The organism is Paenibacillus sp. S02, from assembly GCF_019454065.1.
In the GTDB taxonomy this organism is placed as follows: Bacteria; Bacillota; Bacilli; order Paenibacillales; family Paenibacillaceae; genus Paenibacillus; species Paenibacillus polymyxa_B.
The window spans coordinates 1,511,010-1,626,352 of the sequence record NZ_CP073682.1; the positions used below are offsets into that span (position 1 = coordinate 1,511,010).

94 protein-coding genes and 1 riboswitch (2 of these 95 cut by a window edge) are annotated in these 115,343 nt (G+C 45.0%); of the genes, 71 read left to right on the plus strand and 23 right to left on the minus strand.

Annotated features, from left to right (window positions below; translation table 11 throughout):
- A protein-coding gene (gene kdpB, locus KAI36_RS06615; RefSeq protein WP_220027306.1) for a potassium-transporting ATPase subunit KdpB crosses the window boundary here: on the plus strand, nucleotides 1–952 show its end. It extends 1,079 nt beyond the left edge of the window; 952 of the gene's 2,031 nt are visible here — the last part of the coding sequence; the start codon falls outside the window, past its left edge; it ends in the stop codon at nucleotides 950–952.
- A gap of 19 nt (nucleotides 953–971) precedes the next feature.
- Complete coding sequence (kdpC, locus tag KAI36_RS06620) at nucleotides 972–1,700, plus strand: potassium-transporting ATPase subunit KdpC (protein WP_220027307.1); 729 nt, start codon at nucleotides 972–974, stop codon at nucleotides 1,698–1,700.
- A 132-nt stretch (nucleotides 1,701–1,832) separates the two neighbouring features.
- Here kdpC and KAI36_RS06625 read toward each other — a convergent pair whose 3' ends face one another.
- Nucleotides 1,833–3,041: an MFS transporter gene (locus KAI36_RS06625; protein ID WP_220027308.1), complete on the minus strand. Its 1,209-nt coding sequence runs from the start codon at nucleotides 3,039–3,041 to the stop codon at nucleotides 1,833–1,835.
- A gap of 13 nt (nucleotides 3,042–3,054) precedes the next feature.
- A complete protein-coding gene (locus KAI36_RS06630; protein ID WP_025716185.1) occupies nucleotides 3,055–3,597 on the minus strand; it encodes a PadR family transcriptional regulator in 543 nt (180 codons plus the stop codon).
- A gap of 514 nt (nucleotides 3,598–4,111) precedes the next feature.
- Between KAI36_RS06630 and cysE the strand changes: the two genes are divergently transcribed.
- The 5 genes from cysE to KAI36_RS06655 are packed head-to-tail and all read left to right on the plus strand — an operon-like array spanning nucleotide 4,112 to nucleotide 26,842.
- Entirely contained in the window at nucleotides 4,112–4,684 is a 573-nt protein-coding gene (cysE, locus tag KAI36_RS06635; protein ID WP_220027309.1) for a serine O-acetyltransferase, read from the plus strand.
- A 23-nt stretch (nucleotides 4,685–4,707) separates the two neighbouring features.
- Entirely contained in the window at nucleotides 4,708–5,715 is a 1,008-nt protein-coding gene (locus KAI36_RS06640) for a SagB/ThcOx family dehydrogenase (protein ID WP_220027310.1), read from the plus strand.
- Between the two features lie 37 nt (nucleotides 5,716–5,752).
- Nucleotides 5,753–8,932: a non-ribosomal peptide synthetase gene (locus KAI36_RS06645; RefSeq protein ID WP_220027311.1), complete on the plus strand. Its 3,180-nt coding sequence runs from the start codon at nucleotides 5,753–5,755 to the stop codon at nucleotides 8,930–8,932.
- Between the two features lie 26 nt (nucleotides 8,933–8,958).
- Entirely contained in the window at nucleotides 8,959–12,234 is a 3,276-nt protein-coding gene (locus tag KAI36_RS06650; RefSeq protein ID WP_220027312.1) for a non-ribosomal peptide synthetase, read from the plus strand.
- A gap of 16 nt (nucleotides 12,235–12,250) precedes the next feature.
- Nucleotides 12,251–26,842, plus strand: coding sequence for a non-ribosomal peptide synthetase (locus KAI36_RS06655; RefSeq protein ID WP_220027313.1), 14,592 nt, complete (start codon nucleotides 12,251–12,253; stop codon nucleotides 26,840–26,842).
- A 79-nt stretch (nucleotides 26,843–26,921) separates the two neighbouring features.
- Here the strand turns inward: KAI36_RS06655 and KAI36_RS06660 are convergent, their stop codons facing one another.
- Complete coding sequence (locus KAI36_RS06660) at nucleotides 26,922–28,241, minus strand: Nramp family divalent metal transporter (protein WP_220027314.1); 1,320 nt, start codon at nucleotides 28,239–28,241, stop codon at nucleotides 26,922–26,924.
- A 178-nt stretch (nucleotides 28,242–28,419) separates the two neighbouring features.
- Nucleotides 28,420–28,605, minus strand: a complete 186-nt coding sequence (locus tag KAI36_RS06665; RefSeq protein ID WP_258382263.1) for a manganese catalase family protein — start codon at nucleotides 28,603–28,605, stop codon at nucleotides 28,420–28,422.
- A 200-nt stretch (nucleotides 28,606–28,805) separates the two neighbouring features.
- On the opposite strand from KAI36_RS06665, the gene KAI36_RS06670 reads away from it, so the two are divergent.
- From KAI36_RS06670 to KAI36_RS06680, 3 genes are all read left to right on the plus strand, one after another.
- Nucleotides 28,806–29,225 carry an organic hydroperoxide resistance protein gene (locus tag KAI36_RS06670; protein WP_134910699.1) on the plus strand — a complete coding sequence of 140 codons (420 nt, stop codon included), beginning with the start codon at nucleotides 28,806–28,808 and terminating at the stop codon, nucleotides 29,223–29,225.
- 123 nt (nucleotides 29,226–29,348) lie between these two features.
- Nucleotides 29,349–29,675 carry a hypothetical protein gene (locus tag KAI36_RS06675; protein WP_025722703.1) on the plus strand — a complete coding sequence of 109 codons (327 nt, stop codon included), beginning with the start codon at nucleotides 29,349–29,351 and terminating at the stop codon, nucleotides 29,673–29,675.
- 130 nt (nucleotides 29,676–29,805) lie between these two features.
- A complete protein-coding gene (locus KAI36_RS06680) occupies nucleotides 29,806–30,231 on the plus strand; it encodes a thiol-disulfide oxidoreductase DCC family protein (protein ID WP_220027316.1) in 426 nt (141 codons plus the stop codon).
- 8 nt (nucleotides 30,232–30,239) lie between these two features.
- Here the strand turns inward: KAI36_RS06680 and KAI36_RS06685 are convergent, their stop codons facing one another.
- Nucleotides 30,240–31,013, minus strand: coding sequence for a DUF3153 domain-containing protein (locus KAI36_RS06685; RefSeq protein WP_220027317.1), 774 nt, complete (start codon nucleotides 31,011–31,013; stop codon nucleotides 30,240–30,242).
- Nucleotides 31,014–31,248: 235 nt separating this feature from the next.
- Here KAI36_RS06685 and KAI36_RS06690 point away from each other — a divergent pair, with 235 nt between their 5' ends.
- The 16 genes from KAI36_RS06690 (at nucleotide 31,249) to KAI36_RS06765 (ending at nucleotide 48,560) form a co-directional block, all read left to right on the plus strand.
- A complete protein-coding gene (locus KAI36_RS06690) occupies nucleotides 31,249–32,220 on the plus strand; it encodes a metal ABC transporter solute-binding protein, Zn/Mn family (RefSeq protein ID WP_220027318.1) in 972 nt (323 codons plus the stop codon).
- A 14-nt stretch (nucleotides 32,221–32,234) separates the two neighbouring features.
- Nucleotides 32,235–32,999, plus strand: a complete 765-nt coding sequence (locus KAI36_RS06695) for a metal ABC transporter ATP-binding protein (RefSeq protein WP_023987614.1) — start codon at nucleotides 32,235–32,237, stop codon at nucleotides 32,997–32,999.
- A gap of 5 nt (nucleotides 33,000–33,004) precedes the next feature.
- Nucleotides 33,005–33,934 (plus strand): metal ABC transporter permease, encoded by a 930-nt coding sequence (locus KAI36_RS06700; RefSeq protein ID WP_220027319.1) that lies wholly within the window; start codon nucleotides 33,005–33,007, stop codon nucleotides 33,932–33,934.
- Nucleotides 33,931–34,818, plus strand: coding sequence for a metal ABC transporter permease (locus KAI36_RS06705; RefSeq protein WP_220027320.1), 888 nt, complete (start codon nucleotides 33,931–33,933; stop codon nucleotides 34,816–34,818). The genes KAI36_RS06700 and KAI36_RS06705 overlap by 4 nt, the downstream gene beginning before the upstream one ends.
- A gap of 215 nt (nucleotides 34,819–35,033) precedes the next feature.
- A complete protein-coding gene (locus KAI36_RS06710) occupies nucleotides 35,034–37,361 on the plus strand; it encodes a histidine kinase (protein ID WP_220027321.1) in 2,328 nt (775 codons plus the stop codon).
- A 191-nt stretch (nucleotides 37,362–37,552) separates the two neighbouring features.
- A complete protein-coding gene (locus tag KAI36_RS06715; RefSeq protein ID WP_179085429.1) occupies nucleotides 37,553–37,711 on the plus strand; it encodes a hypothetical protein in 159 nt (52 codons plus the stop codon).
- Between the two features lie 176 nt (nucleotides 37,712–37,887).
- On the plus strand, nucleotides 37,888–39,045 hold the full coding sequence (locus KAI36_RS06720) for a P-loop NTPase family protein (RefSeq protein WP_025722696.1): 1,158 nt from the start codon (nucleotides 37,888–37,890) through the stop codon (nucleotides 39,043–39,045).
- 15 nt (nucleotides 39,046–39,060) lie between these two features.
- The gene (locus KAI36_RS06725; protein WP_220027322.1) at nucleotides 39,061–40,308 is read left to right on the plus strand and encodes a TadA family conjugal transfer-associated ATPase; all 1,248 of its coding nucleotides are present in this window, start codon (nucleotides 39,061–39,063) and stop codon (nucleotides 40,306–40,308) included.
- An 11-nt stretch (nucleotides 40,309–40,319) separates the two neighbouring features.
- Nucleotides 40,320–41,096: a type II secretion system F family protein gene (locus KAI36_RS06730; protein ID WP_375162982.1), complete on the plus strand. Its 777-nt coding sequence runs from the start codon at nucleotides 40,320–40,322 to the stop codon at nucleotides 41,094–41,096.
- Between the two features lie 6 nt (nucleotides 41,097–41,102).
- Nucleotides 41,103–41,987 (plus strand): type II secretion system F family protein, encoded by an 885-nt coding sequence (locus tag KAI36_RS06735; protein WP_220027324.1) that lies wholly within the window; start codon nucleotides 41,103–41,105, stop codon nucleotides 41,985–41,987.
- Nucleotides 41,988–41,997: 10 nt separating this feature from the next.
- Complete coding sequence (locus KAI36_RS06740; RefSeq protein ID WP_013309278.1) at nucleotides 41,998–42,189, plus strand: Flp1 family type IVb pilin; 192 nt, start codon at nucleotides 41,998–42,000, stop codon at nucleotides 42,187–42,189.
- A complete protein-coding gene (locus KAI36_RS06745; RefSeq protein ID WP_220027325.1) occupies nucleotides 42,189–42,857 on the plus strand; it encodes a TadE family protein in 669 nt (222 codons plus the stop codon). The genes KAI36_RS06740 and KAI36_RS06745 overlap by 1 nt, the downstream gene beginning before the upstream one ends.
- A 40-nt stretch (nucleotides 42,858–42,897) precedes the next feature.
- On the plus strand, nucleotides 42,898–45,114 hold the full coding sequence (locus KAI36_RS06750) for a DUF5702 domain-containing protein (protein WP_220027326.1): 2,217 nt from the start codon (nucleotides 42,898–42,900) through the stop codon (nucleotides 45,112–45,114).
- Nucleotides 45,083–46,078 carry a TadE/TadG family type IV pilus assembly protein gene (locus tag KAI36_RS06755; protein ID WP_220027327.1) on the plus strand — a complete coding sequence of 332 codons (996 nt, stop codon included), beginning with the start codon at nucleotides 45,083–45,085 and terminating at the stop codon, nucleotides 46,076–46,078. The genes KAI36_RS06750 and KAI36_RS06755 overlap by 32 nt, the downstream gene beginning before the upstream one ends.
- A gap of 94 nt (nucleotides 46,079–46,172) precedes the next feature.
- Complete coding sequence (locus tag KAI36_RS06760) at nucleotides 46,173–46,685, plus strand: A24 family peptidase (RefSeq protein ID WP_220027328.1); 513 nt, start codon at nucleotides 46,173–46,175, stop codon at nucleotides 46,683–46,685.
- A 63-nt stretch (nucleotides 46,686–46,748) separates the two neighbouring features.
- On the plus strand, nucleotides 46,749–48,560 hold the full coding sequence (locus KAI36_RS06765; protein ID WP_220027329.1) for a DUF6382 domain-containing protein: 1,812 nt from the start codon (nucleotides 46,749–46,751) through the stop codon (nucleotides 48,558–48,560).
- 201 nt (nucleotides 48,561–48,761) lie between these two features.
- Here the strand turns inward: KAI36_RS06765 and KAI36_RS06770 are convergent, their stop codons facing one another.
- Entirely contained in the window at nucleotides 48,762–49,676 is a 915-nt protein-coding gene (locus tag KAI36_RS06770) for a TIGR01777 family oxidoreductase (RefSeq protein ID WP_220027330.1), read from the minus strand.
- 295 nt (nucleotides 49,677–49,971) lie between these two features.
- Between KAI36_RS06770 and KAI36_RS06775 the strand changes: the two genes are divergently transcribed.
- The 4 genes from KAI36_RS06775 to ppnP all read left to right on the plus strand — a co-directional run bounded on the left by KAI36_RS06775 (nucleotide 49,972) and on the right by ppnP (nucleotide 55,012).
- Nucleotides 49,972–51,099 (plus strand): deoxyribonuclease IV, encoded by a 1,128-nt coding sequence (locus tag KAI36_RS06775; RefSeq protein ID WP_025722686.1) that lies wholly within the window; start codon nucleotides 49,972–49,974, stop codon nucleotides 51,097–51,099.
- Nucleotides 51,100–51,121: 22 nt separating this feature from the next.
- Complete coding sequence (gene purU, locus KAI36_RS06780; RefSeq protein ID WP_023987631.1) at nucleotides 51,122–52,021, plus strand: formyltetrahydrofolate deformylase; 900 nt, start codon at nucleotides 51,122–51,124, stop codon at nucleotides 52,019–52,021.
- Nucleotides 52,022–52,437: 416 nt separating this feature from the next.
- Entirely contained in the window at nucleotides 52,438–54,483 is a 2,046-nt protein-coding gene (tkt, locus tag KAI36_RS06785; RefSeq protein ID WP_220027331.1) for a transketolase, read from the plus strand.
- Nucleotides 54,484–54,697: 214 nt separating this feature from the next.
- Entirely contained in the window at nucleotides 54,698–55,012 is a 315-nt protein-coding gene (ppnP, locus tag KAI36_RS06790; protein WP_220027332.1) for a pyrimidine/purine nucleoside phosphorylase, read from the plus strand.
- 108 nt (nucleotides 55,013–55,120) lie between these two features.
- Here ppnP and KAI36_RS06795 read toward each other — a convergent pair whose 3' ends face one another.
- Nucleotides 55,121–56,020 (minus strand): NAD(P)-dependent oxidoreductase, encoded by a 900-nt coding sequence (locus KAI36_RS06795; RefSeq protein ID WP_023987634.1) that lies wholly within the window; start codon nucleotides 56,018–56,020, stop codon nucleotides 55,121–55,123.
- Nucleotides 56,021–56,270: 250 nt separating this feature from the next.
- Here KAI36_RS06795 and KAI36_RS06800 point away from each other — a divergent pair, with 250 nt between their 5' ends.
- From KAI36_RS06800 to KAI36_RS06810, 3 genes are all read left to right on the plus strand, one after another.
- Nucleotides 56,271–57,626: a glucose-6-phosphate isomerase gene (locus KAI36_RS06800; protein WP_013369975.1), complete on the plus strand. Its 1,356-nt coding sequence runs from the start codon at nucleotides 56,271–56,273 to the stop codon at nucleotides 57,624–57,626.
- A 141-nt stretch (nucleotides 57,627–57,767) separates the two neighbouring features.
- A complete protein-coding gene (locus KAI36_RS06805; protein ID WP_025722682.1) occupies nucleotides 57,768–58,400 on the plus strand; it encodes a YigZ family protein in 633 nt (210 codons plus the stop codon).
- Between the two features lie 5 nt (nucleotides 58,401–58,405).
- Complete coding sequence (locus KAI36_RS06810) at nucleotides 58,406–58,987, plus strand: TetR/AcrR family transcriptional regulator (protein ID WP_023987636.1); 582 nt, start codon at nucleotides 58,406–58,408, stop codon at nucleotides 58,985–58,987.
- A gap of 173 nt (nucleotides 58,988–59,160) precedes the next feature.
- Here KAI36_RS06810 and KAI36_RS06815 read toward each other — a convergent pair whose 3' ends face one another.
- Nucleotides 59,161–59,562, minus strand: a complete 402-nt coding sequence (locus KAI36_RS06815; RefSeq protein ID WP_023987637.1) for a secondary thiamine-phosphate synthase enzyme YjbQ — start codon at nucleotides 59,560–59,562, stop codon at nucleotides 59,161–59,163.
- A 220-nt stretch (nucleotides 59,563–59,782) separates the two neighbouring features.
- On the opposite strand from KAI36_RS06815, the gene KAI36_RS06820 reads away from it, so the two are divergent.
- Together KAI36_RS06820 and KAI36_RS06825 are read left to right on the plus strand one after the other, a co-directional pair.
- On the plus strand, nucleotides 59,783–60,844 hold the full coding sequence (locus KAI36_RS06820; RefSeq protein WP_061829549.1) for a sulfate/molybdate ABC transporter ATP-binding protein: 1,062 nt from the start codon (nucleotides 59,783–59,785) through the stop codon (nucleotides 60,842–60,844).
- Nucleotides 60,845–61,009: 165 nt separating this feature from the next.
- Complete coding sequence (locus KAI36_RS06825; RefSeq protein WP_023987639.1) at nucleotides 61,010–61,780, plus strand: MBL fold metallo-hydrolase; 771 nt, start codon at nucleotides 61,010–61,012, stop codon at nucleotides 61,778–61,780.
- Between the two features lie 15 nt (nucleotides 61,781–61,795).
- Here KAI36_RS06825 and KAI36_RS06830 read toward each other — a convergent pair whose 3' ends face one another.
- Nucleotides 61,796–63,289, minus strand: a complete 1,494-nt coding sequence (locus KAI36_RS06830) for an aminotransferase-like domain-containing protein (RefSeq protein ID WP_220027333.1) — start codon at nucleotides 63,287–63,289, stop codon at nucleotides 61,796–61,798.
- A 132-nt stretch (nucleotides 63,290–63,421) separates the two neighbouring features.
- Between KAI36_RS06830 and KAI36_RS06835 the strand changes: the two genes are divergently transcribed.
- A complete protein-coding gene (locus tag KAI36_RS06835; RefSeq protein WP_220027334.1) occupies nucleotides 63,422–64,333 on the plus strand; it encodes a DMT family transporter in 912 nt (303 codons plus the stop codon).
- A 139-nt stretch (nucleotides 64,334–64,472) separates the two neighbouring features.
- On the opposite strand, the gene KAI36_RS06840 is transcribed toward KAI36_RS06835, so the two are convergent.
- Together KAI36_RS06840 and lplA are read right to left on the minus strand one after the other, a co-directional pair.
- Complete coding sequence (locus KAI36_RS06840) at nucleotides 64,473–65,273, minus strand: Cof-type HAD-IIB family hydrolase (RefSeq protein WP_023987642.1); 801 nt, start codon at nucleotides 65,271–65,273, stop codon at nucleotides 64,473–64,475.
- Between the two features lie 161 nt (nucleotides 65,274–65,434).
- Nucleotides 65,435–66,436, minus strand: coding sequence for a lipoate--protein ligase (gene lplA / locus KAI36_RS06845; protein ID WP_023987643.1), 1,002 nt, complete (start codon nucleotides 66,434–66,436; stop codon nucleotides 65,435–65,437).
- A gap of 164 nt (nucleotides 66,437–66,600) precedes the next feature.
- Here lplA and cobD point away from each other — a divergent pair, with 164 nt between their 5' ends.
- The 10 genes from cobD to KAI36_RS06895 all read left to right on the plus strand — a co-directional run bounded on the left by cobD (nucleotide 66,601) and on the right by KAI36_RS06895 (nucleotide 77,069).
- Entirely contained in the window at nucleotides 66,601–67,704 is a 1,104-nt protein-coding gene (gene cobD, locus KAI36_RS06850) for a threonine-phosphate decarboxylase CobD (protein WP_220027335.1), read from the plus strand.
- The gene (gene cbiB / locus KAI36_RS06855; RefSeq protein ID WP_209941358.1) at nucleotides 67,694–68,665 is read left to right on the plus strand and encodes an adenosylcobinamide-phosphate synthase CbiB; all 972 of its coding nucleotides are present in this window, start codon (nucleotides 67,694–67,696) and stop codon (nucleotides 68,663–68,665) included. Before cobD ends, cbiB begins: the two co-directional genes overlap by 11 nt.
- 38 nt (nucleotides 68,666–68,703) lie before the next feature.
- Nucleotides 68,704–69,462 (plus strand): histidine phosphatase family protein, encoded by a 759-nt coding sequence (locus tag KAI36_RS06860; RefSeq protein WP_481856513.1) that lies wholly within the window; start codon nucleotides 68,704–68,706, stop codon nucleotides 69,460–69,462.
- A gap of 122 nt (nucleotides 69,463–69,584) precedes the next feature.
- A riboswitch (cobalamin riboswitch) is annotated at nucleotides 69,585–69,778 on the plus strand.
- Between the two features lie 209 nt (nucleotides 69,779–69,987).
- Nucleotides 69,988–70,995 (plus strand): ABC transporter substrate-binding protein, encoded by a 1,008-nt coding sequence (locus KAI36_RS06865; protein WP_220027336.1) that lies wholly within the window; start codon nucleotides 69,988–69,990, stop codon nucleotides 70,993–70,995.
- Complete coding sequence (locus KAI36_RS06870) at nucleotides 70,992–72,038, plus strand: FecCD family ABC transporter permease (protein WP_220027337.1); 1,047 nt, start codon at nucleotides 70,992–70,994, stop codon at nucleotides 72,036–72,038. Before KAI36_RS06865 ends, KAI36_RS06870 begins: the two co-directional genes overlap by 4 nt.
- Entirely contained in the window at nucleotides 72,035–72,868 is an 834-nt protein-coding gene (locus KAI36_RS06875; RefSeq protein WP_053324912.1) for an ABC transporter ATP-binding protein, read from the plus strand. The genes KAI36_RS06870 and KAI36_RS06875 overlap by 4 nt, the downstream gene beginning before the upstream one ends.
- Nucleotides 72,869–72,911: 43 nt before the next feature.
- Nucleotides 72,912–73,982 carry a nicotinate-nucleotide--dimethylbenzimidazole phosphoribosyltransferase gene (gene cobT, locus KAI36_RS06880; protein ID WP_220027338.1) on the plus strand — a complete coding sequence of 357 codons (1,071 nt, stop codon included), beginning with the start codon at nucleotides 72,912–72,914 and terminating at the stop codon, nucleotides 73,980–73,982.
- A complete protein-coding gene (gene cobU / locus KAI36_RS06885) occupies nucleotides 73,979–74,545 on the plus strand; it encodes a bifunctional adenosylcobinamide kinase/adenosylcobinamide-phosphate guanylyltransferase (protein WP_220027339.1) in 567 nt (188 codons plus the stop codon). The genes cobT and cobU overlap by 4 nt, the downstream gene beginning before the upstream one ends.
- A complete protein-coding gene (cobS, locus tag KAI36_RS06890) occupies nucleotides 74,542–75,411 on the plus strand; it encodes an adenosylcobinamide-GDP ribazoletransferase (RefSeq protein WP_220027340.1) in 870 nt (289 codons plus the stop codon). Before cobU ends, cobS begins: the two co-directional genes overlap by 4 nt.
- A 38-nt stretch (nucleotides 75,412–75,449) precedes the next feature.
- Nucleotides 75,450–77,069 (plus strand): cobyric acid synthase, encoded by a 1,620-nt coding sequence (locus KAI36_RS06895; RefSeq protein WP_220027341.1) that lies wholly within the window; start codon nucleotides 75,450–75,452, stop codon nucleotides 77,067–77,069.
- A 213-nt stretch (nucleotides 77,070–77,282) separates the two neighbouring features.
- On the opposite strand, the gene KAI36_RS06900 is transcribed toward KAI36_RS06895, so the two are convergent.
- A complete protein-coding gene (locus KAI36_RS06900) occupies nucleotides 77,283–78,983 on the minus strand; it encodes a methyl-accepting chemotaxis protein (protein ID WP_025724319.1) in 1,701 nt (566 codons plus the stop codon).
- Between the two features lie 501 nt (nucleotides 78,984–79,484).
- Here KAI36_RS06900 and KAI36_RS06905 point away from each other — a divergent pair.
- The 5 genes from KAI36_RS06905 to KAI36_RS06925 all read left to right on the plus strand — a co-directional run bounded on the left by KAI36_RS06905 (nucleotide 79,485) and on the right by KAI36_RS06925 (nucleotide 86,458).
- A complete protein-coding gene (locus KAI36_RS06905; protein ID WP_220027342.1) occupies nucleotides 79,485–80,753 on the plus strand; it encodes a PTS transporter subunit EIIC in 1,269 nt (422 codons plus the stop codon).
- 206 nt (nucleotides 80,754–80,959) lie between these two features.
- Complete coding sequence (licT, locus tag KAI36_RS06910) at nucleotides 80,960–81,793, plus strand: BglG family transcription antiterminator LicT (RefSeq protein ID WP_023987656.1); 834 nt, start codon at nucleotides 80,960–80,962, stop codon at nucleotides 81,791–81,793.
- A gap of 170 nt (nucleotides 81,794–81,963) precedes the next feature.
- Nucleotides 81,964–83,868, plus strand: coding sequence for a beta-glucoside-specific PTS transporter subunit IIABC (locus KAI36_RS06915; RefSeq protein ID WP_220027343.1), 1,905 nt, complete (start codon nucleotides 81,964–81,966; stop codon nucleotides 83,866–83,868).
- Nucleotides 83,869–84,111: 243 nt separating this feature from the next.
- Entirely contained in the window at nucleotides 84,112–85,509 is a 1,398-nt protein-coding gene (locus tag KAI36_RS06920) for an L-cystine transporter (protein WP_025724316.1), read from the plus strand.
- 250 nt (nucleotides 85,510–85,759) lie between these two features.
- Complete coding sequence (locus tag KAI36_RS06925) at nucleotides 85,760–86,458, plus strand: queuosine precursor transporter (RefSeq protein WP_023987659.1); 699 nt, start codon at nucleotides 85,760–85,762, stop codon at nucleotides 86,456–86,458.
- A 65-nt stretch (nucleotides 86,459–86,523) separates the two neighbouring features.
- Here KAI36_RS06925 and KAI36_RS06930 read toward each other — a convergent pair whose 3' ends face one another.
- Nucleotides 86,524–87,612, minus strand: coding sequence for a M24 family metallopeptidase (locus KAI36_RS06930; protein WP_220027344.1), 1,089 nt, complete (start codon nucleotides 87,610–87,612; stop codon nucleotides 86,524–86,526).
- 72 nt (nucleotides 87,613–87,684) lie between these two features.
- The gene (locus KAI36_RS06935) at nucleotides 87,685–88,413 is read right to left on the minus strand and encodes an MBL fold metallo-hydrolase (protein ID WP_220027345.1); all 729 of its coding nucleotides are present in this window, start codon (nucleotides 88,411–88,413) and stop codon (nucleotides 87,685–87,687) included.
- A 197-nt stretch (nucleotides 88,414–88,610) separates the two neighbouring features.
- On the opposite strand from KAI36_RS06935, the gene KAI36_RS06940 reads away from it, so the two are divergent.
- The gene (locus KAI36_RS06940; RefSeq protein ID WP_013309317.1) at nucleotides 88,611–89,123 is read left to right on the plus strand and encodes a GNAT family N-acetyltransferase; all 513 of its coding nucleotides are present in this window, start codon (nucleotides 88,611–88,613) and stop codon (nucleotides 89,121–89,123) included.
- A gap of 121 nt (nucleotides 89,124–89,244) precedes the next feature.
- On the opposite strand, the gene KAI36_RS06945 is transcribed toward KAI36_RS06940, so the two are convergent.
- The 3 genes from KAI36_RS06945 to KAI36_RS06955 form a co-directional block, all read right to left on the minus strand.
- The gene (locus tag KAI36_RS06945) at nucleotides 89,245–89,679 is read right to left on the minus strand and encodes a threonine/serine exporter family protein (protein ID WP_013309318.1); all 435 of its coding nucleotides are present in this window, start codon (nucleotides 89,677–89,679) and stop codon (nucleotides 89,245–89,247) included.
- A 20-nt stretch (nucleotides 89,680–89,699) separates the two neighbouring features.
- Nucleotides 89,700–90,455 carry a threonine/serine exporter family protein gene (locus KAI36_RS06950; RefSeq protein ID WP_220027346.1) on the minus strand — a complete coding sequence of 252 codons (756 nt, stop codon included), beginning with the start codon at nucleotides 90,453–90,455 and terminating at the stop codon, nucleotides 89,700–89,702.
- 113 nt (nucleotides 90,456–90,568) lie between these two features.
- Complete coding sequence (locus tag KAI36_RS06955) at nucleotides 90,569–91,423, minus strand: hypothetical protein (protein ID WP_220027347.1); 855 nt, start codon at nucleotides 91,421–91,423, stop codon at nucleotides 90,569–90,571.
- A 359-nt stretch (nucleotides 91,424–91,782) separates the two neighbouring features.
- Between KAI36_RS06955 and KAI36_RS06960 the strand changes: the two genes are divergently transcribed.
- Together KAI36_RS06960 and KAI36_RS06965 are read left to right on the plus strand one after the other, a co-directional pair.
- A complete protein-coding gene (locus KAI36_RS06960) occupies nucleotides 91,783–92,514 on the plus strand; it encodes an HAD family hydrolase (protein ID WP_220027348.1) in 732 nt (243 codons plus the stop codon).
- Between the two features lie 136 nt (nucleotides 92,515–92,650).
- Nucleotides 92,651–93,331: a serine/threonine-protein kinase gene (locus tag KAI36_RS06965; RefSeq protein ID WP_220027349.1), complete on the plus strand. Its 681-nt coding sequence runs from the start codon at nucleotides 92,651–92,653 to the stop codon at nucleotides 93,329–93,331.
- Between the two features lie 85 nt (nucleotides 93,332–93,416).
- Here the strand turns inward: KAI36_RS06965 and KAI36_RS06970 are convergent, their stop codons facing one another.
- Both KAI36_RS06970 and speD read right to left on the minus strand, forming a co-directional pair.
- Complete coding sequence (locus tag KAI36_RS06970) at nucleotides 93,417–94,835, minus strand: NAD-dependent malic enzyme (protein ID WP_023987698.1); 1,419 nt, start codon at nucleotides 94,833–94,835, stop codon at nucleotides 93,417–93,419.
- 279 nt (nucleotides 94,836–95,114) lie between these two features.
- Nucleotides 95,115–95,921, minus strand: a complete 807-nt coding sequence (gene speD, locus KAI36_RS06975) for an adenosylmethionine decarboxylase (protein ID WP_220027350.1) — start codon at nucleotides 95,919–95,921, stop codon at nucleotides 95,115–95,117.
- 572 nt (nucleotides 95,922–96,493) lie between these two features.
- Here speD and KAI36_RS06980 point away from each other — a divergent pair.
- The gene (locus KAI36_RS06980) at nucleotides 96,494–97,342 is read left to right on the plus strand and encodes a hypothetical protein (protein ID WP_220027351.1); all 849 of its coding nucleotides are present in this window, start codon (nucleotides 96,494–96,496) and stop codon (nucleotides 97,340–97,342) included.
- A gap of 85 nt (nucleotides 97,343–97,427) precedes the next feature.
- Here the strand turns inward: KAI36_RS06980 and KAI36_RS06985 are convergent, their stop codons facing one another.
- Entirely contained in the window at nucleotides 97,428–98,441 is a 1,014-nt protein-coding gene (locus tag KAI36_RS06985; RefSeq protein WP_220027352.1) for an RluA family pseudouridine synthase, read from the minus strand.
- Nucleotides 98,442–98,664: 223 nt separating this feature from the next.
- Here KAI36_RS06985 and recQ point away from each other — a divergent pair, with 223 nt between their 5' ends.
- From recQ to KAI36_RS07000, 3 genes are all read left to right on the plus strand, one after another.
- Nucleotides 98,665–100,563 (plus strand): DNA helicase RecQ, encoded by a 1,899-nt coding sequence (gene recQ, locus KAI36_RS06990; RefSeq protein ID WP_220027353.1) that lies wholly within the window; start codon nucleotides 98,665–98,667, stop codon nucleotides 100,561–100,563.
- Nucleotides 100,564–100,617: 54 nt separating this feature from the next.
- Nucleotides 100,618–102,486, plus strand: a complete 1,869-nt coding sequence (locus KAI36_RS06995; protein ID WP_220027354.1) for a B12-binding domain-containing radical SAM protein — start codon at nucleotides 100,618–100,620, stop codon at nucleotides 102,484–102,486.
- 184 nt (nucleotides 102,487–102,670) lie between these two features.
- Nucleotides 102,671–103,984 carry an alkaline phosphatase gene (locus KAI36_RS07000; protein WP_220027355.1) on the plus strand — a complete coding sequence of 438 codons (1,314 nt, stop codon included), beginning with the start codon at nucleotides 102,671–102,673 and terminating at the stop codon, nucleotides 103,982–103,984.
- A gap of 204 nt (nucleotides 103,985–104,188) precedes the next feature.
- Here KAI36_RS07000 and KAI36_RS27665 read toward each other — a convergent pair whose 3' ends face one another.
- The 3 genes from KAI36_RS27665 to KAI36_RS07015 form a co-directional block, all read right to left on the minus strand.
- Nucleotides 104,189–104,278, minus strand: a complete 90-nt coding sequence (locus KAI36_RS27665) for a putative holin-like toxin (protein WP_007429455.1) — start codon at nucleotides 104,276–104,278, stop codon at nucleotides 104,189–104,191.
- A gap of 202 nt (nucleotides 104,279–104,480) precedes the next feature.
- On the minus strand, nucleotides 104,481–105,086 hold the full coding sequence (locus KAI36_RS07010; RefSeq protein WP_220027356.1) for a DedA family protein: 606 nt from the start codon (nucleotides 105,084–105,086) through the stop codon (nucleotides 104,481–104,483).
- A gap of 15 nt (nucleotides 105,087–105,101) precedes the next feature.
- Nucleotides 105,102–105,677 carry a class I SAM-dependent methyltransferase gene (locus tag KAI36_RS07015; RefSeq protein WP_220027357.1) on the minus strand — a complete coding sequence of 192 codons (576 nt, stop codon included), beginning with the start codon at nucleotides 105,675–105,677 and terminating at the stop codon, nucleotides 105,102–105,104.
- 287 nt (nucleotides 105,678–105,964) lie between these two features.
- Between KAI36_RS07015 and KAI36_RS07020 the strand changes: the two genes are divergently transcribed.
- The 13 genes from KAI36_RS07020 to KAI36_RS07080 all read left to right on the plus strand — a co-directional run.
- Entirely contained in the window at nucleotides 105,965–106,801 is an 837-nt protein-coding gene (locus tag KAI36_RS07020) for a hypothetical protein (protein ID WP_220027358.1), read from the plus strand.
- Nucleotides 106,802–106,881: 80 nt separating this feature from the next.
- On the plus strand, nucleotides 106,882–107,235 hold the full coding sequence (locus tag KAI36_RS07025) for a FlxA-like family protein (protein ID WP_053324926.1): 354 nt from the start codon (nucleotides 106,882–106,884) through the stop codon (nucleotides 107,233–107,235).
- A gap of 262 nt (nucleotides 107,236–107,497) precedes the next feature.
- Complete coding sequence (locus KAI36_RS07030) at nucleotides 107,498–108,967, plus strand: hypothetical protein (RefSeq protein ID WP_220027359.1); 1,470 nt, start codon at nucleotides 107,498–107,500, stop codon at nucleotides 108,965–108,967.
- A 300-nt stretch (nucleotides 108,968–109,267) separates the two neighbouring features.
- Nucleotides 109,268–109,696 (plus strand): GNAT family N-acetyltransferase, encoded by a 429-nt coding sequence (locus tag KAI36_RS07035; RefSeq protein WP_220027360.1) that lies wholly within the window; start codon nucleotides 109,268–109,270, stop codon nucleotides 109,694–109,696.
- A gap of 11 nt (nucleotides 109,697–109,707) precedes the next feature.
- Nucleotides 109,708–110,169: a hypothetical protein gene (locus tag KAI36_RS07040; protein ID WP_220027361.1), complete on the plus strand. Its 462-nt coding sequence runs from the start codon at nucleotides 109,708–109,710 to the stop codon at nucleotides 110,167–110,169.
- 36 nt (nucleotides 110,170–110,205) lie between these two features.
- A complete protein-coding gene (locus KAI36_RS07045) occupies nucleotides 110,206–111,018 on the plus strand; it encodes a helix-turn-helix transcriptional regulator (protein ID WP_220027362.1) in 813 nt (270 codons plus the stop codon).
- Nucleotides 111,019–111,123: 105 nt separating this feature from the next.
- Entirely contained in the window at nucleotides 111,124–112,080 is a 957-nt protein-coding gene (locus KAI36_RS07050; RefSeq protein WP_220027363.1) for an aldo/keto reductase, read from the plus strand.
- 254 nt (nucleotides 112,081–112,334) lie between these two features.
- Nucleotides 112,335–112,826, plus strand: coding sequence for an 8-oxo-dGTP diphosphatase (locus tag KAI36_RS07055; protein WP_028542993.1), 492 nt, complete (start codon nucleotides 112,335–112,337; stop codon nucleotides 112,824–112,826).
- A 15-nt stretch (nucleotides 112,827–112,841) separates the two neighbouring features.
- Complete coding sequence (locus tag KAI36_RS07060; RefSeq protein ID WP_346730196.1) at nucleotides 112,842–113,063, plus strand: hypothetical protein; 222 nt, start codon at nucleotides 112,842–112,844, stop codon at nucleotides 113,061–113,063.
- 40 nt (nucleotides 113,064–113,103) lie between these two features.
- Nucleotides 113,104–113,625: a GNAT family N-acetyltransferase gene (locus KAI36_RS07065; protein ID WP_220027364.1), complete on the plus strand. Its 522-nt coding sequence runs from the start codon at nucleotides 113,104–113,106 to the stop codon at nucleotides 113,623–113,625.
- Nucleotides 113,626–113,653: 28 nt separating this feature from the next.
- Nucleotides 113,654–114,103, plus strand: a complete 450-nt coding sequence (locus KAI36_RS07070) for a hypothetical protein (RefSeq protein ID WP_220027365.1) — start codon at nucleotides 113,654–113,656, stop codon at nucleotides 114,101–114,103.
- 24 nt (nucleotides 114,104–114,127) lie between these two features.
- A complete protein-coding gene (locus KAI36_RS07075; RefSeq protein WP_220027366.1) occupies nucleotides 114,128–114,631 on the plus strand; it encodes a DinB family protein in 504 nt (167 codons plus the stop codon).
- A 153-nt stretch (nucleotides 114,632–114,784) separates the two neighbouring features.
- Nucleotides 114,785–115,343, plus strand: partial view of an NAD(P)/FAD-dependent oxidoreductase gene (locus tag KAI36_RS07080; protein WP_220027367.1) — the 5' portion only. It continues 476 nt past the right edge of the window; 559 of the gene's 1,035 nt are visible here — the first part of the coding sequence; the start codon lies at nucleotides 114,785–114,787; its stop codon lies off the right edge, out of view.

Below are 115,343 nucleotides of genomic sequence, written 5' to 3' on the forward strand. Positions count from 1 at the left end.
TGCATCCTTGGCAGCAGGTGGAACCTTTATCGAATTCAAGGCGGAGACCCGGATGAGTGGTCTGGATCTGGCCGATGGACGAAAGGTACGCAAGGGCGCGGTGGATTCTGTTCGGCAATGGATCGTATCGCAAAACGGCAGTGTTCCAGCCGATCTGGAGGGAAAAGCGAATCAGGTAGCCTCTGAAGGAGGTACACCGCTGGCAGTCGCGCTAGATGATCAGATATACGGCATTATTTATTTGAAGGATACAGTGAAGCCAGGCATGAAGGAACGGTTTGATCAGCTCCGGGAAATGGGTATCCGTACGATCATGTGTACCGGAGATAATCCGTTGACAGCAGCTACAATTGCACGAGAAGCGGGAGTGGACGACTTTGTAGCTGAGAGCAAGCCGGAGGACAAAATCGCGGTTATCCGACGTGAGCAGGAACAGGGTAAGCTGGTTGCTATGACCGGAGACGGCACGAATGATGCACCTGCGCTGGCGCAAGCGGATGTCGGTCTTGCCATGAATAGCGGCACAGTCGCGGCCAAAGAAGCGGCTAATATGGTGGACTTGGATTCCGATCCGTCCAAAATTATTGAGGTGGTCGCGATCGGCAAGCAGCTGCTTATGACGCGCGGAGCATTGACAACGTTCAGCATTGCGAACGATGTTGCCAAATATTTTGCCATCATCCCGGCGATGTTCATGCTGGCCATTCCACAAATGGGCGCTTTGAACGTCATGGAGCTTGGCTCCCCGCTGTCCGCTATTTTGTCGGCGCTGATCTTTAACGCGGTTATTATTCCGCTTCTGATTCCGCTGGCCATGAAGGGCGTGAAGTATAAGCCGATGAGCTCGGATCGCCTGCTGGGACGGAATTTGCTGATTTACGGTCTGGGCGGTATGGTCGTACCGTTTGTCGGCATTAAGGCCATTGATTTGCTGGTGCATTTGTGGATTTAGCGCAGAAAGGGTGAACGACATGAGTGGTTTTTATCGGATGATGTCTGGACGCAGATTTGCTGCGCACGAAAAAGCCGAATCTGGCGGGCAAGGTCATAACAAACATACAGGGACCGGGACAGTGTCGGAAGGACAACCGGAGAGACAAGAGATGCGAGGAAGTGCAGTTATTGGAGTGGCTTTGCGAACTTCAGTGCTGATGATTCTCTTGTGCGGTTTGGCATATCCGCTAGTCAGTACAGGAGTAGCGCAGGTTCTGTTTCCACAGCAAGCAAACGGCAGTATGCTTCGTGACGCAGAGGGGCGGGTGGTCGGCTCCGAACTGATTGGGCAGTCCTTTGCCGATTCGGCGTTTTTTCAAGGTCGGGTATCGAGCGTTGATTACAATGGGGCTGGTTCAGGCTCAAGTAACTACGCGCCGTCGAATCCAGCCTTGATACAGCGAGTCAAGGACTCTATTGCGGATTGGCAGAAGCATAACCCGGATGTACCCGTCAGTCAGGTTCCGGTGGACCTGATTACGAACTCCGGCTCCGGTCTGGACCCGCACATCTCGCCACAGGCGGCACGGGTGCAAATTCCGCGCATTAGTGGCTTGACGGGTATCCCGCAGGATCAACTGAGAGCACTGGTGCAGGAGCAGACAGAAGGCCGCAGCGCCGGGGTGTTCGGCGAGCCGCGTGTGAACGTGCTCAAGCTGAATCTCGCGCTTGAGGCGCAAATGAAGGTAGAGCCTGCCAAGCCATAGATGGATCAAAAAAAGGTATTCCTGAGCGATAAGCTTGAGGGATACCTTTTTTTCAGGAATTGGAATGCTCTATAATGGAAAAATATACAAGAAAATGTTTTATTCCTTATGGGGATATGAATTCTTGTTCACTTATTTACTTAGCTTTACATTGCTTGATGAATTTTTGGCTTTCTTTAAGGCTGAAGCGAGTACGAACATGTATATAAATACAATAATGCCTATGATTAAATAAGAGAACTTAATATTCATTAGATCCGTGAGAGTACTGCTCAAAATAGGGCCGATCATTAGGCCAATTGAGTATGCCGTGTTATAGAGTGCAAAAGTAATTCCATAAGAATGAATTCCACTTCGTTGAGAGATATCAGCAAGTTGAGGTAAGCAGGGAGCAAGGACCATACCCATGCTAACTCCTAAAACAGCTAAAATAACAGCTTGAAGCGATAATATTGCTGGAAGTGCAGTCAGAGGAAGTGCAATGGATACCATAAGTAGACCGAGGAGAATTCCATTTTTATAGCCGATTTTACTAGAAAACTGTCCTATAAAAGGTGTTGCCAGGCCATAAGCAAGCGTGGGAATAGCAAATAATAATCCAATAAGTCCTGGGTTAGCGCTAAAATTGTGCTGTAGGTGTAACGGTAATGTTGGCTCAAGTACGCTTGGGATGGATGCGCCGATAATCACCACTCCAATAACCAAAAGCAAATCTTTATTTTTCATGAACGAGAAAGGGGAAATATACTTTTCATTTTTCGCTTCCGGAATATCATGCAGGAGAATTAGTCGAAGTACAGCATCGATGACGGCCAAGGAGATGGCAAAGTAAAAAGGAAGCTGGTAACTTCCCCATTGATACAACCAACCGCCAATTGTCGGTCCGAGAAGGGTTCCGGCGGCTTGACCGGATAATGCCAAGCCCATGGCTTTACCACGTTCTTCAGAAGGGTATAGATCAGCCAAGAGAGCGAGTCCTGCTGTCCAGGTCATTGCGGCTGCAATTCCCTGAAAAGCGCGTGCCACTACAAGCAGCCAGAACGTGTGGGCTATGGCAAACATTAAAGTGGAGGCTATGAGTCCAATTAACCCCCATAATAGAGGTGTCTTTCTCCCAATCCGATCTGTTAATAGGCCAAAAACAGGTGTAGCTATAAATAATGCGATTGCATAACTGCTGAATAAAAATCCGATTTCAGTTTGAGTTGCGCCCAGAGAATCTGCATATCTTGGCAAAATGGGAACGACTAATCCATAGATTAACATATCAATGAATACAGCTAATCCGACAACAATTAGTGCAGCTTTTTGCTTATTTTGTGCTCCTTTACTCAGTTTCATTATTACATCCTCCTCATAAATTTCTTCTGATTTCCTCTTTAATTTGTTTAACAAATTTTAATTGAAGCTCGCATTGATCATAAATATTTCTGAAAATTAACATGACGTTTACGGGGATATCCATAAGTTCAGCTTTTTGTTCTTGTCCTAGTTTCATTTCCTTATAGATTTTTTCGATGGCTTGCTGCTGAAAACTTAAAGCTTCTTCAATTTCATGGAGCCCAGCCTCATCCATAAAAGTTAAAGCTGTGTACAGTGCTGTTGGAAACACAACAGAAGATTCTTTAAATGATTCGATTAAAAGCCGACTAAACTCACTTTTTCCTGCCTCCGTGATAGCATATATAGCTTTGGACCGGTTCCCTGTCTGTTCTAACGTTTCTAACTGTACAATTCCTTCTGAATCCATTTTTTTTAAGGCATGATATATGGAAGCTGGTTGCACATAAGCCCATTTATCCGTTTGTGCTGATTGCATTTTCTGCTGTATTTCATATCCTGACATTGCTCCATATTGTAACAAGAGCCCAAGAACCATTACACGTGTCGTACTCAAGATGACATCTCCTCCATAACTTTATTGCTAAATGTTTTATACTAAATATTTAGTAAAGGATTATAGTCGGATTATATCATTACAATCCAATGATGTAAAGGTTTATTCCCTACATACATTCCTCACTGTACCTCATCAAAAGGAGAGCCATACTAACGAAATTAATCGGCTTTGGCCTTGGAGACACTATGGTTGGCCTCAACATCGGAGTTAGATAAGCGGTCCAAATAATCCCTTTATTATAGGATAGTTTTTTACTGATAAAGTCTGATGAATTTATAATAGTTTGCGAATATAAATTTAACCTGGAAAACATTAAATTCATATTTACTTTACGAAAATATGGAGGTAGAATATTTCTTGTGAAACATACTAAATATTTAGTATTTTATGTTTTTTAAAAAATGTATAGTTATTAATGTTTTCTATTAGAAAGGGGGGAATATATGAGCAGTTTATAATGATGCTTACATTTACATCGGAAAGGTACTTTCTGCAAGGGGAGTGATCCGAAATGTTAAGCAAGGTGATCAAGGATATCCGCTTTATTAGAGAAATGGATCCAGCAGCACATAGTTGGATTGAAATAGTATTATGTTATCCAGGTTTTCATGCTTTGATAGTCTATCGTTTATCTCATTTACTTTTTGAGGTTCATTTGTATTTGTTTGCACGAATATTATCTAATTGGGGCCGTTTTTTTACGGGAATCGATATACATCCAGGTGCGAAGATGGGGGATGGGATTTTTATAGATCATGGTATTGGAGTTGTAATAGGTGAAACCGCTGTAATAGGGAACAATGTGACAATATACCAGAATGTTACTTTAGGAGGCACTGGGAAAGATGTGGGGAAAAGGCACCCTACTATTGGAAACTGGGTTGTCATAGGTGCTGGGGCCAAAGTGTTGGGCCCTATCAAAATTGGCGATTACTCAAAAATAGGAGCAGGTGCAGTTGTATTAAAAAATGTTCCCGCCAATTGTACCGTTGTTGGTGTTTCGGCAGGCATAGTGAAATGGAATGGATATTCAATCATAAAAAACAACCAGCATATTAAGTCAGTGGTCAGATATTTTAAATGATCATATTTAGAGGAGGAACTATGATGCATAAGCAAATCCCTGTTCAATTGTCTAAATTAATCCAGGATGAAGCTGATTATTTCTGGTCTCCATCCGTTCGTTGGTGTAAAACAGAGGACGCCGTTGAAATTGAGCATTCAGTATTCTCTGGTATAGCACTTGAATTATTTCCTGGATTGTACTACATAACGCAAAAAGGCATAAAGCTGGAATCTCTTATCGAGCATTATTCTCATTTAAATCAGGAATTTCTTGTTGATTTTATTAAACATCTAATTAATGAACGTATATTAGTAAGTTCTATATTATCCCCTCAAGAGCTTCTTTATCCACATAATTATCTCGTACACAACCCTCACCACGAAGACACTTTCATCGATCCGGAACGATACAATCGCTTCAAACAAAAAAAGCTTGAACGCACATTTTCGAATGTTATGGAGTACGATCTTCCCTTAGAGGATGTTTCTTTCCCGGAAGAAATTGTAAATCGTAGATCTTTTCGTAATTTTGATATAAACCGTAAACTTCCATTTAAAACATTTTCAAAGCTAATCTCTGTTTTTAAACAGACTATAACCGATCGCGAGATTCACTATTTCTATGCAACCGATGGCGGACTATATCCAATTGATATATTCATTTATGTAAAGGATGCCCGGATAGAAAAGGTGAAGGCTGGTTTATATTACTATAATCCTGTACGTAATATGCTTCAAATGGTAAGCAGTGCCTGTGTTATCACACAGGAAGCGCATTATGCCCAAAATCAAGAAATATTTAGCACATCGGCTTTTTCTGTATTTATGGTTTATAACAGCGAGGTTACAATGCCGAAATATGGTGGAATGGGCTATTTGTATGCCGCTATTGACTGTGGAATTATGGTGCAACTGTTGACTCAAGTAGCTGAGCTGGAGCAGGTGGGGTTGTGTTCTATTGGTGATATGAATTTCCGTAAAATTAAAAAATATTTCAAACTAAATTCCAGTCAGGTTATGCTGCATTCCATTGAAGTTGGGCTCAAGTAAATAGAACGATGGAACCTCGGCAGGGAGGAAAAACAATATGACTATCCACAGTCTATTTGAAAAGCAAGTAGTAGCTAATTCAGATCGTCTCGCTGTTGTCAGTTGTGAAAAATACCTAACTTATCGACAATTAAATGAAAAGTCCAATCAATTAGCTGAAATATTGGTTGAGCACAATGTTTGTACTGGTTGTATTGTCGGAATTATGATGGAACGATCCGTCGATATGATCATTGCAGTATTAGCAGTCCTTAAATCTGGAGGAGCTTATTTGGCACTCGATCCAGGGTACCCTGAGGAGAGAGTTAAATTCATGCTGAGTGACAGCAATGTGAAGTTGCTACTTACACAACAGCACTTAAAATCTCCTAATCATCCGGGACTAAGTAAATTAACAGTGACTGAACAGCTGTATTCCAATTGTTCGACCAACAATTTGGAGCGGAATGTTTGCTCAAGCGATCTCGCCTATCTAATCTATACATCAGGTTCAACAGGGCAGCCTAAAGGAACCTTATTAGAACATAAGGGAATTGAAAATTTACAGTCAATTTGGGCAAATAAATTTCATATTACTTCAAAAGATCGAATTGGTCAGTTCGCCAGCTTTTCTTTCGATGCCTCTGTTTGGGAAATTTTTATGGCACTTTTTAATGGGGCAACCTTATATATTATTCCTCAGGAAATAATACATCAGACCCTCGATTTTGAGTCCTATGTTTTAGAAAATATGATTACTGTACTAACATTGCCTCCAAGCTATGCTGTTTATTTGGAGGCTTCGCGTATTACGAATTTAAGGTTGATGATAACAGCAGGATCGTCATCATCCGGTAATTTGGTAAATCAATGGATTCCGTATACAACTTATGTGAATGCATATGGACCCACCGAAGCGAGCATATGTGCTTCTTTATGGGTGGCTCCTTCAGCATTTTTTGAAGGTAATTCGGTTCCTATAGGCTTGTCATTGCCGAATACGAATTTTTATATTCTTGATGAGCAACTGAAGCCTGTTGATTGTGGAGAAATTGGAGAACTTTTCATAAGCGGGTGTGGGCTAGCAAGAGGCTATTTGAATCGTCCAGAGCTTACAAAACAAAAATTCATCCAACATCCAACAATTCCAGAAACAACAATATATAGAACCGGTGATTTAGTACGGATGCTTTCTGATGGAAATTTGGAATATCACGGAAGAACGGATCAGCAAGTAAAAATACGTGGACATCGGATTGAATTGGAAGAAATTGAAGTCATTCTTCTTAAACACAAGGAAATCACAGAAGTAGTGGTGCAGACTATTCAGGGGGAGCAGGATCAGTTGCAGTTGTGCGCGTATTATGTAGCTCGAAATGCGATAAACACAACTGAGCTGCGTCAATTTATCAAGCAAGAATTGCCGATTTATATGATACCAACCTATTTTGTTTATTTATCTGAACTTCCTATGACCATTAATGGAAAAGTGGATCGAAAAGCTCTTCCTAGTCCAACTAGGGATTTATCAGGGCACCTTAATCATCAGCAGCCTCGCACTGATTTAGAGGAACTTTTATGCTTACTAATGAGTGAGGTTCTTGGTGTAGGCCAGGTGGGCATATATGATAACTTTTATGATTTGGGTGGTGATTCAATTAAAGCCATTCAATTATCTGCAAAGTTGAACTCTCATAATCTAAAGCTCAGTAGCCATCATCTTTTAAAACAACCCACTATTGCACAATTTGGTCAGTCCATTCAACAGATTCTCCGTAAGGGTGACCAAGGTAAAGTTTTGGGGAATGTCCGCTTTACCCCTATTCAGCATTGGTTTTTTTTAAAAAAGTTAACTGATAAACATCATTGGAATCAATCTGTTCTGTTTTATAATCCAGCACGTTATGAACCAGAGGTTTTGTTCAATGTTTTGAAAACGTTGGTTGAGCATCACGATGCGCTTAGAATGACTTACCAAATGGAGGATGGCATTCTAAAGCAGATGAACATGGACATGAATCCTGAAGCATTCAGCTTCAATATACTCAACGTGCCGCATGAGGATGAAGAACAATTTATTATCAACCAAATTTCGGAGATTCAAGGGAGTAAAAATCTAGAAAGAGGTCCATTAGTACATTTAGAGTTGTTCAGATCCAAGGTAGGAGATCATTTGTTGCTGTCCATACATCATTTAGTGATGGACGGAATTTCACTGCGTATATTAATCGAAGATTTAACAAAGTCCTATGAGCAACTTATTGAGGGGAGACAGGTTGTACTACAGGAGAAAACAGATTCATTTCAAAGATGGGCTGAGGCATTAGAAAATTATTCATGTAGTGAGGAGGTAGTAAAACAAATTCCCTATTGGCTGGATTTTGAAGCAAGAGTTAATCAGGAATCGATACTGTGGAAGAGAGAACTAGTACAGAGGTCAACACAAAGGAACAAACGTAATTTAAAATTTGCTCTATCAAAAGAAAATACAAAATGGCTTCTTGGTCAAGCTCATCATGCGTATAACACCGATATAAATGACGTTTTGATATCTGCTTTAGGAATGGCTTTGAATGATTGGCTTGAAATCAGGCAGATTGTAATCAATATGGAATCCCACGGTCGTACTGATATTTTACCTGATATGAATATTACTCGTACAGTCGGTTGGTTTACATCTCAGTGCCCCGTACTTCTATGCATGCATGACCCTGACGATTTGTCTGAGTGGATTACAAAAACCAAAGAGAATCTTAGAACTATTCCAAATAAAGGATTGGACTATGAGGTACTAAAATATCTTAGCCCTGAACGTCTGAGAGCACCTTTGATATTTTCTATTGAGCCAGAAATTAATTTTAATTATTTAGGTCAACTTGACCAAATCTCGAATTCTCCATATTTCCAACTCTCTCCTTACAGTAGTGCAGCTTCCTTTGGACCTGAGGGATTAGGGAATATCAGTCCTAATAATGAACTGTGTTATGCACTTGAAATAACAGGATATATTGAGGGAGATCAATTGCATCTTTCTATCGGCTATGATAGTGCACGAATTAGTGTACAAGAAATCCAACATTTGGCGGAAGGATATGAAAAGCAGCTTATCAGAATTATTCAGCATTGCATAAACAAGAAGGAGCAGGTGCGCACTCCAAGTGATTTTACATTGAAAAATTTAAAAGAAGAGGATTTAAATATGATTTATGATGTGCTTCTCAATTCGTTAAATATCTAAACCACTAGATTAGGCGGGTGAATAGAATGAATCCGTTTTCGAAAGAACAAATTCAGGATATATATGCGTTGTCACCTATGCAAGAAGGCATATTATATCATTCTCTATCAGATGCTGAGCCTAACACTTATGTAGTACAGCTGATCCTAACTATGGAAGGTCATCTTAATGTTGAACTTATGCGGCAAAGTTTTTCGACACTCATCCAACGGCACAATGTATTAAGAACAACTTTTTTATTGGAAAAAGTCAAACAACCACTTCAGGTAGTGCTAACGGAAAGGCCTCTTCAATTTGTTTTTGAAAGCAGAGCTGATATATCAAGTCTGGATGAAAAACGGTGGATTCAGCAATATTTAGAAAAGGATCGTCAGCGAGGATTCAACTTGACGAGAGATCCGCTCATTAGGCTATCGATGCTGCAAACAAGCCCTAGGGAATATATTTGTGTACTCACTTTTCATCATATTCTAATGGATGGATGGTGTTCAGATTTACTCCTTTGCGAATTATTTGAGATCTATACTTCTCTAGTTGAAGGACAAAGCAAATTCACTTATATGGAGCAGTCTTATAGTCAGTATATAGAATGGTTGGAAAAACAAGACCAAGAAAGTGCACTTAAATACTGGAAAGACTATTTAAACGGATTTGAAGAATGCTCTGTCCTGCTAGGTCAAACACATAGTAATGGAAAAAAATCTATTCAAGATTATAGTTTGGGTAAACATTCTATTCAATTGGAGCATCCGCTGTCCGAATTTTTAAAAGAGTTGGCCCGAAACAATCAAGTCACATTAAACGCAGTCTATCAGAGTCTGTGGGGGATGGTGCTACAAAAATATAATAATAGTAACGATGTTGTATTTGGTTCTGTTGTAGCAGGAAGGCCCCCGGAAATATCAGCAGTTGAGCAAATGATAGGATTGTTTATTAATACAGTTCCTGTACGTATACAATCAGCGGGGGACCTAACTTTTGCTTCACTAATGCAGCAAATTCATCATCTAAATTTAAATTCCCAGCCCTACGAGCATTTGTCACTATCACAGATTCAAAATCAGTCGATTGGACAAAGCTTGTTTAATCATATTTATGTGTTTGATAATACGCCTTTAAGTTCCACATGGAAACATATATTAGCTGAAGTAAATGTAAACATCAAGGATGTTGATGTTATAGAACATACTAATTATGACTTAAGTATTACAGTGCTTCCGGGTGATGAAACAAATATAACGTTTATCTATAATTCCAATATTTATTCTGAAGATACAGTGAGAAGAATGGCAAATCATATGTATAATGTTGCAATGAAAATTTGTAGTGAGCCTTCCGTTTACTTGAAAGATATTTGTATTTTGAGTGCTGAAGAGGAGACCGAAATTATTGCATTGAGTAGTGCAAAGATTATGGAGAGTAACGGAAAAGAAACACTTGCAGATTTATTTGAAAGGCAAGTTGAAGTTTCGCCATTTGCAACGGCCCTTACATGTAGAGAAACACATATATCTTATGGAGAGTTAAATAAGCAAGCCAACAAGCTTGCCTACGTTTTACAAGATATGGGTGTTCAACCTAATCAACTAATTGGATTACTTACAGAGCGTTCACCAGAGATGATCATTGGGATACTAGGCATCTTGAAATCAAATGCAGGCTATACACCTCTTGATCCGGAAAATACAATCGAGCGATTAAAGGTTATTGTACAGGATGCTAACTTATCAATCATTGTAGTTTCGCAATCGAATCTTTCTTTAATTACAAAGCTAATGGAACAACTGGAGGGTTCCGCAAGACGTCAGATTTTAGTTCTTGAGGACGTACTGGAACAAACAAATGATCGTGATAAGAGTAATCCACTACGCATATCAGAGGCTAACCATTTGGCTTATGTGATGTATACTTCCGGTTCGACCGGTATACCTAAAGGGATCATGATTGAAAATATCAATGTGATGAGAATTGTGAAGGGCTCGGATTATGTACAAATTGCACCACAAGACACTATTCTTCAATTGTCCAACTTTGCTTTTGATGGTTCTGTTTTTGATATATTTGGGAGTCTTTTGAATGGAGCAAGACTTGTTTTAGTAGACAAAGAGACAATGCTTAATGCATCTGAGTTAGCTCAGTTAATTTTAAAAGAGAATGTCTCCGTTTTTTTTGTGACAACTGCTCTGTTTAACACACTCGTTGACCTTGAAATTCATTGCTTGACCAATGTAAGAAAGGTGCTTTTTGGTGGCGAGCGAGCATCAGTAGCACATGTAAAAAAAGCATTTCAGTTAATGGGGAAAGATAAAATTATTCATGTATATGGCCCGACAGAAAGTACGGTTTATGCGATGTATCATGAAATTCAAGAAGTTAATGAGGATATGTATACAATTCCGATCGGGCGACCCATTAAGAATACGGAGGTGCTTGTTCTTAATGGGGAAAATCATCAACAGCCGATTGGGGCAATTGGGGAACTGTGCATTGCTGGAGAAGGTCTCGCACGAGGATATCTTAACAATGACCCATTAACTCAAGAGAAATTTTTCTATCTGTACGAAAAACGATTATATAAGTCAGGTGACTTAGGGCGACGGCTTGCAAACGGAGAAATTGAATTTCTGGGGCGTAATGACCATCAAGTAAAGATTAGGGGATTCCGAATTGAATTGGGTGAAATTGAAAAGTGTATTCTTGAAAATCAAGCTGTAAAAGAAGTATTCATCATGGAGCAGTCAGATAAACAAGGGGATAAGCGCTTATGTGCGTATTTTGCTGCAGGTCAAGAAATGAATACCGAAAGAATCAGGCATTGGGTTGCTGAAAGACTGCCGAACTACATGATCCCTGCCTTTTTTGTACAAGTTAAGAAGCTACCTCTAAACGCAAATGGCAAAGTGGATCATAAGAAACTTACAATGCCCGATACAAGTCAGCTCTTTCAGGATCAAGCTATACTTCCAAGAAACAGCACTGAAGAGACGGTGGCTCACGTATGGGAAACGGTGTTGAGCATTGGGAACGTAAGCGTGGTCGAAGACTTTTATGCATTGGGAGGAGATTCAATAAAAGCTATTCAAATTTCAGCGCAACTCCGAGCGAAAGATATTAAAGTAACTACCAAAGATATATTTCAGCATCCAAGTGTAGCAGACTTAAGCACCTTTATTATAAAAGGACAATCGAAGCAGGTGCAGTCTGTGAATGCTGCTGCGATTCAAAATGGCTATGACGAATTAGGGATTTCTGCAAGTGATCTGCACGAACTTCAAACAGAGTTGAACTCTAAGATCAATTAACAGGAGGGAACTAGTCATGTCGTCTAAACAACTTTTACAAAAGATTTATTCGCTAACACCGATGCAGGAAGGAATTCTGTACCATACATTGCGTGAAGAAAATCAGGGTAATTTTATAGTTCAGCTTTTTTTCAGTGTGGAAGGGCCTCTCTCACTAGACATTATGAATAAGAGTATGCAATTGCTTGTACAGCGACATGATGTTTTCCGTACGCTTTTTAATGTTGATAAAGCGAAGCGACCCATTCAAATGGTCGTAGACCATCTGGAAAATAGAATGATTTTTCAAGATTTGACTGAAATGAATCATAATAGTCAGATGGAATTTATATCTCATTATGCCAGTGAGGAAAAAATTAAAGGTTTCGATGTAACTGCTGAAATGCTTGTTCGGCTTACTGTATTTCAGACGGACCTGCAACATTTTCGGTTACTTCTAAGCTTTCATCATATTATTGTGGATGGTTGGAGCTTGAGTGCGATAGTACAAGAGCTTTTTGAAATATATAGTGCCTTATCTGCGCAACGATCACCTGATCTAAAGAAAATCCACTCTTTTCAAAATTATATCGAATGGCTTAAACAACAGGATCAAGATTCTGCAAGTTTATACTGGAACCAGTATTTAGAGGGGATTGAACAGTCCACTAGTCTACCATGGAAACCAAAACAGAAAAAGGAAGGTTATTTGCAGGAACAAGTTAAGTTTACCTTCGATCGGGAAATGACTAAAAAACTTAAGGAATTGGCACTTGCCTATCGTGTAACGATGAACGCTGTTATTCAAGCAATCTGGAGCATCGTGCTAAAAAGATATAATAATACCAATGATGTGGTTTTTGGGACAGTCGTTTCAGGAAGACATGCAGCGGTTTCCGGAATCGACCAAATGATCGGAATATTTATCAATACCAATCCAGTAAGAATAAAGTTCGAGCAAGATATCCATTTTGAAGACCTGTTGTCATTAATCCATGAGCAAATGATTGAGTCCCAAGAGCATAGTCATTATCCTCTGATGAAGATACAAGCGCCTACGCCTCTGAAAGAGAATTTAGTTAATCATATTGTAGTTTTTGAAAATGTACCTTTGGAATTCAATTTATTAGACGGACAGCATGTACATGAGTTGAAAATCTATGATTTTGAATTAAAAGATCAGACAAACTATGATTTCAATATCATTGTGATACCCTCTGAGGAAATATCTGTATGCTTAAAATATAATGCATTTTGCTATTCAAATGAAGATATTCAAAAGATTGCTGGACATATTCGTGCGGTCACAACTGCCATCACTGAAAATCCACATATACTTGTTAGAAATATTTCAATTCTCACACCAGATGAAAAAGAACGCATATTAACAGAATTCAACAACACAGAACATGTTTTTTCTGACCTGAAAAATTTACACGAATTTTTTGAGGACAGAGCTATAGCTTATCCTGACAAAACCGCCCTGATCCTTGGTGAAGAAAATATGAGCTATGAAGAGGTTAACAAACGTGCCAATCAATTAGCCAGAATACTACGACGCAAGGGAGTATGTAGTAACCAGAGCGTTGGAATAATGGTTGAAAGATCATTTGAAATGATCATAGCTATATTGGCGATTCATAAGGCTGGTGGTGCTTATATACCTATTGATCCCGACTATCCCAAAGACCGTGTTCGTTATATGCTGCAAGACAGTGGAACTAACCTTGTCTTAACAAAGACAAGATGGAATGAACGCCTTGTAGGTTTAGAAATAGAAATCCTGCTCATGGATATAAGTTTGTCTGATAACGAGGATAACACCAATCTTAATTGTGTTAATCATCCTGATGATGTGGCTTACATCATATACACATCAGGTTCTACCGGCAAGCCGAAAGGGGTAATAGTTCAGCATCGGTCCGTTGTCAACAATATGTTGTGGATGCAACGAAAGTATTCGATCACAGAAGCGGATGTTATCATGCAAAAAACAGCTTACACTTTTGATGTGTCCGTGTTTGAATTGTGCTGGTGGTATTTTCAGGGCGCAGCGACTCTATGTTTGTTGGAGCCTGGAGCTGAAAAAGATCCTGAGAGCATAATCCATACAGTTGAACAAAAAAAAGTAACTGTAATCCACTTTGTTCCATCCATGTTACATGCATTTTTAGACTATTTGGAATATGGGGAAGGACATATTCAGCGTTTATCATCTATACAAAAAGTGTTTACCAGTGGAGAAGCACTGACATGCAGGCATGTTCAACGGTTTAACGATGTATGGAGAAGAGATAAAAGCATTGTTTTCTCTAATCTATATGGACCGACTGAAGGTACTATACACGATTCTTATTTTGATTGTCCTTCTGATTTTAAGATGGATTCCATCCCAATCGGCAAGCCGATAGATAATATTCAAATGTATATTATAGACCAGGATGATCAATTACAGCCAGTTGGTGTAGCAGGAGAATTATGTATTTCGGGTACAGGCGTAGCAGCAGGATATGTGAATCTTCCTGAAGCAACAAAAGAGAAATTTGTAAGAGATCCATTTAGAATCGGTCAACATATGTACAAAACAGGCGATTTAACAAGATGGATGAATGATGGAAGTATTGAGTACATGGGGAGAAAAGACTTTCAGATCAAAATCCGGGGGTACCGAATTGAAACTGGAGAAATAGAAAACGTTCTCCTACAATATCCAGGTATTCAGCAAGCATTAGTTACATTATGTATGGATGGCGAAAATAATAGATATTTATGCGCATATATTATTGGATCTCAATCTATTGATGAAAATTCTATAAAAGACTATATTATCCAGTTTGTTCCAGATTATATGGTGCCGTCTTATTTTATAAAGTTAGACAGATTTCCACTATCGCAAAGCGGAAAGATTGATCGTAGGAATTTACCAATACCGGACATCACAGTAAAGGTATCTACAGGCTACACACCCCCAAGAAATCATATTGAAAGAGTGACATCAGAGATATGGAAAGAAGTTCTGGGTGTAGAAAAAGTGGGTATTCACGACCATTTTTTTGCGCTTGGGGGAGATTCTATCAAAGCCATTCAAGTGTCATCACGTTTACAACGTCATAAGGTGCATATCGGAATTAAAGATATTTTTGCGAATCCGACGATTGCACAATTAACTCAGGTGTTGGCTGTACAAACAAAAGTTGTAGATCAGAGTGTCGTTGAAGGGATCGTTCCGCTTACGCCTATTCAAAAGTGGTTTTTTGAACATCAGGGGATACAACGGCATCATTGGAATCAGTCTTTTATGTTGTATAGAAAAGAAGGATTTGAACCTGACATCCTTCAAGAAACGATGAATTATATTGTTTATCATCATGATGCTCTGCGTATGATGTATGCAAGCGAGCAAGACTCTATTGTACAAACAAATCAGGAAATGAAAGAGTCAGCTTGGTTGCAGGTTGTAGATCTATCAAGTGAATTTGATGTAAGGGATCGTATCGCAAATTTTTCAGAAAAGATTCATATGAGTATGGATTTAACTACAGGCCCTCTACTGAAATTGGGACTATTCCAAACCATTGAAGGGGATCATCTCCTTATTGTTGCGCACCATCTAGTAATCGACGGTGTTTCTTGGCGAATATTGCTGGAAGATATTACACAGGTTTATAAACAGCTTAGTTCTGGAGAAAAGCCTTCATTACCGTATAGGACGACTTCCTATAAGAGCTGGGCTAGCGCACTGGAGGAGTATGCGAACAGTCCGGTATTACTTGATGAGATTCCATACTGGATGAATATGGATCAACGGCATATTGAGCCTCTGCCTAAGGATCACACATGTTCAACCAACTTTATCAAGGATACGAGATCGATAAATATGCAACTATCCAAGCAGGACACAGACAATCTGCTTCGTCATTCCAATCAGGCTTACAATACGGAAATTAATGATATATTGTTAGCCGCATTAGGGAGTGCATTCCGAGATTGGACAGATCATACCCAGATTCTTATCGGTTTGGAGGGGCATGGGAGAGAAGACATAGTCCCTGATAATAATGTCTCTCGGACGATCGGTTGGTTTACAACAATGTATCCTGTAGTAATTGATCTTCCGTTATCTTGCTCTGTACAGGATACTGTTCAACATGTAAAACAAACATTGCGCCAAATTCCGAAAAAAGGGATCGGATACGGTTTATTAAGATATGTTACTGCTCTGGAACACAATAAAGTAATGAAGTGGAAACTTCGTCCTGAAGTTTGCTTTAACTATTTAGGTGAATTTTCCCAAAGTATAGATCAGGGAGTTTTTACGCTTTCTGATATGTCTCAGGGCCAAATGCTTGATCCGCAATCAGAGCGAAGTTATTCCATTGATATAACGGCAGTTGTCATGGAGGACGAGCTAAGAATTTCTTTTATATACAATAAGCATGAATATGATGAAGATACACTGACCGAAGTTGCCCTGAATTTCAAGAATCATCTCTTAGAAATTATTAATCATTGCATAACATGTGGAACAAGAGAGCTTAGTGAAAAAATATACCCGACAGCGCTTCCCGATTTAGCACAAATATACGCTCCTTTTGCGCTAACTGATATTCAGATGGCATATTTTCTAGGTCGAAATGATGAGCTTGAAATGGGCGGCGTTTCCACTCATGTATATACCGAGGTGGAGACTGACGTTGACATGATGCATTTTAATCAATGCTTGAATAAAGTCATTCAGAGACACCCGATGCTAAGAGCAATTATCATGCCAAGCGGCGAGCAGGTTATTCTTAAAGACGTGCCTGAATATCAAATGGCTATAGAAGATCTTCGATTCCTGACAAGAAGAGAACAAGAGGAACGAATTCATCTGGAGCGAAGCCGGATGTCACACCATGTGTTTGTTCCTGAACAGTGGCCGATGTTCGAATTTAAGGCTTTTCAGCTTGAGAATAATAAATGTCTATTATGTATGGGCAGGGATTTGCTCATTGCTGATGCAGCAAGTATGGATATTATCGGTCGTGATCTGATGTATTTCTATCACAATCCGAATGCCGAATTGCCCCAATTGGACTTCAGCTTCCGCGATTATGTTCTTGCTTATTTAGATTTGAAGCACTCTGAAATATATGAGCTGGATCGAAAATACTGGCTTAATAAAATTGAAGATTTTCCATTAGCGCCTGTTCTCCCTTTACAATGTAATCCAGAACAAATAACAGCACCAAAATTTCAAAGAAAAGAGAAGATATACAATCAACAACAGTGGATTTCTTTAAAAAAGCTGGCTTTACAAAATGGAGTGACCCCATCTGCTTTGCTCGCGACCATTTATTCATATCTTCTATCCATGTGGGGCAATCAAGAGAACTTGTCCATTAATCTTACAGTCTTTAATCGTTATCCCTTTCATGAACAGGTAGAACATATTGTAGGTGACTTTACATCAAACCTGTTGCTCGGCATTTCATTTAAACCTGGTACGTCATTGTGGGAAAAGGCCAAAGATGTTCAGTCTGTATTAATTGATGCATTGGAGCATCGCCACTATGAGGGTGTTGAGTTTATTAGGGATATTGTGAGACATCATGGGATTAGACATGGAAAGGCTGTAATTCCGTATGTTTTTACCTCTGTGCTTTCTGAAAATAAAACAGAACGCATACCCGGTCTTGAACAATTAGGAAACTTGAAAACAGGAATAACGCAAACCTCACAGGTCTATATTGATTTTCAGGCTACGTTAGTAGCGGATGAATTATGGTTATTTTGGGATTATGTAGAGGAATTGTTTTCGCCAGAAATGATTGAAGGTATGTTCAGACAGTTTACGCAAATCATTGATTCTCTTTTGATAAAAGCTATTTATTCTTCAAATCTGGAAATTGAAATAGAGAATAAGGAAGCTATCCGATTATACAACAATACGAACAAGGCTTTACCGCCTAGCACCTTGCATGGGTTGTTCGAGGAGCAGGCAACGCGTACTCCAGAAGCAGTGGCCTTAATGCATAAGGATGAATGCCTTACGTATGGAAAACTGCAGAAACGTTCGAATCAGATTGCCCGCTATTTGCTAGAGCAGGGTGTATGTCGTGGTGATTATGTTAGCGTATTGGCAACCCGGAGTATAGCAACTGTTGCTAACGTTATAGGTATTTTAAAAGCCGGAGCAGCTTATGTACCGGTGGATCCGGACTATCCGGAAGAACGGCGCCACTACATTCACGAGCACAGTCAATGTAAGCTGACTGTAGAACCGGAGTTGTACGATACAGCCGGCGTAGCAGAATATTCTGACGAAGCTCTTCCGATGGATTATCATTCAGACGATGTAGCGTATGTAATCTATACATCGGGCAGCACAGGCCGACCGAAGGGCGTGATCACAACACACGGAGCAGCAGCCAATACGATTCAGGATATAAATCATAAATTCGGCATCCATGAGCAGGACCGAATGATAGGTTTGTCCTCCATGTGTTTTGATCTGTCTGTATATGATCTGTTCGGTGCCTTGGCAGCCGGAGCGGCATTGGTATTGATTGACGATCAACGGGATGTTGATGATGTCATTTACACGATAGAGCATCAAGGGATCACCCTATGGAATTCCGTACCGGCTATTATGGAAATGGTGCTCGCCAACGTCACGGCTGATTTTTACAATAATGGAATTCGAACGGTGTTGCTCAGTGGGGACTGGATACCGCTACAGCTGCCTGAGAAAATAAAGCGACATTGTCCGCATGCAGAAGTGATTAGCCTGGGAGGAGCAACAGAAGCCTCAATTTGGTCCATCTACTACCCAATCAAGGAATGGGATAGACAGACCGCATCGATACCTTATGGCAGACCGCTGGCGAACCAGCAGATGTATGTGCTGAACTATGAGTTAAAGCCTTGTCCGGCGGATGTACAAGGGGAACTGTACATTGGTGGGATGGGGCTTGCGGCAGGTTATCTAAATGATGAACGGAAAACCCAGGAATCGTTTGTGGAACATCCAGAGCTGGGCCGATTATACCGAACCGGAGATTATGGAGTATGGCGTCCGGCAGGCTATATCGAATTTCAGGGACGAAAGGATCAGCAGGTCAAGATCCGGGGGTATCGGGTAGAGCTGGGAGAAATTGAAGGACGCCTGCTGGCACATGAATTCATCAAAAATGCAGTGGTGATGGAACAAAGGGATGCTCGCAATCATGCATTTCTATGTGCATACTATGTTCCAGATGAGGAGGAAGTGACCCCGGAGGAACTGCGAATATATTTACAACGGGAACTGCCGAATTATATGGTGCCGTCGCATTATATGGAACTGGAGAAACTACCGTTATCTCCTAATGGCAAGGTAAATCGAAGAGAGCTGCCGATCCCGGATGTGGAGCAGCAAATGGATTCGAAATACGAAGAAGCACGTAATGAAACAGAGCAGAAACTGACGGAAATATGGAAAGAGGTATTGGGCGTCGAACGAGTAGGAATCCATGATCATTTCTTTGAACTGGGTGGAAATTCGATTCTGATGGTGCAAATCCGAACCAGAATAAGCAGGGAAATGGGAAACGATTTGAATCTACGAGACTTTCTGCAGCATTATACCATAGCGAAGCTGTCAGAACGGATGAAGGAAGGTGTAGATACACAAGCGGCCATCGTGTATCCGGAGTTAATACCTGATCCGGAGCATATGTATGAACCGTTTCCGCTAACGGACGTGCAAATGGCCTATCTGATGGGACGCGAGAACCATTTTGAGCTGGGTGGAGTGTCAACGCATGGATATACTGAAATCAAAACAGACTTTGATTTAGACAGACTTAATTGTGCATTACAACAGGTCATTAAACATCAACCCATGATGCGCGCAGTCGTACTTCCTACCGGAGAGCAGGTTATTCTGGAGAACGTACCGGAATATCGAATAACAGTGGTTGACCTTACCCATATGAATTCGTCTGAGCAACAAGAACGGATAGTGTCAGAAAGAGAGCGAATGTCTCATTATGTATTTCCAACAGACCAATGGCCGCTCTTTGAATATAAAGCTTTTAAATTATCTGAAGGAATTCATTATTTGTTTGTCAGCTACGATATGTTGATTACGGATGGAGCAAGTATTCAGCTGATCGGCAAGCTGCTGGTTAAATTCTATAATGAGCCCAATTGGATGCCATCACAGTTACAGAGCACATTCAGGGACTATATTTTGGCATTGCAGCATTTTAAAAATTCAGAAACCTATACAAAGGACAAACTGTATTGGTTGAATAAATTGGAGGATTTTCCTTCAGCTCCGGAACTTCCTTTGAAAGCGGATCCGTCCGGTGTGACTAAGCCTCGTTTTTGCCGTCTGGAGCAAGAAATCGATAGAGAAACCTGGGAGAAAATTAAAAAGCAGGCGTATCAGTACAATATAACGCCTACAGCCGCTCTTCTTACTGCTTATGCAGAAGTGATGGCTTTTTGGAGTAATCAGCCTCATTTAGCCGTGAGTTTGACCGTTTTCAACAGACTGCCGTTTCATCAAGACGTAAAAGACATGATTGGGGATTTTACTTCCGTAATTTTAATAGAAATTGATTTCAGATCCGAGAAAGGGTATTGGGAGAGAGCTAAACGAATCCAGGAACGCCTTTTAGAATCACTTGAGCATCGGCATTATGATGGTATTGAATTGATACGGGAAATATCTAAATACCATAATTATGGTAATCGTGCTGTTATGCCTGTTGTTTTTACAAGCATGCTGCTGGGGAGCAAGGAAAGAGGCGAAGTTAGTTGGTATGAACTAGGTGAGATACAATTGGGGGCCGGACAGACGTCTCAAGTGTATTTGGATCACCAACTTTTTGAGGACAATGGTTCGTTGAGAATCGTTTGGGACTATGTTGAGCAACTATTTGATGAAAATGTAATTCATTCAATGTTCAAGCAATATATTGATACACTAACTCTGAATACTAATTGCATGAGAATTACTGAACAAGAAACGAAGTTGATGGAGAGCTACAATAATACAGAGAAACCGATACCATACACCACCTTGCATGGCCTGTTCGAGGAGCAAGCAGTACGCACTCCAGAAGTAGTAGCATTAATGCACAAGGATGAATGCCTTACGTATGGAGAACTGCAGAAACGTTCAAATCAAATAGCTCGTTACTTACAAGGGCAGGGTGTATGTCGTGGTGATTATGTTAGCGTATTGGCGAGTCGGAGTATAGCAACTGTTGCTAACGTTATAGGTATTTTAAAAGCCGGAGCAGCTTATGTACCGGTAGATCCGGACTATCCGGAAGAACGGCGCCACTACATTCACGAGCACAGTCAATGTAAGCTAACTGTAGAACCGGAGTTGTACGATACAGCCGGCGTAGCAGGATATTCAGACGAAGCTCTGCCGACTGAGTATCATCCGGACGATGTGGCGTATGTGATCTATACGTCGGGCAGCACAGGCCGACCCAAGGGCGTAATCACAACTCATGGAGCAGCAGCCAATACGATTCAGGATATAAATCATAAATTCGGCATCCATGAGCAGGACCGAATGATAGGTTTGTCCTCCTTGTGTTTCGATCTGTCTGTGTATGATCTGTTCGGTGCCTTGGCAGCCGGAGCGGCATTGGTATTGATTGACGATCAGCGGGATGTCGATGATGTCATCTACACGATAGAACATCAAGGCATCACCCTATGGAATTCCGTACCGGCTATTATGGAAATGGTACTCGCCAACGTCACGGCTGACTTTTACAATGATGGAATTCGAACGGTGTTACTCAGCGGGGACTGGATACCGCTACAGCTGCCTGAGAAAATAAAGCGACATTGTCCGCATGCAGAAGTGATTAGCCTGGGAGGAGCAACAGAAGCCTCAATCTGGTCCATCTACTACCCAATCAGGGAATGGAATGGACAGACCGCCTCGATACCTTATGGTAGACCGCTGGCGAACCAGCAGGTGTATGTACTGAACTATGAGCTAAAGCCTTGCCCGGTCCATGTACAAGGGGAACTGTACATTGGTGGGACGGGGCTTGCAGCAGGTTATCTGAATGATGAACTGAAAACCCAGGAATCTTTCGTGGAACATCCAGAGCTGGGCCGATTATACCGAACCGGAGATTATGGAGTATGGCGTCCGGCAGGTTATATCGAATTTCAGGGACGGAAGGATCAGCAAGTAAAGATTCGGGGGTACCGAGTAGAGTTAGGAGAAATTGAAGGGCGTCTGCTAGCACATGAATTCATCAAAAATGCAGTGGTAATGGAACAAAGGGATGACCGCAATCACGCATTTCTATGTGCATACTATGTTCCAGATGGGGAGGAAGTAACCTCAGAGGAACTGCGGATATATTTACAGCGAGAACTACCGAATTATATGGTGCCGTCGTATTATATCGAACTGGAGAAAATACCATTATCCCCTAATGGCAAGGTAAATCGAAGAGAGCTGCCGATGCCGAATGTGGAGCAGCAAATGGAGTTGAAATACGAAGAAGCACGAAATGAAACGGAACAGAAACTGACGGAAATATGGAAAGAGGTATTGGGCGTCGAACGAATTGGAATCCATGATCATTTTTTTGAATTGGGTGGAAATTCGATTCTGATGGTGCAAATCCGAACCAGAATAAGTAGGGAAATGGGAATAGATTTGAATCTACGAGACTTTCTGCAGCATTATACCATAGCGAAGCTGTCAGAACGGATCGAGGAAGGCGTAGATACACAAGCGGCCATCGTGTATCCGGAGTTAACACCTGATCCGGAACATATGTATGAACCGTTTCCGTTAACTGATGTACAGATGGCTTATCTGATGGGACGCGAGAACCATTTTGAAATGGGTGGAGTGTCGACACACGTATATATTGAGTTAGAAACTTCATTGAACATGAATCGGTTTAATCGAGCTCTACAAAAAGTTATTGAACGTCATACTATGCTTCGGACGATTATTTTGCCGAGCGGACAGCAAAAAATATTAGATCATATGCCAGAATACCAAATTGAGATTATCCCGATTGAGGATCTCTCCAAGGAAGCTCAGGAACAGAGAATACTGACGGAAAGAGAGCGCATGTCTCACTACATTTTCAAGACTGATCAGTGGCCTCTATTCGAGTATAAGGCTTATCAATGTTCTGCAGAAACGTTTTATCTTTTTATTGGTTATGACATGTTAATAACGGATGGGGCGAGCTTTCAATTTATTCACCAGGAAATTATGAAATTTTACCATGATCCAGACTTAGATCTGGCAGGTGTGGATATTACTTTCAGAGATTATATGATGGCTTATACGGCATTCAAATCTTCGGAAATATATAAGAGGGATCGGCAGTATTGGATGAACAAATTGAATAACTTTCCTGATCCACCTTCCTTGCCGTATATTTCCTTTCCAAGCATTATTTTACAACCGCGCTTCAAAAGGGAAACCAAACACTTAAATAGGGAACTATACGAAAAGCTAAAGCAAGTTTCACAAAAAAATCACCTGACACCAACTGCAGTACTATGTACTGTATTTGCCAAAGTGTTGTCTTACTGGAGCAATCAATCTCAATTAGCGCTCAATTGTACTATTTTTAATCGTTATCCATTTCATAAAGATGTATATAAGATGATTGGCGACTTTACGTCTGTTATGTTGCTTGACATCACGCTTGAAGGAGGAAAATCTTTCTGGGAGCAAGCTGAATCCGTGCAAAACGTGTTGATGGAGGCGCTCGAACATAGGCACTACGACGGAATTCAATTTATCAGAGAGATTATACGCCAACGTGGTGCTGAAACCCATAAGGCAGCGATGCCCATTGTATTCACAAGCATGTTACTGGATACAGGAAAAGGTACAGATGAGTCTATTTATTTTATGGGGGATGTAAAGACAGCGGTTTCTCAAACCTCTCAAGTTTTTTTAGATTATCAGGTTCTGGAAGTAGATGGCGGACTCACGATCACTTGGGATTATGTTGAACAACTGTTTGATTCGGAATTAATTAAAGCGATGTTTGACCAGTACTTTATGCTGCTGGAATTTTCCTTAAACTCAGATGCGGGAAATAGGTTCACATGGGGACGTGAAAATCATCATCTGATTTCAGCTTTTAATGATACTTGTGAAGAAATTCCAAGCTCTACACTCGATTCCTTGTTTGAACAGCAGGTTGTTCGTTGGCCAGAGGCATTTGCGGTGATTTATAAGAACAGCCACATCACTTATCAGGAGTTAAATGAACGTTCGAATAGAGTGGCTCGCTATTTACATGAACATGGCGTGTGTCGTGGAGATTTTATTAGTGTATTAGCCAATCGGAGTATTGAAACCATTGTGAATATAATAGGTATATTGAAGGCCGGAGCGGCTTATGTGCCGATTGATCCTGATTATCCGGAGGAACGTCGTGAATATATTAGGGATCACAGTGGTTGTAAATTAACGTTGGAACCGGATCTATACGTTAAGGAAGGATTAGCAGTTTATTCTGGTGAAGCACTCCTGGTCGAACATGATCCTGATGATGTAGCCTACGTGATTTATACTTCAGGCAGTACAGGCCAACCTAAAGGAGTCATTGTTACACATGGGGCAGTAGCTAACACGGTGCAGGATATTAATCGTAAATTCAATGTGAATGAGCAGGATCGTATAATTGGATTATCATCCATGTGTTTCGATTTATCGGTTTATGATCTATTTGGAGCGTTAGCGGTTGGAGCGGCTATCGTACTTATTGATGATCAACGTGATATTACTGAAGTTGCAAAGACACTCGAGGAACATAAAATTACAATTTGGAACTCCGTACCAGCTATAATGGACTTGATGTTGAACCATGTGCTTGGAGAAGAAGAGGAAAGTTGTTATTACTGGAATAATATTCCTTCTTCGTCTGGATCGCGTAAGAAAAACAGTTCTTTGCGTTTGGTCATTCTTAGTGGAGACTGGGTACCTCTCAGTCTACCGGATAAAATTCGCAGACAATATATTCACGCGAACGTAGTAAGTATGGGCGGGGCAACAGAGGCTTCTATTTGGTCCATTTATTATCCTGTATATGAAGTACATGAAGACTGGGCCTCCATACCTTACGGTATGCCATTAGCTAACCAAACTTATTATGTATTGAATTACGATCAGGAACTCTGTCCAGTAGGTGTAAAAGGTGAGCTTTACATTGGAGGCGCTGGTTTAGCCAAAGGTTATCTTCACGAAGAAGAAAAAACGGCATCATCATTCTTAAATCATCCGAAGTTTGGCAGGTTATATCGCACTGGAGACCAAGGAATTCTGAATTCAAAAGGATATATTGAATTTTTGGGACGTAACGATCAGCAAGTAAAAATCCGTGGTTATCGTGTAGAGCTTGGCGAAATCGAAAATCAAATTCTTCAAATTATTGGAGTAAAGGAAGCAGTGGTTTTGTATACCCCGGATTCGAGAGGAAATAAAATACTGTGCGCGTATATTGTGACCCAACCAAGTTTGAGCATCCAGGATATTAAAGAAGGTATTAGTCGTACATTGCCAAATTACATGGTGCCTACTCATTTTATTGGTCTTGAACAAATTCCTTTAACACCTAATGGTAAATTAGACCGAAAAGCACTGCCAGAGCCATCGGCTAAAACCATATTTCAAAAGAAATATGAAGCTCCAGTGACGGAGATGGAGTGTATTATGGTACGAATCTGGGAAGAGATTTTAGAGTACAGTTCCATCAGCGTAGGCGATTCTCTATTTGAATTGGGAGTGGATTCGACAAGTGTAATTAAATTTGTAGCGAGACTAGCTACAGGGCACGGAATAGAGCTTCCGATTCGACAGATATTTGTGACACCGACTATTCGAGAGTTGGCCTCCCTAGTTTCTTCATCTGTAACGCAGATTAGTGATCTTTCTAACGAAAGAATGTTGTTTAATCCACAGGGAGAAAGAGACCGAAACATATTTTGTTTCCCTCCGGTAGTAGCTTTAGGGGTTGTATATCAAAGGCTTGCTGAATTCCTTGGTTCCTATCGATTGTACAGTTTCAACTTTCTTGAGATCGAACAAAACCGTCTCATTGCAGAATATATCCGTCTAATAAAAGAAGTTCAGCCAGAGGGACCTTACGTATTTCTAGGGATTTCAGCGGGAGGCAATTTGGGATTTGAGATTACAAAGGCTCTTGAAAAACAGGGAGATAAGGTTAGCCAGCTCATTTTATTGGACTCATTTTACATTACAGAAATAAATTCAGAGCGGCTTACAACGGAAGAGAGTCGTAAATATGCGAAAGAAACGGTAGATCTTATGTTGGATAAATATCCACAATTGCAAAGTGAAGGAGATTTTTTCTATCATCATGTTGGCGAGAAGATTCAAAGATACTATGCGTATTTGGATAATTTAATGAATTCTGGACAAGTTGCCGCTCATATTCATGTTATTAAATCTCTTCAGAGTCAAAGTAAACATATACGTGGAGATATCCGAATGTGGGAGCATTCTACAAGTGGGGAGTATTCCATTTGTGATGGTTATGGAGATCATGAAAGCATGCTTGATGCTACATTTGTTGAACAGAACGCAGCGTTGATTCTAAACATATTGGAAAAATAAATGATAAAAAAAGAGGTATTCCATGGCTATTTTGCCTTCTGGAATACCTTTTTTTTACTGGTTACATCCAAACAGTCTGTCAACTTGATATCGTTTGGATGATGAGCACTACATTCAAGATGATAATGACAGCGGTCACGATCCAGGTTAATACTTTTTGCCACATTTTATTTGCGAATTCACCCATAATCTTTTTGTCGCTGGTAAAGAGCAGTAATGGAATGATGGCAAAGGGAAGCTGGATGGACAGGATGACCTGGCTCAGCACAAGCAGTTCCTCCGCACCTTTTTCACCTGCGATTGCAGTGACGATGACCGCTGGAATGATCGCGATGAGGCGGGTCACTAGACGACGCAACCAAGGTGAAAGACGAAGATTCAAAAAACCCTCCATCACGATTTGTCCAGCTAAAGTGCCTGTTACGGTTGAATTTTGACCTGAGGCGAGTAACGCCACCCCAAATAGTATGCTCGCCAGTGTGGTTCCCAGTAGTGGCGAAAGCAGATAATAGGCATCACTAATTTCGGCTACATCTGTTCTTCCTGCCGTATGGAATACAGCAGCTGCCACGATCAAGATGGCGGCATTAATAAATAAAGCGAACATCAGCGCTATACTGGAATCCCAAGTTGCAAATGTAATAGCTTCCCGTTTACCTGCTGAAGTCTGCTCAAATTTGCGAGTTTGTACAATAGAAGAATGCAGATACAGGTTATGCGGCATTACAGTAGCGCCCATAATACCGATGGCAATATACAGCATGCTTGGATTCGTCAAAATTTGCGAGTCTGGTACAAAGCCGCCCAATACGCCGCCCCATTCCGGTTGTGCCAAAATGAGATTAATCCCAAAACAGCCGGCAATCGTCGCCATTAGCACAATGACGAGTGTTTCCAATGCCCGAAAACCTTTGTTTTGCAGCAGTAAAATAAGCATGACGTCAAATGCGGTAATGATGACTCCGTATAGTAACGGTAGACCAAACAGCAGCTTCAGCGCAATGGCTGAACCGATGACCTCGGCCAAATCCATGGCTGCAATGGCAATTTCGCACAAGAGCCATAAGCCGATCGCGACAGGACGACTGTAGGCATCACGGCACATTTGAGCCAAATCTTTACCTGTGGCAATGCCAAGCTTGCCGGATAAGGCTTGCAGCAGGATGGCCATCAGGTTGGAGATTAGAATGACACTAAGCAGCGTGTAGCCGAATTTTGATCCGCCAGCGATGTCAGTGGCCCAGTTGCCGGGGTCCATATAGCCGACTGCGACCATATAGCCGGGTCCAGCAAAGGCAAGAAACTTCCGAAACCAAGTCCCGTCTTTCGGGACGCTCAAGGAACGATTCACTTCCGACAGTGAAGCGATTTCCGCGAAGTTGCCCTTTGTATTTTTCATACGCTTCACCTTCTTTATTAATGTTGAAATATATTATTAGTGACATAACGATTGTGTTATCCCTATTGTACACCCACAATAGTTTTTGTCTAGTGCAACTTTTGTGTGGTCAAGCAAGTTAATCGTATTTTTGAAGCAATATAGCCATCGTATAAAGCTGAACAATAGAAAAACCAAGCTATATCGCTCTGAGGGGAGCAGCTTGGTCGTTTTGGATTTTTTTAAATTGTTGTCCATCTTCCGGGTGAACGCCGTTCCATATTTTATCAATTTCTTTGTAGTCATTCGGACTGAAACGATAAATAGCCCGGTGTAATCCTTTTTCTTCGAATTTACGCGTTTCAGAAAAGGCTTTATTCTCCAAGTTCGGAATCGGAAGCATTTTGCATATAGTGTAAACAAGGTGAGATGGAATTAAACGGTAAATAAATTAGTTAACTTCCATGTTATAAATGATTCATTTTGTGTAGTTTGTTTAAAGTACATACGAGAAGGTAATCATGTCTTAATATGACGATGGATTCATGCGAAATGCAAATAATATAGAGAAGGAGAGATTAAATCATGGAAGCATTATACACAGCATCAGCAACGGTACATGGTGGAAGAGACGGTTCAGTCGCTTCATCTGATGGGGTTTTGAAGCATAAGCTCAGTACGCCGAAGGAACTGGGTGGCGCAGGTGGAGAAGCTACGAATCCGGAGCAATTGTTTGCGGCAGGCTATGGTGCCTGCTATGAGAGCGCATTGGCTAATGTGGCCCGAAAGGCTAAGGTGAAGGTAGACAATGTTGAGGTCACCAGCCACGTATCTATCGGCAAGGACCCAAGCGATGGCGGCTTCCAGCTGGCGGTACGTCTGGATGTGAAAATCCCCGGTATTGAACGCTCACAGGCCGAAGATTTGGCACGCCAAGCGCATGATTTTTGTCCATACTCCAAAGCAACACGCGGTAACATTGATGTCGAGCTCAATGTCATTTGACTGCATTTCTATAACTTTTACACTCTGGCCGCCGATTTATCGGTGGCTTTTGCACATAGATCTTGATTCGCTGAGATTTGCGACCATTTGACATCATCGCCAAAATTCATTAAGATGGCTTAGGTGATTCTGGTCATCAGGTACGAAACAAATTTGAAAAATACGGGTGATATGATGTCTTACAGACCGAATATTGTTAATTTCACGCTGGCTGGCAGCAACGAAAAAGAAGGGCTTTATGAGTTTAAAATGAGTTTGGCCGATGGAACGGAGTGCCGCGTTTTTTCTCAACGTAATCCGGAGTGGACCTTGACGAATATTAGTCGACTGCTAACGACGCCTTGCCCGGTATGCCATAAGGATTTTATCTGCAAGTGTATGGATAAGTTCCATGAGGAGTTTTTAGAGCAAATTAATACAAAACAGCTGTTTGAGAAAGCATTGAGCTAGTTTTTCGAACAGGTAAAGACTATACATTTCTAAACAAGCGTCGGATACTTTCGGCGTTTTTTTGTTTATATTCATATGATTGTGTTGCTGGTATTCATGCCGTTGATTTCTCTGGAGGTGAGATGCATTTATGAACCAGTCTGATCATGCTCATTCAGATCATGCCATTGTGTTGGTGGATGGGGTATGCCACTTTTGTCAGGGAGCGGCCCGCTTTATTATCAAGCGTGACCCTAAGGGAACATTTCATTTTGGTTCCCTGCAATCTGAGGCAGGACAAGAACTATTACGTGCAGGAGGACTATCTACAGATCTGCTGGATACGTTCGTGCTGATTGAAGACGGTACGTATTATACAAGGTCAACCGCAGCTTTGCGAATTGCCAAACGTCTTCGTTTTCCATATCCGCTGGCCTATGTGTTCATCCTGGTTCCCCGCTTTGTGCGCAATGCAGTCTATAACTGGGTGGCGCGTAACCGATATCGTTGGTTTGGCAAGGATGAAGAGGATCAATGTCAGATCCCCCCACCAGAAATTAGACAACGTTTTTTTTAGTTTCTTTTTTAAGTTTCTTTATTGGAGCGATGTCTACGAATTAGTAAGATCACAGCGAGCACGATCAGTATCAGGCTCGTAACAGCTACATACACGATATGTCGTACATTGGGTACGTTAACAGACAATTTTAGCTCGTTAGATTCCAATGGAGCAATGTCCCAATACAGTGTTTTTCCGTCTTCCGACACACGGTCCGCATTATTGGTAGCAGGTTGGATGGGTAAGGATAGGCTGAAGTTAAGATCCAGCTGCCGCTCCAGTAATTTGCGCGCAAACACATTCATTTGCTCAAATTTGTCACTCAGTCCTTGAGCTTCTTCAGGGAGCATCCGTGGTAGATCGAGCTTCATGGTAAGATCAATATTCGTTGTGAAAAAATGTTGGCTCACAGCGCGCTTTATTTCTAATCCCTCAGGTAGATTTAATCCCTGACTGGGATTTTTTTTTGTGCTCCAATCTCCTTGATAATGTCCCTTGATTTGATATCCCTTTCTTCCCTGTTCAGCTAGCGGCTGTACATCTACATTGTTGCTTTGAATACGCTTGACTAATCGATCTAGCAGTCCGGGATTGTCCAACATCATCAGTGTCTGGTTGTTTACACTGAACGTTGCATCCATATCTACACTTTGATCGAGATGAACATCTACATGGATGTCACCTCGAGCACAGGAAGTTAGGGCAAGCAGACAGCACACCAGCATAAAAATGAGCAGTATTTTTCGTATCCGAACTTGCCGACGTTTGTTCCGATAAGGGCTGTATCCTGTTGGCTCCATGACCTGCACCTCTTTATATGTATTCTTTGGTTTAACGACTGGATATCTTCTATATATTACACATTGGGAGAACGAAAATCGAACGGTATAACGAAATACATAAGAATTATATTTTATAAAATGTTTCCCTAGGTAAAAACTTTAGTGTATACTCTAAAATATAGTATTGATAAAAAATAATTGAATCAAGGAAATAGTTTGTCCCAAAACGAAATTCAGAGGAGGATTTTAAAACATGAACAAGCAGTTTAAGAAGGCTTTGCCGCGATGGGTAACGACGGTTGGAGTGTTGTCTCTGGCTCTGGTTCTAGCGACTGCATGTACCGATGCTAAGAAGAAGGAGCAGGGAACTGCGAGAGAGGCGGGACAAAAAATAAAGGCTACGGCTACCATCGGTATGATCTCTGACATTGTCGGCAAGGTCGGCGGTGATCATGTGGAGGTCACGGGAATTATGAAGTCAGGCGTTGACCCGCATTTGTACAAGGCTTCTCAGGGAGATATGCGCAAGCTGGATCAGGCCGACGTTATTTTTTATAACGGGTTGCATCTGGAAGGAAAAATGCAGGACATTCTGGAGAAAATCAGCAAGCAAAAAACCGTCATACCCGTGTCCAAGAACATCGCACAGGATCAGTTGCGTGCAGGTAGCCCGGAAATGGGATCTGAGCATGATCCACATATCTGGTTTAACGTACAGAATTGGATGTCTGCGGTAGAAACCGTCAGAGATGAATTGTCGGCGCTAGACGCTGTTCATGCGGAGGAATATAAGGCCAACGCAGAAAGCTATCTTACTGAGCTGCGAGAGCTGGACGATTACACGAGAGAGCAGATTGCCAGTATACCGGAAGCCCAGCGCGTGCTTGTCACGGCACATGATGCTTTCGGCTATTTCGGAGATGCCTACCACATTCAAGTGAGAGGACTTCAAGGTATGAGCACAGAATCAGAAGCGGGTTCTCAAGATGTGACCAAGCTGCGAGATTATCTGGTCGAACATAAAATCAAGGCTATATTCGTAGAATCTAGTGTTCCGAGAAAGGCCATAGATGCGGTTATTCAGGGGGCCGCTCAGCAAGGTCATATAATTAAGGTTGGTGGCGAGCTGTATTCGGATGCCATGGGTGAAGAGGGCACAGAAGATGGAACGTATATTGGAATGGTCAAGCATAACGTCAATACGATTGTTAAAGCTCTTAAATAAGGAGGCAGAGATACATGGGGCATTCACCACTTGTCGTTCGTGATTTATCGGTAGCTTATCAAAAAAAGCCCGTTTTGTTCGATGTTTCCTTTGAAGTGCCGGAAGGCAAGCTGATTGGTATTATCGGTCCGAACGGGGCTGGGAAATCTACGCTGATTAAGGCAGCGCTTGGACTGATTCCAAAGCTTAGGGGCGAGGTGCTGGTCTACGGCAAGCCCTATAAGCAACAGCTACTCAAGGTTGGCTATGTACCACAGCGGGAGTCGGTGGATTGGGATTTTCCGACGAACGCATTGGATGTGGTTATGATGGGACGGTATGGCAGATTGGGCTGGTTTAAGCGTCCGGGAGCAGCAGATCGTCAGGCTGCGATGGAGAGTTTGGACAAGGTTGGAATGAGCAAATATGCAGACAGGCAGATTAGTCAATTGTCTGGCGGTCAGCAACAACGTGTTTTTTTAGCCAGAGCACTGGCGCAGGACGCTCAGCTTTATTTTATGGATGAACCGTTTGTCGGTGTGGACGCTGCAACAGAAAAAGCCATTATTTCATTGCTCAACGATCTGAAACAGCAGGGTAAAACCGTACTTGTCGTTCATCATGATTTATCTACAGTCACGGATTATTTTGATCAGGTTATGCTGTTGAACGGGCATCTTATGGCGTTTGGAGAAACGACAGATATTTTTACCGAGGAAAATCTACAGCGTACGTATGGCGGGCGTCTGAGTATACTCAAAACAGGCCCGGATTCCGGTACGATACTCGGAGTGAGGTGAGCAGTATGACAAGCTTGGCAGCGCTTTTGACCGACCCAAACATGCAGTGGATTTTGCTGGGATGCATTTTGCTCGGTTTAAGTAGCGGGGTTATTGGTAGTTTTATGTATTTGCGCAAGCAGTCGCTCATGGGAGATGCTTTGGCACATGCGGCTTTGCCGGGGGTATGTGTGGCTTTTATGATCACAGGTACAAAATCCGTGTTTGGATTTATGATTGGGGCCGCCATTGCAGGGATTGTTGCGACCTTTGCCATCAGTGCGTTAACCCGGTATTCGCGAATTAAAAGCGATTCAGCGATTGCAGCGGTGCTGTCCGTATTTTTTGGTTTCGGTATTATGTTGTTGACCGAAATCCAGCATAGTGGCGCAGGAAACCAAAGCGGTTTGGATAAATTTCTATTTGGTCAAGCTGCGGCAATGGTATTGTCTGATGTTTATACGATGGCGGTAATTTCGGTGGTACTCATCGGAATATGTATATTATTTTTCAAGGAATTTAAGCTGCTCAGCTTTGATCCCGGCTTTGCCCGCGGTCTTGGTTTTCCGGCAGGTTTGCTGGATAAGTTGTTGATGCTATTGATTGTCATTGCGGTGGTTGCTGGCATTCAGGCCGTGGGAGTCATTATGATGGCTGCTCTGCTGATTACCCCGGCCGTGTCGGCAAGATACTGGACAGAGAAGCTGGGTGTCATGGTATGCCTATCAGGCTTGTTTGGTGCTATAGCAGGCCTTGGTGGGACGGTCATTAGCTCTCTGGGACAAAATCTGCCTACAGGACCGTTATGCGTGTTGTGCGCGACTGTGGTGTTTGGAGTGAGCTTGATTTTTGCGCCGCAGCGCGGGATGATCTCCAAGGCTATCGTTCGGTTGAACGCCAGAAAAAATCTGGAGCAGGCAGTCGGTACACAGCCAAGGGAGGAGCGTGCCCTATGAGTTCATTTTATGTAATTTTGACGGGAATGTTAGTGGCAGGGGGATGTAGTATCGTTGGGTGCTTTCTCGTGCTCCGAAAAATGGCTATGATCGGTGATGCAATCAGTCATGCGGTACTGCCGGGGATTGTCATTGCCTTTCTCATCAGCGGATCGAGAGATTCGGTGTGGATGATGTTTGGTGCGGCAGTGTTGGGTCTTCTAACGGTGTACCTGATTCAGCTGTTCCAACAAAGCGGTCTGCAAAGTGATGCTGCCATTGGGGTAGTGTTTACGACATTGTTTGCTATCGGTGTTTTGCTGGTCAGCGTGTTTGCTTCGAATGTCCATCTGGATATGGATCACGTTTTATATGGGGAAATTGCTTATGTGCCGTGGAATACGTTAGAGATAGCCGGCTTCGATGTCGGTCCGAGGGCTGTGTGGATTACGGGCGCGATGTTTTTGATCAATTTGATCGTGATAGGGGGCTTTTTCAAGCAATTTAAAATTACTTCCTTCGATCCCGCCTTGGCAGCTTCATTAGGCATTCCAGTTGTTTTTTTTCATTATCTGCTGATGAGTCTCGTCTCACTAACGACGGTGGCGTCATTTGAGAGTGTGGGTGCAATTCTGGTGGTTGGCATGCTCGTTGTACCGCCTCTTACCGCTTATTTGCTGACGGAGAAGTTGTCCCGTATGATTGTATACAGCGTCGGATTTGGAGCCATCAGCTCGGTCGCAGGCTTTTACACAGCAAGTGTATTGGATGCTTCTATTGCGGCAAGTATGCTATGTATATCGGGTGTGTTGCTGCTTTTGGCTTTTCTCTTTTCCCCGTCTCACGGTGTGGTATGGCAAAAGTTATTTCAACAACGGGGGATCGTTGGCGAAGATAGCAAGTGATTGTAGGAAGTGATCCCATATGAGTTACCCAAAATAGCGTGCATTCAGGCATAAGAGACCTGAATGCACGTTTTTTGCGCTTATACTGCCCTGTGCGGCTTTTTTTGGGGCAAGCTTGATTGATCATCTTGAATTGATTGGGACACGGGAGTACATTCATTACAACCATATAAGAATGGACGGAACAAACAAGCACGTTGTGGGGAGGAACGAAAGTGGAGAGCTTCAAACGTAAATCACCAGAGGAAATACTGGATTCGATTAACAAACTGCATCGAGGCAGACTCAAAATATACATGGGTGCGGTCAGTGGCTCGGGCAAGACGTATCATATGCTGCAGGAGGGACAATCGCTGCAGCATGAAGGTATTGATGTTGTGATTTGTGCGGTCTCAACCATGCAGCGGCCTGTGACCGTGGAACAGGTCGGCACGCTGGAGCGAGTGCCTAGTATTCATTGGATAAAAGATGGTGAGGAGCAAAAGGATCTGAATGTGGAAGCTTTGGTGGCACGAAATCCCGAGGTGGTACTGGTGGATCATTTGGCACATCATAACCGGAAAGATGCCCCATTTCCAACACGGCTGGAGGATATTCGGTATTTGCTGGAGCAGGGAATTAGCGTCATTACGACGGTCAATGTTTATGAACTCGAAGGAATTACGGAGTGGGTATATCAGCTGACAGGCTTTGAAGCGGAATATACGGTTCCAGTTGATACACTGGAGCTGGCGGATGAAATTCGTCTGATTGATGCCACCCCGGAGATGATTTTGGAACGGTTGGCGAAAGGCTACATGCATACGCCCAATCCTGAGATGTTTCACCGGGGAAATCTGGGTAAATTGCGTGAGCTAGCCCTGCGATTGGTAGCAGAGGATGTGAACGATTCGCTGGAACGGCACCGGGAGGAGTTAGGCTTGCACGGGGCGTCAGGAGCCGCAGAGCGTATTTTGGTACCTGTCCAATATCATTGGAATGGGTCCATTTATGTACGTAGGGGGGAACAGGTCGCCAAGCGGTTGGGAGGAGATATGCTAGTAGTCTCCTTTGTCAGCTCGAAGCGCAAGCTGTCCAAGGAATCAGCAGCCTTCAAGCGTTCAATTGAGAAATTGGCTGACAAGATCGGATCAACATTTGAAGAAATCCCGCTTTTTTCCCGCAGAAGGTTGCCTCGTCAACTGATTCATTATGCGGTGACGCACAATGTTACCCGAATTGTTATGGGGCATTCTCGGCAGACTCCGTGGCAGGAGTTGATGAAAGGATCGCTTGTGAACGGGATTTTAAAACGAATGAAAAATATGGATTTGCTGCTGATTGCGGACCGGGCCGAGCAGGAGGGTGAGCGGATTTTGCCAACAATGAGACAGGAGGAGGGAGATAATGATCCGTATCATCGTTTGAGCGTTGAGGAAGCACAGGCTGAGGCAGCCAAAATCCTGCGGGGCAAGCTCAAGGTATACATTGGCGCTGCTCCGGGGGTCGGCAAAACATACACGATGCTGAGAGAGGGGAATGATCTGCTGGAGAGCGGAATCGATGTAGTTATCGGATTGCTGGAAACGCACGGAAGAGCAGAAACACTGGCCCAGGTAGGATCTCTGAAGATGATACCCCGTCAGTCCATCGAGCGGCATGGCGCACACTTGGAAGAAATGGACACGGAATCGATTCTCAGGCGTAATCCCGAGGTGGTGCTTATTGATGAGCTGGCACATACCAACGTGCCCGGAAGTCTGAGATCTAAGCGCTATGAGGATGTGCTTACCATTTTGGAACAAGGTATTTCTGTGATATCCACAATGAATGTACAGCATCTGGAGAGCTTGAATGATGCGGTAGAACAGATTACTGGCATACGAGTGAGAGAGACTGTTCCCGACCATATGATGCGTCTGGCCGATGAAGTACAGCTTGTTGATGTGGCTCCCAAATCGTTGCAGCAGCGTATGCGTGAGGGCAAAATATACGATCCTGCGAAGGTGGAACAGGCACTTAGCCACTTTTTTAAACTGGGCAATCTGATTGCGTTGCGTGAACTTGCTTTGCGGGAATTGGCAGATGACGTAGATGAGCGGCTGGAATCCTGGGATCGACACGAATCACTTCGGGGACCGTGGCGCAGGGAGGAAGTGATCTTCGTAGGCGTGACGCTAAGCGAAAATGCTGAAAGGTTGATTCGCCGCGGTTTTCGTATCGCCTTTCGTCTGAAGGCTGTGTGGATTGTGACTTATGCTCATGTTGGTGAGCGTATACCTGAGAGACTGAACCCTCGTCTGGAACAACTAAAGTTGCTGACCCACCGACTGGGGGGAACCTTTGAGATTCGGCTTGTTTCCAGCCGACGCGAAATTGCCGACATTTTGATTGCTCCAGTGGAAGGATATTCAGGTACGCAGCTCATCGTGGGGCAGTCTTCCCGAAGTAGCCGTTGGGGGAAGGCTGCGGTTGTGCCGAGGATTCTCCGTCAAGCACGTCATATGGATGTTCTAATTGTGGCGGATTATGATCCGGATATTAAACTTGAGGTAGATCATTAATTAGCCCAGTAAATTCATAAATAGTCATATGATGGTTACCGATGGTTCGCTGCTTCCATAGTATATTCTATCTCAAAGAAATGGAGGCGAATTAAAAATGTTTAAACATTGTCATTTGCGTAAGCCAAAAAAACGTATCTTTAAGAAGATCATTAAGGTGACTGTCATTAAGTTTAAACCTAAATTTAAACATGATCACCGGAAACATGAAGATTTTGATAAGAAATGTCATTGCCGGAAACGTCGCCATCATCGCCATCATCGCCATCATGACTGTCATCGTCGTCACCACAAATTCTACTAAGATGAAGATAGTAGGAGGCGGGGCTAGACTGCCCGCCTTCTCCTAGTACGAGGATTTTGGAAGATACTTGCACAAAAAATACTTGCTCTAATATAAGCGCTATGCTATTCTACCAGTAAATAGATTGCACGTGACGGAAGCACCGTTCACCAACCGTATGTATTTACGGATTGATGAACGGTGCTTTTTTGCGTTGTTGTGTTAGGGAAAGGGATGAGCGTTATGGTTCCAGTGAAAGTGGTATTGGCCGTAGAAGGCCGGGATTATATTGAGCCGCTGCTGAATTATATTCACGGAAGCGAGTACGCCAGAAGGCTGAGAATAACGGCTTTTTCGCAACCGGAGGCATTTCATCAATACATGATGGAAACCAGTGGAATGAAAAGACCGGATGTGGTGGTAGGTGAAGCGGCTTTTTTGAATCTATGGACAGACAGGGAAGCTGCTGATATTCCTTGTTTGGTATTACATGAGGGAGAACAAGTGAGCGAATATGGACAGCCTTTATTAAAATATCAGCCTTTATCTGAGCTGGTCGGTTTTATTTTGGAAACGGCTAGACAGAGGTCGAACGGTCGGAAAAGTGTAAACAGTCGGGAAGGTGGAATGATTATCGGCATGGTAGCAGCTTCCGGTGGACTAGGTAAGACAACGGCCGCACTCAATATGTCCAAACAGCTGGGGAATGAGGGGTATTCGGTATTCTATCTGAATCTGGAGACGGTGGATTCAAGCTCGTTGTTCACTGGTTCAGGCAGTGCTAGCGGAGCAGAAGGAGAAGGGTTGTCCAGGCTGCTCTATGATCTCAAGGCGGAGGGGAGTGAGGACACTCCATTATCCATGGCTTCCTATTGTATTCGTCGCCCTGAAATTCAGGCGGATACTTTTCAGCCTGTCTATAATCGCAAGGAGCTGACGGACATGACTTGTGATGAAGCGAAAGAGCTGATTCGAACGGTTGCCGAAAGTGGGCAGTATGATGTAGTGATCGTAGATGGCGATTCTGAAAAAGGTGATCGGGCTCAAGCCGTGCTTGAAGCTAGTCATAAGCTGATTTGGCTGCTGGCAGACGATTTAATGAGCATGCACAAGTGCGGATTATGGCTGGATGTTTTAGAAACCACGCAGCCTGAAGGGCTTGAAGACATGATATGCAAAACCAGCTTTGTGGTGAACCGCTATATGGGAACTATGATCAACTCATTACCTCGTGACTTCATGGAGCTAAACGGAGCGTTACCCTATATACCTTCATGGAAGCAGATGCAGCACCGTGAGCTACTGCTTAGTTCACCGATTTATCAGCGGGAAATTCGTCATCTGTGCCACGAGCTGCTGAATGTGGACAGTGTAACACATCCGCCCGCCGTTTGGTCTTAAAAGGGGCTGATGAACATGAATGAGGAACGGTTTAAGGCATTGCGAGCAGATATCCGAAACGGGCTGGACGTAACGTCTTCGGTAAAGGATACAGATCTGGTACGGCATATTGAAAATCGAATTTTACACGATGTAGAGCTGGCGGGCTTAACTTCCCGAGAGAAGCATGCACTTGTCCGCAAGATTTTTAACTCTTTCCGTGGGCTGGATGTACTCCAGCCATTGATTGACGATCCGACCGTTACGGAAATTATGATTAACAGTCACCGGGAAATCTTTGTGGAGCGGGCTGGTGAAGTGATGCAGGTACCTGATCAATTTGAGTCCCGCGAGCGGCTGGAGGATTTAATCCAGACGATTGTAGCCGGGGTGAACCGAATTGTGAATGAGGCTTCCCCCATTGTGGATGCCCGGTTAAAGGATGGGTCACGCGTAAATATTGTGCTGCCTCCAGTTGCTCTCAAGGGTCCGACGATGACAATACGGAAGTTTCCCGAGCGTCCTATGACGATGGATGACTTGATACAAATGGGTGCGCTTGATGCAGAAACCGCTGCTATGCTCAAGGACTTGGTACGTAGCAAGTACAACATTTTTATAAGCGGAGGAACGGGTTCTGGTAAAACAACTTTTCTGAATGCATTATCCCAGTTTATCCCGTCGTCTGAACGGATTATTACCATTGAAGACTCAGCAGAGCTGCAAATTGTGACGGTCCCTAATCTAGTTTCCATGGAAACACGGAATGCGAACACCGAGGGAAAGGGAGAAATCACAATTCGTGATCTGATTCGTTCCTCCCTGCGTATGCGGCCCAACCGCATTGTGGTGGGTGAGGTCCGGGGAAGTGAGGCATTGGATATGCTGCAAGCGATGAATACTGGCCATGATGGAAGCTTGTCAACTGGGCATGCGAATAATATCCGCGATATGGTCAGCCGGCTGGAAACGATGGTGCTCGGAGGAGCAGAGCTTCCGCTTGGAGTAGTACGGCAGCAGATCAGCTCAGCTATTGATATATTCGTTCATCTGTCACGGATGCGCGACAAATCTAGACGAGTGCTGGAAATTAGCGAAGTGATTGGCTTTGAAAATGGTGAGGTGACGCTTAACCCTCTTTATCGTTTTCAGGAACGAGGAGAAAGTAAGGGGCGAATCGTAGGAGATCTGGAACGTTGTGGCGAGGGTCTGAAACATACTTTGAAGCTGCAAATGGCCGGGATCAATCCGGAAAACTGGCACAGGGGAGGAGTATCAGCGTGAAGCCAGGAAAAATGACTGCCAAGCAAGTATCACGTGAGGTCCCTTCTCTGCCAGATTATACGGTATATACATTATCGACAGTACAAAAAAGTCTGTGCATATTCTTTAGTGGCGTGCTGTTCGCAATGATCGGCTATCTATTTTATCACCAATGGATATTATCGTTGCTGTGCGCTGCCGGGGCTGGGGTGACGCCTCGTTATTTTAGGCAATTTTTGCTGCAACGACGCAGGTCTGCTCTAAGCATCCAATTCAAGCAGGCTTTATATTCGCTCTCGTCTTCTCTTTCAGCGGGAAGGTCGGTGGAGAATGGTTTTCGTGAGGCTGTAGAGGATTTGAGATTGCTTAGTCCGGATGGAGATCACGACCTGATTTTTGAATTTAACATTATTACCGCCTGTCTCGAAATCGGACAGCCTGTAGAGGCTGCTTTGCAGGATTTGGCCCGTCGGGCGCAGATGGAGGATATTACGAATTTTGCGGACGTATTTGCGGCTTGCAAGCGAACCGGAGGTGATCTGGTGGAAGTCGTACGACGAGCTTCAAGTGTCATTGGTGAGAAGTTGGAAATTCAACAGGAGATCGGTGTAATGATTGCGCAGAAACGTTTTGAATCGAGGGTTATGTTTGCGGCGCCTTTTTTGTTTGTATTGTTTATGACGATGACAGCGGGTGATTACATGATGCCCTTATACAGCGGTACAGGTATGGTTTTATCAACCTTTTGTTTATTGGTGCTTGGTGGGTGTCTTGTGTGGATCAACCACATTATGAAGATTGAAGTGTAAGGAGAGATGGGTGTGGTGATGTTGGTTTGTCTGGTCATGCTGGTTCTGCAAGTGGGAGGCTGGGTGGTGCTGAACCAGATGCACGGTGCTAAGTATGCGCATTTTCGCCATATGAAGCTGGAGGGACTGCGGCTGCAAAGACTTTCAGTCCCATTTGTACACATGATTCATGCTTTACGTGCTACTCACAGGCTGCCTTTGCTAATGTTCAAGCTCCAGCGTTCGGTGCAGAAGCTGTATGGTATGCGCAACAGCGGAGAAAAAACGATGCTTTTTCTGGCAGAAATGTTGGGTTACGGATATATAATGGCTGCTGGTGGAGCTTTAATATCGCTTATGCTGGGCGGGGATGCGACCGGGCTGGTGCTCGGATTGGGACTTGGTATTCTGGTACCCATCGCGCTGATCAAGGATTTACATGGGAAAGTACAGAAGCGGGATCAGCAAATTTTAATGGAATTGCCTGAACTGTTGAGTAAAATGATGCTTTTAGTAGGTGCAGGTGAGACGGTACAACGGGCATTGCTACATTGCGTGGAACGTAAAGGGGCGGATACGGAACATCCGTTGTATCGAGAACTGAGGCAGACGGTGGCGGAATGGGAAAGCGGCTTTTCCTTTCAACAGGCATTTGAGCACCTGAGCAAACGTTGTGGTATTCAGGAAATGACAGTATTTACGACGACAGTTTTGTTGAATATGAGGCGCGGCGGGAGCGATTTCGTGATGGCTTTACGTGAGTTATCCCAGACGTTATGGGGCAAGCGGACTTCAATTAGCCGCACAAGAGGGGAGCAGGCTTCATCTAAGCTAGTATTCCCGATGGCGCTGATTTTGCTAACGGTAATTGTGCTGGTGGGCGCTCCGGCTTTAATGATGATGAATATGTAGGAGGAATACAATGATGACATTAGTAACAGGCAGTATTCGTAAGTTGTACAAGGATGAGGATGGTCTGGGTACGTTAGAAATGATCCTGATCATTGCCATTCTGATTGCGGTGGCAATTATTTTTAAGGATCAGATCAAGAAAATTGTAGAAGGGCTTTTGAAAAAGGCGGATAAAAAAAGTAACGATTTTATGGATTCATAATGCTGCGCAAATTGGCACAAAAAGAGGACGGGAGCTTCTCCTTGGAAGCTTCCCTCGTCTTTCCCATTCTACTGCTGGTCATTTTTGTGATGTTATTTTTTTGCCTGTACATATATCAAAAATCTATATTGGTGCAGGTCGCTGCTACTGCTTCGGAAAGGGCCGCTTACAGTTGGGATAACAGCTTCAAGGACCCACGTACGGGAGCATTTACACAAGGGCAACGGGATTCTCTCTATTGGCGCCTGAAGGATGATGGTATGCTGGGAGCCCTGTTTGGCTGGACCGGAGCCAACAATCAGGAAAGTGTACAGGTGCCGGGCGGCAATGGGGGAGGCTCGTTACCTGCTCAGAAGCTGTCCAATGCAGAAAATAGAATGCCTGCGGGCATGCAGGGGCAGATGACATATGAGAACAGTATGATTCACCGTAAGGTGACCACAAAGTTAAATAAGATAGTGAAGGTACCTTTGTTGAATCAGTTTTTAGATCAGACAGATTTGCAAGGGGAAATGAGCTCTGGCGTGGTCGAACCTGTGGAATGGATTCGTACGGTGGAGTTGGTCCGTTATTATGGTGCGAAGTTTATGGGCAGAGGATCAGGTGAAAAGGTAGATTCGGCAGTTGTAGGGAAAGTACTGATGCAATATGGTCAAAACGGTCAGTGAGAAGTAAGTAACGGGAATGTAACTGGAAAGGAGGAAGCAGGTGTTTGGTAAGGGACACAATACAAAGGACGGGGAATCAGGTGCTGTCACGGTCTTTTTAATTCTGATTCTGGCGGTCATGTTCGGTTTTATTGCTGTATTTATTGATTACGCGAGAATTGCTGCATTGCATGTGCAGACCGAACGGCTGACCCATGCGGCGGTTCGTTCAGTGATGTCTGCTTATGATCCGACATTACAACAGGAGTACGGTTTGTTTGCTTATGGCGAAGGCGGCGGAGAACAAATTATGGTCAAAGTGCTGAATGACAGCGCGCGGCGTACGGCACGCGCGGATTCACTCCCGCTGATGAATACGAAGCTGGATTCAAGTTCCCTGCAAATGGAAAGAGAGCTTGGTAAATATGCCATATTTAACGAACAGATCCGTGAAGAGATGAAGTATAAAGCACCTGTCGATTTTACGTTTGAAGTGCTCGAAAAGCTAAAGCCGCTCTCTCAAAATATGAAAGAGGCTTCTCATACGGTAGATTTGCTGAAAAGGCTGCAAAAGCTGTACGACAGACGAGAGGCCAAACTGGATGACATGCTGGAGAAGCAGCGTAAGGCAGGAGCTTATATGGAAGAGGTTCGCAAGCGGATTATTAAACAGAGGGGCACCTATATGCCCAATCAGTATATATGGGACCCGCTTGAGGTTGTAGCCGATATTGCCGCTCAATATAAGCATTACGTACATGTATATGAAGACAATAAGAAGAGTGTGGACGACGTTAAAATCATGCAGATGGAAAAATATGCACGTAGAGCGAGGGCAGCGCTTGATCGCCTGCGTCAGATCATGGTTCAGGCTGGAGAAGAACATGATAAGCTGCTTCTGGAAGCCAAGGAACCGTTAAATGAGGCCCGACAGATTAATGAAGAGATGCGCAAAGTCATTGCCCAATATAAGCAGAGGGCGGCCAATGCAGGCTATGATGAGGTTTCAGCAGCCCCTACTCCAAGCGGAGCAGGCTCCAACGCAGATCCGTCGGTAGGAAGCGCACGGCAAAAAGCAGAGGATTTGTTGATTCCAGACAAGGAATTTGAGCAATGGGAAGCAGAAATCGAAAAGCAACGGACTTCTATAAATACTGCTAACAATAGAATAACGAGCATGATGCGTACCTTATCTTTTTATACAGATCCATTTTTGAATGCAGACATGCTCAAGCAAGAAGTCGCATCAACGCTCAAAGAGATAGATAAATACTTGAATGCGTATGCTTGGGCGGGACCTGCCAATGTACTCGACGGTGAAGCCAAAATGATGGATACGCGACGTGGACCGGACAAAGAACGCAAGAAAATGGAAAAAGAGGCCAAAAACAAGCTCAAACAAGCCTATCGGATCATTGAGGTTCTTTCCAAAGGTAAACAAAGTGCAGAAAAATTCCAAAATCTGGAGCGGTATTACAATGAAAGTATTTCATTTAACCAGTCTACATCCAGTCCATCTGTATCCGCTGATTTGCCCTATGACACCTATGATGCAGCGGGAGCTTCCATGGATAGTATGGATGGTCTATACGGGTCGGCATCCAATTTACTGACTCAACTGGGAGACGAGTTTTACCAGAATGAATACGCACTTTCTTACTTCCATCATGTGGATTTTAGTCGTTTTGGCAGCTTGGCCGGGTCGGGTGGAAATGTGGGAAATGCTGCACAGATTTTGGGAGATCAGCTGGAGGTGAATAATCAGGAAGTTGAGTACATCCTGTATGGCTTCCATAATCCGACGGGTAATCTGGCATCCGCCTATGGAGAAATTTTCGCTATGAGACTTGCCATTCGAACAATGGAGGGATTGGTTAAAAACAGCTCAAAAGGTAATCCGCTGGTCGTTTTGGCGGCAGCTTTGTTATATGGAGTAGAAAAAGCGATAGAAGATATGATTATGCTGGCACAAAAGGGGGACGTGCCATTGTCTGATTTTCTGAAATTTCGTATGACATACAAGGATCATTTGCGGTTGTTCCTGATGCTCCATAGCAATAATGAACGAAAAATGTCCCGTATGCTTGCTCTGATCCGCCTGAATACAGATGTCAATCCTGCTGAGCGGCAAACGTATGCAACGGGTGAGGTCAAGAATGGGATGAGGCTGTGGTTTCTACCTGGGGTAATGAAGATGCTCGGGACCGCCTCAAAAGAAGGCGAGAGTATTAAGGGAAGTGTGTACTATGTCACGAAAACAGCGCATTTTTCCTATTAATCGGTGTTTACGGAAAGTTTGTGGGCAGAAGCAATGTGAACAAGGAAGTATTGTTTTAGAAGCGTCACTGGTGTTGCCAATGTTTCTGTTTTTTATTATTTTTCTCATTTATATGGTTCAGATGACGCTGGTATCCACGGCCTTGCAGACCACCGCTTCAGAAGCGGTTAAGCAGGTTTCGGCTAAAATCTACCCGGTGTCTCTAGCTGTGGAGGCGGCGTCCGCGAAAATAGATGCAGTCCGTGAACCGCTGGATGAACTGCCCAAGTTATCTGTGAGTGAATATGCAAGCCAATTCGCTGCCCAGTTGCCACCTCCAATTGGTGATTGGGTAGAAAGCGCTGTTCAGGGCGGTCAAAAGCCGATGGAGGAGCTGCGGGGGCGATTTACGGAAGCTGCACTCGATCCTGTTCTGAAGCCGATGCTAAAGCCTTTTATGGAGGAAAGTATTCTGGAGTATGACCGTATTCATATAACGAGCGTACATGTACCTGCTCTTACAGGAACTAAGGACCCTTATTTTAGAGTAGAGCTATCGTATGAACTGCCGATGAAGGTCCCCTTTCTGTATCGCAGCATTGTGCTTCAAGCGGCAGCAGAGGAACGTCTCTGGATTGGGAACACAGGGGAGGGGACAGGTACAGGAGAGGCAACAGAGGATAAGGATGCGCAGCATCCCATACAGTTGCTCGTCAAGCCTGAACCTGCTGTGAAGGGTGTGTACAATTTGATCAAGGCCAAGGTTGAGCCTGGGACGACTGCTAATCTTTCTGTACTTTATAAGTCGGGTCAAAGCACGGCCCAGCATTTGGGCTGGACCTCTGCCAATGCGGACGGGATTATTGAATGGAACTGGTTTGTGGGAACGAACACAACACCTGGTCAATGGAGCTTTGTGATTGAAACGGAGGACGGTCAACGTATAGAAGTTCCGTTTACCGTGGAAAAGCCAGCTGATGGCTAGATAGGATCGACTCGACATAGACGGATAGGAATAACTACGATGGATAGTGATCTGGTAGTCTGCTAGTTCTATTTTATAAAGGGGGAAGATCGCATTGACGTGGATGTATATTGTATGCGGAGTTCTGCTCGCGATTGCGTTAGTTACGGATTTACGTAGCATGAAAATCCCTAATAAGCTTACATTGCCCGGCATAGTGGTAGGCTTGGTGTTCAATACTCTGTTTGGAGGGTGGCACGGTTTTTTATTTGCTGTTGCTGGACTGGGTACCGGATTTGGGTTCATGCTGATTTTGTACTGGATGGGAGCTGTTGGTGCAGGAGATGTAAAGCTGTTCGGCTTGATTGGAGCATGGACAGGTGCTGCTTTTGCATGGCAGTCAGCTTTATATTCGATTTTTTTTGCAGGTATTATTGGCATAGGGATTTTGCTATGGAAGAGGGAAGCCATCATGAGACTGCGGCGCGTGGCTTTTAATTTAGGAGGATTTTTTCTATTTCGCAGCGGCAAAGCGCTGACCAGTGGAAATGAAGCGCACCTCAGGTTTCCTTTTATGACCGCAGTCATTCCGGGAGCGATCAGTGCTTATCTTTACTTCTTGCCATGACATGTCCGCTGGGGGAGATCATACTACCTCACGGAGATAGGAAATTGTTAAGGAGGTCATTAATTGTTTGGTTTAAGCAGGGATTTTGCCCGGAACGGCGGGACATTTATGATTCTAAACAAGGAAGACGGGCTCAAGACCGATGATTTAAATTCCGTACAGACCGGCATGATGACTGGTAATCGGATTCCCGGTCTGCTGGAACTTAGAATAAAGGAAGTCGATTTTCAGATTGAGTTACATTACGACATTTCGGGGCAACGCATGCTTTCCCAGTTATGGAAAGGTGGGGGTGTGTCGACTTCGGATTTCTACCGGATTCTTTTTGAAGTGGCAGATGCCCTCCATCGCAGCCCGCAATATATGTTAGATATCCGCCAGTTTATTTTGCACGAGGATTATATTTTTCTAAGTGGTTCAGGTACAAGGGAAACCGCCAGTTTAACCTATGTTCCTTTACGCAGTGTACAGTATGCAGGGCAAACAGGCAGTCAATTTAAGCAGATGGTTATTCGTTTAATGACTCGTGTAGCCCACTTTCAGGGAGAATATATACAACGCATTCTCGATCTGTGTGATAGAAATGAATTTGAATTGGGATTGCTAAAGGAACTGCTATTGCAAGGAATGAAGGCTGGTACAGAGAGTGCTAGCGTGCAGGGAGAAAGTATGGAAGGGCGAGCCTTTTCATCAGCCGACCCTATCATATCTGCTCATACTTCTCATACCTCACAGGGGAATTATACTGATCGTGGCGGAACATACGGGCAGGAGCATCGGGAGACTCTGCAGGAGATTCAGGAGCTTAAACGGATCAATCGGCTCAAACCGTCCGTGAAACCAGAGGAGAATTCTGAGCTTGTAACAGAAAACGAAGTAGAAGATGTGGAGCCTGGATTGCAAAAATATAAAACCTACATTACTCTCGGATGTCTGCTCGCTTCGGCCATCGTGTGGCGTTATATTTATCTGGATCATCCAGAGACGGTACCGTTGATCATTTCCGTGGTGCTTACCTTGGTACTTGCCGCTGTTGCTTATATAAGCTGGACGGGGAAATGGGAACGTAATCGAGCTTCATCTCATATGTACAGCGATTCAGTACCTGTATTGGATTCGGAATGGTTAGGAACTACTTCTTCCCCAGCACATCGCAAAAATGATCGTTATCAGGTAGATAAGCTGACCGGATTTGTAGCGGGACGTCATCATCAAGACAAGCAATCTTCCGATTCGAGTGATCAAGGGCAGGAGAGCTGGAGATGGACTTTTCCAAACTCAGAATCTAAAAGCGTGGGAAACCGAGTTACGGAAGATAGGGAGAAAACTTCAGCAAATTTTGACTTACACGAGCCATCGTGGAAAGGTGCGGAACGGGGAAATGAATTGGAAGCTAGTGATACCAGTGAGGCTTATTATAAGTCTCTCTCCGGGGTAACGGAGCTGATAAATGCTGTATCTAAGCAGGAAACGATGCTGCTTCGTCCAGATCAAGAGATACAGATTTCATCTGTTCAGCAATCACCGATTGCTTGCCTGGATCGCAAGCCACCAGGTAGTGGAGGGACAGAGCGCATCCGGTTGCAGCCAGACCAATTCGTTGCAGGCAGCTTTATCATCGGGAGAGATCCGCAATTGGTCCAGTTTGTGGAGCATACGGATGGAGCTTCCCGTTCTCATATTGAGCTTTGCATAGTTACAGGAGAACATAGCCACATTGTTAAGGATTTATCCTCGACGAACGGAACTGTTCTGAATGGAGAGCCTATGGTGCCTTATAAGGAGTACACAATGAAGGATGGAGACACTTTTAAAATCGCCGGAGTCTCTTATACTTATCGGTTGGACTCTTTTAAATCCTCCAATGCATCATAAATGAAGGTTATATGGATAGATGTCAAGAAGAGGCTTGTTAGATTTAGGGCTTCCTTCTTTATGAATAGTGGACTATTAATAAGAATAAAATGAGGCATCTTAAAAACTTGCAGTCTGCTTGATAGATTGTGTCTGACTAAAAAAATGAACCCTAAGCTGGTAGTGACACTACCTACCAGCCTGGAGTTCCTCTTTTTAAATTCAATGCTGTTTTTGGGAAGAATGGAGTTCCTCTAGCGCTTCCTTCAGTGAATGATACTTAAACTTAAATCCGTGCTCCAGCGCTTTGTGCGGGAGTACTTTTTGGCCATCCAAGACAAGGGTGCTCATCTCACCGAGCAGTTTTTGAACGAGAATGCCTGGAACGGGAAACCAATGCGGACGGTGGTATGCCTGAGCCACGGTTTTCCCAAACTGGTCGTTCGTCACTGGGTATGGTGATGATGCGTTCACTGCCCCTACGATTTCCTTCGTATGGATGCAGTACGTGATCAGACGGACAATATCTGCAATATGAATCCAGCTCATCCATTGATGACCGCTGCCTATTTTGCCGCCGAATCCGAAGCTATAAGGCATCTTCATGAGTGGGAATGCTCCTTTTTTTCTGTCCAGCACAAGGCTAATACGTAACTTAATTAAACGGGCATCAGAAGGGTAGGCATTAGCGGCTTCCTCCCATTGCTCAACCACCTGAGACAAAAAATCTTCCGAACGACGCGGGCTCGTTTCATCGAATGTTTCGGTCAGGGATGTACCATAGGCGGCAACAGCCGAAGCCTGAATGATAACTTTCGGTTTTTTTTGTAGAGCATTCAATGCTTCAGCCAACCGGGCAACAGATAGCAGTCGAGATTGAAGAATTCTTTGTTTGGACTTATCCGTCCAGCGCTGATTCAGCGTTTCGCCTGCTAAATTAACGACCGCATCTGTGCCTTCCAGTACTTCAGGCTTTTGTTTTAATTCGTTCCAACTCATATATTGCAAGCGGGGGCTTGCTTCGTGCCCTACCAGTGGCTTGCGGGTAACGACTTTCACGGTGTATCCGTCGTCTAGCAGGCTTTTGACCAGTGCACTCCCCACCAATCCAGTTCCTCCACATACGATGATGTTCATGGAGCCAGCTCTCCTTCCGATTCACAAAAAAATACATCTGTTATAGAATATAACCCTTTTCGAGAAAAAAACTTCATATGAATGTACCTTTATACGGTTAAGGATGTCAATCCATGATTTTATTTACCCTCGTTTGACTAACATATATTCTGATGTGTACCTTATCACGTGTTCCCTTAATAGAGTCATTTAAGAAAGCTGACATAAAAGCTATGTTGTTTGATTTCAATAATCACGTTAAAATGATTAAATTAAAATAAGACAAGCATAACAGGATAGGGGATGAATCAGAATCATGCTGAAAATTGGTTCTCATGTGTCCTTCTCGGACAAGGGTCTGCTCAGCGCTACAAAAGAAGCGTCTTCTTACGGGTCCAGCTCCTTTATGATATACACGGGAGCACCGCAAAACACGCGTCGTAAGCCGATGGAGTCCATGTATTTGGAGGAAGGCAAGCAGTTAATGGCTGAGAAGGGAATGGAAGATATCGTGGTGCATGCCCCGTATATCATCAACCTTGGCTCTTACAAAGAAAATACCTATGAGCTTGCAGTCAGCTTTCTTCAGGAGGAAATTCGACGCACACACGCGATTGGTGTGAAAAATATCGTGCTGCATCCAGGCGCTTTTACCGATAAGGATGCAGAATACGGAATCGGGCGTATTGCTGATGGTTTGAACGAGGTACTAAACGGCGTGAAGGAGACAGATGTTAACATTGCGCTTGAAACGATGGCAGGCAAAGGAACGGAAATGGGTCGTAGCTTTGAGGAGATTGCCTCCATTATTGATAAAGTAGAGCATAACGAGCGTCTTACGGTTTGTATGGACACCTGTCACATTCACGATGCGGGTTATGATATCGTAAATGATCTGGACGGTGTATTGGAGCAATTCGACCGTATTGTCGGCTTGAATCGCATTGCAGTTGTTCACATCAATGATAGTAAAAATCCAGTTGGCGCTCATAAAGACCGACATACTCCGATCGGATCAGGCTGGATTGGCTATCAGACTATTCATAATGTGGTGCATCATGAAGCACTTCAAGGACGTCCGTTTATTTTGGAGACGCCATGGATTGGTAAGGAAGCCAAAACTCAGCGTCCGATGTATGAGGTTGAAATTGCCCTGCTTCGCGGAAATGTAAAGGAGCGCTTTGGGGATGAGTTTTTGGGTCAGGTAGAGCAATTGCATTCGTTTTTCAAAAAACAGGATGTGGATGTCCGTAAATTTGTGTTGGACACCTGGGCTCTGCTAAAAAATGATGCCAAAGCAAGAAAAGCCGATCCACGTGAGCCGTTGGAGCGTCTGTATGACATGATAACGGAAGCAGCACTATTTCCAGATTTGAGCGAAGAACACATTAATCAACGGTTGATTGCCTGGTTTGCCGGCAGTCATTTGCCAGTGACGGTATAAGCTAAGGGGGATTAATAGCCACATGGAAATTCACGTAAAACATCAGCCAAATAGCACTCTATCAGCCCATGAAAACCGCGCGCGTATGCTTGTATCTTGTCCAGACGGACCAGGTATTGTAGCGGCCGTGTCCCGTTTTTTGTACGAGCATGGGGCCAATATTGTTCAATCTGATCAATATACAATGGACCCGTCCGGCGGTATGTTTTTTATGCGGATTGAATTTGATCTACCGAATTTGAGTGCAACCCAACCACAGTTGGAGCAGGATTTTGCCGCTGTTGCTGAGCAATTCCGTATGGAGTGGACGATTTCTGCGGTTAGCCGCAAGAAAAAACTGGCTATTTTCGTTTCCAAAGAAGATCACTGTCTGGTAGAACTGCTGTGGCAATGGCAGGCAGGAGATCTGGACGCGGATATTTCATTGGTGGTTAGTAATCATCCGGATATGAAGGAGTATGTAGAATCATTTGGCATCCCGTATCACCATATTCCGGTAACCGCCGATACCAAACCGGAGGCGGAGCGCCGTCAACTAGAGGTCATTGGCGAAGACATTGACGTTATCATTTTAGCCCGTTATATGCAGATTATTTCACCCAAGTTTATTGAGCATTATCGCAACCGAATTATCAATATCCATCATTCCTTTCTGCCGGCATTCGTGGGTGGGAAGCCATATGCCCAAGCCTATAATCGCGGTGTGAAAATTATTGGTGCTACTGCGCATTATGTAACTGAAGAATTGGACGGCGGCCCGATCATTGAGCAGGACGTGCAGCGTGTAAGCCACGGAGATGATGTAAATGAGCTAAAACGGATCGGTCGCACCATAGAGCGGGTCGTTTTGGCAAGAGCCGTGAAGTGGCATGCAGAGGATCGTATTCTGGTTCATGAGAACAAAACGGTCGTTTTTAACTAATCTTAAAATTTCAGAAAAAATTTGTGAGTATATATTTTTTTGTTAAACAAAGCCCATCGCATAACGGGCTTTGTTTTTTTATGTAAGGATTTTGCAAAATCCTCATGTGAGTTTATTTGCCTTATAATCGGTCAGTACATAATATTTTTTGTGATTTTATAATTTTTTAAATGAGGTTAATACATTACGGGTATATTTATATGAGGACTCGGTACTACATTTCCACAATCATCTTTATAAACGATCTGGCAAACTTTCACGGCAGATGGTACAATACTTAAGAATGTATAAGTCATATTGAAACATTCAAGCAGATTCACTCACTTCAATAGACATCGTTTCTATATCGGACGGTGGTGTTGGAGAGTATGACCGAATGCAATTGACATACTTTATACAATATGAGGAGGCAAACCATGACTGACCAGAATCAAGCGATTCAAAAGGATGAAAACTCCACGATCGACAATTTGTCCATCACAACTATTCGTACGTTGGCAATTGACGCCATCGAGAAAGCAAACTCGGGACATCCTGGGATGCCGATGGGCTCCGCGCCAATGGGATACCAACTTTTTGCTAAAACGATGAATCATAATCCCGATCAACCTACATGGGTTAACCGTGACCGTTTTGTATTGTCCGCAGGACACGGTTCCATGTTGCTATACAGCCTTCTGCACCTGAGCGGCTATGATCTTCCTATGGAAGAACTGAAACAATTCCGTCAATGGGGCAGCCTTACACCGGGACACCCTGAGTTTGGGCACACTGCTGGTGTAGATGCTACAACTGGACCTCTGGGACAAGGTCTCGCAATGTCCGTAGGTATGGCAATGGCTGAAGCTCAACTGGGTGCAACATATAATAAAGACGAATTTAAAGTTGTAGATCACTTCACGTATGCAATCTGTGGCGATGGCGATCTGATGGAAGGTATTTCTCACGAGGCTGCTTCGCTGGCTGGTCGCTTACAACTGGGCAAGCTGATTGTATTGTTTGATTCCAATGATATTACACTGGACGGCAAGCTTAACCTGTCCTCTTCCGAGAGTGTTGCCAAACGCTTTGAAGCTTACAACTGGCAAGTACTGCGCGTAGAAGATGGTAACGACCTTCCAGCCATCCAAAAAGCCATTGAAGAAGCGCAAGGCGACTCGACACGCCCTACGCTGATTGAAGTGAAAACAGTCATCGGCTACGGAAGCCCGAACAAACAAGGTAAAGGCGGACACGGTGGTACTCATGGTTCCCCACTGGGATCAGAAGAAGCCAAGCTGACTAAAGATTTCTACAAATGGGTATACGAAGAGGACTTCCACGTACCACAAGAGGTTCGCGAGCAATTTGCTAAAGTAAAAGAGCGCGGTATCGCGGCGAATAAAGCATGGGATGAACAGTTCGCGAAATACAAAGCTGCTCACCCTGATTTGGCAGCTCAGTTCGAAACAGCTGTAAACGGCGATCTTCCAGAAGGATGGGATCGTGATCTTCCGAAATACACGACTGGAGACAAAGCCGTTTCGACTCGTGTAGCATCTGGTAATGCTCTGAACGGTTTGGCTCCAAACGTACCTTTCCTGACAGGCGGATCTGCCGATCTGGAGAGCTCCACGATGACACATTTGAACAACCTGACGAACTTTACGCCAGAAGACTACGCCGGCCGTAACATCTATTTCGGTATCCGCGAATTTGGTATGGCTGCTGCGATGAACGGTATGGCGTTGCACCAAGGTGTAAAAGTATTCGGCGGTACATTCTTCGTATTTACAGACTATCTGCGTCCAGCCGTTCGTCTGGCAGCTCTGATGGGATTGCCTGTAACCTACGTTTTGACTCACGACAGTATTGCTGTGGGTGAAGATGGTCCGACTCATGAGCCGATTGAACAATTGGCTTCCCTGCGTATTATCCCGAACCTGACAGTAATTCGTCCGGCGGACGGTAATGAAACTTCTGCTGCTTGGGCTTACACGCTGGAAAACAAGAAAAATCCGGTTGCTCTGGTATTGACTCGTCAAAACCTGCCAATCCTGGCTGCTAGTGTTGAGCATGCACGCGAAGGTATCAAACGCGGTGCTTATGTGGTTGCAGACGCAACAGATGGCAAACCAGTTGCTCAAATTCTGGCTACAGGCTCCGAAGTACAATTGGCTGTTAAAGCTCAGGAAGCACTGGCAGAACAAGGTATCCAAGTACGTGTTATCAGCTTCCCAAGCTGGGATCTGTTCGAAAAACAAGACAAAGCATATAAAGATTCCGTTCTGCTGCCAGAAGTGAAAGCTCGTTTGGCTGTAGAAATGGCGTATCCACTGGGCTGGGAAAAATATGTTGGCGACCAAGGCGACATTCTTGGTATCAGCACATTCGGCGCATCCGCACCTGGCGACCGCGTGATTAAGGAATACGGCTTTACGGTAGAGAATGTTGTTAGCCGTGTGAAAGCTTTGTTGAAATAAAACACTTAGCATCTAAAACAGACAGTCGTAACCTGAGAAAGGCTTACGGCTGTTTGTTTCATACAGTTGATGCTTTGCAAAAAAATCACTATTGAATTCCAGTGTATAGGATACGGTGATACAGTGTGTATTTTCATACTGAAGCTGGAATCAAATCTATGTTATGATGCACAAATATTCATTCAACCATTGAGAGCAGATGAGGGGATAACGAATGACACAGTTCGATGGAGTAAGCGTAGTTAAAAAAGCAAATGTTTATTACGATGGTCAGGTTACAAGCCGTACAGTCATCCTGGGTGACGGCAGTAAGGTTACACTGGGTATTATGCTGCCAGGAACGTATGAGTTCGGCACGGATTCCCGTGAGATCATGGAGATTTTGGCAGGGGATTTGAGAGTGTTGCTTCCAGATACTGAGGAATGGCTGGAAATACAAGGGACGTCAACCTTTCACGTACCTGCAAAGTCTTCATTTAAGCTGGAAGTACGAAGTGTAACTGATTATTGCTGTTCTTATCCCGAATAATAAGCCAAAACGGGTAAGCACACTCAGCCTTCAAGCCAAGTGTGCTTACCCTAAAGCTATGCCATATGTACACAAGCACAGCCGTATGGTTACAAAGAAAGGTACAGCTTATTCGAGAGGTTGACCACCAATGGTGCGGCCAATCCATGCTTCGTATGTCTTCACGACAGCGGATAGATCCTCGTCGCCGTAGCCTTGCGTTTGCCCGGCTTGAAACAGGCTTTTGGCAATGGATAACATAGGTGCAGGGATGGACAGGCTGTCTGTTAGTGAGGAAGCAAGCTTCAAGTCCTTAAGCATCAAGGCAAGTGAGAACTGGTTGCTAAAATCATGTTCAATGATTTTGCGCCCTTTCAGGTCAGCGGCCTTGCTGCCTGCCGATCCGAGTTGTACCAATTCAAGGAAGCTGTCTGCCGGGATGCCGGATTTAGCCGCGATAGCAAAGCCTTCAGCCAGAGCGAGGTTATGAATACCAACCATCGTATTATGAGCGAGCTTGGCTACGGCTCCGCTGCCATTAGGTCCCATATGAAGTACCTTTTTGCCCAACGTATCAAAAACATCTGATTGTGCCGCAATAGCTTCTGCATTACCGCCAACCATGAACACGAGTGTGCCGTCTACAGCGGCAGGCTTACTGCCTGTTACGGGAGCATCAATGAAGGAGCAGCCCAGCTTGTCCGCTTCGGCGGCCAGTTGTTTGACCAGCTCAGGTGAAATCGTGCTGTTGTCCATTACAGTCATGCCAGCCGTAAGACCGGCAAACACGCCGTCTTCGCCGTAATAGATGTCACGAATGGAATGATCATCGCTGACCATGGTAATGACCAAGTGCTGACCTTCAGCTGCTTCACGAGGAGTTGAAGCTGTACGTGCGCCTTGCTCTGCCAGTGGTTCGCAGCGCGAAGCGGTACGATTATAAACTGTGACTCCGAATCCCTGCTTTAGCAGATTGGATGCCATCGGGGCGCCCATGGTGCCCAGTCCGATAAATCCGATGTTTTTCATTGCTAATCACCTTTCTTGTTGGAAGTTGCCGTCCGATACAGATGCGAGTTCGGCTTGAATTGAATATTGAAACAGGTTGATCTCAGTTAATTGTAGCATGGGCATGCTACCCTATCTACAAGAAGGGCTGTCAAGCACAGGATACACAGGTAACGCAAGCTTGTCAGGCCCAGCAAATTAAAGTATCCTATTCCTAAGTCCTTATGTTCGTATTCATGGTCTTAGTAATACCAAACAGGAGGTTCCAAACATGTCTAAAAAAGTTATTTTTGATTACACTAAAGCACTCTCCTTTGTAGGTCAGCACGAAATTGATTATTTTGCAGAGCCTATCAAGTTGGCTCATGAGCAACTGCACAACCAAACCGGTGTAGGTTCCGATTTCTTGGGTTGGATTGACCTGCCTACTAATTATGATAAAGAAGAGTTTGCACGCATCCAAAAGGCTGCTGCTAAAATTCAAAGCGATTCCGAAGTACTGATCGTAATCGGTATCGGCGGTTCTTACCTTGGAGCACGTGCTGCGATCGAAATGCTGTCGCATTCTTTCTATAATGCGCTGCCTAAAGATCAACGCAAGGGTCCAGCTATCTATTTTGCAGGCAACAACATCAGCTCTACATATGTAAATCATCTGTTGGAACTGATTGAAGGAAAAGACTTCTCTGTGAACGTCATTTCCAAATCAGGTACGACAACAGAGCCAGCTATCGCATTCCGCGTATTCCGTGCAGCTCTGGAGAAAAAATACGGTAAAGAAGAAGCACGCAAGCGTATTTATGCAACGACGGATAAAGAACGTGGTGCTTTGAAAAAACTGGCTAACGAGGAAGGCTACGAATCCTTCATTATTCCTGATGATGTGGGTGGTCGTTACTCCGTGCTGACAGCAGTAGGCTTGTTGCCGATTGCTACTGCAGGCATTAACATCGAGGAAATGATGCAGGGGGCGGCAGACGCTTCCAAAGAGTACAGCAACCCGAATGTAGCTGAGAACGAGGCTTATCAATATGCAGCCGTTCGTAACGCTTTGTATCGCAAAGGTAAAGCAATTGAAATTCTCGTAAACTATGAGCCGTCTCTTCATTTTGTATCCGAGTGGTGGAAACAGTTGTACGGAGAAAGCGAAGGCAAGGATTACAAAGGCATTTATCCTGCTTCTGTTGATTTCTCGACAGACCTGCACTCCATGGGACAATTCATTCAGGAAGGCAGCCGCAACATTTTCGAAACGGTAATCCAAGTAGAAAATGTACCTAGTCACATCACCATCGAAGCAGATGAGGATGATCTGGACGGACTGAATTTCCTGGCAGGCAAAACTGTGGATTTTGTAAACAAAAAAGCATTCCAAGGTACATTGCTGGCTCACACAGACGGACAAGTACCGAACCTGATTGTAAATATTCCTGACTTGAGCCCTTACTCTTTCGGCTATCTTGCTTATTTCTTCGAAAAAGCTTGCGGCATCAGCGGCTACCTGTTGGGCGTAAATCCGTTCGATCAACCGGGCGTAGAAGCTTACAAGAAGAACATGTTCGCGCTGCTCGGCAAACCAGGCTTCGAAAAAGAAAAAGCTGAGCTTGAAGCGAGATTGTCTGAATAAGAGTGCTGTAATCTCTGATACGAAACAGGATTTCGGTCAGAAGTGTTATAGTGTATAGTAAAGTACAGGAAAGCAGTTCACCAGCTGCCAGAAGCGGGGGACTGCTTTCTTGTAAAATGAAGTAAGGAAGGTTATACGTGTATGTTGGAACAATACCGAACCGTACGCGGTGCCGGCAACAAGGAAATTGTGATCCGAAAATCCCGTTTTATCGGCCATATTCAGCCTGTTCAAACTGAGGAAGAAGCAACTGCTTTCATAGAACGCATCAAAAAAGAGCATTGGAACGCTACCCATAATTGTTCTGCTTACATGATTGGGGAAAGAGACGAAATCCAAAAGCAATCGGATGACGGAGAACCGAGTGGTACGGCTGGAAAGCCTATTTTGGAGGTGATCCGCAACCAGAAGATGAAAAATGTCGCTATTGTTGTTACCCGTTACTTTGGTGGGATTTTGCTGGGAGCGGGCGGTCTGATTCGCGCATATTCAGATGGTGCTGTTGCAGCAATCGAGGCAGGGGATGCTATTACGCGTGTGCTGCATCGTGAAGTTTTTGTAGAATTGGATTATACCTGGTTGGGCAAAGTGGAAAATGAATTACGCAATCGCAGCATCCGCACTGGAGAAACAATGTTTACGGATAAAGTTACCTTAACCTGTCTGCCGCTGGCTGGTGATGCGGAATCCTTCAGCAACTGGATAACAGACTTGACGCAGGGGCAATCGCTTGTGTCGGAGGGAGAGCAGCTTTACTTTATTGAAGGGGAATAAATAATATGGCTAGAAGAGCAGTAGAACAGGAGTTGTCAAGAGGGCGGATTCTGGAAGCGGCCAGGCACTTGTTTATTACCAAGGGCTACCGTGCGATTTCAATGCGCAGCATTGGCCAGCATCTGGGTTACAGTCATGGTTCGTTATATTATCATTTTAAAGAGAAGGCTGAACTGTTCTATGCCATTGTGATTGAAGATTTTAATACATTGCGTGGGATTCTACTGCAAGCAGCAACAGGTACGTCTGATGATGGCTTGAGCAGACTGGAGTACTTGATGCTGGAATTTATTCGTTTTGGTTTGGAAAATCCATATCAGTACGAAATTATGTTCATGATGCACGATGAAGAACTATTTGCATACTGTCGCACAGAGCAAAACCGTTGTGTGGAACTATTTGCGTCTATGATCCGTCAAGAATTGAGTGGTCAGGGGCATTCGGAGGAAGATTGCTCAAGGGTACCGAAAAGCCTGTTTTTATCCATGCATGGCTTTGTATCCTTTTATATTCAGGACGGTTTAACATTTGAAGAAATTAGGCCCGCTGCTTTAGCACATGTAAAGCTGCTGTGCAGACACCTATGAGCGTACCTGCATTCACACGCTTCAGCCATGAACATGTAGGGCGCTTTTCTGGGTGTATGCACTTCATGACGGTAACTTATCATTACGGTACTTTGCGAAAGCGACTAAGGATTTAACAGACGATGATGCATCCAGCAGGAAAACATCATGGTCTGTTTTTTTTACCCGGTCCTTCAGCCCTCCATGATCTTTACATGGTATTGGCGTCTGCGTGGTCCGTCGAATTCACAAAAATAAAGTCCCTGCCATCGTCCGAGCAACAGCTTTCCATCATGGATGATGATCGTTTGTGAGGGGCCTGTCGTAATGGATTTTAAGTGGGACGCTGTATTTCCCTCCATATGGCGATATTGGGGATGCTCCCACGGATAAACTTCATCTAGTCTTAACATCACATCATGTTTGACATCTGGGTCTGCATTTTCATTAATGGCGATGCCGGCTGTCGTGTGTGGACAATAAACAAGTGCGGTTCCTTGTTGTACCCCGCTTTTTTCGATCAATGAAGCAACCTCTCGTGTAATATCGCGCATTTCATCTCGCCGTGTAGTGGATAATTCTAAAGTATGCAGCAATGACTCCATCTCCTTTCTTCTTAATACTTTACCCTTTTAATTCCTAAGATAATATATAGAGTTGACGAAAATTACTTTCCTTTGATAAAGTATCACATAAGAAAAAACAAAGTATATGCATTGGAATAATTAAATGTTTGAAATGAGGTACGTGCTTTGCGGTAAGCAAGGCTGCTGCTGTGCCTGAACAGGTCCAGAAGCGGAAAGGAAGTGTACGGATATGCATGTGGAAGTAAGAGGATTAAACAAGCATTTCGGTAATTTTCATGCAGTAAAGGACGTATCTTTTGATATTCAGGCGGGCCATCTTATTGGCTTACTCGGTCCAAGTGGTGGGGGGAAAACTTCCATTCTTCGCATTTTGGCGGGTCTGGAGCAACCGGATGCAGGAGAAATTCATTTTCATGGAAAAAGGGTAAACGAGCTGTCCCCGCAGGAACGTGGAATCGGATTTGTATTTCAAAACTATGCTTTGTTCAAGCACATGAGCGTCTACGACAATATTGCCTTTGGTCTGAAAGTGAAAAAAAGCTCCAAAACCCGCATCAAGGAACGGGTTACAGAGTTGGTCGAACTAACGGGGCTCAAAGGTTTTGAGCATCGTTATCCGCATCAGTTGTCAGGTGGACAGCGACAGCGGGTCGCTTTTGCGCGTGCTTTGGCACCAGAGCCTCAATTGCTGCTGCTGGATGAGCCTTTTGCAGCTATTGATGCCAAGATTCGTCAGGAGCTGCGCACCTGGCTGCGAGAGTTGATTGAGCGGGTGGGCATTACTTCAATTTTTGTCACCCATGATCAGGATGAGGCGATTGAAGTAGCGGATGAAATTATGGTGATAAATCAGGGACGACTGGAGCAGAAGGGAACGCCTTGGGATATTTATAAAAAACCGGGTACCCCGTTTGTGGCTTCCTTTATTGGGGAATCTACAGTGATTGAACAGGCAGGCAGTCTCAGAGGCTTCGAAGAAGCTGCTGGAGTGGGAACACGTGCCTTGATCCGTCCGGAGTATATTGATGTCGGGCCAAGCGAGGAATTTACGCTTCTGTCGGCGACCGAGGAAGGCACAGTGAAGCATTTGCATTTTCGTGGAAGTGAGTGGATGGTTGAAGTACAGGTCGGGGATCATCGTCTCATGACATACCGCTCGCTGGAGAAGTCTACACTGGAACCTGGTCAGCAGGTGCGAGTGTTGGTGCATCGAGCCTATCTTTATAATGACCAGTCCAGCTGGATGGTGGAAAACCGTCTGAAGGAAGATCCAATGCCTATCATCATCTAAAAATAAATACGATTACGCATGAGGGGATGTCTGGCCTGATTTCACGGCTTTGGGCATGCTCCTTTTGGCGTTGGACGCTGGAAGGATTTACACTGATGATTTACGTAGAATCGGTCTGTTCGTTATAATAGTAGTAAAAAGACCCAGATAGATAGGAGTTAAACCATGAATCGGCTTATTTTTCTTGGCACGGGGGATGCAATGGGGGTTCCGCGTGTATATTGTGATTGTCTCGTATGCACAGAAGCTCGCACGACAGGGGCGAATGTAAGATTGAGATCGTCTGTGCTGATCGAAAGCGAGACGGAGGACTTTATGATTGATTGTGGCCCGGACTGGCGCAGACAGCTAGAATTACGTGGTCTGCGTTTTATCCCTACGATCCTTGTGACACATGCACATTTTGACCATATTGGAGGATTACCAGAATGGGCAGATGCCTGTCGCTGGACTGGGAACAGAGGTCGCTTGTACGCGCCACAGGAAGTGATCGACACGATCTTGCGTCAATTTTCCTGGCTCTCTGGAAACTTGGATCTTATTCCAGTAGATCAGGGAGCCCAACTTGGCGGGTGGAATATCCGGGGATGGCGTGTGAATCACGGGAAGAACGGATATGCCTACGCTTATCGTCTGGAAAAGGACGGCTTCTCGTGGGCTTACTGTTCGGATTCGATTGGATTGAATGAGGCGGAAATTCTGCCCTTGCACAATCTGAATTTGCTCGTCCTGGGAACGAGTTTTTATCATGAGGAGGCCGAGTATGCCACCCGTTCCGTATATGACATGCTGGAGGCTCAGGAGCTTATAGGAAGGCTTAAGCCTGAAAGCACGGTATTTACACATATGTCCCATGATGTGGATGTCACACGCAACTATGGGCTTCTGGAAGGGATTAGCTTGGCACACACCGGCATGAGTTTGCCGTTAGAATAAGGGTGTTCTTTACCTTTACATCGTTCGACTGATACGTAGAAGTGTGGAGATTCCTTCTTTGATTTGTAGCTCGTTGGCGTATGAATAAGACAGCCGAATATGCGTTTTACCCTCTGCGCCGATGGGATCAAACACATTGCCGGTGACAAAGGATACGGACTCTTGTATACTTTTGGCAAGTAATTCATTAGGTTTCAACGTTGAAGGCAGCTGGAGCCACAGGTTGAGTCCCCCCGCCGGGCTGGTCCATGTCCAACCGGAATCGCGGAGACTGTCTTCCATCGTTTCCTTACGAATCTGGAGCGCAATGCATAGCTTTTTAATATGCTGCTGCATACGTGGAGATTGAAAGTATTGTAAAAACAGCTTTTGATTCAGCAGTGGCGATCCATTGTCCACCAACGCTTTGATGTTCAACAGGCTGTTCATGAGCTGTGGTCGGCAGGTCACGGCTGCGATTCGTAGACCGGGTGCGACATATTTACTGTAACTTCGAATGTAGACGACGCTTCCCGAAACATCATAGGCGAAAATCGGAGAAGGGGGCTTTTGCCCAAAGCTGATGTCATAGGTGCTGTCATCCTCAACAATGAGGCAGCCATAGCGCTCGGCTAGTTCAGGCAGTCGTTTGCGCTGCTCATCGGGGACCGTAAAGCCCGTCGGGTTGTGGAATGTTGGATTCATATAAAAGAGGCGTGGTTTTTCCGTTTTCATGCACCATTCAATCTGGTCCATATCATAACCTTCTGGTCGAATATCAGTCATAGTCAGACGTGCGCCTAGTCTACGGAATATTTCCATAGCGGGGCCATAGGCAGGGCGTTCGATCAAAACACGGTCTCCTGTACGGAGCAGAGATCGGGCAATTAAATCAATGGCTTGCTGTGCTCCAGAGGTAATCAGCACTTCATCCGGTGATAAAGCAAAATGCTTATCCACGCTAAAATGCTGCGCCATGGCCTCCCGAAGCTCGGCATCACCCTGTACAGCGGAATAGGTGGCCGCTACTTTTGGATGCTTTTCAAATACCTGCATCATCAGTTCTCCCCAAAATCGGTTGGGCAGGAGAGAGGGGTCAATCAGGGCTTTGGAAAACTGGAAATTCGCATTTACCGATTGAACGCGGCTAAGTCCATCCATTCCTCTCCAGGCTGAAATTGACGGATCATCTGCCGCATGGGCAGATTCGGAGTGAATCGTGAGGTCAATGGACGAATGTTCCGAGTAGCCAGCATATTTTGCATGCCCAGTCGCTTGGGAAGCATGAACGTAATATCCTGATTTATCCTTTACATAGACCAGTCCCCGTTGCTTCAACTCCTGATATGCCCGGAAAACAGTTAGCCGATGTACACCCAGCTCCTGAGCCAAGCTTCGTACGGACGGCAGCTTCATGTCTGTTTGCCAATCCCCACGATCAATCCGCACAGTTACATAATGGATAACCTGCTCATACAGCTTTAAGGCATGATCGGCTGGAAAGAGTAATTCGCTGTTGTTCTTACCCATGCTATCCACGCTCCTTTCTGTGTATTGTACTATATAGCACTTCAAAAACGTATACAACTGTTCTGTAGTTATACATCTGTTCTGTTCGTCTCCCTGTATGCTTAAAAGCAACTGAAGGGAGAGGGACGTATCATGATAGGTATCGCGTTTACAGTAATGTGTCTTATTTTTGGCACAACGTTTTTGGCCATAAAGGTGGGAGTGGAAGCCGGACTTCCGCCATTCCTATCGGCAGGTGTACGTTTTTTCGCGGCAGGGGCGATATTGTTCATTGCTATGAAGCTGACCGGAAAAGTACGATGGTCGTTATTATGGCGTAAGGAAATGTTGCTGATTGGAGCAGGAACGACCTTCGGTACATTTTCAGCCTTGTATTGGGCAGAGCAATATGTCAGCTCGGGGATCGGAGCTATTTTGTCAGCTACCGGGCCGATGATGATCGTCATTTTGCAATCTGTACTGCTACGGCAAAAAACGTCACGGATTACGGTCGTTGGCTGCATGATCAGCTTTCTTGGTGTGGTGCTGGTTGTGCTGCCCGGATTGGCGGTTCAGATCAGTGGTCTGTGGCTGGCGGGATGCCTTGTCATTTTGCTGGGGGAGCTGTGTTATTCCGGGGGAGCTCTTTATTCTAAGCGAGTGATGGATGTATTTCGTGAAACGAACCCGATTGCCCTGAATGCGGCGCAAATGATCCATGGGGGATGGATGCTGCTGTTACTGTCTACGATCACGGAATCGTGGAGTTCTGAGGGGTGGCAGTACCTTCCTGCCATGGGGTCTTTACTTTATCTGATCCTGTTTGGTTCGATGATTGCACATACACTGTTCTACTGGCTCATGGAGCGTACAAATCCCCTGTTTCCGACGACGTGGCTGTATATATCACCGCCGATTGCGGTGGGCTTGGGAGCGTTGTTGTATGGAGAGCATGTAAGCTGGTGGATGCTGGCTGGGGTGCTGCTCATTGTGACCGGACTAATCCTTATGAACAATGGAATTATCCGTCTGGTGAACAGGCGCAAGGTACGTTCTGCTGCCTGATATTGTATAGCGGTCAGGTTATTATATGATCTGACAGAAAAGGCCTCCAAACTGTCGTATGTTACTGATCATGCGACAGTTTGGAGGCTTTGTTGTTGTATTACTTCATTTAAGAATTATGGGAGCAGGCACTTTTTGTTTATTCAACATTGAGTACGAATTTGTCGATGGCGTGCTTAACACCGTCTTCGTTATTGCTACGAGTGATGTAATCAGCCAGCTTTTTCAAATCAGGAATGGCATTCTCCATCGCTATGCCGAGACCAGCGCATTCAAGCATTTCATGGTCGTTCCAAGAGTCGCCGATGGCAATCGTTTCCGACAGTTCACAACCAAAATGGTTTGCAAGGAAGGTAAGCGCGTGACCCTTGGTGCCTTCATGATGCATAATTTCCAGAAAATGAGGCTTGGATTTTGTAATATGCACTTCATTGCCAAGCAGTTCGCGAAGTTCAGGAATTAACTCATCCAATACTTCCGGCTCGTCGATGATCAGCAATTTAGGAGCCGGTTGCTCTATAACTTTACTGAACACAGGCTCTACAAAATATTCGGTGTTGTTCAGCTCCGTGTAATCTTTGATTTTCTGATTATCTTCACGTGTGTACAATTTGTCATCTATATACGTTTGCAGATGCAGATTGCGTTCCACGCAGAATTCATACAGACGACGTGCAGCCACGAGTGGAACATAACGCTCATACAGCACGTTTTCGTCCAGTAGGTTTTTAACCAAAGCTCCTTGGTACGTAATGATTGGCACGTTCAAACCAGTTTGGCGAGCAATTTTGTGTGCGGAGGCATAAGCTCGTCCAGTAGCGAGGGTAACCACCACACCTTTAGCTACAGCAGCTTCTAATGCCTGTTGTGTCGCCGGTGTAACTTCTTTCTGGTCGTTAATGAGTGTATCATCAATATCAATGGCAATTAATTTATACATATCGGTATTCTCTCCTTTATCTCTATCATGGGGCAATGTTAAAATTGTATCTTATAATATTCAAAATGACAATATCACAATAAAAAGGGGACGCTCATATAAGAGCCTGTCCCCTTATAACCACTGAAGTATTGGCTTGAAACGATGGGAAAAAGTAACGGTTAGTCTTCCAAAAATACAAGTCCAACAAAATCGTCCAGCTCAATATTACCAAAATAGTGCTTCAAATCGAGAGAGGATAAGGCTTGACGTACCTCACCTTCATCATAGCGCTTGCCGCGCAGGATATTTTCAATATCAGCAACGTCACCCACGCCGAAGAAATCCCCATAGATTTTAATATCACGGATATAGCCTTCCTTAAGATCCATGCGGATATCAATAATGCCGACCGGAAATTTACGTGTGTGCTTGATATTGCTCTCGGGGGATAGACCGTAGTTCCAATCCCACGATTGGTAGCGTTCTTTGGAAATTTCATGGATTTTGGCCCAATCGGTATCGGTGAGCTTATATTGAGGTACCTGATCCAATTCTGCACCGAATATGAAACGCAGCAGTTCCTCGCGAAATTGCTCTATGGTCATCTCACGGTCCATCAGTTCGCTGATGTTAGCCACGCGACTGCGGACGGATTTAGTGCTTTTGGATTTGAATTTTTCGGGATTGGCATGCAACGATGCAGCCACATTGTCCAGATTCAGGTTAAACATCAATGTACCGTGGCTGAACATCCGTCCGCGTGTGGCAAATTGGGCGTTTCCTGAAATTTTACGTTCTCCGACCTGCAGATCGTTGCGGCCTGTCATTTCAGCTTCTACTCCCATTTGGCGCAGAGCATCAATAACGGGTTGCGTAAATTTGAGGAAATTATGAAAGGACTCCCCGTTATCCTTGGTAATAAAGCTGAAATTTAAATTACCGAGGTCATGATATACAGCACCGCCGCCGGACAGGCGACGAACGACTTGAATATTGTTATCTCTGACAAACTCGGCATTGATTTCTTCAATGGTATTTTGATGCTTGCCTATAATAATAGAAGGCTGATTAATATAAAACAGCAGATAGCTGTCATCCAGCGGAAGATGCTTGAGCGCGTACTCCTCAATGGCAAGATTAATGGCTGGATCGTGTATGCCCTGGTTGTCGATGAACAGCATGTCCATTCCTCCGTATATACAAACTGTGTAATTTTATGTGTGCCTCCTTCTATTGTAACCCAAGTGAGCCATGTACACAAAAGCTCATTTGCATTGACGGGACGCAAAAAGCAGCCTCATAATGGAGCTAAATGATTGGGAACGGCCGGAAAGGATGAGAGGTAATGATAGAGGTTTACGGTCATGGCGGTGACAGGGAAACAGCTGCGGCGACATTCGGCGGGGCTGCTGCTGATTTTGTAGATTTTAGTGCAAATATTAATCCACTTGGTCCACCGCCGGAGGTGCTTGAGGCGCTGCAACACTCATTTGACACTGTGATTCGCTATCCAGATCCTGGGCATCGGAATTTTAAAAATATGCTCGCACGGCGACTGCATGTTCCACCGGAGTCGTTAAGTATCGGAAACGGAGCAGCTGAAAGTATGGCGCTCCTGCTATTGGGACTCGCTCCCAAGCGTGTGGGTACAGTGGAGCCATGTTTTTCAGAATATGCGGAGCTGGCTGGCAAATTCGGAGCCGAGGTCAACCGGGTGTATGGGAAGGCCTCGCTTCAATGGAAGGCGGACGTGGAGGACATCCTTCAGCTCATGGAGCAGGTAGATGTTTTGTTCCTCGGGCAGCCGAATAATCCAAATGGTGTGCAATATGGTGAGCAGGAGTTGTTTGAGCTGGCAGGGGCGGCTGGCAAAACGGGTACCGTGCTAGTGGTGGATGAAGCATTCATTGATTTTATTCCGCTGGAACGGCGAATCTCACTGCTGCCTGTGCTGGATCGCTATCCTCATGTGATTTTGATCCGGTCAATGACCAAATTTTATGCCATTCCTGGCTTGCGATTGGGCTATGCGATTGCTCATCCGGACTATATCCGGCGAATGACGGCCAAACAAGTGACCTGGAGTGTGAATGGATTGGCGTTGCTGGCTGGGGAGGCGTGTTTGAGAAGTGGGCAAGCATATGAGCGCCAAACACAGGAGCTGATTGCTACGGAGCGCAACCGCCTGTTGACCGCCTTGGCGGAATGGGGCTGCGGTGTCGTTCCCGGCGAAGCCAATTACGTGCTGGCAAGGGCGCCGGGTACGTGGAGCGCATCGGCGATTCAGCAGGCGCTTGGACAACGCGGAATTCTTATACGTAGCTGTGCTATGTATCCGGGACTGACGACGAGCCATTTTCGGATTGCGGTTAAGGATGCAGAAGCCAATGACAGGCTGCTGTCTGTATTGGGTGAAGTACTGGAGGAGGAGCAGCGGCGTGACAGTTAGCTTGATTATCCTGGCAGCCTATCTTTTGGACAGGCTGATCGGTGACCCGAGGTGGTTGCCGCATCCAGTCATCGGTATGGGACATGCCATTTCAGCATTGGAAAAAGCGATTCGCCGCCAGGCCCGAAGTGACCGGGGGTTGAAACGTGCGGGTATACTGCTTCCACTCATTGTGGCGGGAGGCTCCTTTACGCTCGCCTGGGCGCTATTGCACTTGCTTGCCTGGATTCATCCGTGGTTGTCTGTCGGCGTAGAAATGGTGCTGATTGCGACCACGATTGCTTCCAAAGGACTAAAGGACGCAGGAATGGCAGTATACCGAGCGTTACAGGCGGATGACCTGGCTGCGGCACGGCGGGAGCTGGGCATGATAGTTGGGCGGGATACGCAACAGCTTGATGAGCCTGAGATTGTACGCGGTACCGTCGAAACGGTCGCTGAAAATATCGTGGACGCGATTATTTCCCCGCTTTTTTATGCCTTGATCGGGGGAGCACCCTTGGCGCTGGCTTATCGTGCTGTGAATACGCTTGATTCCATGGTTGGCTATAAAAATGAAAAGTATCTGCATTTAGGCTGGGCTTCAGCACGTCTGGATGATGTCGCTAACTACATTCCGGCACGCCTGACAGCGGCAATGCTTGTGGTAGCGGCGTGGATGTACAAGCGAGATGCTGCAAGAAGCTGGCGCACAGTCAAGCGAGACGCTCGTCTGCACCCAAGCCCGAACAGTGGCTTCCCGGAATCGGCTGTTGCTGGTGCACTGGGGATTCGTCTTGGAGGCTATAATGTGTATCATGGCGTGCGCTCCTTTCGTGCATACATGGGCGATTGGATACGACCGCTAGAGTCGAAAGATATACGGCATACGATCCAGCTGATGTTCGCCGTGTCCAGTATGTTTGTAGGATTGTGTTTGTTAGGAGCCGCAGGTTGTTTTGCCTTGGGATGGGTGCGGTGAGGAGTGACACACTGAATAATGATCGAGCAGGAAGTGACATGATCTTGAAACAAGATATAGCAGCAAAAAGGACAGTAGAATACGCACAAAGTCCGAACTCACAGGAGGATAAGGTGCCGTATGATGCTAAAGAAGATCTGCATTGGGACATGGAACTCGTGTTAGTTCGTCACGGCACAACCTTATGGAACAAGGAACGTCGATATCTGGGACACTCCGACTTAGGTTTGCTACCGGGAGCAGAGCAGGAATTAAAGCCTTTGCAAGAAAAATTGCAAGGGCAGTCCTTTGCTCGAATCTATTGCAGCGATTTAATGCGATGTCGCCAGACCTTGCAGATCATTGTGCCGGAATCAGAATTGACGTCTGGAGTTTCCCTATCTACGATGTCTCCTATAATGGAACCACGTCTGCGAGAGCTTCATTTTGGCGAGTGGGATGGAAAAACGTATGACATGCTCAAGGATGTGTCGTTGTATCGCGCTTGGATTGATGAGCCGCAACGGATAACCCCTCCTGGAGGAGAGTCTTGGGCAGATTTTGTGAATCGTCTACGGAAATTTCTTGACTCTCTGTATGAATGGCGTGTTGCTATGGAAGTTCAACCCATGGATTTGACTGCTGCGCCGCCCTCAGTTTTGGTCGTTACGCATGGTGGCGTAATTCGTCAGTTGGCTTGCATGCTGATACCGGGTCATGATTTTTGGAGTCTGAATCCGAGGCCGGGAGAAGCATTTAGGATTCAATTGAGGTTGGCAGGACGGCACAATTACATAGCAGAAATGCTTCCTCATTAGGTTAGACACCAGCGGAAAAAGAGGCTGTTTGGGTTGTAAGCCGCCTCTTTTTAACCTATAATCATCAAGTAAAAGAACGGCTTGACTACCACTACATCAAATATCCAGCAGACGAGGTCGGCGCAGCGTGATGAAACTATGGTTTCCCTTGCCTGCGCTGTTAAAAGGGAAGTCGGTGTGAGTCCGGCGCGGTCCCGCCACTGTAAATGGAAACATGCTCGTTAGTCCTACTTTATGTGCTACTAAGCATATGAAAGAATTTCAGGACATGCATTTTACCATAAGTCAGGATACCTGCCCGTCCGCCTGTCACCATAGTCCTTCGAGGAAAGGATGACGTGTTCGCAGTGACTGTCCATGCGGAAAGAAGCTGCCGCCTGCGCACGATCTGCGCTAACGTGACCCCTGTGTCCTGATATGAGGATGCGGGGTTTTTTTTGATAGGAAAAGAAGGCTGGATTTAGAAGATATCTGATGATGTTCAAGTAACGCTCTTAACGATTTTTTTATGAAGGGGTGCAAATCATGGCAGGAAAAAAAATAAAGGTTTGGACAACAGGTCTATTGGTTCTGATTTTGGCAGTTGTGCTGAGTGCATGTGGAGCTAATGGGAAAAATGCTGAAAATAAAGAGAACCAGAATTCTTCACAGCAGCCGGGACAGACCGTAACCGCACAAGAGCCTCCGGGCAAAACAGTTTACCCACTCACAGTTAAGGATGCAACAGGACAGGAATTTACATTCAAAAAAGCGCCGGATAAAATCGTTTCCGTCTCCCCGGCAGAAACCGAGGCGCTGTTCGCCATCGGGCTGGATAAGGAAATTGTCGGTGTCTCCGACTACTCTGATTACCCAGAAGCAGCTACGAAAAAGCCTAAAGTGGGCGGTATTATGAAACCGAACGAAGAGGCGATCATTGCTGCTAACCCGGAAGTCGTTTTTGCAGGGATATCACTTAGTGAACAGGCTACGACCAAGCTGCGCGACATGGGAATTATGATTTTTAAAACGGAACCGAAGACAGTTGAAGATGTCATGGCTAACATCGAATTGTATGGGAAAATCACCGATCATCAGAAAGAAGCGAGAGCGGTGACTGACAAGATGAGAGCAGATGTAGCTGAAGTGAAAGAAGGAATTAAAAATATCGGTAAAGGGCAGAAGCTGCGGGTATACGTCGAGTTTTCACCAGGCTGGACAGTTGGTAAAGGCGAGTTTATGGACGAGCTGATTACGTTGGCGGGCGGCGAAAATGTAGGTGCCACGCAGAAGGGGTGGTACCAAATTAGTGAGGAAAATATTATTGCTGCGAACCCTGACGTGATTTTGTACAGCAAAAGTGTCAAGGACGACAAAACTGGTCAAACGCTCGGCGAAATCATTAAAGCTCGCAGTGGATGGGATCAAATATCGGCTGTTCGCCACAACCGGGTATTTGCCGTGGATGATAATTTGATCAGTCGTCCGGGTCCACGCGTAACGGAAGGTCTCAAGGAAGTGGCCAAGGGCGTGTATCCTGAAATTTTCAAATGAACCGTAAACTGATCGGCTTTGGAGGGACAGGTCTTGTCCTGCTGTTGCTGACGCTGCTGCTCTGTCTTGGCATCGGCTCGGCCAAGCTTCCGGTCAGCCAGATCATGGGCATTCTGGTTAACCACCTTCCGTGGTTAGGCGATACGTTTACACCGGATTGGAACACATCCTCAGAGCAGATTATTTTGAAGGTCAGATTGCCACGAGTGTTACTGGGAATGTTGGTAGGGGCAGCGTTGGCGCTGGCAGGAGCCGGATTTCAGGGTGTGCTGCGTAATCCTTTGGCTGATCCGTATACACTGGGGGTATCCTCGGGGGCTTCGGTAGGAGCGGCAGTACTGATTTATTGGGGCCTTCAATTTTCATTTGTTGGCATATGGACGTTGCCGCTAGTGGCATTTACGACCGGAATGCTGACGCTGTGGATGGTGCTGACGTTGGCACGGGAAGGTAAAAAAATTCCGACACAAAGTCTCATTTTGTCGGGTGTGGTGATGCAATCCTTTCTGGGAGCGGTTGTTTCCTTTCTGACAGCCATGTCGAAGGAGACGGTCAATGAAATATTGTACTGGACGATGGGAAGTCTTAGTCTGCGCGGTTGGTCATATACAGGAATCCTTTTACCTTATGTGGTCATAGGACTGGTATTTCTATGGAACCGGGCACGTGTGCTGAATATTTTGGCTTTGGGTGAACGTCAGGCGGCTCACATGGGAGTTCATGTAGATGCGACGAAGCTATCTGTTCTGATCATTTCCACGCTGCTGACAGCAGCCGCTGTCTCGGTATGTGGAGTGATTGGCTTTGTGGGACTCGTTGTACCGCATATCATTCGTCTGGTGACAGGTCCTGATTACCGGATGATTGTTCCATTATCTGCGCTCGGTGGAGCTATTTTTATGGCTTGGGCAGATACGGCGGCTCGCACGTTGTTAGCCCCCACGGAAATTCCTCTGGGCGTGATGACGGCCTTTGTTGGGGCACCGTTCTTCGCATATCTCCTGTACCGGAACAAGAAGCTGCGCAGGGGGGAACTGCTGTGACAGAACAAAGTGAATCACAGAAGGTACGTGATCGGGCATTAGAGGTAGCGGGTCTGACACGTGCCTATGGAGAGTTCCATGCGTTAAAGAATATAAGCTGGAGCGTCGACGAAGGAACTTGGTGGGGGATTATTGGTCCGAACGGCAGTGGAAAATCGACCTTGCTGCATTTACTTTCCGGTGTAGATCAGCCAACTTCGGGAAACGTTCATATCTATGGCAAAAAGGTCGGTAGCTACAGCAGAAAAGAGCTTTCCCGTCTCATAGCCGTACTCCAACAAGAAGGGCTTCCTCCAGTGGGATACACCGTCAGGGAAGTCGTAGAAATGGGACGTTTTCCTCATCAGGACTGGCTAGGCAGGGAAAAGGGTGTTGATGTGGAGGCGATCACGGATCGCGTGCTAGAGCGATTGGGTCTTACCACGCTGGCGGACAGAGCATTGGACCGCTTGAGTGGGGGACAGCGACAGCGTGTAGCTTTGGCAAAAGTAATGGTGCAGGAGCCACGAATATTGCTGCTGGACGAGCCTACGACCTATCTGGACTTGCGCTATCAGCTTGAATTTATGGAACTGCTGGCAGATTGGCGCCAAGAAACGGGTGTGACGATTATTGCGGTCTTGCATGATCTTAACTTGACAGCCCAATTTTGCGAAGATTTGCTTGTACTCAAAGATGGAATGGTTGAAGGATTGGGAGCTTCATCGAAGTTATTAACCGAGGATCGGATTCGACGAGTATACGGTGTTGAGCCTGTGATGCTTCCGCATCCCGATAGCGGTGTGCCGCAGCTCTTGCTGCGCAGGAGTGCTTCGGATACAGCAGATTAAATAAACGATGAAACACACTTAAAAAGAGCAGGGAGTGGAAGGTATGAACAACAAGCTGCGTCAGCTGATCGATAGCATTGCCCAGCCGGATGGGGTGGCGGCCTCGGCAGCTTCAGCTCATTTGGACCAATTAACAAAGCCACCGGGAAGTCTTGGAAAGTTGGAAAGTGTGGCCATTCAGCTAGCAGGAATTACAGGAGTGGACAAGCCTGAATTTGATCGTAAAACGGTTATGGTCATGGCTGCGGATCACGGGGTGTGTGAAGAGGGAGTCAGTGCCTTTCCGGCTGAGGTTACACAGCAAATGCTGTATAACATGCTGTCAGGTGGCGCGGCAATTAATGTGCTGGCACGCCATGCGGGCGCAGATGTCAAGGTGGTAGATGTTGGCGTGAATGCGGATGTCGCTCACGCGAATCTGGTGGACCTTAAGGTACGCATGGGGACTTCGAATATAGCTAAAGGGCCAGCGATGCTGCGTACGGAAGCGGAACAGGCGGTTTTGGCCGGAGCTGAAGCCGTAGCAGAAGCGGTCAAAGGTGGCACACGGCTATTCGTTACCGGAGAGCTGGGCATCGGGAATACGACAGCCAGCGCTGCGGTCGTATGTGCTCTCACCGGACTGGAGCCGGAAGTTATCGTAGGCCGGGGAACGGGTGTAGATATGGCTGGGCTTACCCGTAAAATATCGGTTGTCTGCCGCGCATTGGACGTGAACCAGCCAGATGCAAATGATGGGCTCGACGTGCTCACTAAGGTCGGCGGTCTGGAGATTGCCGCCTTGGCAGGAGTCATCCTTGGGGCAGCCGCACATCGCTGTCCAGTTGTGTTGGACGGCTTTATTTCAGGCGCAGCCGCCCTCGCAGCGCGTACACTTGCGCCTGCAAGCGCTGCGTACATGCTTGCTTCGCATGCCTCGGACGAGCGCGGGCACGCGGCGGTGCTCCGCCAGCTCAAGCTGGAGCCCATGCTTCATTTGGACATGCGGCTCGGGGAGGGCACAGGCGGTGCGCTTAGCTTGCACCTGATTGATGCGGCGTGCCGCATTATGCGCGAAATGGCGACCTTTGCCGATGCAGGCGTATCGGACGGTCAGGGAGCCGCGCAGCGATGAAAGCGCTCGTGACCGGCGGGGCACGCAGCGGGAAAAGCGGCTTTGCCGAGCGATTATGCATGTCGCGCGCGCCTGGCGCCTGCTACATTGCAACGGCGCAAGCCTATGACATGGAGATGAAGGAGCGCATCGCCCTTCATCGGGTCCAGCGCGAGTCTGCCGGATACGACTGGCAGACGCTGGAGGAAGCGCAGGCGCTGCCGGAGCTGCTGCGACGGCTTGGCGGCGATCAAGCGTCGCAGCCATCACCCGCGCCTATGGTGCTAGTCGACTGCCTGACTTTGTGGCTGTCGAACGTGCTGCTGGCCGCAGGCGAGGACGGCGAAGCTGCATCCAGAGCTGCCATTAATGAACTGGCGACAGCTGTGGAGCAGTATCCGGGGCAGCTCGTCATCGTGACTAACGAGGTTGGTGACGGTATTGTGCCCGAATATCCGCTTGGTCGGCTGTATCGGGATTTAAGTGGGATTATGAATCAGCGGATTGCCCGTCTTTGTGATGAAGTATTTTTGGTGACGGCGGGCATTCCCGTAGAACTCAAACAGTTGGAATATAAGCTATGAGCCGCGAACGTCAGGCTGTTGCTGCGGCTTTTCAATTTTTAACGCGTCTTCCGGTGAAGGCGGAATTGGATTTTTCCCCGGATTTGCTTAAACGCAGTGCAAGTTATTATCCGCTGGTGGGAGTAGTTATTGGCATCATTGTCTGGGCCTTTGCGGCGCTTACTTCTATGGTGCTGCCGCCGTTGCCGTGTGCGATTCTTACGCTTGTTGTCTGGGTTTGGTTGACGGGCGGATTGCATTTGGACGGGTGGATGGATGCGGCTGATGCCTTGTTCAGCTACCGATCCCGTGAGCGGATGCTGGAGATTATGAAGGATAGCCGTGTAGGAGCGATGGGCGTTATTGCTTGTGTGTTGCTACTCATGCTCAAGGCTTCTTTACTGTATACGGTGTTGGTTGAACGGAATGTGTCTGGCTTGCTGCTGCTTCCGATGGTTTGGAGCCGCTGGTTTATGGTACATGCAATGAAGCGCTGGCCTAAAGCCCGTAATGATGATGGGCTGGCTGCGCGTTTTGCTGATATGAGTGGAGGCCGCGTAGGGTTAGCTGTATTCTGGGCTGTATTAGTGACCCTGAGTGCTGCCTTAGGACAATATCTTCTGGCAGGTTTGGCTACAGCAACAAGGGATACTGGGAATCTGTCGTTGGCAGGATCAACCATACAGACGTTCCTTTCATATTCTGAGAGCCTTCCAATCTCGATAGGTTTTGTGTTGCTTCCGGTCTTGGCTTACGGTGTTGGAACCTTCACGGCAAACCGTATTAACCGCCGCTTGGGTGGACTTACGGGAGATATATACGGAACTTTGAACGAATTGCTGGAGACTGTTTTATTGTTGTTTATTGTAATTTTGTACGGGTTGTGACCAGATTTGAAATGAATTCGTTAAAGGGGAAGAGGCAATTGTCAACTTTCGAACCGTCCTGCACGAACCCGGCAGCCGTATTGATGCTTCAAGGAACAGCGTCGGATGTGGGCAAAAGCGTGGTGACAACTGCGCTTTGCCGTATTTTTACGCAGGACGGATATTGTCCCGCACCGTTTAAGTCGCAAAATATGGCGTTAAACTCTTATGTTACCGAGGACGGCAAGGAAATTGGACGCGCCCAGGGGGTGCAGGCTGAGGCCTGCGGTATTGAGGCCACGACTGACATGAATCCGATTCTGATTAAGCCAGTCAAAGATATGCACTCACAAATTGTTGTACACGGTGTACCTTATGCCTATATGAGCGCCTCCGATTACCGGAAGGATTTTTTGCCAAAAGCCAAACAGACCGTTATGGATGCTCTGAATCGGTTGCGTGATACCTATGATATTGTCCTTATGGAAGGGGCGGGCAGCCCGGCAGAGATTAATTTGAAGGACCGAGATATCGTAAATATGAATTTGGCAGGTTGGGCGGATGCTCCAGTGTTGCTTATTTCAGATATCGACCGGGGCGGTGTTTTTGCCTCTCTCGTAGGAACCATCGAGTTACTGGAACCCCATGAAGTACAGCGTATCCGCGGATTTATCATTAACAAATTCAGAGGTGATCTGTCTCTGCTTCAACCGGGATTAGATTGGCTGGAGGAACGGACAGGCATTCCTGTACTCGGTGTATTGCCCTATCTACCAGACATTCGCATTGAAGCTGAGGATTCGGTAGTACTGGACAAGAAGCCCAAGCAATCTGCAAAGGCTAAAGAACTGGATATTGCGGTGATACGATATCCGCGGATTTCCAATTTTACAGACACGGATGCTCTGGCCGCAGAGCCGGATGTGAGTGTTCGTTATGTCACAGAAGCCGGACAGTTGGGCGTACCGGACGCCATTATCTTACCGGGGACCAAAGACACTATTGGAGACCTGCTGGAATTGCGTGAGAGAGGTCTGGAGAAAGACATTCGGCAGGCTATGAATACCGGACGCACACAGCTAGTTGGCATTTGTGGAGGTTATCAGATGCTGGGTACAGCGCTATTTGATCCCGAAGCCGTCGAATCTGGGTTGCCGCAGCAGGCAGAAGGGTTAGGTTGGCTGGCTCTATCCACGACCTTTTTAAAGGAAAAGCAAACCGTACGCGTACAGGGAACCCTGTCTAATCATTGCCCGCTTTTGCTTAGCACTGCGCCTGATTCGGGTTCTGCCTCCAAGCCAAGCATTGAAGGCTATGAAATACATATGGGCGTTACGGAGTATGTTACGGAACCATACGAACCTACAGATATAACTTTTAACCTAAGCGAAATGAAAAGGTTATTCCATATCCGGCGTGGCGAAGGAACAGCTTTTGAGGAAGGCTGGGGTACGACAGACGGTAAAGTATGGGGAACCTATTTGCACGGTGTGTTTGATAATGACCGTTTTCGCCGGTGCTGGCTGGATGGATTGCGACAAACCAAGGGCTTGGCACCTTTAGAAAGCACTTTTACTGTACGCGAAGCCAAGGAACGAGAGTTTGACCGTGTCGCAGAGGTGGTACGGGCTCATTTAGATATGGAGCAAATTTATCGTATTATGGGAATGAATTCATAAACTTCATGGATGATTATTGAAATCGCTTTTAAAAAATAAAGAGGTATCTCTACAGCCATTTTCAAGACTGTGAGATACCTCTTTTTATTCATGCAAAATTCGATTCCAGTCGCTCTGAAGTGCAAGATATAGACGAACTAAACCATTTCGATCTACATCTTGTTTATTGGAAGTCGCTTATGGGATTTTTGCAAAATCCTCTATTGTATCGGCTTACGTAATTTTAAATTTTTGAACTGCCTTTTGCAGCTCGGTTGCTTGTTTGCTTAATTGGCGAACAACCTCGCTGTGGCTTTCCATTTCATTCAGTTGCTCATCGGCGTTAAAACCGATTTCTTGAATCATATGCTGTGCATTGGCAGCGATGAGAGCTGTCTCTTCCACGGAAGCAGATACTTCCTCCGAGCTGGCGGATACTTGCTCCGTTGCTGCAGATACCGTTTGAATCGTAGCATTGATCTTTTGCATAAGCTCACTTAGCTGGTTAAAGGCTGAGCTCGCTTGTTGAACCATTTCCGTTCCCGAATGAATTTCACGGCTAACCTGGGTCACAGAGTCCACAGATTGTTGCGATACTTCTTGAATGGTAACCAAATAGTCGGAAATTTCTTGTGTGGCTTCTTTAGATTGCTCGGCAAGCTTGCGTACTTCTCCAGCTACTACGGCGAAGCCCCGTCCATGTTCGCCCGCACGGGCGGCTTCAATGGAGGCATTCAGGGACAACATTTGAATTTGCTTCGTAATATCGAAAATAGCCGAAACGATACTGCCAATGGCTTCTGAGCGCTCATTCATACTATGGATATATCGAAGCGATTCATCGGCAGCATGTCCTACCTGTGACATTTGAGCTACAGCTTTTTGAGCGAGCGTATTACCGTTAACCGTTTCTTTCGTTGCTTCACTGATTTGATCGGATACATCATTGGCAGAGGAGGCGATGTGCTGAACACCTTGAGCGATTTCCTCCATAGCCTGTGCATTTTCAGCAGCAGTTGTAGCTATGCTGGTACTGCCCTTTGCTACTTCCTCTGCGGCAACTGTAGAGTCCTGCACTTTTACACTCATAGCCTCAGTCCGACGAAGCAGCTCGTCCGATCCTTCAACAACCGCACCGGATGTAGAAAGCACATGGCCGATCATTTCTTTCAAGTTATGAGACATTGATTGGAAGCTGCGGGCAAGTTGGGCAATTTCATTGGCTCCATGAACCTTCGCTTCTTGTGAAAGATCACCTTGAGCGATTTTTTCGCTATGACGAACCAATTCAGCAATGGGTTCTACAACTTTACGTATCACGAGGGTAGAAATAATTCCGCCCAGCAGGAGCGTTGCCACTGTAATACCTATGCAAATCCATAAAATTTGTTGGGATTTTTCCTGTACGAATCCGACATCTTCGTTCACACCCAGAACTAGATTACTACCCGATATAGCAAAGAAGGCGGTTTTGTGTACTCCGTACGAATCGCTGTAAATTTCACTAATATTCATCTCGCCTTGTTTTGCTTTTTTAATATCCTCTACGGGAATGAGTGCATCCTTGACCTTGTATACTGATTTTACATTCCGTGCGACGACTTCGGCTTTACCATCCTTTACTACCGCGATATATGCCGATTCTAATTTGAGAGTGTCAACCTTGTCCTGAAGATAGGATTCCATCTGTATAGCGGAGCCGGAATCAGAACCGCTTCCTTGTTGGGCCTGAACCGCTAAGGAAATATTGAGATCCTGATACACATTTTTAGCTCCAGTTTCTAGCAATTGGTCTACCTGAGGCATGACACTGTTATTAATGATACTCATGGATATTGCATAGAAACTGATGCTGAACAAAAGGGATGCAAAGAGCTGAATCAGCAAAAACATAATTCGTAATTTCGCGCCAATGGAACGATTAAAACTCTTCATGAAAATTCTCCTCTCACATGATGGTAATAAAATCAAACGAATTCCCCTGCTTGATGTAGGCCGCTTGTCCAATAAGATACTAGACACGCCATGATCTACTTGTTTTCCTCTCCTTGCTTGAAGAAAAGACTGAAAATGTTCGGATTCTATGTATATTTCAGCTGTATTCAAGGGACAAGAATGTGAAAGGGAAGTAATCCATGATTTACTAAAAAGTAGGTTAGACCTATTTTACATAATTAACAAGCGGTTGAATAGTCATATTTGCCCAAAAACAAACAAAAAATATATAACTATGGTCTTAGGTGTTTAGATGTAAGTTAGATGTAAATTATCAGGTGCATAAAAACGAATAGATTACTCCTTCTTTAAAACTATTGTAAAAAAGAAGTAATATAAGTAGCATAAGGAATACCGCTTTTATTACAATATTCTTCTAAGCTTGGTTTGGTAAGTTCGAAAGTGGTCTTCAATATACATATAAAAGGGGAAAAGGTAGTTATGAATCGGGATTTACTTTCCAAAGAAATGATTTCACAGGTCAGAGGAGAAGATGAACAGAAGCAGACTTCTGGAAGTTACAGAGCTGCCACAGGGAGAAATCCGATAAGTCGTCTATTAGATTATGTATCAGGCGTATTCACTCCGATCTTGCCGGCAATGATTGGGGCGGGAATGATAAAGGTATTAATATCTATTTTAATGTCCTTAGGTATTTTGTTTTCAGACCAACAGGTATTTACTAGTTTGTTATCTGATCAACAGGCGTATACCATTTTATTGGTTATCAGCGATGGGGTATTCTATTTTTTGCCCATTCTATTTGCGGCAAGTGCGGCAAGAAAGCTGAACAGCAATATGTTTGTTGCGGCTGCCATCGGAGCATCAGTATTGCATCCCCGCCTGACAGAGTTGTTCCAGTCTGGTGAGGAGGTTCGCTTTGGCGACTTGTCAGTCATAGACGGGCAGTCTGCTTCTTCCATAATACTAATGCTTATTGTCGTTTGGATGGCGTCGTATGTGGAAAAATGGTTAGACAAGCATACCCCCTATTGGCTTAAAGTAGTGGCTGTCCCGACTTTGACTCTGATGATTTTTATACCTTTGATGATGTTCGTTCTTGGCCCGTTGTGGGGGTATCTCGGTCAACATTTATCGGATGGACTCGCATGGCTTTTTGATAATGCAGGAGTGTTTGCAGGGCTGCTGCTCGGGGGCGCGATGTCTTTGCTTATTATGGCAGGTATGCAATATATAATGGTACCGATTATGATCAGCTCGCTTGCAACACTGGGCTACGATCATGTCTTTCCTGTGGTAGTGGCAGCGGTACTTGCTCAGGCAGGTGCAGCATTTGGCGTGCTTTTTAAATCCAAAAATGTCAAAGTGAAAACGCTGGCCTTTTGGACAGGCTTGCTTGCCATGATGGGGGTGGTTGAGCCTGCGATGTATGGAGTCACAATGCGCTTTAAGAAGCCTTTTGTTGCGGCGATGATCGGAGGGGCTCTCGGTGGTGCATTTATGAGTTTATTTGAAACTGAAGCAATGGCTATTGGTGGTATATCAGGTCTGCCCAGCTTGGGATTATTCGTCGGTCCCACATTTATATATGCCATTTTGGGAATGTTAATCTCATTAGTTACTGCTGGCGTCGTTACGTATTTTATGGGCTTCGTGGATGAGAATGAGGAGCTTCCAAAAGCATCATCATCAGTCTTAGACAGCAGTGCTCTGTCGGATATGGCTGTAGAAAAGACCTTAAATGTTTAAGGCGTGCCAACGCCCAAAAGCCTCATGAAAGTGTTTACAAAAAAACTTGTCACCTCAGTCTTTATATGATATTATGGTGTCAGTTATTCAAAACTGCACAATCGTGGATTGTTACTGAGCGTATCGGGCAAAACCATAAGCAGGCACTATGTGTCAGTTTTGGTATTGCCTTTTTTTTACTACTCCAAGCGGCTTAAGGTGATGGAATGAAGATAGCAAAGGTGCTGAATAATAACGTCGTAACGGTCATTGATGAACAGCAGAAAGAATTAGTCATTATGGGAAGAGGAATTGCCTTTAAAAAAAACACAGGCGATGAGATTGAAGAAGAGAAAATCGAGAAAATTTTCAAACTTGAAAGTACCGAGGTTTCCCGCAAACTCATGACCCTGATGTCTGATATCCCTATTGAATATGTTGAAATTTCTGATGAAATCATCCAATATGCCAAAACGATACTTGGTGTAGAGTTGCATGACAGCATCTATATTTCGCTGACGGATCATATCCATTTTGCCATAGAGCGTTATCGCTTGGGTATGGATATCAAAAATGCACTTTACTGGGAAATCAAGCGAATGTACCGCAAGGAATTCACGATTGGAACCAAAGCATTGCACATGATTCAGGACAAGCTGGGAGTTACACTTCCAGATGATGAAGGAGCATTTATCGCCTTACATTTAGTGAATGCACAGCTTAATAGCGAAATGCGCGAAACGATAACCCTGACTAACATTGTTAAGGATATCATAAATATTGTAAGTCGCTTTTTTGTAATGGATTTGGATGAAGAGTCGTTAAGCTATTACCGCTTTATTACACATCTCAAATTTTTTGCTCAACGGGTAATGAATGGGACCCCTGTACAAAATACAGATAATTCCCTTCATGATATGGTTAAGGTTCAGTATAAGAATGCTTACGCCTGCGCGGAAAAAATAAGAGATTATACGACTAAAATCTATGGACGAAGCTTGTCCCAGGATGAGATGTTGTATCTCACCATTCATATCGAGCGTATCATTAAAAATCAATGATTTTATGTATGATCAGGGATTTAGGATTGCTACTTCTAAACCAGAAGGCAAAACCTGAATGCTGAAAGAAGATTGGCTTTTTATAAAGCTGTCTGCTTTCTGTATTCAGGTTTTTTTATTGCCCATTTGCGCATTTTATTTTATACCTTAAAAGAAAAGAGGAACACCTCATGGATCGAAATCAATTATCCAAAGAGATACTTACACTAGTTGGTGGTGAAGAAAACGTAGAGCAGGTCATTCACTGCATGACTCGCTTGCGCTTCAACCTTCATGATGATAAGAAAGCTCAGAAAGAGCAGTTGCAGAAAACGGATGGCGTCATGGGAGTCATGGAGAGTGGCGGCCAGTTTCAGGTTATTATCGGTAATGATGTAGCTAACGTGTACAAATCGTTGGTGAGCAACATGTCCAAGGCTCCGCAAAGTGACTCAGGAGCAAGCACTGCATCTAAGAAAAAACAAAACCCGATCAGCAAACTGTTCGACTTTATTGCGGGTATGTTTACACCGATTTTGCCAGCGATCACCGGCGCAGGTATGATCAAAGGGATCATTGCTCTTTTAGTGGCCATGAACTGGATGTCCGATAAGAGCCAAACCTATACGATTTTAGCGGCAATAGGTGACGGTGCGTTCTACTTCCTGCCTATTATTCTGGCTGTCAGTGCTGCTAGAAAACTCGGCAGTAATATGTTTATTAGTGCGGCGATTGGTGCTTCCATTTTGCACCCGACGATTACAGCTTTACTGGCATCTAACGTGAAGGTTAGCTTTATTGGTCTTCCGGTGACAGCGGCCACGTATTCTTCGACCGTTATTCCAATCGTTATTGCGGTCTGGCTGGCATCTTATGTTGAAAAATTCATTGATAAGTATACACATGCATCACTGAAGTTGCTCGTTGTTCCGACATTGACTTTATTGATTATTGTACCTTTGACTTTGGTTGCTGTAGGGCCGCTCGGCTCCATTATTGGTAATGGCCTGTCAGGCGGTATCTCTTGGTTGTTTGAAAATACAGGTGCACTTGCAGGTCTGCTGCTAGGCGGTACCTTCTCCCTGATCATTATGACAGGTATGCACTATGCGTTGGTTCCTATTATGATTGGATCGATTGCAACGTTGGGCTTTGACTACATGATTCCAATTATGGGAGCAGCCAACTTGGCACAGGCTGGTGCTGCATTGGGTGTATTCTTAAAATCAAAAAATGCCAAAGTCAAAACAGTGGCTTTCTCGACGAGCTTGACAGCTATTATGGGTGTAACTGAGCCTGCAATGTATGGTGTGAATATGCGGTTTAAAAAACCATTTACTGCTGCGTTGATCGGCGGAGCCGTCGGCGGGGGCTTCATGAGCTTGTTTGGTACAAAAGCGTATGTCATGGGTGGATTGGTTGGTGTGCCTGGTCTGGCGATGTTTATTGGACCGACTTTCTTGTACGCAATCCTTGGTCTCATTATTGCATTTGTGGTTGCTACGATTGTTACCTATTTGATCGGCTTTACAGATGAAAAGAACGAAGAAGCACCACAAGCAACAACAGACGCTGCCGGAGACATCTCTACTGATGAAATAGCACAATCTGCTGTGTCCTCACTGCCGAAAGGTGAGAAAATCCCGGTATACAGCCCGATTATGGGTGAAGTTAAGCCGCTCAGTGAAGTCAATGACCCTGCATTTTCTCAAGAAATCATGGGTAGAGGTTGGGCTATTGAACCATCCGAAGGCCGGGTTGTTTCCCCAGTTGATGGTACAGTGTTCTCCATTTCCAAAAGTGGGCATGCTGTTGGATTGGTGAGTGATTCAGGACTTGAAATGCTCATTCACGTTGGGATGGATACGGTTAAACTAAAAGGACTTCATTTTACGCCTCATCTTAAAGCAGGAGATCGCGTGAAGGTAGGAGACCTCGTGCTGGAGTTTGATCTGGTGGAAATCCGCAAGGCTGGTTACGAAACGATAACGCCTGTTATTGTTACGAATGTAGCTCAGTTTAGCGAGTTGGAGTCCGCTGATAATCAGCATAAAGTGGTTAAGGAACAGGAACTGTTATACACAGTGATCGTCTAACGGCTGATAAAAATTTTACGCCTAAGTTGAATACATGTCGTTGTGTTCAGGACAAAAAACAGCAAGCCTTCGAAAGATGAAGGCTTGCTGTTTGGCGTTTTCGATAAAATCCAAAGTGGAAGTTGCCTAACTATTTTATTGTTAGAAAACCTACAAAAATAGTTGGTTTTGTGATATAGTAATCTTCGGATTGAAGGATCACCTTATAAAACATATTAAGTATAAGTTTGGAGGAAATAATACATGGATACCTTCTTTATTATTTTAAATGTAATCGTGCTGCTTTTGCTGCTAGGCGTATTGGTCTGGATGCAGAAAAAGCACATCTCCTTCACAAAAAGGGTATTTGCCGGACTTGGCTTCGGATTGATCTACGGGGCTGTTCTACAATATGCCTATGGGGCAGGCTCAGAGGTCATTACAAAATCAGTTGATTGGTTCAACCTCGCAGGTAATGGTTATGTCCGTTTGCTGCAAATGGTAGTTATTCCGCTTATCATGGTGTCGATTATTTCGGCTATTATGAATTTGAAGGGAAGACAGAACCTTGGTAAAATCAGCGTGTCCATTATTGCAGTACTACTGATTACAACGGCAATTGCTGCTTCAGTTAGTATTGTAACCAGCTTGTCGTTTGATCTAAAGGCAATTGAGATTCAAGGTGGGGAAAAGGAACAAGCACAGGGCTTGAAGATGGAAGAGCGCCTTGGAACAGTTCAGGACATGACCATTCCACAGCAGGTGCTGGAATTTATTCCTTCAAATCCTTTTGAGGATATGACGGGAGCACGTCGTACGTCGACGCTGGCGGTGGTCATTTTCTCGGCCTTTATCGGTGTGGCTGTGCTCGGATTGGATCGCAAAAAACCGGAACAGGCGCAAACCTTCCGTAAAGTGATCGATGCAGTGTACGCTGTAGTGATGCGGATTGTAACTCTGGTGCTGAGATTGACTCCTTACGGCATTTTAGCACTGATCACTAAAGTAGTAGCTACGACCAATCCAGATGAAATTTTGAAGCTAATCAAGTTTGTGCTCGCTTCTTATGTGGCTCTGTTGGTCATGTTTATCATTCATCTTATTTTGCTGGCCTTGTTCGGCTATAATCCGGTGACGTATGTGAAAAAGGTATTGCCTACACTGGTTTTTGCTTTTACTTCTCGTTCCAGTGCGGCGACCATTCCGTTAAATGTTGAAACACAAACGAAAAAGCTTGGTGTGTCCGACGGCATCGCGAATCTGTCTGCGACCTTGGGAGCGACAATTGGGCAAAACGGCTGTGCTGGTATTTATCCGGCAATGCTGGCGGTTATGATTGCTCCAACCGTGGGTATTGATCCAACGAGCTGGGATTTTATCCTCACGCTTATTCTGGTCGTTACGGTCAGCTCGTTCGGCGTGGCGGGTGTAGGCGGTGGTGCCACTTTCGCTTCCCTGATCGTGCTTTCCACCATGAATCTTCCAGTGGCATTGGCAGGATTGCTCATTTCAGTCGAACCGTTGATTGACATGGGACGCACAGCGTTAAATGTCAATGATTCTATTACCGCAGGTCTCATTTCAGGCAAGGTGCTCAAGGAGAACGATCAAGACGTGTTCAACAATCATGGCATGGATTTGGATGCAACGGCACACTCCTAAGTAAATGATAAACGAATGGTGTACGATGCATTCCCCTATCGCATCTGTAGCCTATATAACACACGTACAGAATGTACTCAATACAAAGAGCCGGCCATAAGGTCGGCTCTTTGTATTGAGTTTAGGACAGTGTAAATTATAGCTGTTCACGAATCCTAATCTATGATACATTAAAATAATGTTTTTCCGGCTTGCTTCGGATGAACCGCGGTTCGCAACCATCCCGCGCTATCAAAACTAGGAGGATTTCATGTTTAATCTGTTATGGGGGGCAGCTTTTGTCCTCGTCAATTTTATGTTCTTTTTGTTATGTTTTCGGTTGTTCGGTAAAAAAGGGCTGTACGCCTGGATTGGTGTTGCTACTGTACTAGCCAACATTCAGGTAACCAAAACGATTGATCTGGTCGGTATTACCACGACATTGGGAAATACGATGTATGTTTCTATGTATATGGCCAGTGACTTACTGAATGAAAAATATGGGCCTAAAGAGGCGCGTAAAGCTGTGTGGTTCGGCTTTTTCACTCTGATTATGACGACGATAACGATGCAAATGGTGCTGCAGTTCCAGCCTACTGCAACGGATTTTGCCCAGACACCGATGCAACAGCTGTTTGGATTGTTGCCAAGGCTTGCGCTTGCCAGCTTGACAGCCTATGCGGTCAGTCAATTGCTGGACGTGCGTCTGTACGCCTGGATTCGCAAGTTTTTTCCGGAACGTCATCAGCTCTGGATTCGCGGCAATGGCAGCACGATGATCAGCTCGTTTATAGATACGCTCATTTTCTGTACTATTGCCTTTTACGGTTATGCGTGGGGGATATGGCTCGAGATATTATTCACCACCTACATCTTAAAATTTGTACTGACCGCGGCGGGTACACCCATTTTGTACATCGCACGCAATTTCCGCTTTATAGAAGAGGAGGAGCAAACCCTCAAGCCATGATGGCTTGGGGTTGCCCCTCCTTTTTTCATACTTTTTACATACCGATATAATGAATAGCGATGATTTTATCCCAGCACTGTCAGTTCTTTTGGAAAAGAGGTGAGCACTTCAACACCATCAGAGGTGACCAAAACGTCATCTTCAATCCGCACACCGCCGAGGCCTGGCACATAGATACCGGGTTCGATTGTGAACACGAAGCCTTCATGAAGCAGATCGCTATTGCCTCCGTGTACAGATGGATATTCGTGAACACTCATGCCAAGGCCGTGTCCAACTCGATGGTTAAAGGCAGGACCATATCCAGCGGCTTCAACAACAGCCCGTGCTGCCTGATCCACGGATGCGCAGGAAACTCCCGGGCGAATGGCGGCAATTCCAGCTTCATTCGAGCGAAGAACCGTATTATAAATCGTTTCCAGCTCAGCCGATAGCTTTCCAAAAGCAAAAGTACGTGTAATATCCGAAGCATAGCCATCGGAGTATACGCCCATATCAAACATGAGCAGATCGCCATGCTGTAGCTTGCGGGTGCCTGGAACACCATGAGGCAAGGCTGTTTTGGGTCCAGACAGCACTGTTGTGTCAAAGGACGGGCCATCTGCGCCGATCTTCTTCATCTGGTATTCGATTTCTGCCACCAGCTCGACTTCCGTCACCCCTTCGCGCACATGAGTGAGACCGTGACGAAGAGCATCTTCTACCAAACGAGCTGCATGTTTCAGACGTTGTACTTCCTCAGGAGTTTTTCTCACACGCATTTCTTGAAGCACTGGACCTAGATCCACATATTGAGCCGCGCCAATGGCAGTATGTAGCTGTTCGTAACGGAGGACGGAGACGTGCTCCTTTTCCAGCGCGAATGCTTTCACACCGGTGCCTGTACGTTGACGTAACAGATCATATGGATTGTCCGTATCGGTGTGGGTGGATATACGAGTCACAGAAGAAACAGCTTGGGCGGCTTCTGCATCCAGGGCGGGTACGATCAGTTCTGGTTCTTGGTCCCGAAGCAACACCAGACCAAGAAAACGCTCATGTGGATCACTGGCAAAGCCCGTCAGATAGTAAATATGTTTAGGATCGGTCACAAGCAGGCCGTCCCAAGACTGTGACTTCAGTTCATCATACAGTCGGGTTATTTTCTCATTCATAAAGTCTCATTCCTTTCTGTCTATTTATTCATTATAGCTCTTCATACATAATTATTTATAGCATTGAATGACTTATTCTCTTTCCTGACATAATGTTTGCAGTCGTGCCTGTACATTCTGATCATAGTAACCACCATGGTAGCAGAGTACCTTCTCGACATCCAATACAGTTAATTTATCGAGGCTCTGCAGGGCCAGCGGCATATCCGGCGTAGCCGACTCTGCAGGACCGACCAGCTCACCCTCGACTACGCGCAACTCATCTACTGCCAAAAGCAGCTTTTGTGCGGGCACATACAAGCTAATATGCCCGGGCGTGTGGCCGGGTGTATGAATAATCTGGATTCCTCCACCATAGGGTAGATGCTCACCGTCATCAAGAATATGAGCAAAGCGCAAATCTGGCAGGCGGCGAATCATATCCTCTGCTTGCTGCCTGAACACAGTATCCATTTGTTTGATCCGTTCCGACGTCAGCTTCACAAACGGTCGCTCTCCTGTCATATAAGGAACGTCATCCTTATGGGCTAACAGGGCAGTATTCGGCAGCAAGTCCAGTAGTGCATGAACATTTCCGATATGGTCAATATCCTGATGTGTTAAAATAATTCTTTTCAGGCGGCTGATATCCTCACCCACATCTGAAATAGCCTTGCGTAATGGCTCCAATTGGCCGAGCATTCCCGTGTCAATCAGTGTAAGTCCATCCTCGTCCTTGAGCAGCACAGGATAAATGGTCGTTTTTCCAAAAAAAGATTCTATAGGTACTTTCAAAATCAAGAGTTGAGTTCCAATATTCATATTAAGCTGCTTCAGAATCCCTGACTCCGAAACATACCTCCCGTCTCATTGTGTTAAATCGCTTACCTCGTTTTTGTTTTTCTTCAAGCTCTATTATAAAACCCTTTGGGACTAATCCGCAAAACAACTCGATATGGCTGATCGGCCGCTTGTCTTGTACAATAAATAAATCACACAATAGGAGGCGGATACGAATAATGAATAAGGACCAATCTTTTTCCATTGAATTTGCGTGCAAAGAGGATCTTCCCGATATTGTGGACATTTATAATTCTACGGTCGCAGGACGAATGGTCACGGCAGATCTGGAACCGGTGACAGTGGAGAGCCGTATTCCATGGTTTGAGGCTCATCAGGAAAACCATCGACCTTTGTGGGTATTAAAACAAAAGGGTGCAATTGCCGGATGGGCCAGCCTTCAGTCCTTTTATGGGCGTCCAGCTTATAACGGTACAGCAGAAATTAGCATTTACGTCCATGAGGATTCTCGTGGAACAGGAACAGGAAGTCGACTGGTACAGCACTTGCTAAATGAATGTCCGAGACTGGGGATTACAACGTTGTTGGGATTTGTTTTTGGTCATAATGAGCCAAGTATTGGGCTGCTGCGGAAGTTTGGTTTTGAGCAATGGGGATACTACCCGCGTGTAGCTGTGCTCGACAGCATAGAGCGAGATTTAGCGATATTGGGTAAGCGAGTGGATGAATAACAGCTTATGACATATAAATATTCTTTGTAATGCGTACAGAAAAAGGCTGTTTCCAAAATCGTCTCAAACACTGCGGATGATTTTAGGAGCAGCCTCTTTTACTTTGCTATTTTCATCGCTTTTAGCGCTGTGGTTTAAAACGTATGCTGTGAAAAATTTGATTAAGCACCTCAGACAGCACCAAACCGACAGCAATAGCTCCTGCGATCATCAGCGTGCTCATGGCCAGCTCCAGTGCCTGAGGATAATGTTGTTGTACGAACTGGCGCATGGCATTATAGGCCATTCCCCCTGGAACGAGCGGAATCATGCCTGCCACACTGAAAATAATCACAGGCATTTTGTACAGCCGCGCAAAGCCTTGACTGACGATGCCGATGAGAATCGTTGCCAAAAGGCTGGCGCTCACAGGTCCCATGCTATCCGTGGTTGAATAATAGACAAGCCAGCCTAGCATACCAACAAAACCGCATTGCAGTAGTGAACGCCGGGGGGCATGGAAAAGTATGCCGAAAGCAGCGGTGGCAATAAAGCTTGTGAATAATTGTGCAAGCATAGACTTGAATCTCCTCCGAATCACATATAAGAAATGATAACCGCAACGCCAGCTCCAATGCCGAAAGACGTCAGGCAAGCATCGGCTCCCTTGGAAAGACCCGAAACAAGGTGCCCGGACATTAAATCACGGATGGCATTTGTAATTAACAAGCCTGGAACCAATGGCATGACAGAGCCAATAATAATTTTATCCATCATCTGTCCCCAGCCTACTATCGTTAATAGAGCCGCCAGCAAGCCGATTAGAAAAGATGCAGAAAACTCTGAGAAAAACTTAACCTTAACGAGCCTGTGAAAATACTGTACAGCTGCAAATCCGATACCTCCGCATAACACAGCTGCGGGGAAATCTCGCCAGACTCCACCAAACATGATCATAAAGCAACCACTGGCCAACGCAGCAGCCATCAGCTGTACACGGTTGGAATAGCGGAGGGGGCCACGTTCAATCTCCGAAAGCTCCTTGACGGCAGCGCGAGGAGACAACTCGCCTGTGCTGATTTTACGTGAAATGGAATTGACCTCTGTCACCTTGTGCAAATCGGTGGTCCGCTCTACGATGCGGATGAGCTTGGCAGGCTCCGAGTCATTAATGGCAAAAAAAATCCCAGTTGGTGTTACATAGCTATGGGACTGGGATATGCCATAGGCCGAAGCAATGCGGGACATCGTGTCTTCAACACGATAGGTTTCGGCTCCATTTTGCATCATCAGTTTGCCCGCCAACAGACAAACCTCAATGATTTCAGGAGTAGGATAGGAATGATTATTCATACTCGCTCTCTTTCATTCGTACCGGGCCGTTCGACCCTATTATTTTCATTTATTGTAGCACAAAAAGCCGCCTTTTCAGAGGCGGTTATGTTAGGCGGAAGCCAAGGATTTCGTCAAGATTCTATCATATCGGGAATAACGGTATAGTAGGACTCTTCCAGATATGTTGCGGCCTCAGACAGACCCATCAACTTAAGCTGTCCAGCTACAAAAGCACGAAGGGCAGAATGGGTGAACAAATGCCGTGTCTGGGCATCCCGAATAAAAGCCAGTCTGGCTTCACGCGAACCGTTGTGGAACAACTCACGCACAGCTTCGCCTTGTTGTTCCCAAAGGAAAGGCTCCGTTACGGTCAAGAGGGCACTCTCCATAGAAGAGTTATTCTTCGTAGAAGAAGATAACTGAATGCCCAACCCGTTTAGCGTAGGAGCCGCTTCATTATGCTTCCGTTCTGTTCGCAAGCTGTCGATATACGCAGCCATATCCTGAATCGGTTCGATACCAAAGCGTTCGCGAAAGCATTCGCGTACAAACGCGGTGCGTTCATCTACAATCTGAGGCAGTCGCTGACCTGCATGTCCAGAATAGTCTTCTCCACTGGCGTAGTATCGTTTTAATGAACTGTTCTCTGTATAAACAACGCTTAAAAAATCCTGCAAATGACGGGCAACCACCCACACACCCGTCCAATCGACGGGAGATACGCATACTATAGGGGCCTGTGAAAGGTCCTTTTGAAGACCAAAATCCGTTAAAAAGCCATAATGTATTCCGTCCACCCCTGCGTGGGCAAAAGGAATAACATCTGGTGGTGTAGCCATATATCGTGGCGCGCGGCCCTGCTCCATAATCAATCCCAAATCAAAACTCAGAGAATGCCGGTTCGCTTCGAGCTCTTTTTCAAATTCTATAAGTGCCTCAATCAAAGGTGTAGCTGATCCATAGGCTAGGTTAGAACCGGAATCCATTGTGTATGCCTCCCTTATCCAAGTACATCCGTAAAGCGTTCATCCCTAAAAGGTACGTGATTTTACACGAAATGTAAACCTGTATGACGAATATTTTCAAAAATGTGACCTTTTACCCGTGTGTTGTCAAATAAAACGCTTTCGGGCAAAGCAGGACAAGATACCTATGTTAGCTCGGTAGAGAAGTAAAGTGAGTTTGTGAAAATGCGGTCTTTTCAGTGTATGTTAGCAAACGTGAAGTGTGATTGCAGGATGCGCAGTCTGAAGGACAAGGTGCAACGTAACAGGCCAACGGGTATAATATCAGGACAAGGTGAAAAGGAGTGTCATCCGAAGATTTAACAGAAAGAAGTGGGCATATGAACTTGCAAAAGAAGGCTGTTTTTTTTGATGTAGATGATACGATGTACGATCATTTGCACCCTACACGCGATGCATTGCGTACAGTATTAGGATTGAGTGAGCGTTTTCCTTATGAGAAAGCCTACCATCGTATTCGCTATTACAGCGATGTACTATCGGCTAAAGGAGGACTATTGGAGGGGAAAGCAGGGCTGGATGAACTGGATGAGATGAGGGAAGGCCGTTTCATTCTGGCTTTACAAGAATTCGGGGTAGAAATTACCCGTGAGCAGGCAGTACATGTTCAACAAGAATACTTGGATCGTCAGTACCGAATTGAGCCTTTTGAGGGGGCGACCTCGTTAATAAATGATTTGAGCTCGGCTGGCTTTTTAGTTGGATTAATTACAAACGGTCTTGAAGAACACCAGATGAGCAAGATCAAGGCCATGGCACTGGAGAATCATGTTGCAGCAGAGCATATCTTTGTATCTGGGACCGTTGGTTATGCCAAGCCTGACCCGCGCATTTTTGAAGTGGTGAACGAACGGACAGGAACGTTAGCAGAGCACTGCTGCTATATTGGGGATTCCTGGCGTAATGACGTGGCGGGAGCTATAGCTGCGAATTGGCAGGTGATCTGGTTCAATCACAGGAACGCTCCCCCGGAGACTGACGTGCTGGGGATCTATAAAACAACAGCAAGCTATGCAGAGTTAAGAAGGCTGCTTCTGCCGGACGCTCGATAGACACGGTACATACCGTATTTATAAAAGAATCAACCTATTTTGAAGCCATTCCAAAAGATAACCCGTAATACTATTTATCTGTTATAGAACTAACTTTATTGGTATTGGTTTAGAACAGAGAAGGAGGGGATCGCGCATGGTAGAACAATGGAGGCAGGCAGAAGACATCATAAGTCAAGTGACCGTATACAGTACGGAGGATAATGATCCGGTTACCATTAAAACAGACACTCAAGACGTCCGCTGTATTGGCATCGGGACAGATGCGGCCGTATTTACGCTCGATACGTTGCCAGGCTACGCGTTCAAGGTGTACTCAGACATGGCGATCGAGAAGAAAGATGCGGAGGCCGACGTATATGAGCGTTTGCGAGGGTCTGACTTTTTTCCTCATTATTACGGAAAAGGCGACAAGTATATTGTCATAAGTTATGAATCCGGTATTACGCTGCTGGATTGTCTGCTGCAAGGAATTCCTGTGCCAGAGCAGGTCATTCTGGATGTGGAAAAGGCGAGGGAATTTGTCCGATCCAAGGGGCTGAATCCCCGTGATATTCACCTCAAGAATGTACTCATGCAAGACGGGCGTGCCAAGGTATTGGACGTATCTGAATACGTGAAGGAAGGCGATGACAAGCGCTGGGAGCATTTGGTGTGGGCGTATCATACGTTTTATTCCGGTATCTCGGAGGTTAAGGTTCCCTCATGGATTTTGGATACGATTAAAAAATGGTACTACAAGCTGGACAACTCCAACTTTAATCTGGAGGAGTTTGCCCAGCGTGCCAGTCAATTGTTCTCTAAATGGAGGTCATAACCGCTGTAAAGATAACGGATATGAAGACTGACCTTTCCATAGCAAAAAGGATTGCACCCGCATTTAAGGGAGCAATCCTTTTCTTTTATCTGAAATCCCGAGGCACTCTTCTGGCTGTACCGCTCGCAATCGCGGCTTGAATCACCTTTTCACGCACCCGTTGAACCGCACTCTCGTTAAATACACCAGGGATAATATACAGCTTGTTTAGTTCTTCAGGACGGATCGTGCCTGCGATGGCCTCTGCGGCCGCCAGCTTCATCTCTTCGTTGATTTCACGGGCACGGCAGTCGAGCGCCGCTCGAAAGATGCCAGGGAAACAAAGCACATTGTTAATTTGGTTAGGATAGTCCGAACGTCCGGTGGCGATGACACCCGCAATGTCCTCGACGTCTTCTGGCGCAATTTCGGGAACCGGGTTAGCCATAGTGAACAGCACCGGGGCTTCTTTCATACGTTTCACGTCTTCTCGTTGCAGTAGTCCACCCGCCGACAGTCCGATAAACACGTCAGCATCCTTCAGAACCTCGGACAGCGTGCCGGACAGCCGTTCAGGGTTGGTATGCTGCGCATACCAGTTCCACATCGGATGCTCGTATGTTTCATCGGCTGTAAGCGCTCCGTGACGATCTACGCCAATGATGTTGACTGCTCCTGCAGATAGCAAAATTTTCGTACAGGCCACACCCGCAGCCCCGATACCACAGACGACAATTTTGACGTCAGACAGGGCTTTGCCGACAACCTTGAGCGCATTGATCAGTCCTGCGTATAAAACGACAGCTGTGCCGTGCTGATCGTCATGAAAAACAGGTATGTCCAGCTCTTTACGTAACCGCTGTTCAATCTCAAAGCATCGTGGTGACGAAATATCCTCTAGATTAATGCCGCCAAAAGCTGGGGCCATTTGTTTAATGGCCTTAATGATCTCTTCGGTGTCCTGCGTATCCAGACAGATTGGAAAGGCATCGACGGAGCCGAGCTGCTTGAACAGCATGGCTTTGCCTTCCATAACCGGCATGGCTGCATAGGGACCGATGTTACCTAGTCCGAGGACAGCGCTTCCGTCAGAGACGACAGCGACCGTGTTGCGCTTGATCGTCAAACGGAAAGCTTTGTCCGGTTCCTCATGAATTGCCATGCACACGCGTGCCACATCGGGGGTATATACCCGGGATAAGTCATCGCGGTTTTGAATTGGGACTTTGGGCTGCATTTCAATTTTGCCCCCGAGGTGTAATAGGAAGGTACGATCAGAGATGGATAATACCTTAACACCTTGTGCTTTTTTAATCCGAGCAATCATTCGGTCGATTTCTGCTGGATCGGCAATGGTCACTGTAATATCCCTCACAGTGACCTTCTCAGAGGTGCTAATGACGTCAATGGCAATCACATCTCCGCCATGTTCGTTTACCAGCGTAATCAATTGACCAAATTGGATGTGTCCGGTGGAAATTTCCAATCGCAAAATGATGTTTTTACCGCCAATACCGCCTTGCATACAAATTCCTCCTTTGTCTTCCATAACAAAATCATACGTAGGATCAATTGATTGCGCTTACAATAAGAAGCGGATGTAAAATCTATGCTGATATTTTAAATTAGTGGTTTCTTCCCCTATCATAGTGAACAATCTCTCGCTTGTACAGATCAAGTTGAGTAATATCTATTATTTTGTATTTTGTATTTAAAAAAGGACGAAAGCCCGGCTATATTCCAGTCCAAGCGATCATCCTTTTTTCAATGAAATGATCTATTTTATTTTTACGCATTCAATCGGTTACGTCATATTTTTACCGTAGTAAATTTCGTCCATTTCGATCTTGAGACGTGTTGATATATTTTGTTGCTCTTTTTCACTCAGACTTTCCTTGGTGTAGCCGAACAGGTAATTGTCCAGATCGAATTGTTTTAGCTTACATTTGGTATGGAAAATATTTTCCTGATACACATTCACGTCGATCATGTCATACTGACTGCGCACTTCTTCTGGAATATAGTTTTGAATGGAGGCGATATCATGGTCGATGAAAAGCTTATGTCCATTCGTATCACGTGTGAAGCCGCGTACCCGGTAATCAATCGTCATAATGTCGGTGTCGAAAGAATGAGTCAAATAGTGGAGTGCCTTGAGCGGGGAGATTTCCCCACAGGTAGAGACATCAATATCAGCTCGAAACGTACTGATCCCCTCGTCTGGATGATATTCCGGGTAGGTGTGAACCGTAATGTGGCTTTTATCCAGCTGTATCACGACAGATTCAGGTAGGGGGCCTGGTGACTCGGCATAAGATTCAGTCGGTACCTCCACAATGGGGCCTTCTGATATAAGTACTGTTACGCTGGCTCCTTGAGGAACATAATCCTGCTGGGCTACGTTGAGCACGTGGGCGCCGATAATGTCAGATACATTTTTTAAAATAGCTGTCAGCCGATCTGAGTTGTATTGTTCATCAATATATTCAATATACGCCTCGCGTTCTTCTTTGGTTTTGGTGTAACAAATATCGTACATGTTGAAGCTTAATGATTTGGTCAAATTGTTAAATCCGTGCAGGGTAATCCGCTGTTCCGGTGTTATGGTCATAGGCTATTTCCCCTTATAATCGCAGTATTCATACATAATATTCCCAACACGCCTTTTCATATACCGATTCATAAAATCAGTTCTGTGGCTGTTAGATTAAAGGCTTGAACAAGTATGTCTTACCCGTTTGGCATAATTAAAAACAGGCAGGGGAGCGGCTTTGTTTTTACATGTATGGAAATTTTAACGTATATATACTTTATTTCTTACTCAGCAATTTTTAAGTAACAGGACTTATAATATGAACTATGTATACGAAGAAGGAACTGAATGGACAGAGGACTCGTAGTAAAACATAAGAATCGGGTTAGTAATTCATTAATTTAATGTGTGTCACCTTCACAATGCAGAAAGCTTAACCGAATATGATTATAGACCCGAAAAAATAGTGATTTTGTATATTGCGTAAATCGAGAAAAGCAACTTCAGCTAATAATATGCGTATAATAAAATAAACGTAAGAAGCTGAGAATTATGAAGTTAAAATGAATTTTGTTAGCAAAATTTAATTTAAAACCGATCCCATGTTACTGTAAGAAAAACGGTGGAAAAACGGTGGAAGGAGTATCAAGATGCTGGCTTTGTCCGATCCGGCCTGGACTCTGCTCCAAGGCCCCTACGGTTCTTCTCAATACGTCCCAGAAATGTTGAAGCAGCTCCAAGCCGGATATGACGGCGAAATGGCTGACACCTTGTATTGGGAGGAACTGTATCACCAAAATACGTTGTATACTTGTACATTTGCAGCTGTACCTTATCTTGTGGACATTGCGTTAAAAAGTTCTGATATAGGGATTCGTGCAGATATATATAACATTTGCGGAATATTCGAAGCGAAGAATAACAATCCCCTACATACCAAAGTTCCATTGGAATTTACAAGGGATCAGGTAAAAGTGGATTCTAGTCTGGCTGAATATATTTATGAGCAATATCGGTGTGCCATTGTCCGACTTGCAGAATTGACTGAAGAAATGGTGCTCTATGCGAAAGAGCACGAAGGAGATGTCGGTAAACGCTATGTTCTGGCTGCGGGTGCCGCTTTTCAGGGTTATCGCTGCGTAGCTTATATGCTACAAAGCTTCGATACAGGTGACGAATATACGCTGGATTGTCCGCATTGCGGTACCCCGCTCTATATTTGGCCTGATGAACAGAATGACACCCTGGTTGTCTATGATAAGGATCCTGTAAATTCAGACAATCTGGTTCCCCATCCGATCTGCCCCCGTTCATTGGACCATAGAGGTGCTAATATGCAGTGGTTACACGAATATGCCCAAAAAATTGAAGAGAACAAGCTGCTTGCCCAGTTACCCTATTTAAACGGTTGGGTAGATTGTCCAGTGTGTAATACGCCCATATATATATGGGATGAGTTGATGAAAATGGCTGATGGTGTTCGGAGGTATACCGCTTAATCAATCAAAAAAGGGTGCTGTCTTCTACAGCCCCCTCATTTCCTCTTATATTTTTCCATCTAATCTCCGTATGCTTTGCCCAATTCTACTCCCGAAACGGATTCAAAAAGGTTTTAGGAATGTCGGATTCAAAACGCAGCAATACTCCGGTGACGGGATGAATAAATGACAATACCCTCGCATGTAGGCCAAGGCGCCCAATCGACTTGGATTTGGAACCGTATTTTTTATCTCCAACAATTGGATGACCGATATCCTCCATATGTACGCGGATTTGATTTTTGCGTCCGGTTTCCAAACGTACTTCCAGCAAAGAAAAATGCCGATTGGCTTGAAGCAGCTTGTAATGAGTGACTGCGTGCTGTCCGTCATTCGGATAAGGACTGGAATACATTTTTAGCGTCTTGCTTTCTTTCAGCCATGAGGTGATTGTACCCTCAGCTTTTTTAACCTGTCCTTCGACAAGAGCAATGTATGTTCGTTCATACACAACTTCCTTCCACGCTTTTTGCATTTCCTGCTGTATGGCTTCGCTTTTTGCAAACATCATCACTCCTGATGTATCACGATCCAAACGATGCAGTACAAAAATACGATTGTACGGATGTTCGCGCCTCACATGGGCCGTAAGCTGGCGATAGGCTGTTACTTCCTGCTCCTGCGCTGAAGCCACGGACAGCAACCCGGCATCCTTATGGATAACGATAATGGCTTCATCCTCATGCAAGATACGTAGCCCAGTCAGTGGTACGACGGGAGTTACTTTTTCCTTGGAAAGAGCGACAGTCTGACCTTGCTCCAGTGGAAAATTGTGCACGGTACGCGGAATGCCGTTGACAGACACCTGCCCACGAGCCAGTGCTGATTTAATGGAGTTACGACCCATGCCAGTCACATGCTCTACTAAAAAGCTCAATAGCTCAGCAGGCTCCTGGACGATGTATGTTTTGGCAGGGGCTTTATCAAAAGCATTCGTTCTCCGTTGAGCTTCCTGTCTATGGGAGCCAGATCTTCCGGCAGGTTTATGACTGCGTTTGGAATGGCTTGCGTTTGACGTAGATTTTGTATGATTTTTCCGTTGGGGTTTCCGATTGTTCATGGGTTCTTTCTCCTTCTTGGAACCGTGTCTCTTCATAATTATGGACAAATTTGCGGCACCGTGTTCACTATATCATGAGAAAACAGCGAACGCCATAAGGGACTAAACCAGATTGGCAGTCTTCTAGCGGTTGAACATTACCCTGAACCCCGGTAAACTAAAGGTAACGAAAGAAAAGCCGATATGCGTCAAGGACGCTAGAAATATGAGGAGTTTTGAAACTATGAGTGTACAAGCACCAACATTGGAACGGGCGCAGGACTTGCTGCAAAAATTTTATGGCTATCCCGATTTCCGGGAGGGACAAAAGAAAATTGTGGCCAGTATGCTGGAGGGCAACGATACGTTGGGCATCATGCCGACAGGGGGCGGAAAATCGATATGCTACCAGATCCCCGCGTTGTTGCATGAGGGGCTGACCATTGTTGTGTCACCGCTCATCTCGCTGATGAAAGACCAGGTGGATGCGCTGACCACAATGGGGATTGCTGCTGCCTACATCAATAGTACGTTGAGTGGTCGAGAAGTGAATGACCGCATACGAGCCGCACGAAATGGTGACTTGAAGTTGCTGTATGTCGCACCGGAACGACTGGAACTGGACTGGTTTCGCGATGAAATGGCTCAGTTGCCAATTTCCTGCGTTGCGGTAGATGAGGCGCACTGCGTATCCCAGTGGGGCCATGATTTCCGTACCAGCTATCTGGCTGTGGCTCCATTCGTGGACGGGCTGTATGAACGCCCAATCGTGGCGGCGTTTACGGCAACGGCGACACCGCAGGTCATGGATGACATCGTGCGCCTGCTTCGTCTGCGCTCACCGGAGACGTTCGTTACAGGCCTTGGACGGCCAAATTTGGCGTTCAGTGTGCTGCGCGGGGAAGACAAACGCAGCTTTTTACTGAATTATGCCCGTGAGCATGAGGGTGAATCGGGCATTATTTATGCGGCGACACGTAAGGACGTGGACGATTTGTACCAACGGTTGCGTGACGCAGGCATGGCGGCTGGACGCTATCATGCCGGGATGACAGATCAGGAACGTGCAGATAGCCAGGAAGGGTTTTTGTACGACGATATCCGTGTCATTGTAGCAACCAATGCCTTCGGCATGGGGATAGATAAATCGAACGTACGCTATGTCATTCACTACAACATGCCTAAAAATATGGAGGCTTATGTGCAAGAGGCGGGACGCGCAGGACGTGATGGCGACCCGAGTCAATGTATTTTGCTGTTCGGACCGCAAGATATTGTGACGCAGAAGTTCCTGATTGAGCAAAATCCACAGGATGAAGACCGCAAGCGCAACGACTACCGCAAGCTCCAGCAGATGGTTGATTATTGCTACACGACTCGTTGCCTACGTACGGCACAGCTTGAGTATTTCGGAGAAGCGGAAGAGCATGAAGCTTGCGGTATATGTAGTTCATGTACAGATGAGCGGGAACTGGTTGATATGACCATAGATGCGCAAAAGATTTTTTCGTGCATTCATCGCATGCGGGAACGTTATGGGGTCTCGATGGTCGCCTCGGTGTTGAAAGGCTCGCGTAACAAAAAAGTGCTGCAGTATGGTTTTGACAGCCTGCCAACCTATGGCGTGATGGGCAACCGGACGGAAAAAGAAATTGCTGAAATTATCAATGTTCTTGTTTCGGAAGGCTATCTGATGTTGTCCGAGGGGCAATATCCGGTCGTACGCTTGCAGCAGCTTGCGGCTGAAGTGCTGAAAGGCCAGCGAGAAGTTATGCAGCGTGTGGTGCGACATGCCACGGCTTTTGCAGGTGGAGCAGGTTCACGCGGACGACAGGGACGCGATGCATACCCGGCTGCAGTCAACGAAACCGTGTTCGAGCAATTGCGCCTGATCCGCCGCGATCTGGCCGCCCAGGAGCATGTACCGTCTTATATCATTTTCAATGATGCGACGCTGCGTGAGATGAGCGTAGCGAGCCCGCAATCCGAGGCAGACATGTTGCGGATCAAGGGTGTCGGAGAAGTGAAGTTCCGCAAGTACGGCAAGCCGTTTCTTGATTTTTTTCAAAATCAAGGGAATATCGGGGGAAGGGTAAGTGAGGACGAGATTTATGCAGACGATGTGTACGAGGATTTTGAATAGCTATGCTAAGGTAAGGATAGAACAGTTCATGCAAACTATAGAAGGTTGTGACCTATGAAAGTCATTTTATCAACGTTAAATGCAAAATATATTCATACCTCGCTGGCAATTCGATGCCTGAAAGCCTACAGTGAAAAGGACTTTGATATCGAGCTGGCGGAGTACACGATTAAGGACCCGGTGATGAACATCGTATCCGACTTGTTTCAACGCGGGGCAGATGTTATCGGCTTTTCCTGTTATATTTGGAACATTGAAGAGACGATTAAAGTCATTGATGTGTTGAAAAAGATTATGCCTGAGGTCAAAATTGTTCTGGGTGGCCCGGAGGTATCCTACGATACGGATCACTGGATGAAGCGCTTGGCGAATGTGGATTTTATCGTGGTTGGTGAAGGAGAGGAAACATTCCATCAACTGCTGCAGGAGCTGGAAGGGGATCGCAAGTTCCATTTTGTGTATGGACTGGCTTACCGTAAGGGAGAAGAGGTCATTCAGATGCCCGGTCGCCCGAAAGCGGACTTGAACGAGCTGCCGTCGCCCTATCGTTTTGCAGAAGATATACCGGAACTTGGGAAACGGGTTGTTTATTTTGAAACGAGCCGAGGCTGTCCGTTCAGCTGCCAGTTTTGTCTGTCCAGCATCGAAGTTGGGGTGCGCTATTACGATATCGAGCGTACAAAGTCGGATATTCTGTACCTGATCGACAATGGAGCCAACCTAATCAAGTTTGTGGATCGGACGTTTAATATTAAACGCGATTATGCACTGGAAATGTTCAAATTTTTGATTGAAAATCACCGTGGCTGTGTCTTCCAGTTTGAGATTACGGCAGATATTATGCGTCCTGAGGTATTGGATTATTTGGCGGAAAACGCGCCGCCGGGCGTATTTCGTTTTGAAATCGGCGTCCAATCAACGAATGATCCTACTAATGAGTTGGTTAAGCGTCGCCAGAACTTTACCAAACTTTCCCGTACTGTTACAAAGGTCAAACAAAGCGGTAAAATCGACCAGCATTTGGATTTGATCGCTGGATTGCCTTTGGAGGACTACAACACATTCCGTAAAACGTTTAATGACGTTTTTGCGCTCGGTCCGGAAGAGCTTCAACTTGGCTTCCTCAAAATGCTGCGTGGCACCGGACTGCGTATCGACGCGGACAAGTATAACTATACGTATATGGATGTTGCGCCGTATGAAATGCTGAGCAATGACGTCCTTTCCTTTGCCGATATCGTCCGGCTCAAGCGCTTGGAAGATGTATTGGAGAAATACTGGAACTCTCATCGTATGGATCATACAGTCAACTATCTGATTGAGCGTGAATTCTCGTCCGCTTTTGATTTCTTTCAGGAATTCGGAGACTACTGGGAAGGACAGGGCTGGCAAAAAATTGGACATCAGCTCGAAGATTTGTTCACGCGTCTCCAGTCCTTCTTGGAATCGCGTGGAACAAAGCGAATGGATATGGTGCTTGGACTGATGAAGCTTGATTATTTCCTGAACCATAAATACAAGCCGCGTAAAATCTGGTGGGAGCATACCTTGGAGAAGGACGATTGGTCCAGCTACATGAAAATGATTCTCCAGCACCCGGACGCGCTGTTGTCACCTGCGGTTGCAGATTTAGTGGCAGATGCGAGCAAGGAGAGTACAGGTGAGGCGAATGTAGGCAATCAACAGCCTCAGCCATACCGCGAGATTATTCCAGCCTTTGCTTCATTGAAGCTGAGCGAAAAGGAACTGCAAAAGCACGCTGTGCTGGATGTACTGCCGTTTAGTCTGGATCATATCCTGAGTGGGGGAAGCCCGTTGACAGCCGAAGGCCGCACGCTGTTGCTTGTAGTCTATCAGCAAAATGGACAGCAAAAACCGCTCTACTACACCATGCCGATCGGCAAAAATATCGTCGCCATTTAAATATAAACGCCAGAGGGCATCGACTTTGATAAACCAAGAGTCGGTGTCTTCTTTTGTTTTATAAAAAATAAGTGGTCACTCCAAATTTTACATTCGTGTAATCTATTGCTTTACGATGCTTTACAAAGCAGATATATGATTACTTTATCATATATGAATATCAAATTTATTGGAGTGTGACCTTGTGAAAAAGCGTTCGATGAAAAAGAGTATCCTTGCTTTCGGTGCCATTACTGTTTTGAGTGCGCCATTGTTATCTGCTAATATCCCTAACGCTTTTGCAGCCTCATCTAATACCAAGTCTACTACCGCACAGGTATCCAAAGGACTGAAAACTTCGTCAGCGAAAGTCGATGCTCCTAAGAATGTCATTCTCTTTATCGGCGATGGTATGGGAGAAGCAAGTCGCAACGCGATTCGCTTGGCGACGGTAGGGAAATCGGGATTACTTGAAATGGACAACATGCCTGTAACTGGCTTGGTTAGCACAAGTTCAGGGGATAATCTGGTTACGGATTCCGCCGCCGCTGCGACTGCAATTGCAACAGGTGTGAAAACGTATAACGGTGCGATCGGAATGGATTTGAATAAAAAACCAGTGACAACGATTATGGAGCTGGCTAAAAAAGCAGGCATGTCTACAGGTGTCGTGACGACAAGCCAAGTGACAGACGCAACGGGGGCCGCCTTTGGTGCGCATGTCGAAAAACGCTCCGCTCAAAGCGAGATTGCCAAGCAGTATCTGGAGAAAAGCAAGGTGGATGTTATTCTGGGCGGTGGTGAGGATTTCTGGTACCCTGCCGGAACAGTAGGCAAACATCCAGATGCGCCGGCAGAAGATCCTGAGGAAGCTAGTAAGGGAACTCAAGGAAATTTGGTAGAACAAGCGAAGAAGTTGGGTTATAGCTATGTGACAGATCAGACAGAAATGAAAGCAGCTAAAGGTTCTAAGTTGTTAGGGCTGTTCGCCAATGAAGAAATGTTTCAAGCTCACAACAAGCTGGGTAACTCTTACAACCCAACGGTTTCTCTGCCAGATATGACGGCTAAAGCGATTGATGTTCTTTCCAAAAACCAAAAAGGTTTTTTCCTGATGGTAGAGGAAGAAGGAACGGATGAAATGGCGCATGACAATGAAGGTGAGTTAACGATTAAGGCTGGGCAACAGCTCGATAAGGCCGTTAAAGTAGCTAAGGATTATGCCAAAGCACATCCAGATACATTAGTGTTGGTGACGGCAGATCATGAAACGGGCGGTTTGGCGATTGAAGGCGAAGATGCAGAGGATGAATCCGGTGAAGGCATCTCCAAAGAGGATGGTCCTTTTACTGTAAAAGGCTCTAATGAAAAGTTTTATATCGACTGGACTACGGGAGGACATACATCTGTTGATGTGGCGTTAACCGCGATGGGCCCAGGCTCTTCTCAGTTTAGTGGGAATTACCCAAATACTGCCATTCATGACAAGCTGGTTAAGCTACTTCAATTAAAGAAGTAACGTAGTGTGAAAGCTGCCCCTTAAAAAGATTTGCCATATTGGCAATATGGTTTTTCCTGTGATAAACTAAAGTCAATAAGTATATACTAAAAAAGAGCAAGGATGCTGCCAACATCCTCACTCTTTTACAACAGCCGCTTATAAGGGCGGTGGCTGTATGGTTGGATTAGTAAAATAGACCGCTAACCTTTTCCAGAGGGCGGTCTATTTCTTTTTGTTGAAGGAAATAATCAAGATCACCAACGTTGCAAATTGAATCATCAACATTAATGTATCTTTAACCTCCACAGGCATCACCTCCTTTGCAGGAGATTAGCCGACCGCCCATCTAAGCCATTCTGTTGTTAGTTTATAGTATATCATATGGATAGTATTGCTAAAAAGGACAAACCTGAACTAAAAAGTTACCTGTCGTGCCACTGCGCAGTCGGATGGGAAGCACCAAAGGTAGCTTTAAATTCGCTTATATTATGAACATGCCGAATATACTCAACCTTTACTCCTCCGTTGTTTTCTTCCCCCACACAAATTTCATTATAAAAAATATAATTGTCAGCATGATGAGAAGCAATGCCATCTGCAAGCCATAACGATGGATCAGTTCTCCTGCTGCTTGTACATGATCGCCAAAGATACGTCCGAGTAGAAAGAAGATCAGCGTCCAGATCAAACCTGTTGAATAAGAGAAGAGGGCATAGCGCTTGAAGCTCATTTTATTGATTCCGACAATATAAGGGATAATGTGACGGACGATCGGCAGCAAATAACTGATGCAAATAGTGAAGTTTCCATACTTATGTATCAATTTTTCCGAAAACGTAATGTACTTGTCCATTTTTTTCTTCCGGCGTAAACGTTCTAGAATCGGTGTGCCCACGGTTCTCCCCAATACATAACCTAAGGACAAGCCTGATATAACCCCAAGATATACAATTAAAAAAGCGGATAACGGGTGAAGTATGCCCATGCCTGTTACAGCCCCGCCAGTCATCACAATGACTTCATCCGGGATGGGCAGACCCACAATTCCGAGCCATAGAGAAAAGAATAATGCTGCATAGCCGTATTGTTCGATGATGGAAATTAAATATTCCACGTCCATACCTATACTCCTTTCTTATGCTTTCTTTCGGCATACATACACGAATGCGGGTGGAATATTCATAGGCACAAACTTAATTTCTTCAATATCAAACCATTCACCTAACTGTTGTTTCATCTGTTTAGAGTATTGAAAGGCCACAAACATTCCTCCATCCCTGAGCGATAGATGAATTTGTTCTACAATTTGATTTCGCATCGCTTGTGGAAAATTGAAAAATGGCAGCCCGCTGATTATGCAGTCAAGCTGTTCTATTTGGGCATTTTTCATAGCAAGCTGAAGCTCACGCGAGTCGGAATAGCACAGATAGTTCGGGAATCTCCTTTTTAAACTCTGCTGCATGGTCTGATCCTTTTCAAAGAGTAAAACCTTGGGTTGAAATTCAGCAGCAGACGGGATGTATTGGGTAATTGCCCCCGTGCCAGCACCAAGCTCGGCAACAGCATGAACTTCACTCCATGGAATGGATTCTATCATATTTTTAGCTAAAAATCTGGAACTTGGTGTTACACTACCCACGTATGCAGGCGAGTACAAAAATTTGACTAGGAACATAAGTCTCTCGTGAACCAAGTGGCTAATACGGATCATACATCATTTCCCTACTTTCAATTTTTAAAATACGTTCATTTATTCTTTGCTAAGAGTAACAAATTATCCCTTTACTTACTCCTGTCTCAAGTAGGGTTGATCCCCCCGTCTTGCGGAGGGGATTTTCCTTGACTATGGTCTAGGAAATAAAAAAAGGATTACGGTATTAGTGAGTCTGTATTTATTCAGTTATCATTCAGCATACCCTCAGGTTACATTCAGATTTGCTACCGATGAAAGGTAGGTGGGCAGCTAAAAACATTATGTACACTGAGAGGGGATCTACTTTGTCACTATCCATTAACAGGCATCTCATCACGACTTCCTATGATCAATCGAATACGGTGAAGTCAAATGAGAATGGACTAAATACCACGGGTCATACCACACACAAGAAATCTAACGATTCACTCGAATTGAGCAAGGAATTTATGGAATACACGGGAGGAATGCAGGCTCCGCTTCCTACGGAAAACTACAGTAATGATTACAAGTACGACGACCAGGATACCATTGCACTAACTACAGACCAACAGAAAACGCTGTTGTCTGATCTGCAAAGTTATCTGATGTCTTCAAGTGTTTCCTCTGATACAGATGAACTCACCAATAGCACGAAGAATCCGTTGGCTTCGGTTAGCGACTTATTAGCCGGCGTGGATCTTTCGACGGCAACAGATGAGGAAGTATCGGAGCTATTCGATAAGATAGCAGAAACGATCCAAAATAATCGTCCTGCACCGCCGCCTGAAGGAGACCCGTCCCATCCTGAAATGGATAGCAGTGGTCTGCCTCCTATAATGCAGGCGATGGGTGGAATTATGCCTCCATTCGCAAGGAATATCCAAGAGACTCCCAATCAAGAGGATAACAGTGCTACATCTGAGAAAGAGCTTACAGTAGATGAAAAAAGATCCTTGCTGAGTGATTTGCAAAGCGTTCTGAGTTCCAGTCTTATATCCGAGTCAACAGCTTCGGACAAAGATCAGGAAACAGATCTGCTTTCTGCATTAAAAGACGCGTGGGGAAATACAGATGAATCGAATGCCACAGATGAAGAAATATCGGCTTTATTCGATAAAATCGCTAAGATTTTTGAACAATCTGTATCATCGTCGTCATAGTCATTAGAGTGCAATACCATAGCTTAGAACTGGTTAGCCCACACGTGTAAACTCATACTTTTATAAAGGGGAAATCTCGTATGAACATTTCATCCACATCCAGCAGTTCTATATCTATTGCAAGCACTTCGTCTTCATCCAGTACCAACGATACAGCTAGTCTGGAAAAGCAAAAAGCTCAACTTGAAGCGGAGTACAACAAGGTACAGCAAAGTAAGGATAATAAAGATACAAAAGAAACAAAAATGAAGCAGCTTCAGCAGCAAATTAAACAAATTGAAGCTCAAATTGCACAGCAAAGTTCGCAATCCAGCAGCACGTCAACTCCAAAAATGGAAAAGCCCGCTCCAAGTAACACGGAAACAACTCGTATCAACAGCGCTAACAGCAGTGATATTACGGGAGTGGGGAAATCACTGGATATTTCAATTTAATCATTCCATCTCTTCTCCTGTAGGACAGACGATGGATACCAACGATAGCAGGCTCTCCGTTTCATCGGGGTCTGCTTTTTTGTGCATTCAGTAAACGTTCAGTGAGCGCTCATTTTATTTTCAACCTACTGTTATAAGATGAATTTGTAGCTGATCAGGACAAGCATTGCACTTTCTATGATCTACTCGACACCTTGTAAATACATCAAGTCCAAGCATACAGGCTTTACCCAATTAAATTCTATGAAAAGGGATGATTGTAATGAAGAAGAAATTGAATGTTATCGCTACTGCTGTGCTGCTGGCTTCTATTACTGCATCATACGCTTATGCGAGCTCATCAACAGACGGAACAAATGCAGTTTCTAGTTCGTCGTCTGTAACTGCCACTCAAGAAGATTCTTCTACAGTAACTTCTACAGACAGTAGTACCACAGGAACCAGTACGACAGTAGAGGCACCTCCTGAAGGAACACCTCCAGATGGCGAACCACCAAGTGGAAAACCGGGTGAAGGCTCAGACAGTTATACAGACAACGGAACAGCAAAGTACACACAAAGTGGTAAAAGTGTAACCCTGTCCAAGCAGACGATTGCAGCTGATCAGGCAGATCAGTCGATTGTCAAAGTAACGGACAGTGGCAAATTAACACTTACCAAGTCCAGCTTGACGAAAAAGGGTGCGACGTCGTCAGATGATTACAGCAACTTTTATGGCCTGAATGCCGGTGTTTTGGCCGCTTCTGCTAGCACCATTCAGTTATCGGATTCTACTGTTAAGACGGATGCTAATGGAGCCAATGCTGTTTTTGCAACAGGAGAGGGTTCTACAATTCATGTAAAAGATGTTACTATTCAAACCAGCGCCGACTCCTCGCGTGGATTGGATGCCACCTTGAAGGGAACGGTTAATGCAACGAATGTCAATATCAAAACAGCTGGTGAGCATTCCGCTGCGATTGCGACAGACCGGGGAAACGGTACGATTACTGTAATCAAAGCAACGGCAAAAACAACGGGAAAAGGTTCCCCAGGTATCTATTCGACAGGTACCATTACCGTGTCTAATTCGGATTTAAAAGCAACCGGATCGGAAGCGGCTGTCATTGAAGGTAGAAACAGCATTACGGTTAATAACACCAGCTTGTCTGGAGATGTAGATCGTGGAGTGATGCTGTACCAAAGTTTCTCGGGTGATGCCGAGGTCGGAACCACCGTCTTTACGATGAATGGGGGTACATTGACAGCCAAAGCAGGTCCTATCTTTTATTCAACTAACACAGAAGCTGTGGTTAACCTGAAAGGGGCCAAATTAAAAGGAAATACAGGAGTACTGCTGAATGCTGCTGCAGACAAGTGGGGAACCACAGGTTCAAACGGGGCCCATGTGACGCTTAACGCGGACAACCAAACATTGCCGGGCAGCATGACTGCGGATAAAGTTAGTTCCATTACGGCTAATCTGAAAAACAAAACAACTCTGAAAGGCACTATTAATTCGGAAAACACAGCCAAGTCGGTTGCGTTAAATCTGGATAAAACAAGCAAGTGGGTCGTTACATCAGATTCCTATCTGACCACTTTCACAGACAGTGACGCTGAACTTTCGAACATCGTGGATAATGGACACACTATTTATTATGACGCGGGTGAGAGTGCAAATAACTGGTTAAACGGGGAGACGATCACTCTGTCTAGCGGCGGCAAGTTGACTCCAGTCAGTGCTTCATAAGCAGTAAGACGTCAGAAGTCACTTCAATTAAATCCATAGGAATAAAAACAGTTGCTGGTCTATTAAACCAGCAACTGTTTTTACGTTTACTTCAGTATTTTGCATGAATCCAGGGAGTGACTTTCAATCAGCGCTATATAGATCGGAATAATTTTATCTGTTTAAATGATTCATGTGACTAAACATAGAAAAGTATATACAATATATAACAGTAGGAAGATGAAAGTATTTTAACCATATTATTTTATATATTTAAATCAGTAAGTGCTAGTATTCATTTCAAATTGGAGGATTTATGCCATGACGCTGGAACCTCAAATGAGTCGAGGTAGTAGGGATGAAGCGCGTTTAGTCAGAAACAAATTGATTGAGTTTAATGCGAAACACGTCCCAGCAGATATTCGAACCCAATACGAAGAGATTAATCTTACGCTTAAAAATGAAGTCGGTCAGGTGATAGGCGGTCTCCTAAGTGTACTATGTTGGAACTGGGTGGAGGTTGATATTTTGTGGGTAGATCAGCGCTACAGAGGAAAGGGCTACGGTTCGCAACTGCTTGGTGAAATCGAACAAATTGCTAAAGATAGAGGGTGTAATTTTATACAACTTAATACCTTTACTTTTCAAGCGCCCGAATTCTATGAAAAGCAGGGGTATGAAGTCGTTGGTGTCATTGACGATGCTCCAAGAGGCTTTAAACACTATTATTATAAGAAAAGTTTCTACTGAGGGCCCCATATATGCGCGTACAGATCAAGGAAATAAATAAAGATCATCCTATCATCATTCGTAGTATTGGCAAGGAAAAAGTATACGGCTACTGGACATATTTTTGGCATGAACTGACTTCTGGATATGCGTATGTTGTCCCGTATGAACAAAGCTTGAATAAAATGATTCCCGGCTGTGTGATTTCGGTCGAGACTTCTCAATCCAGTATAGAAGGGTTCAGAAGGCTGAAGTCTACTGAAGAGACAGGGATTTTTCGGCCTCAACCAAAGCTAGGCGACTACTGGATTCAAGGAACGATACATCAAGTGATGCAGGGCGAAGCAGGCGGGATAGAATGTCTGGAGATTGTAATAGGAGACACTACGTTTATTTTGGATTCTGATGAAATGAATGGTGATGTCAACGTTAAGGCGGGCGACGGTGTCGCCTTTGAAATCATAGGCCTACAGTTGTTTGACGAGGGACTGTGATCGTAATATGGCGATTGATTTGAAAAGAGGTGACACATGTCTAATGATTATAGTAAATCGAAAACGTTGGGTGCTTTTCTGAAATCACGTCGAAATCGAATTCAACCAGAGCAGGCAGGTCTTAGGCTTTCACAGGGCCAGCGAAGAACACCTGGGCTTCGCCGAGAAGAAGTTGCTATGCTGGCAGGTGTCAGTGCGACGTATTACACATGGCTAGAACCAGGTAGAGAAGTAACAGCATCTAAAGAGATTATCGAAAGTATAGGAGAAGCTCTACAATTAACTCATGATGAGAGAGCACATCTAATTCAATTGTGGAATCCCAATGAGACGGTTGCTATTTCGCCCATCCATACAACGCTGAATCCACAGTGGCAACATATTATTGATCAGTTGTCCTATCCTTCCTTCATCAGCAATGAGAAAGCGGAAGTGCTTGCTTGGAACAGCGCGGCGAATGAGGTCATTACCGATTTTTCTTCCCTGTCCGTTTCTGAACGTGTCATGATTCGTTTATTGTTCGTGGATTCCGAATTACGTCGTCGAATGGTTAACTGGGAAGAATTTGCGTCCTATTCGGTGGCTGTTTTTAGAACCTATTATGACAAGTATTTAGGAGATCCTTGGTTTGAGGAGACGGTAGAACGGCTACGTGTGGAAAGTATGGAGTTTGACACCATGTGGAAGCTGCATCATATCCAGCTCAAAAAAGTGAATCGGGTTTCCTTTCAAATCCCTGGCGCTCTGGAGGCCGTTTCCTATGATATTAATTCTTTAGCAAGTATTACGGACCAACCGGGTCTGCACTTTTGTATCTACACGCCAGTAAGCCAATCCTCTGCCTGGTAATCTTGTTACTAGTATAAACGTACTGTGGTTGCCTTCATACGGGTCCATTAGAATGAGTACATGTTCATTCCATCCATTTACCCAAAGAAAAGAGGGAACCATGATATGCTGAAAAGGAAACTGGGACGTGAAGGGCTGGAGGTATCAGCTCTGGGCCTTGGCACGATGATGATGCTGAACAACGAGGAGTCGGTGCGCACACTTCAGGGAGCGCTGGACCTTGGTGTAACGCTGTTTGATACAGCAGATCTTTATGGTGAGGAATACGCACAGCAGAAGTTCGGCGGCAATGAGAAGCTGGTTGGACGTGCGCTCAAGGGTCGTCGGGAGGAGGTAGTGATTGCCACTAAATTCGGGATCACGCACACTCAGGGACCCAAGGGAGATCCGGCATATATTAAAAAATCCGTGGACGCCAGTCTATTTCATCTGGGGATCGATTATATCGACCTGTATTATCAGCATCGAGTTGATCCCAATACTCCAATTGAAGAGACCGTCGGAACGATGGCCGATTTGGTTAAGGAAGGGAAAATCCGTTATATCGGCTTGTCAGAAGCGTCGGCTGAACAGATCCGCCGCGCGCATGCGGTGCATCCAATTACCGCAGTAGAAACCGAATATTCCTTGTGGAGCAGAGAAGTGGAAGATGATGTTCTTCCACTTCTGAACGAATTGGGAATCGGCTTCGTACCCTACAGTCCACTGGGTCGAGGTTTCCTCACGGGACAGATCAAGAAATTTGACGATCTGCCAGAGGATGATTACCGCCGTCATTTCCCTCGCTTCCAAGGCGAGAATTTTAACAAAAATCTAGAGGTTGTCCTCCTGATCGAAAAACTGGCTGCCCAAAAAGGCTGTACTTCTGCTCAGTTGGGGCTGGCATGGCTGCTGGCGCAAGGAGACCATATCGTTCCGATTCCGGGAACGAAGAGACTGGAAAGAGTGCGTGAAAATCTTGGTGCTTTACAGATCTCCTTGTCGGAAGCAGAGCTTCAAGAGATCGAGCGCATTTCGCCTAAAGGCTTCGCAGCAGGTTCTCGTTATCCGGGGCGTGCCTAGAAAACTGATTATTGGCATGATGGATAAGACCGTTCCTTTCTGGAGTCGCTTGGTAGTACCAACGGCTTTGCAGAAAGGCGGTCTTTTTTTGCTGATTTTGACCGACTTAGGCATGAGTCTTCTAATTTAGTCTATGGTTAGAGTTATTGCGCTCTACAAAATAACGAGTTAAAGTATGAGAAATGCCATATTTAACCACAGTTTGTCGGTGTGAAAGTTAAAAGCTAGATCATGAATCGTGAATAAAGAAAGGTATGATCGGATTGACAACAGAAGTGACACACAAAATATATACCATGTGTATGATTCAAGACGGAAGCAAGGTATTGCTTATGAATAGACCCAATCGAAAGGGGTTTCCGGGTTATATTGCTCCAGGAGGAAAAGTAGAGTTTCCAGAAAGCATTGTGAATGGGGCCATTCGTGAAGTAAAGGAAGAAACAGGCTTAACCGTTACGGAAATTGTATTTAAAGGAATCGACGAATATTGTGATCCAAGTCAAGGGCTGAGATATATGGTCTTTAACTATTTGGCTACAGCCACTGAAGGTGAACTATTAAAAAATCCCCCCGAGGGGGAACTGCTGTGGGTGGATATGAAGGAAGCGCTAAATCTGCCGATGCAGGATTGGTTTAAGCGGAGATTTCCATTGTTTTTTGAGCCGGGAACGTTTGAGGTTAGTTTCGTTTGGCTGGCGGATACAGATGAAACCCTAGAAGCAACGATTAAGAGCTATGGTGTGTAGAGATGACGACGACATTTGGAGAACGGCGAAGAAGAGTTGGCACAAGGTTTTCTTACTGCTTACGCACAAGGGATGAAAGCTAAAGAAGGATTTACTGAGCGTTTCCGGGTACATATGCTGCATCAGCAGGTTCTAAACTGGGGATGTGCCAAAGCGATGAAGCAAGTCACTTGGGATGATAAGCTCTCTTTTGCAGCTTGGGCGCAAAAATTCATGGATATTGAATATAAGCAATAGCAGATGAATTGAATGTTTAAAGAGGGGGGGAGTGAGCGGGATGCAGACCGTCAAATTGGTACAGCCGGATCAGAGCTGGAAGGACGCTTATCTTTCATTTTATGAGGAATGGAAACAGAGCCAGGAGCATATGGTACCTTGGGTGATTTCTTTAGAACCGTACGATTTTGAAGGTATGCTGACGGTTTTAAGTAATCAGGAAAATGGAATGAACCTGTCTGAAGGCTGGGTCAAAAGCTCAACATACTGGCTTGTGAATGCGAATGAACAGGTTGTGGGAGCAGTGAATATCAGGCATGACCTTAACGAACATCTAATGAATGCCGGAGGTCATATCGGTTACGGTATCCGTCCTTCTGCACGAGGGAACAGGTACGCTGTTACAATGCTGGCCTTGGCGTTAGAAAAAGCAAAAGAGCTGGGGATTTCCCGAGCCCTGGTCGTATGCGACTCCGATAATATTGCCTCCAAAAAAACAATCATACAAAATGGCGGAACACCGGACAAGGATTACATAGAGGAAGACGGAAACCGTGTAAACCGGTTTTGGATCGAACTGTGAGTGAGAAAGAGGGGAACGCGAGAAGCTCATGAAATTATGGCCTGAATATGCGCAAAACATCATTGTTGGTGTTATTTTTGAAGGGAAATGGAATTGGTATGTGACGGAAAGAGAGTATTGGTTTTTGAATACCGAGATGGAGGAACGGTTTGGTATCCCTATGTTGGATGAAACCACAGCGGGAGCATTTTTGGATCACATCTATGAATATAAGGTGGCTACTGGGGAACTAACTTCAATGCTCCAGTTGCTTGATGATGCTATTCAGCATAAGGATGAAGTGTTGGAGTTCTGTCCTGCTCTCTATGTTAACTTTGACGAGAAAATTCTCTATTCGCTATTTCCTGAGCCAGCTTCGTTTGAACACTATGTCCCAGCGGGGTGGAAAGGGGAATATCAAAACTTTTTGAACGAGGTACCTTCACCTGAACAATATTGGATGATCGATGGAAGTAATTTTTTTGAGAAATTCACTTGATAGGACGAAGGAGGAAATGAATATATGGATTCTTCCATGCATGAGTTTAAAATCATATCCAAGCACAGAATGTACGATCAATATTTGGTAAAGTTGCGGGCATGCATTGTGCTTTTGGATGAACAGGTGCTATGGCGCGTTGGTGAGGTGGAAACGAACAGCATTGGTGGGATCATCAACCATATCATGGTGCATGTGCGCAGAAACGCAGCCAAGCTCATGGATCCGACGATTACATACAAGCAAGGAATGGAGGATAGCTTTATACCTTCCATACAAAACAAGGAACAACTGATGGATGAGGTAGAAGAATCTTTTTCATCCTTCTGTGCAGCATTGGACCATACGGGGACGATAAATATATATGATGTATATCATGTGGTGGAGCATACGGCTTATCATCTGGGACAGATCATAGACCGAGTTCAGAGATTGACAGATCACCGTTTTCAATTTGTACAGACAGGACTTAATGAAAAAGCATTGCATGCGATAGTGCAGCAATCCTTGCATAATCTACGAGAATAACGGAAGCAGTAGCTATATAAACCTATAAAATGTAGTTCTAAGGTCACAAAAACCTCTCTAATGGTCATGTTTTTATTTCTTAATTGATATTGATAATTATTATCACTTATAATAGGAGCAGACATATTACGTTATGATAGGGAGAGTTGCAGAGTGACAGTGTCCTTGGAATTATATAATGTAACGATCATCGGCGGTGGTCCTGCCGGTATGTATACCGCATTTTACAGTGGAATGAGAGATATGAAAACCAAGCTGATCGAAGCCAAGCATGAGCTGGGCGGACGAATGCGCATATACCCAGAGAAGATGATTTGGGATGTCGGGGGGGTTACCCCGGTTTTATGTGAAAAGCTGATTGATCAGCTGGAGCAGCAGGCGCGGACGTTCGAGCCTACCATTGTTCTGGGACAGCAGATCACTGGTTTGGATCGGCAAGAGGATGGCACGTTCCTGCTAACTTCTGCCACAGGGGAACAGCATTGGACACGCACGATCGTTCTGGCAGTAGGCTATGGTATTCTCAAAATGGCTAAGCTGGAGATTGAGGGGGCGGACCGCTATGAGGTTACGAACCTGCATTATACTGTACAAGAGCTGGAGCCATTCCGGGGCAAGCACGTCCTGATTTCCGGTGGAGGCGACTCGGCAGTGGATTGGGCGAATGAGCTGGAGTCTATTGCGGCGAGTGTGACCGTCGTACATCGTCGGG

Coding starts and splice junctions, on each gene's coding strand:
- kdpC (WP_220027307.1), top strand. CDS start 972: ATGAGTGGTTTTTATCGGATGATGTCTGGACGCAGATTTGCTGCGCAC.
- KAI36_RS06625 (WP_220027308.1), bottom strand. CDS start 3,041: ATGAAACTGAGTAAAGGAGCACAAAATAAGCAAAAAGCTGCACTAATT.
- cysE (WP_220027309.1), top strand. CDS start 4,112: ATGTTAAGCAAGGTGATCAAGGATATCCGCTTTATTAGAGAAATGGAT.
- KAI36_RS06640 (WP_220027310.1), top strand. CDS start 4,708: ATGCATAAGCAAATCCCTGTTCAATTGTCTAAATTAATCCAGGATGAA.
- KAI36_RS06645 (WP_220027311.1), top strand. CDS start 5,753: ATGACTATCCACAGTCTATTTGAAAAGCAAGTAGTAGCTAATTCAGAT.
- KAI36_RS06650 (WP_220027312.1), top strand. CDS start 8,959: ATGAATCCGTTTTCGAAAGAACAAATTCAGGATATATATGCGTTGTCA.
- KAI36_RS06655 (WP_220027313.1), top strand. CDS start 12,251: ATGTCGTCTAAACAACTTTTACAAAAGATTTATTCGCTAACACCGATG.
- KAI36_RS06660 (WP_220027314.1), bottom strand. CDS start 28,241: ATGAAAAATACAAAGGGCAACTTCGCGGAAATCGCTTCACTGTCGGAA.
- KAI36_RS06670 (WP_134910699.1), top strand. CDS start 28,806: ATGGAAGCATTATACACAGCATCAGCAACGGTACATGGTGGAAGAGAC.
- KAI36_RS06680 (WP_220027316.1), top strand. CDS start 29,806: ATGAACCAGTCTGATCATGCTCATTCAGATCATGCCATTGTGTTGGTG.
- KAI36_RS06685 (WP_220027317.1), bottom strand. CDS start 31,013: ATGGAGCCAACAGGATACAGCCCTTATCGGAACAAACGTCGGCAAGTT.
- KAI36_RS06690 (WP_220027318.1), top strand. CDS start 31,249: ATGAACAAGCAGTTTAAGAAGGCTTTGCCGCGATGGGTAACGACGGTT.
- KAI36_RS06695 (WP_023987614.1), top strand. CDS start 32,235: ATGGGGCATTCACCACTTGTCGTTCGTGATTTATCGGTAGCTTATCAA.
- KAI36_RS06700 (WP_220027319.1), top strand. CDS start 33,005: ATGACAAGCTTGGCAGCGCTTTTGACCGACCCAAACATGCAGTGGATT.
- KAI36_RS06705 (WP_220027320.1), top strand. CDS start 33,931: ATGAGTTCATTTTATGTAATTTTGACGGGAATGTTAGTGGCAGGGGGA.
- KAI36_RS06715 (WP_179085429.1), top strand. CDS start 37,553: ATGATCACCGGAAACATGAAGATTTTGATAAGAAATGTCATTGCCGGA.
- KAI36_RS06720 (WP_025722696.1), top strand. CDS start 37,888: ATGGTTCCAGTGAAAGTGGTATTGGCCGTAGAAGGCCGGGATTATATT.
- KAI36_RS06725 (WP_220027322.1), top strand. CDS start 39,061: ATGAATGAGGAACGGTTTAAGGCATTGCGAGCAGATATCCGAAACGGG.
- KAI36_RS06730 (WP_375162982.1), top strand. CDS start 40,320: ATGACTGCCAAGCAAGTATCACGTGAGGTCCCTTCTCTGCCAGATTAT.
- KAI36_RS06735 (WP_220027324.1), top strand. CDS start 41,103: ATGGGTGTGGTGATGTTGGTTTGTCTGGTCATGCTGGTTCTGCAAGTG.
- KAI36_RS06740 (WP_013309278.1), top strand. CDS start 41,998: ATGATGACATTAGTAACAGGCAGTATTCGTAAGTTGTACAAGGATGAG.
- KAI36_RS06745 (WP_220027325.1), top strand. CDS start 42,189: ATGCTGCGCAAATTGGCACAAAAAGAGGACGGGAGCTTCTCCTTGGAA.
- KAI36_RS06755 (WP_220027327.1), top strand. CDS start 45,083: ATGTCACGAAAACAGCGCATTTTTCCTATTAATCGGTGTTTACGGAAA.
- KAI36_RS06770 (WP_220027330.1), bottom strand. CDS start 49,676: ATGAACATCATCGTATGTGGAGGAACTGGATTGGTGGGGAGTGCACTG.
- KAI36_RS06775 (WP_025722686.1), top strand. CDS start 49,972: ATGCTGAAAATTGGTTCTCATGTGTCCTTCTCGGACAAGGGTCTGCTC.
- purU (WP_023987631.1), top strand. CDS start 51,122: ATGGAAATTCACGTAAAACATCAGCCAAATAGCACTCTATCAGCCCAT.
- tkt (WP_220027331.1), top strand. CDS start 52,438: ATGACTGACCAGAATCAAGCGATTCAAAAGGATGAAAACTCCACGATC.
- ppnP (WP_220027332.1), top strand. CDS start 54,698: ATGACACAGTTCGATGGAGTAAGCGTAGTTAAAAAAGCAAATGTTTAT.
- KAI36_RS06795 (WP_023987634.1), bottom strand. CDS start 56,020: ATGAAAAACATCGGATTTATCGGACTGGGCACCATGGGCGCCCCGATG.
- KAI36_RS06800 (WP_013369975.1), top strand. CDS start 56,271: ATGTCTAAAAAAGTTATTTTTGATTACACTAAAGCACTCTCCTTTGTA.
- KAI36_RS06805 (WP_025722682.1), top strand. CDS start 57,768: ATGTTGGAACAATACCGAACCGTACGCGGTGCCGGCAACAAGGAAATT.
- KAI36_RS06810 (WP_023987636.1), top strand. CDS start 58,406: ATGGCTAGAAGAGCAGTAGAACAGGAGTTGTCAAGAGGGCGGATTCTG.
- KAI36_RS06820 (WP_061829549.1), top strand. CDS start 59,783: ATGCATGTGGAAGTAAGAGGATTAAACAAGCATTTCGGTAATTTTCAT.
- KAI36_RS06825 (WP_023987639.1), top strand. CDS start 61,010: ATGAATCGGCTTATTTTTCTTGGCACGGGGGATGCAATGGGGGTTCCG.
- KAI36_RS06830 (WP_220027333.1), bottom strand. CDS start 63,289: ATGGGTAAGAACAACAGCGAATTACTCTTTCCAGCCGATCATGCCTTA.
- KAI36_RS06835 (WP_220027334.1), top strand. CDS start 63,422: ATGATAGGTATCGCGTTTACAGTAATGTGTCTTATTTTTGGCACAACG.
- KAI36_RS06840 (WP_023987642.1), bottom strand. CDS start 65,273: ATGTATAAATTAATTGCCATTGATATTGATGATACACTCATTAACGAC.
- lplA (WP_023987643.1), bottom strand. CDS start 66,436: ATGCTGTTCATCGACAACCAGGGCATACACGATCCAGCCATTAATCTT.
- cobD (WP_220027335.1), top strand. CDS start 66,601: ATGATAGAGGTTTACGGTCATGGCGGTGACAGGGAAACAGCTGCGGCG.
- KAI36_RS06860 (WP_481856513.1), top strand. CDS start 68,704: ATGATCTTGAAACAAGATATAGCAGCAAAAAGGACAGTAGAATACGCA.
- KAI36_RS06865 (WP_220027336.1), top strand. CDS start 69,988: ATGGCAGGAAAAAAAATAAAGGTTTGGACAACAGGTCTATTGGTTCTG.
- KAI36_RS06870 (WP_220027337.1), top strand. CDS start 70,992: ATGAACCGTAAACTGATCGGCTTTGGAGGGACAGGTCTTGTCCTGCTG.
- cobT (WP_220027338.1), top strand. CDS start 72,912: ATGAACAACAAGCTGCGTCAGCTGATCGATAGCATTGCCCAGCCGGAT.
- cobU (WP_220027339.1), top strand. CDS start 73,979: ATGAAAGCGCTCGTGACCGGCGGGGCACGCAGCGGGAAAAGCGGCTTT.
- cobS (WP_220027340.1), top strand. CDS start 74,542: ATGAGCCGCGAACGTCAGGCTGTTGCTGCGGCTTTTCAATTTTTAACG.
- KAI36_RS06900 (WP_025724319.1), bottom strand. CDS start 78,983: ATGAAGAGTTTTAATCGTTCCATTGGCGCGAAATTACGAATTATGTTT.
- KAI36_RS06905 (WP_220027342.1), top strand. CDS start 79,485: ATGAATCGGGATTTACTTTCCAAAGAAATGATTTCACAGGTCAGAGGA.
- licT (WP_023987656.1), top strand. CDS start 80,960: ATGAAGATAGCAAAGGTGCTGAATAATAACGTCGTAACGGTCATTGAT.
- KAI36_RS06915 (WP_220027343.1), top strand. CDS start 81,964: ATGGATCGAAATCAATTATCCAAAGAGATACTTACACTAGTTGGTGGT.
- KAI36_RS06920 (WP_025724316.1), top strand. CDS start 84,112: ATGGATACCTTCTTTATTATTTTAAATGTAATCGTGCTGCTTTTGCTG.
- KAI36_RS06925 (WP_023987659.1), top strand. CDS start 85,760: ATGTTTAATCTGTTATGGGGGGCAGCTTTTGTCCTCGTCAATTTTATG.
- KAI36_RS06930 (WP_220027344.1), bottom strand. CDS start 87,612: ATGAATGAGAAAATAACCCGACTGTATGATGAACTGAAGTCACAGTCT.
- KAI36_RS06935 (WP_220027345.1), bottom strand. CDS start 88,413: ATGAATATTGGAACTCAACTCTTGATTTTGAAAGTACCTATAGAATCT.
- KAI36_RS06940 (WP_013309317.1), top strand. CDS start 88,611: ATGAATAAGGACCAATCTTTTTCCATTGAATTTGCGTGCAAAGAGGAT.
- KAI36_RS06945 (WP_013309318.1), bottom strand. CDS start 89,679: ATGCTTGCACAATTATTCACAAGCTTTATTGCCACCGCTGCTTTCGGC.
- KAI36_RS06950 (WP_220027346.1), bottom strand. CDS start 90,455: ATGAATAATCATTCCTATCCTACTCCTGAAATCATTGAGGTTTGTCTG.
- KAI36_RS06955 (WP_220027347.1), bottom strand. CDS start 91,423: ATGGATTCCGGTTCTAACCTAGCCTATGGATCAGCTACACCTTTGATT.
- KAI36_RS06960 (WP_220027348.1), top strand. CDS start 91,783: ATGAACTTGCAAAAGAAGGCTGTTTTTTTTGATGTAGATGATACGATG.
- KAI36_RS06965 (WP_220027349.1), top strand. CDS start 92,651: ATGGTAGAACAATGGAGGCAGGCAGAAGACATCATAAGTCAAGTGACC.
- KAI36_RS06970 (WP_023987698.1), bottom strand. CDS start 94,835: ATGCAAGGCGGTATTGGCGGTAAAAACATCATTTTGCGATTGGAAATT.
- speD (WP_220027350.1), bottom strand. CDS start 95,921: ATGACCATAACACCGGAACAGCGGATTACCCTGCACGGATTTAACAAT.
- KAI36_RS06980 (WP_220027351.1), top strand. CDS start 96,494: ATGCTGGCTTTGTCCGATCCGGCCTGGACTCTGCTCCAAGGCCCCTAC.
- KAI36_RS06985 (WP_220027352.1), bottom strand. CDS start 98,441: ATGAACAATCGGAAACCCCAACGGAAAAATCATACAAAATCTACGTCA.
- recQ (WP_220027353.1), top strand. CDS start 98,665: ATGAGTGTACAAGCACCAACATTGGAACGGGCGCAGGACTTGCTGCAA.
- KAI36_RS06995 (WP_220027354.1), top strand. CDS start 100,618: ATGAAAGTCATTTTATCAACGTTAAATGCAAAATATATTCATACCTCG.
- KAI36_RS27665 (WP_007429455.1), bottom strand. CDS start 104,278: ATGCCTGTGGAGGTTAAAGATACATTAATGTTGATGATTCAATTTGCA.
- KAI36_RS07010 (WP_220027356.1), bottom strand. CDS start 105,086: ATGGACGTGGAATATTTAATTTCCATCATCGAACAATACGGCTATGCA.
- KAI36_RS07015 (WP_220027357.1), bottom strand. CDS start 105,677: ATGATCCGTATTAGCCACTTGGTTCACGAGAGACTTATGTTCCTAGTC.
- KAI36_RS07025 (WP_053324926.1), top strand. CDS start 106,882: ATGAACATTTCATCCACATCCAGCAGTTCTATATCTATTGCAAGCACT.
- KAI36_RS07030 (WP_220027359.1), top strand. CDS start 107,498: ATGAAGAAGAAATTGAATGTTATCGCTACTGCTGTGCTGCTGGCTTCT.
- KAI36_RS07035 (WP_220027360.1), top strand. CDS start 109,268: ATGACGCTGGAACCTCAAATGAGTCGAGGTAGTAGGGATGAAGCGCGT.
- KAI36_RS07040 (WP_220027361.1), top strand. CDS start 109,708: ATGCGCGTACAGATCAAGGAAATAAATAAAGATCATCCTATCATCATT.
- KAI36_RS07045 (WP_220027362.1), top strand. CDS start 110,206: ATGTCTAATGATTATAGTAAATCGAAAACGTTGGGTGCTTTTCTGAAA.
- KAI36_RS07050 (WP_220027363.1), top strand. CDS start 111,124: ATGCTGAAAAGGAAACTGGGACGTGAAGGGCTGGAGGTATCAGCTCTG.
- KAI36_RS07055 (WP_028542993.1), top strand. CDS start 112,335: ATGATCGGATTGACAACAGAAGTGACACACAAAATATATACCATGTGT.
- KAI36_RS07065 (WP_220027364.1), top strand. CDS start 113,104: ATGCAGACCGTCAAATTGGTACAGCCGGATCAGAGCTGGAAGGACGCT.
- KAI36_RS07070 (WP_220027365.1), top strand. CDS start 113,654: ATGAAATTATGGCCTGAATATGCGCAAAACATCATTGTTGGTGTTATT.
- KAI36_RS07075 (WP_220027366.1), top strand. CDS start 114,128: ATGGATTCTTCCATGCATGAGTTTAAAATCATATCCAAGCACAGAATG.